This window comes from Pedobacter sp. Leaf170, assembly GCF_920984665.1.
Lineage (GTDB): Bacteria > Bacteroidota > Bacteroidia > Sphingobacteriales > Sphingobacteriaceae > Pedobacter.
In genome coordinates this window covers 288,358-403,700 of sequence record NZ_CAKLBP010000004.1, presented here as the reverse complement: position 1 = coordinate 403,700, position 115,343 = coordinate 288,358, and the positions used below count along the sequence as shown (strand labels likewise).

103 protein-coding genes (1 of these 103 running past the window's edge) are annotated in these 115,343 nt (G+C 36.0%); 48 read left to right on the top strand and 55 right to left on the bottom strand.

The annotated features are described in order from the left end of the window. Positions 1 to 137: 137 nt before the first annotated feature. Positions 138 to 2,975 carry a carbamoyl-phosphate synthase large subunit gene (carB, locus tag LUA90_RS12560; RefSeq protein ID WP_231460622.1) on the top strand — a complete coding sequence of 946 codons (2,838 nt, stop codon included), beginning with the start codon at positions 138 to 140 and terminating at the stop codon, positions 2,973 to 2,975. Between the two features lie 311 nt (positions 2,976 to 3,286). On the opposite strand, the gene LUA90_RS12555 is transcribed toward carB, so the two are convergent. Both LUA90_RS12555 and LUA90_RS12550 read right to left on the bottom strand, forming a co-directional pair. After that, on the bottom strand, positions 3,287 to 5,728 hold the full coding sequence (locus LUA90_RS12555) for an outer membrane beta-barrel protein (protein ID WP_231491176.1): 2,442 nt from the start codon (positions 5,726 to 5,728) through the stop codon (positions 3,287 to 3,289). Positions 5,729 to 6,197: 469 nt separating this feature from the next. After that, positions 6,198 to 7,871: a Zn-dependent hydrolase gene (locus LUA90_RS12550; protein ID WP_231491175.1), complete on the bottom strand. Its 1,674-nt coding sequence runs from the start codon at positions 7,869 to 7,871 to the stop codon at positions 6,198 to 6,200. 114 nt (positions 7,872 to 7,985) lie between these two features. Here LUA90_RS12550 and LUA90_RS12545 point away from each other — a divergent pair, with 114 nt between their 5' ends. Further along, a complete protein-coding gene (locus LUA90_RS12545) occupies positions 7,986 to 8,822 on the top strand; it encodes an N-acetylmuramoyl-L-alanine amidase (RefSeq protein WP_231460619.1) in 837 nt (278 codons plus the stop codon). A 271-nt stretch (positions 8,823 to 9,093) separates the two neighbouring features. Here LUA90_RS12545 and LUA90_RS12540 read toward each other — a convergent pair whose 3' ends face one another. After that, positions 9,094 to 10,749: a glutamine--tRNA ligase/YqeY domain fusion protein gene (locus tag LUA90_RS12540; protein ID WP_231491174.1), complete on the bottom strand. Its 1,656-nt coding sequence runs from the start codon at positions 10,747 to 10,749 to the stop codon at positions 9,094 to 9,096. A gap of 116 nt (positions 10,750 to 10,865) precedes the next feature. On the opposite strand from LUA90_RS12540, the gene LUA90_RS12535 reads away from it, so the two are divergent. The 7 genes from LUA90_RS12535 to LUA90_RS12505 all read left to right on the top strand — a co-directional run bounded on the left by LUA90_RS12535 (position 10,866) and on the right by LUA90_RS12505 (position 15,898). Next, positions 10,866 to 11,285: a cobalamin B12-binding domain-containing protein gene (locus tag LUA90_RS12535; RefSeq protein ID WP_231491173.1), complete on the top strand. Its 420-nt coding sequence runs from the start codon at positions 10,866 to 10,868 to the stop codon at positions 11,283 to 11,285. Between the two features lie 3 nt (positions 11,286 to 11,288). Then, positions 11,289 to 12,065, top strand: coding sequence for an enoyl-CoA hydratase/isomerase family protein (locus tag LUA90_RS12530; RefSeq protein ID WP_231491172.1), 777 nt, complete (start codon positions 11,289 to 11,291; stop codon positions 12,063 to 12,065). A gap of 99 nt (positions 12,066 to 12,164) precedes the next feature. After that, positions 12,165 to 13,589, top strand: a complete 1,425-nt coding sequence (locus LUA90_RS12525; protein ID WP_231460615.1) for a sigma-54 dependent transcriptional regulator — start codon at positions 12,165 to 12,167, stop codon at positions 13,587 to 13,589. Positions 13,590 to 13,655: 66 nt separating this feature from the next. Then, positions 13,656 to 14,705 (top strand): AI-2E family transporter, encoded by a 1,050-nt coding sequence (locus tag LUA90_RS12520; RefSeq protein ID WP_231491171.1) that lies wholly within the window; start codon positions 13,656 to 13,658, stop codon positions 14,703 to 14,705. A gap of 68 nt (positions 14,706 to 14,773) precedes the next feature. Next, the gene (locus LUA90_RS12515) at positions 14,774 to 15,040 is read left to right on the top strand and encodes a YtxH domain-containing protein (RefSeq protein WP_231460613.1); all 267 of its coding nucleotides are present in this window, start codon (positions 14,774 to 14,776) and stop codon (positions 15,038 to 15,040) included. Positions 15,041 to 15,093: 53 nt separating this feature from the next. Continuing rightward, positions 15,094 to 15,474, top strand: a complete 381-nt coding sequence (locus LUA90_RS12510; protein WP_231491170.1) for a phage holin family protein — start codon at positions 15,094 to 15,096, stop codon at positions 15,472 to 15,474. Next, complete coding sequence (locus LUA90_RS12505; RefSeq protein ID WP_231460611.1) at positions 15,461 to 15,898, top strand: hypothetical protein; 438 nt, start codon at positions 15,461 to 15,463, stop codon at positions 15,896 to 15,898. The genes LUA90_RS12510 and LUA90_RS12505 overlap by 14 nt, the downstream gene beginning before the upstream one ends. 181 nt (positions 15,899 to 16,079) lie before the next feature. Here the strand turns inward: LUA90_RS12505 and aspS are convergent, their stop codons facing one another. Both aspS and LUA90_RS12495 read right to left on the bottom strand, forming a co-directional pair. Then, entirely contained in the window at positions 16,080 to 17,825 is a 1,746-nt protein-coding gene (aspS, locus tag LUA90_RS12500) for an aspartate--tRNA ligase (protein ID WP_231491169.1), read from the bottom strand. Positions 17,826 to 17,946: 121 nt separating this feature from the next. Next, on the bottom strand, positions 17,947 to 18,351 hold the full coding sequence (locus LUA90_RS12495; protein ID WP_231460609.1) for a hypothetical protein: 405 nt from the start codon (positions 18,349 to 18,351) through the stop codon (positions 17,947 to 17,949). A gap of 411 nt (positions 18,352 to 18,762) precedes the next feature. On the opposite strand from LUA90_RS12495, the gene LUA90_RS12490 reads away from it, so the two are divergent. From LUA90_RS12490 to LUA90_RS12465, 6 genes are all read left to right on the top strand, one after another. Beyond that, positions 18,763 to 19,320, top strand: coding sequence for an RNA polymerase sigma factor (locus LUA90_RS12490; RefSeq protein WP_231491168.1), 558 nt, complete (start codon positions 18,763 to 18,765; stop codon positions 19,318 to 19,320). Next, positions 19,313 to 19,849 (top strand): hypothetical protein, encoded by a 537-nt coding sequence (locus LUA90_RS12485; protein ID WP_231491167.1) that lies wholly within the window; start codon positions 19,313 to 19,315, stop codon positions 19,847 to 19,849. Before LUA90_RS12490 ends, LUA90_RS12485 begins: the two co-directional genes overlap by 8 nt. A gap of 84 nt (positions 19,850 to 19,933) precedes the next feature. Then, positions 19,934 to 21,235: a hypothetical protein gene (locus tag LUA90_RS12480; protein WP_231491165.1), complete on the top strand. Its 1,302-nt coding sequence runs from the start codon at positions 19,934 to 19,936 to the stop codon at positions 21,233 to 21,235. Positions 21,236 to 21,323: 88 nt separating this feature from the next. Next, positions 21,324 to 22,634, top strand: coding sequence for a DUF2268 domain-containing putative Zn-dependent protease (locus LUA90_RS12475; RefSeq protein WP_231491163.1), 1,311 nt, complete (start codon positions 21,324 to 21,326; stop codon positions 22,632 to 22,634). Between the two features lie 85 nt (positions 22,635 to 22,719). Then, entirely contained in the window at positions 22,720 to 23,502 is a 783-nt protein-coding gene (locus tag LUA90_RS12470; protein WP_231460605.1) for a TerC family protein, read from the top strand. 88 nt (positions 23,503 to 23,590) lie between these two features. After that, on the top strand, positions 23,591 to 24,220 hold the full coding sequence (locus LUA90_RS12465) for a Pr6Pr family membrane protein (RefSeq protein ID WP_231491161.1): 630 nt from the start codon (positions 23,591 to 23,593) through the stop codon (positions 24,218 to 24,220). On the opposite strand, the gene LUA90_RS12460 is transcribed toward LUA90_RS12465, so the two are convergent. Beyond that, positions 24,217 to 25,107: a bestrophin family protein gene (locus tag LUA90_RS12460; protein ID WP_231491160.1), complete on the bottom strand. Its 891-nt coding sequence runs from the start codon at positions 25,105 to 25,107 to the stop codon at positions 24,217 to 24,219. The genes LUA90_RS12465 and LUA90_RS12460 overlap by 4 nt on opposite strands. A 133-nt stretch (positions 25,108 to 25,240) precedes the next feature. Here LUA90_RS12460 and LUA90_RS12455 point away from each other — a divergent pair, with 133 nt between their 5' ends. Next, positions 25,241 to 26,764, top strand: coding sequence for an MFS transporter (locus tag LUA90_RS12455; protein WP_231491158.1), 1,524 nt, complete (start codon positions 25,241 to 25,243; stop codon positions 26,762 to 26,764). A 12-nt stretch (positions 26,765 to 26,776) separates the two neighbouring features. Continuing rightward, complete coding sequence (locus LUA90_RS12450) at positions 26,777 to 27,025, top strand: DUF6814 family protein (protein WP_231460601.1); 249 nt, start codon at positions 26,777 to 26,779, stop codon at positions 27,023 to 27,025. Positions 27,026 to 27,102: 77 nt separating this feature from the next. Here the strand turns inward: LUA90_RS12450 and LUA90_RS12445 are convergent, their stop codons facing one another. After that, positions 27,103 to 28,287, bottom strand: a complete 1,185-nt coding sequence (locus tag LUA90_RS12445) for a class I SAM-dependent rRNA methyltransferase (RefSeq protein WP_231491156.1) — start codon at positions 28,285 to 28,287, stop codon at positions 27,103 to 27,105. A 64-nt stretch (positions 28,288 to 28,351) separates the two neighbouring features. Further along, complete coding sequence (locus tag LUA90_RS12440; protein ID WP_231460599.1) at positions 28,352 to 29,386, bottom strand: LacI family DNA-binding transcriptional regulator; 1,035 nt, start codon at positions 29,384 to 29,386, stop codon at positions 28,352 to 28,354. Positions 29,387 to 29,646: 260 nt separating this feature from the next. Here LUA90_RS12440 and LUA90_RS12435 point away from each other — a divergent pair, with 260 nt between their 5' ends. The 4 genes from LUA90_RS12435 (at position 29,647) to LUA90_RS12420 (ending at position 36,503) form a co-directional block, all read left to right on the top strand. Beyond that, positions 29,647 to 32,853: a TonB-dependent receptor gene (locus tag LUA90_RS12435; protein ID WP_231491155.1), complete on the top strand. Its 3,207-nt coding sequence runs from the start codon at positions 29,647 to 29,649 to the stop codon at positions 32,851 to 32,853. 10 nt (positions 32,854 to 32,863) lie between these two features. Then, positions 32,864 to 34,657: a RagB/SusD family nutrient uptake outer membrane protein gene (locus LUA90_RS12430; RefSeq protein ID WP_231491154.1), complete on the top strand. Its 1,794-nt coding sequence runs from the start codon at positions 32,864 to 32,866 to the stop codon at positions 34,655 to 34,657. Between the two features lie 99 nt (positions 34,658 to 34,756). Beyond that, positions 34,757 to 35,770, top strand: a complete 1,014-nt coding sequence (locus LUA90_RS12425) for a pectinesterase family protein (protein WP_231491152.1) — start codon at positions 34,757 to 34,759, stop codon at positions 35,768 to 35,770. Beyond that, positions 35,745 to 36,503 carry a rhamnogalacturonan acetylesterase gene (locus tag LUA90_RS12420; protein WP_231491151.1) on the top strand — a complete coding sequence of 253 codons (759 nt, stop codon included), beginning with the start codon at positions 35,745 to 35,747 and terminating at the stop codon, positions 36,501 to 36,503. The genes LUA90_RS12425 and LUA90_RS12420 overlap by 26 nt, the downstream gene beginning before the upstream one ends. Positions 36,504 to 36,583: 80 nt before the next feature. Here the strand turns inward: LUA90_RS12420 and LUA90_RS12415 are convergent, their stop codons facing one another. From LUA90_RS12415 to LUA90_RS12365, 11 genes are all read right to left on the bottom strand, one after another. Further along, positions 36,584 to 38,209 carry an NADP-dependent glyceraldehyde-3-phosphate dehydrogenase gene (locus tag LUA90_RS12415; protein WP_231460594.1) on the bottom strand — a complete coding sequence of 542 codons (1,626 nt, stop codon included), beginning with the start codon at positions 38,207 to 38,209 and terminating at the stop codon, positions 36,584 to 36,586. A 117-nt stretch (positions 38,210 to 38,326) separates the two neighbouring features. Continuing rightward, entirely contained in the window at positions 38,327 to 39,772 is a 1,446-nt protein-coding gene (locus LUA90_RS12410; protein WP_231491149.1) for an MFS transporter, read from the bottom strand. Positions 39,773 to 39,792: 20 nt separating this feature from the next. Next, complete coding sequence (locus LUA90_RS12405; RefSeq protein ID WP_231460592.1) at positions 39,793 to 40,455, bottom strand: bifunctional 4-hydroxy-2-oxoglutarate aldolase/2-dehydro-3-deoxy-phosphogluconate aldolase; 663 nt, start codon at positions 40,453 to 40,455, stop codon at positions 39,793 to 39,795. Continuing rightward, positions 40,436 to 41,503: a sugar kinase gene (locus tag LUA90_RS12400; RefSeq protein WP_231491148.1), complete on the bottom strand. Its 1,068-nt coding sequence runs from the start codon at positions 41,501 to 41,503 to the stop codon at positions 40,436 to 40,438. Before LUA90_RS12400 ends, LUA90_RS12405 begins: the two co-directional genes overlap by 20 nt. 113 nt (positions 41,504 to 41,616) lie before the next feature. Continuing rightward, positions 41,617 to 43,017, bottom strand: coding sequence for a glucuronate isomerase (uxaC, locus tag LUA90_RS12395; protein WP_231491146.1), 1,401 nt, complete (start codon positions 43,015 to 43,017; stop codon positions 41,617 to 41,619). A 96-nt stretch (positions 43,018 to 43,113) separates the two neighbouring features. Then, positions 43,114 to 44,760 (bottom strand): UxaA family hydrolase, encoded by a 1,647-nt coding sequence (locus LUA90_RS12390; protein ID WP_231491145.1) that lies wholly within the window; start codon positions 44,758 to 44,760, stop codon positions 43,114 to 43,116. A 2-nt stretch (positions 44,761 to 44,762) separates the two neighbouring features. Beyond that, the gene (locus LUA90_RS12385; protein ID WP_231491143.1) at positions 44,763 to 46,274 is read right to left on the bottom strand and encodes a tagaturonate reductase; all 1,512 of its coding nucleotides are present in this window, start codon (positions 46,272 to 46,274) and stop codon (positions 44,763 to 44,765) included. 34 nt (positions 46,275 to 46,308) lie between these two features. Continuing rightward, a complete protein-coding gene (pelA, locus tag LUA90_RS12380) occupies positions 46,309 to 47,340 on the bottom strand; it encodes a pectate lyase (RefSeq protein WP_231491141.1) in 1,032 nt (343 codons plus the stop codon). Then, complete coding sequence (locus tag LUA90_RS12375) at positions 47,340 to 49,268, bottom strand: glycoside hydrolase family 88 protein (protein WP_231491140.1); 1,929 nt, start codon at positions 49,266 to 49,268, stop codon at positions 47,340 to 47,342. Before LUA90_RS12375 ends, pelA begins: the two co-directional genes overlap by 1 nt. Positions 49,269 to 49,274: 6 nt before the next feature. Beyond that, positions 49,275 to 50,945 carry a glycoside hydrolase family 28 protein gene (locus LUA90_RS12370; protein WP_231491138.1) on the bottom strand — a complete coding sequence of 557 codons (1,671 nt, stop codon included), beginning with the start codon at positions 50,943 to 50,945 and terminating at the stop codon, positions 49,275 to 49,277. Between the two features lie 156 nt (positions 50,946 to 51,101). Next, on the bottom strand, positions 51,102 to 52,058 hold the full coding sequence (locus tag LUA90_RS12365) for a pectinesterase family protein (RefSeq protein WP_231491136.1): 957 nt from the start codon (positions 52,056 to 52,058) through the stop codon (positions 51,102 to 51,104). A 242-nt stretch (positions 52,059 to 52,300) separates the two neighbouring features. Here LUA90_RS12365 and LUA90_RS12360 point away from each other — a divergent pair, with 242 nt between their 5' ends. Then, positions 52,301 to 53,929, top strand: a complete 1,629-nt coding sequence (locus LUA90_RS12360) for a glycoside hydrolase 43 family protein (RefSeq protein WP_231491134.1) — start codon at positions 52,301 to 52,303, stop codon at positions 53,927 to 53,929. Next, positions 53,926 to 54,717, top strand: coding sequence for a rhamnogalacturonan acetylesterase (locus LUA90_RS12355; protein WP_231460582.1), 792 nt, complete (start codon positions 53,926 to 53,928; stop codon positions 54,715 to 54,717). The genes LUA90_RS12360 and LUA90_RS12355 overlap by 4 nt, the downstream gene beginning before the upstream one ends. Positions 54,718 to 54,762: 45 nt before the next feature. On the opposite strand, the gene LUA90_RS12350 is transcribed toward LUA90_RS12355, so the two are convergent. After that, a complete protein-coding gene (locus LUA90_RS12350; protein ID WP_231460581.1) occupies positions 54,763 to 55,197 on the bottom strand; it encodes a carboxymuconolactone decarboxylase family protein in 435 nt (144 codons plus the stop codon). Positions 55,198 to 55,348: 151 nt separating this feature from the next. Between LUA90_RS12350 and LUA90_RS12345 the strand changes: the two genes are divergently transcribed. Beyond that, entirely contained in the window at positions 55,349 to 56,281 is a 933-nt protein-coding gene (locus LUA90_RS12345; protein WP_231460649.1) for a hydrogen peroxide-inducible genes activator, read from the top strand. Positions 56,282 to 56,284: 3 nt separating this feature from the next. Here the strand turns inward: LUA90_RS12345 and LUA90_RS12340 are convergent, their stop codons facing one another. From LUA90_RS12340 to LUA90_RS12290, 11 genes are all read right to left on the bottom strand, one after another. Then, positions 56,285 to 56,725 (bottom strand): hypothetical protein, encoded by a 441-nt coding sequence (locus tag LUA90_RS12340; protein ID WP_231460580.1) that lies wholly within the window; start codon positions 56,723 to 56,725, stop codon positions 56,285 to 56,287. Between the two features lie 91 nt (positions 56,726 to 56,816). Next, the gene (locus LUA90_RS12335) at positions 56,817 to 57,425 is read right to left on the bottom strand and encodes a superoxide dismutase (RefSeq protein WP_231460579.1); all 609 of its coding nucleotides are present in this window, start codon (positions 57,423 to 57,425) and stop codon (positions 56,817 to 56,819) included. Between the two features lie 141 nt (positions 57,426 to 57,566). Next, positions 57,567 to 58,034 carry a nucleoside deaminase gene (locus LUA90_RS12330; protein WP_231460578.1) on the bottom strand — a complete coding sequence of 156 codons (468 nt, stop codon included), beginning with the start codon at positions 58,032 to 58,034 and terminating at the stop codon, positions 57,567 to 57,569. A 7-nt stretch (positions 58,035 to 58,041) separates the two neighbouring features. Then, complete coding sequence (locus tag LUA90_RS12325; RefSeq protein ID WP_231460577.1) at positions 58,042 to 58,377, bottom strand: tRNA-binding protein; 336 nt, start codon at positions 58,375 to 58,377, stop codon at positions 58,042 to 58,044. Between the two features lie 85 nt (positions 58,378 to 58,462). After that, on the bottom strand, positions 58,463 to 58,840 hold the full coding sequence (locus tag LUA90_RS12320; protein ID WP_231460576.1) for a hypothetical protein: 378 nt from the start codon (positions 58,838 to 58,840) through the stop codon (positions 58,463 to 58,465). A 2-nt stretch (positions 58,841 to 58,842) separates the two neighbouring features. After that, positions 58,843 to 60,075, bottom strand: a complete 1,233-nt coding sequence (locus LUA90_RS12315) for an ABC transporter permease (RefSeq protein WP_231491133.1) — start codon at positions 60,073 to 60,075, stop codon at positions 58,843 to 58,845. A 59-nt stretch (positions 60,076 to 60,134) separates the two neighbouring features. Further along, positions 60,135 to 60,773, bottom strand: coding sequence for an MBL fold metallo-hydrolase (locus tag LUA90_RS12310; protein WP_231460648.1), 639 nt, complete (start codon positions 60,771 to 60,773; stop codon positions 60,135 to 60,137). An 11-nt stretch (positions 60,774 to 60,784) separates the two neighbouring features. Then, positions 60,785 to 61,369 (bottom strand): gliding motility lipoprotein GldD, encoded by a 585-nt coding sequence (locus LUA90_RS12305; RefSeq protein WP_231460574.1) that lies wholly within the window; start codon positions 61,367 to 61,369, stop codon positions 60,785 to 60,787. 21 nt (positions 61,370 to 61,390) lie between these two features. After that, the gene (locus LUA90_RS12300; RefSeq protein WP_231491131.1) at positions 61,391 to 62,140 is read right to left on the bottom strand and encodes a shikimate dehydrogenase; all 750 of its coding nucleotides are present in this window, start codon (positions 62,138 to 62,140) and stop codon (positions 61,391 to 61,393) included. Positions 62,141 to 62,254: 114 nt separating this feature from the next. Further along, a complete protein-coding gene (locus LUA90_RS12295; RefSeq protein WP_231460572.1) occupies positions 62,255 to 63,022 on the bottom strand; it encodes a phosphosulfolactate synthase in 768 nt (255 codons plus the stop codon). A gap of 60 nt (positions 63,023 to 63,082) precedes the next feature. After that, positions 63,083 to 64,486, bottom strand: coding sequence for a tetratricopeptide repeat protein (locus LUA90_RS12290; protein ID WP_231491130.1), 1,404 nt, complete (start codon positions 64,484 to 64,486; stop codon positions 63,083 to 63,085). Between the two features lie 249 nt (positions 64,487 to 64,735). On the opposite strand from LUA90_RS12290, the gene LUA90_RS12285 reads away from it, so the two are divergent. Beyond that, positions 64,736 to 65,194 carry a nuclear transport factor 2 family protein gene (locus LUA90_RS12285; RefSeq protein ID WP_231491128.1) on the top strand — a complete coding sequence of 153 codons (459 nt, stop codon included), beginning with the start codon at positions 64,736 to 64,738 and terminating at the stop codon, positions 65,192 to 65,194. 26 nt (positions 65,195 to 65,220) lie between these two features. After that, positions 65,221 to 66,762, top strand: a complete 1,542-nt coding sequence (locus LUA90_RS12280; RefSeq protein WP_231460569.1) for an aldehyde dehydrogenase family protein — start codon at positions 65,221 to 65,223, stop codon at positions 66,760 to 66,762. A gap of 82 nt (positions 66,763 to 66,844) precedes the next feature. Here the strand turns inward: LUA90_RS12280 and LUA90_RS12275 are convergent, their stop codons facing one another. Continuing rightward, a complete protein-coding gene (locus tag LUA90_RS12275; RefSeq protein ID WP_231460568.1) occupies positions 66,845 to 67,483 on the bottom strand; it encodes a GIN domain-containing protein in 639 nt (212 codons plus the stop codon). A 364-nt stretch (positions 67,484 to 67,847) separates the two neighbouring features. Between LUA90_RS12275 and LUA90_RS12270 the strand changes: the two genes are divergently transcribed. Genes LUA90_RS12270 through LUA90_RS12260 form a run of 3 tightly spaced genes read left to right on the top strand, consistent with a single transcriptional unit; the run spans position 67,848 to position 71,972 of the window. Next, positions 67,848 to 70,580: an outer membrane beta-barrel family protein gene (locus tag LUA90_RS12270; protein WP_231491127.1), complete on the top strand. Its 2,733-nt coding sequence runs from the start codon at positions 67,848 to 67,850 to the stop codon at positions 70,578 to 70,580. A gap of 5 nt (positions 70,581 to 70,585) precedes the next feature. Continuing rightward, positions 70,586 to 71,368 carry a GLPGLI family protein gene (locus LUA90_RS12265; RefSeq protein ID WP_231460566.1) on the top strand — a complete coding sequence of 261 codons (783 nt, stop codon included), beginning with the start codon at positions 70,586 to 70,588 and terminating at the stop codon, positions 71,366 to 71,368. A 34-nt stretch (positions 71,369 to 71,402) separates the two neighbouring features. Continuing rightward, positions 71,403 to 71,972 (top strand): Crp/Fnr family transcriptional regulator, encoded by a 570-nt coding sequence (locus LUA90_RS12260; RefSeq protein ID WP_231491126.1) that lies wholly within the window; start codon positions 71,403 to 71,405, stop codon positions 71,970 to 71,972. Here LUA90_RS12260 and LUA90_RS12255 read toward each other — a convergent pair whose 3' ends face one another. Next, complete coding sequence (locus tag LUA90_RS12255) at positions 71,973 to 72,899, bottom strand: GDP-L-fucose synthase (protein WP_255717684.1); 927 nt, start codon at positions 72,897 to 72,899, stop codon at positions 71,973 to 71,975. Positions 72,900 to 73,016: 117 nt separating this feature from the next. Between LUA90_RS12255 and trmB the strand changes: the two genes are divergently transcribed. The 6 genes from trmB (at position 73,017) to LUA90_RS12225 (ending at position 75,743) form a co-directional block, all read left to right on the top strand. Then, on the top strand, positions 73,017 to 73,667 hold the full coding sequence (gene trmB, locus LUA90_RS12250) for a tRNA (guanosine(46)-N7)-methyltransferase TrmB (RefSeq protein ID WP_231491124.1): 651 nt from the start codon (positions 73,017 to 73,019) through the stop codon (positions 73,665 to 73,667). Beyond that, on the top strand, positions 73,667 to 74,002 hold the full coding sequence (locus LUA90_RS12245; protein WP_231491123.1) for an MGMT family protein: 336 nt from the start codon (positions 73,667 to 73,669) through the stop codon (positions 74,000 to 74,002). Before trmB ends, LUA90_RS12245 begins: the two co-directional genes overlap by 1 nt. Positions 74,003 to 74,059: 57 nt before the next feature. After that, positions 74,060 to 74,401, top strand: coding sequence for a carboxymuconolactone decarboxylase family protein (locus LUA90_RS12240; protein WP_231460562.1), 342 nt, complete (start codon positions 74,060 to 74,062; stop codon positions 74,399 to 74,401). Positions 74,402 to 74,621: 220 nt separating this feature from the next. Continuing rightward, complete coding sequence (locus LUA90_RS12235; RefSeq protein ID WP_231491121.1) at positions 74,622 to 75,206, top strand: DNA-3-methyladenine glycosylase I; 585 nt, start codon at positions 74,622 to 74,624, stop codon at positions 75,204 to 75,206. After that, positions 75,203 to 75,460 (top strand): GNAT family N-acetyltransferase, encoded by a 258-nt coding sequence (locus LUA90_RS12230; RefSeq protein WP_231491120.1) that lies wholly within the window; start codon positions 75,203 to 75,205, stop codon positions 75,458 to 75,460. The genes LUA90_RS12235 and LUA90_RS12230 overlap by 4 nt, the downstream gene beginning before the upstream one ends. Further along, positions 75,426 to 75,743: a GNAT family N-acetyltransferase gene (locus tag LUA90_RS12225; protein ID WP_231491119.1), complete on the top strand. Its 318-nt coding sequence runs from the start codon at positions 75,426 to 75,428 to the stop codon at positions 75,741 to 75,743. Before LUA90_RS12230 ends, LUA90_RS12225 begins: the two co-directional genes overlap by 35 nt. A gap of 27 nt (positions 75,744 to 75,770) precedes the next feature. Here the strand turns inward: LUA90_RS12225 and LUA90_RS12220 are convergent, their stop codons facing one another. Continuing rightward, positions 75,771 to 76,451, bottom strand: a complete 681-nt coding sequence (locus LUA90_RS12220; RefSeq protein ID WP_231491116.1) for a hypothetical protein — start codon at positions 76,449 to 76,451, stop codon at positions 75,771 to 75,773. A 147-nt stretch (positions 76,452 to 76,598) separates the two neighbouring features. On the opposite strand from LUA90_RS12220, the gene polA reads away from it, so the two are divergent. The 3 genes from polA (at position 76,599) to LUA90_RS12205 (ending at position 80,350) form a co-directional block, all read left to right on the top strand. Continuing rightward, the gene (gene polA / locus LUA90_RS12215) at positions 76,599 to 79,409 is read left to right on the top strand and encodes a DNA polymerase I (protein WP_231491114.1); all 2,811 of its coding nucleotides are present in this window, start codon (positions 76,599 to 76,601) and stop codon (positions 79,407 to 79,409) included. A 9-nt stretch (positions 79,410 to 79,418) separates the two neighbouring features. Next, positions 79,419 to 79,793 carry a hypothetical protein gene (locus tag LUA90_RS12210; protein WP_231491113.1) on the top strand — a complete coding sequence of 125 codons (375 nt, stop codon included), beginning with the start codon at positions 79,419 to 79,421 and terminating at the stop codon, positions 79,791 to 79,793. Between the two features lie 221 nt (positions 79,794 to 80,014). Continuing rightward, positions 80,015 to 80,350 carry a hypothetical protein gene (locus LUA90_RS12205; RefSeq protein WP_231491111.1) on the top strand — a complete coding sequence of 112 codons (336 nt, stop codon included), beginning with the start codon at positions 80,015 to 80,017 and terminating at the stop codon, positions 80,348 to 80,350. A 55-nt stretch (positions 80,351 to 80,405) separates the two neighbouring features. On the opposite strand, the gene LUA90_RS12200 is transcribed toward LUA90_RS12205, so the two are convergent. From LUA90_RS12200 to LUA90_RS12185, 4 genes are all read right to left on the bottom strand, one after another. After that, positions 80,406 to 81,083 carry a metal-dependent hydrolase gene (locus tag LUA90_RS12200; protein WP_231491110.1) on the bottom strand — a complete coding sequence of 226 codons (678 nt, stop codon included), beginning with the start codon at positions 81,081 to 81,083 and terminating at the stop codon, positions 80,406 to 80,408. 33 nt (positions 81,084 to 81,116) lie between these two features. Beyond that, positions 81,117 to 81,422, bottom strand: coding sequence for a YbaB/EbfC family nucleoid-associated protein (locus LUA90_RS12195; RefSeq protein ID WP_231460554.1), 306 nt, complete (start codon positions 81,420 to 81,422; stop codon positions 81,117 to 81,119). A 514-nt stretch (positions 81,423 to 81,936) separates the two neighbouring features. Continuing rightward, a complete protein-coding gene (locus LUA90_RS12190; protein WP_231491108.1) occupies positions 81,937 to 83,166 on the bottom strand; it encodes a serine hydrolase in 1,230 nt (409 codons plus the stop codon). A gap of 68 nt (positions 83,167 to 83,234) precedes the next feature. Next, entirely contained in the window at positions 83,235 to 83,786 is a 552-nt protein-coding gene (locus tag LUA90_RS12185; protein WP_231491106.1) for a cupin domain-containing protein, read from the bottom strand. 243 nt (positions 83,787 to 84,029) lie between these two features. On the opposite strand from LUA90_RS12185, the gene LUA90_RS12180 reads away from it, so the two are divergent. After that, positions 84,030 to 84,335 carry a GxxExxY protein gene (locus LUA90_RS12180; protein WP_231491105.1) on the top strand — a complete coding sequence of 102 codons (306 nt, stop codon included), beginning with the start codon at positions 84,030 to 84,032 and terminating at the stop codon, positions 84,333 to 84,335. 156 nt (positions 84,336 to 84,491) lie between these two features. Here the strand turns inward: LUA90_RS12180 and LUA90_RS12175 are convergent, their stop codons facing one another. Beyond that, positions 84,492 to 86,156, bottom strand: a complete 1,665-nt coding sequence (locus LUA90_RS12175) for a pyruvate dehydrogenase complex dihydrolipoamide acetyltransferase (protein WP_231491103.1) — start codon at positions 86,154 to 86,156, stop codon at positions 84,492 to 84,494. 30 nt (positions 86,157 to 86,186) lie between these two features. Next, the gene (pdhA, locus tag LUA90_RS12170; protein WP_231491101.1) at positions 86,187 to 87,182 is read right to left on the bottom strand and encodes a pyruvate dehydrogenase (acetyl-transferring) E1 component subunit alpha; all 996 of its coding nucleotides are present in this window, start codon (positions 87,180 to 87,182) and stop codon (positions 86,187 to 86,189) included. Between the two features lie 754 nt (positions 87,183 to 87,936). On the opposite strand from pdhA, the gene LUA90_RS12165 reads away from it, so the two are divergent. From LUA90_RS12165 to LUA90_RS12155, 3 genes are all read left to right on the top strand, one after another. Continuing rightward, entirely contained in the window at positions 87,937 to 88,494 is a 558-nt protein-coding gene (locus tag LUA90_RS12165) for a C40 family peptidase (protein ID WP_231460548.1), read from the top strand. A gap of 178 nt (positions 88,495 to 88,672) precedes the next feature. Beyond that, positions 88,673 to 89,767 carry a CapA family protein gene (locus LUA90_RS12160; protein WP_231491099.1) on the top strand — a complete coding sequence of 365 codons (1,095 nt, stop codon included), beginning with the start codon at positions 88,673 to 88,675 and terminating at the stop codon, positions 89,765 to 89,767. Between the two features lie 38 nt (positions 89,768 to 89,805). Beyond that, complete coding sequence (locus LUA90_RS12155; RefSeq protein ID WP_231491097.1) at positions 89,806 to 89,991, top strand: hypothetical protein; 186 nt, start codon at positions 89,806 to 89,808, stop codon at positions 89,989 to 89,991. Position 89,992: 1 nt separating this feature from the next. Here the strand turns inward: LUA90_RS12155 and LUA90_RS12150 are convergent, their stop codons facing one another. The 3 genes from LUA90_RS12150 to LUA90_RS12140 all read right to left on the bottom strand — a co-directional run bounded on the left by LUA90_RS12150 (position 89,993) and on the right by LUA90_RS12140 (position 92,688). Further along, positions 89,993 to 90,211, bottom strand: coding sequence for a helix-turn-helix domain-containing protein (locus tag LUA90_RS12150; RefSeq protein WP_231460545.1), 219 nt, complete (start codon positions 90,209 to 90,211; stop codon positions 89,993 to 89,995). A 96-nt stretch (positions 90,212 to 90,307) separates the two neighbouring features. Continuing rightward, positions 90,308 to 90,493: a hypothetical protein gene (locus LUA90_RS12145; protein ID WP_231460544.1), complete on the bottom strand. Its 186-nt coding sequence runs from the start codon at positions 90,491 to 90,493 to the stop codon at positions 90,308 to 90,310. 152 nt (positions 90,494 to 90,645) lie between these two features. Further along, the gene (locus LUA90_RS12140; RefSeq protein ID WP_231491096.1) at positions 90,646 to 92,688 is read right to left on the bottom strand and encodes a M13 family metallopeptidase; all 2,043 of its coding nucleotides are present in this window, start codon (positions 92,686 to 92,688) and stop codon (positions 90,646 to 90,648) included. Positions 92,689 to 92,777: 89 nt separating this feature from the next. On the opposite strand from LUA90_RS12140, the gene LUA90_RS12135 reads away from it, so the two are divergent. Then, positions 92,778 to 93,710 carry an SPFH domain-containing protein gene (locus tag LUA90_RS12135; protein ID WP_231460542.1) on the top strand — a complete coding sequence of 311 codons (933 nt, stop codon included), beginning with the start codon at positions 92,778 to 92,780 and terminating at the stop codon, positions 93,708 to 93,710. A 257-nt stretch (positions 93,711 to 93,967) separates the two neighbouring features. On the opposite strand, the gene LUA90_RS12130 is transcribed toward LUA90_RS12135, so the two are convergent. The 4 genes from LUA90_RS12130 to LUA90_RS12115 form a co-directional block, all read right to left on the bottom strand. Beyond that, on the bottom strand, positions 93,968 to 96,169 hold the full coding sequence (locus LUA90_RS12130) for a carboxy terminal-processing peptidase (RefSeq protein ID WP_231491094.1): 2,202 nt from the start codon (positions 96,167 to 96,169) through the stop codon (positions 93,968 to 93,970). Between the two features lie 255 nt (positions 96,170 to 96,424). Next, entirely contained in the window at positions 96,425 to 97,108 is a 684-nt protein-coding gene (locus LUA90_RS12125; protein WP_231491092.1) for a hypothetical protein, read from the bottom strand. Between the two features lie 29 nt (positions 97,109 to 97,137). Then, complete coding sequence (locus LUA90_RS12120; protein ID WP_231491090.1) at positions 97,138 to 97,980, bottom strand: isoaspartyl peptidase/L-asparaginase; 843 nt, start codon at positions 97,978 to 97,980, stop codon at positions 97,138 to 97,140. A gap of 99 nt (positions 97,981 to 98,079) precedes the next feature. Continuing rightward, positions 98,080 to 98,979, bottom strand: coding sequence for a cyanophycinase (locus tag LUA90_RS12115; protein ID WP_231460538.1), 900 nt, complete (start codon positions 98,977 to 98,979; stop codon positions 98,080 to 98,082). Positions 98,980 to 99,240: 261 nt separating this feature from the next. On the opposite strand from LUA90_RS12115, the gene cphA reads away from it, so the two are divergent. Next, complete coding sequence (cphA, locus tag LUA90_RS12110) at positions 99,241 to 101,856, top strand: cyanophycin synthetase (RefSeq protein WP_231460537.1); 2,616 nt, start codon at positions 99,241 to 99,243, stop codon at positions 101,854 to 101,856. Between the two features lie 69 nt (positions 101,857 to 101,925). On the opposite strand, the gene infB is transcribed toward cphA, so the two are convergent. From infB to LUA90_RS12090, 4 genes are all read right to left on the bottom strand, one after another. After that, the gene (gene infB, locus LUA90_RS12105; protein WP_231491088.1) at positions 101,926 to 104,982 is read right to left on the bottom strand and encodes a translation initiation factor IF-2; all 3,057 of its coding nucleotides are present in this window, start codon (positions 104,980 to 104,982) and stop codon (positions 101,926 to 101,928) included. A gap of 60 nt (positions 104,983 to 105,042) precedes the next feature. Beyond that, positions 105,043 to 106,287, bottom strand: a complete 1,245-nt coding sequence (nusA, locus tag LUA90_RS12100) for a transcription termination factor NusA (protein WP_231460535.1) — start codon at positions 106,285 to 106,287, stop codon at positions 105,043 to 105,045. 2 nt (positions 106,288 to 106,289) lie between these two features. Further along, entirely contained in the window at positions 106,290 to 106,754 is a 465-nt protein-coding gene (gene rimP, locus LUA90_RS12095; protein WP_231491086.1) for a ribosome assembly cofactor RimP, read from the bottom strand. A gap of 121 nt (positions 106,755 to 106,875) precedes the next feature. Continuing rightward, positions 106,876 to 107,304: a hypothetical protein gene (locus LUA90_RS12090; RefSeq protein ID WP_231491085.1), complete on the bottom strand. Its 429-nt coding sequence runs from the start codon at positions 107,302 to 107,304 to the stop codon at positions 106,876 to 106,878. 18 nt (positions 107,305 to 107,322) lie between these two features. Between LUA90_RS12090 and LUA90_RS12085 the strand changes: the two genes are divergently transcribed. After that, entirely contained in the window at positions 107,323 to 107,667 is a 345-nt protein-coding gene (locus tag LUA90_RS12085) for a phage holin family protein (protein ID WP_231460532.1), read from the top strand. 136 nt (positions 107,668 to 107,803) lie between these two features. On the opposite strand, the gene LUA90_RS12080 is transcribed toward LUA90_RS12085, so the two are convergent. From LUA90_RS12080 to panC, 4 genes are all read right to left on the bottom strand, one after another. Then, entirely contained in the window at positions 107,804 to 108,943 is a 1,140-nt protein-coding gene (locus tag LUA90_RS12080) for an acyl-CoA dehydrogenase (RefSeq protein ID WP_231491084.1), read from the bottom strand. A gap of 111 nt (positions 108,944 to 109,054) precedes the next feature. Beyond that, the gene (locus LUA90_RS12075) at positions 109,055 to 110,047 is read right to left on the bottom strand and encodes a lysylphosphatidylglycerol synthase transmembrane domain-containing protein (RefSeq protein WP_231491083.1); all 993 of its coding nucleotides are present in this window, start codon (positions 110,045 to 110,047) and stop codon (positions 109,055 to 109,057) included. Between the two features lie 5 nt (positions 110,048 to 110,052). After that, the gene (gene panD, locus LUA90_RS12070) at positions 110,053 to 110,403 is read right to left on the bottom strand and encodes an aspartate 1-decarboxylase (protein ID WP_047800032.1); all 351 of its coding nucleotides are present in this window, start codon (positions 110,401 to 110,403) and stop codon (positions 110,053 to 110,055) included. A 137-nt stretch (positions 110,404 to 110,540) separates the two neighbouring features. Further along, positions 110,541 to 111,386: a pantoate--beta-alanine ligase gene (panC, locus tag LUA90_RS12065; protein WP_231491082.1), complete on the bottom strand. Its 846-nt coding sequence runs from the start codon at positions 111,384 to 111,386 to the stop codon at positions 110,541 to 110,543. Positions 111,387 to 111,535: 149 nt separating this feature from the next. On the opposite strand from panC, the gene LUA90_RS12060 reads away from it, so the two are divergent. The 3 genes from LUA90_RS12060 to glmS form a co-directional block, all read left to right on the top strand. Beyond that, a complete protein-coding gene (locus LUA90_RS12060; protein ID WP_231491081.1) occupies positions 111,536 to 112,360 on the top strand; it encodes a glycogen/starch synthase in 825 nt (274 codons plus the stop codon). A 22-nt stretch (positions 112,361 to 112,382) separates the two neighbouring features. Continuing rightward, positions 112,383 to 113,792, top strand: a complete 1,410-nt coding sequence (locus LUA90_RS12055) for a DUF4270 domain-containing protein (protein WP_231491080.1) — start codon at positions 112,383 to 112,385, stop codon at positions 113,790 to 113,792. Between the two features lie 134 nt (positions 113,793 to 113,926). Continuing rightward, positions 113,927 to 115,343 carry the 5' portion of a glutamine--fructose-6-phosphate transaminase (isomerizing) gene (glmS, locus tag LUA90_RS12050; RefSeq protein WP_231460525.1) on the top strand. It continues 422 nt past the right edge of the window, so the window shows 1,417 of its 1,839 coding nt (coding positions 1-1,417); its start codon is at positions 113,927 to 113,929; its stop codon lies off the right edge, out of view.

Below are 115,343 nucleotides of genomic sequence, written 5' to 3'. Positions count from 1 at the left end.
AAATAATATCTAAAGGTGTATCTTTGCATCCCGACAGAACAGTTGGGATTTTCCTCCTCAAAAGCAAAAAACCTCCTTGCTTCTTCACCTGAAAAGGTTAACAACTTTAGAATTTTAATCATTGTTTAAGCTTTATCATGCCTAAAGACACTTCCATACAATCAGTATTAATTATCGGATCAGGCCCAATTATTATTGGTCAAGCCTGCGAATTTGATTATTCGGGTTCTCAATCGGCCCTTTCTTTAAAAGAAGAGGGAATTACGGTTTCAATCATCAACTCTAATCCGGCTACCATTATGACGGATAAGGTAATTGGCGACCATGTATATCTTCGTCCGTTAACTGTTGATTCGATTGAGGTTATTTTACAGGAGCACATCGACTCGCCGGATTTACCAAGAATTGATGCAGTATTGCCTACAATGGGCGGACAAACTGCGTTAAATCTTTGTGTTGAAGCATCAGAACGCGGTGTTTGGGAAAAATACGGCGTTAAAGTTATCGGTGTTGATGTAGCAGCTATCGAAAAAACTGAAAATCGTGAAGCTTTCCGCCAGTTAATGGTTGATATAGGCGTAGGTGTAGCACCATCTAAAATTGCGAACTCGTTTTTAGAAGGTAAAGAAGCCGCACAACAAATTGGTTTTCCGTTAGTAATACGCCCATCCTATACTTTGGGTGGTTCCGGAGGTGGTTTTGTACACAAAAAAGAAGAGTTTGATGCTGCCTTAAAACGTGGTTTAGAAGCTTCTCCAACGCATGAAGTATTAGTAGAGCAAGCAGTTTTAGGTTGGAAAGAATATGAGCTGGAGTTATTAAGAGATAGCAATGATAATGTAATTATCATTTGTTCAATCGAAAACTTCGACCCAATGGGTATCCACACCGGAGATTCGATTACGGTTGCACCGGCTATGACATTATCTGACCGTTGTTACCAGGAAATGCGTAACCAGGCTATAAAAATGATGCGTGCCATCGGAACTTTTGCTGGTGGTTGTAACGTTCAGTTCTCGGTTAATCCAGCTAATGATGATATCATTGCTATCGAAATTAATCCTCGTGTTTCTCGTTCATCAGCGTTAGCAAGTAAAGCCACTGGTTATCCAATCGCTAAAATTGCAGCGAAGTTGGCTATCGGTTACAACTTAGATGAAATCGAAAATCAAATAACAAAAACAACTTCAGCATATTTTGAACCTACTTTAGATTATGTTATCGTTAAAGTGCCACGTTGGAATTTTGATAAATTTAAAGGCGCTAACAAGGAATTAGGTTTGCAAATGAAATCTGTAGGTGAGGTTATGGCAATTGGCCGTACGTTCATCGAAGCTTTACAAAAAGCTTGTCAGAGTTTAGAAATTGGCCGTGCAGGTTTAGGCGCAGATGGAAGGCAAGTACGTAACATTGAAGATATTATGGACGGTTTGGAGCATGCTTCATGGAACCGTTTATTCTTAATAAAAGATGCCATGACGATGGGTGTGCCTTTGGAATCAATCCGTAAGGTTACTAAAATTGATAAATGGTTCTTAAATCAAATTCAGGAGCTTGTGGCTTTGGAAGTTGAGTTGAAAAGATACTCTTTAAATAATATTCCTCAGGATTTCTTCTTCACGCTGAAACAAAAAGGTTTTTCTGATATACAAATTGCCTGGTTATTAGGTAATGTAACAGAAGATGAAGTTTACGACCGTAGAAAAGAGCTTGGTATAAAAAGAGTTTATAAAATGGTAGATACCTGCGCTGCGGAATTCCCGGCTCAAACACCATATTATTACTCATCATTTGATGAAGAAAACGAATCGAAACCTTCTGATAAAAGAAAAGTAATCGTTTTAGGCTCTGGTCCGAATCGTATTGGCCAAGGTATAGAGTTTGATTATTCTTGTGTACACGGTTTACTTGCCGCTAAAGAAACCGGTTTTGAAGCCATTATGGTTAACTGTAACCCTGAAACGGTTTCTACCGATTTTAACATGGCTGATAAACTTTATTTCGAGCCGGTTTTTTGGGAACATGTTCGTGAGATTATCGATTTAGAAAAACCTGAAGGTGTTATTGTTCAGTTAGGCGGTCAAACAGCTTTGAAAATGGCTGAGAAACTTAAAGAAAAAGGCATTAAAATTATCGGTACTTCTTTCGAGAACATGGATATAGCCGAAGACCGCGGTCGTTTCTCTGATTTGTTAAAAGAGTTAGATATTCCATATCCACGTTACGGTGTTGCAGAAAATGCAGAAGAAGCAATTGTAGTTGCAAACGAAGTTGGTTATCCGGTTTTAGTGCGCCCGAGTTATGTATTAGGCGGACAAGGCATGAGCATTGTAATTAATGATGAAGACCTTGAAAAAGCAGTAGTAAAATTATTAGGCGATTTGCCTGGCAACCGCGTGTTAATTGACCATTTTTTAGATAGAGCAGAAGAAGCAGAATCTGATTCGATTTCTGATGGTGATGATGTTCACATTGTTGGCATGATGGAGCATATTGAGCCCGCAGGTATTCACTCAGGAGATTCGTTTGCAGTATTGCCAACTTTTAGTTTATCTGAAAAAGTAACTAAGGCGATGGAAGAATACTCTGTTAAAATTGCCAAAGCTTTAGATGTTAGAGGGTTATTAAACATTCAGTTTGCAATTAAAGATGAGAAGGTTTATGTAATTGAAGCCAATCCAAGAGCTTCGCGTACGGTTCCATTTATTGCGAAAGCTTACGATGTTCCTTACATTAATATTGCGGCTAAAATTATGTTGGGTGTTGCAAAATTGAAAGATTTCACCATCGAACGTAAATTAAAAGGTTACGCAATTAAAGAACCGGTTTTTTCTTATGAGAAATTCCCTGAAGTGACGAAAGAATTAGGTCCGGAAATGAAATCTACTGGTGAAGCTATACGTTTCATTAAAGATTTGGAAGACCCTTACTTCCGCAAGCTTTACAAAGATAAATCGATGTATTTGAGTAAATAACAACAAAGGGCGATGGAAACATCGCCCTTTTTTTGTTTTCTGATTGTTCGCTATTGCCAATTTGCAACTTTTAATAGCAGCAATAAATTTTGTTTATAAACGGGATTGAAGCGATATCCTTTTAAATTTGCACCAACTTCATTAACAATGTCATGCTGAGGCACGAAGCATCTGCAACCGATAAAACACTACATGCCGCAGGCAGGGATACTTCATTAACTCAGCACTGCAGAAATAATTTAAAAGATTAAGCAAAAAGCCCGGCTAACGATGTTCATAGCCGAGCTTTTGCTTTTCAAAGGATTTAAAATTTAGTTTTTCATTCTACCTTGCTCTGCTTCTAAGCCGGTGCTTCTGTTTCTGGCAGGTTTAATTTCATTTTTGCCAAAACGATAAGTAAAGCTTAAGCTAACATATTGCCTGTCGTTATTGCCATAAAGTGAATATGATAAGCCTGGGAAAGCACTTTTAATTCTATTAATCTGCGTATTAAAAATATCTGTTGCAGCCAATTTTAAACTCGCTTTTTTATTAAATAACGACTTGCTAAAGCCAGCATCAAAACCATATCTCGTGCCGATTTCCATTACGCCAAAGGTAACCGGACTATCATATCTAAACATTAACTCTGCAGATAAGCCTGGTTGAATATTAAAGGTATGCTGAGATTTAAATTGAAATGATGTGCTTTTATTATCGAGTTTTTGACCGGCTAAATCTGGCGCTTTAAAGCCGATGTGAAAAATGTTTAAGCTGTTATTACTATTCCACCATTTTACAAATTTAACGGGCGCATTTAAGACTAAAGAATAAGCATTTTGTGTGGCAATATTTTCATTGGTTTGATACAAAGCCTGCTTCTCGTTATCAGGAAGCAATACTTCGGTAATCACATCAGTAGTGCGGCTATAATTTAAAGTAACTGAGTATTTTTTCTTTAATAGATAGGTAAATTCGAAATTGTTAGTGTACTGTGGATTTAGAAATGGATTACCCTGGTTGTAAGTATATTGATCGAGAAAGTACACAAAAGGATTTAAAGCATCGTAGCTTGGTCTATCAATTCGGCGACTGTACGACAGATTGATGTCGTTATTTTTATCTAGCACTTGATTTATAAACACGCTAGGAAAAAAGTTTAAGTAACGTCTATCTATAACTTTATTTGTGGTTATTGAATTGCCCTTTGAATTGGTTTGTTCGGCTCTTAAACCCAACTGCACACTTGTTGTTTTAAATTGCTTGTTAAAGTTTACATAAGCGGCGTTAACATTCTCATCGTAAATAAATTGATTGCTTAATAACTGATTGTTTTGCCAGTTGTTGTTTACAAATCGCTCTGCAATTAAATTGTTATCTGTTGTAACCCAACTGCTTTTTAAGCCTGCTTCTAACTTCATTTGCTTTTTTAAAGGCAAGGCATAATCAACTTTAAATGCTTTTATATTTATTAATGATGGCGTAATATTTCTGGTAATAACTGTAGGTCTGATTAAGCCTCCATTGTTAAAAAAGTAATCACTAACGTAATCTGCATCATCATTTCCTTTATACCTGCCATAATCTAAATCTATCGTAATTTCTTGTCCGGCGGTATCTAAAACAGATTTATAGTTTAAATTGTACGAAATGTTGCTGTATTTATTACGAATTATATTATTGGCCAAAACAGATGAATCTCTTTGGGTAAATGATGCGCCGATATTGGTTTTATTTACAGAACCTTCATTACTTATGCCAGTATAACCGGTAATTAATACTCCAAGCGTATTGTTTTTATTTAAGAAAAAATCTGCTCCGGCTTTATAATTATGGCCATCATTTTTTCTTTCGAAAGTGCTCAATTGAGAAAAATATCTGTCGCCTACTGATGCATTAGCGATTCTATCTATTGTTAAATCGGTAACCCGGGTATTATTATAGTAGCTGTAATTGCCAAATAAATTAACAGATTTTGTGCGGTGATTTATATTTCCACCGGCACTCTCTCTAAACCTTTTTCCTCTACCAAAAGCCGCATTTACGCTTCCGTTTGTACCGCCACCTTTATTTTTCTTTGTTTTAATATTAATAATTCCCGAATTTCCTGCTGCATCATACTTAGCTGATGGATTAGTTATAAGTTCAATTGTTTCTATCTCCGAACTTTGCATACTTTTAAGCAAAGTGGCAACATCCGCATTACTCATGTATGTTTGCTTACCATCAATCTGAATCATTACACCTTGTTTGCCTTGCATCGAAATGTTATCATTCTGATCTACATTTACTCCTGGTGCTTTTTGTAGTAATTCTAAAGCAGTGGAGCCAACAGCGGTTGAACTGTTAGAAACATTCATAACCGTTCTATCCATTTTTCGCTCAATTAAAGGAACAGTTGCTGCAACGGTAACTTCCTTTAAATTCTGACTTGTTGATACCAATTGAGCCGTCCCAAAATCTATTTTCTGGTCATCGCCCATGGTAAGTGTTTTGCTTTTTATGGCAGCATAACCCATGCTACTTGCTTTGTAAAAGTAGTTTCCTTTCGTGTTTACCGAGAAACTGAAGATACCTGTTGGGTCTGTAAAAGCGGTTTTAACCACGCTAGAATCTGCTGCGGCGTAGAGTACAACAGTTACATAATCTGCTGGTTTTTTATTTTCATCTATAATAGTGCCTGTTATATTTGCTTTAGGAGTTACTTGGGCAAAACTTTTTCCGTAAGAAAAAATGGCTGTTAATATTAGTGCAATTTTGTATAGGTTCTTCATTTGTATAAATTTTAATCGGCTAAAAAACGGCAAAACAATTTCCATAGCGCCATTTTCATGGGCTTTAATCGCATGCTTTAATTTTAAGTTTAGTTCAGAAACGGAAAGGTTTCTTTTGCTCAGTTATAAGTAAGACGACCGTTTTTTTAAAAGGTTACAAGAATTTTAAAAAAGGTTGTATTGTAATTTTCTCGAAAGTGAAAATCAGTGCTTTATGGCTTTTTCAGCCCTGCCTGTCCGGCAGGCGCTGCAATCTTTTAAAAACAACTTCTGTCATGCTGAGGCACAAAGCATCTCCTTCGTCGGTTGTAGATGCTTCGTACCTCAGCATAAAAGCGTTTCATTATTGGAGCTTATTTAAAGGTAATTTCCGCTACTGTAAGGCTTATTTAACAAAATTTCCTGTACAAAAAAACCGCAGATGTACAGTAAACCTGTAAATACTGCGGTTTAAATTTCAGGTAAAAAATTATTTCATTCCAAGAACGTCAACACCTTGCTCAAAAACAACATCAACCGGAATGTTCTTTTTCATTAATCTGTCTAAGTCACTTTGTAATTCAGTAGAAATATTTGCTTTTTCTTTTTGTGCTTTTGCAACAGCAGTTTTATCGCCATTGCCTTGTAGTGTAATAATGAATGCACTCAAATCGTTCATCGCGGTAGCAAATTTTTCATAATTTACCCGGTAAGCCCCCGAAGCCGAACGTTCAAAGGCACCTTTTTCTTTAAAGTAATTAAAGCACTGCATATTGGCTTTTCCATGTGCGCTTGCCGCACCAAAGCGAACAGAGCGTAAAATGCCGGCCATAAAAGTGGTATAATAATCTTTAATATCGCCTTGCAGTTCTCCTTTTTTTAGTAAACCCGTTACCATGTATAAGCCTAAAATATCCGCTTTACCTTCTTCTAACCAACTAAATTGCTCTTGCAAAGCTTCACGCACAAAACCTTTACCGCTAATGGTTTTTTTAATGCCTAAACCATGCGCAACTTCATGAAACATTACATTTGCGAAAAAGGCATCAAACTTTATGTATTTCTGCTGTTCAGCCTCAATAAGTTCTTTCGAAATGGGCACTAAAATCTTATCAAATTTTGCTCTCATCGCATTTTTTAATTGCGAACGGCGGGTTCCTTTTTCCTGCTGAATTTTTTCATCGTTGGGCAAATTAACGGCGATGGTTTTTGAGCCTGAATTGCAATCGCCGGCATAATAAACTACGTCATAAGCATTCAATTCTGAATCAGTACCAGGTTTTTCGGCTTTGTATTTTGCGGCAACAGGTAAATTTTTCTGCAACTCCGGTAACATGGCAACATATTTAGCTAAGCGCTTGCTCCACGCTGCATCTTTAACCAAAACATAAGCTTCGTAGCTGGTACGGGCGTTAAAAAGTTTGTCTTCATAATTTTCAATCGGACCAATAATAATGTCCAAACCATTGGTTTTCATGTCTAGCCAGGCGTAATCGCTCGCTGTAAAATTATCGCTCACTAATGCATCGGCCCTTAAGTTTAAATATTTTTTTAATCCAGCATCTTCAGTAATTAATGCCGCTTGTTTAAGTAAAGATGAAGCTCTTTGCAATTCCGCAGCAAATAAAACATGATAAGGAATAGTAGTTAAATTACCTGTACTGTCTTTTCTTACCACCGAGTAAGCTCCAAACTTATCTTTCAGATTAGATTTTTCAATCCCCTCTTTAGTCATTCCAGCCGGGTAAAATGATGCGCCATCGGGTTTAGCGCCAACACCATTAACAAAAGGTTTATCGTTGTTTAATCTATCCCAAGGTCCATAGTTTATAGCAAAAAATTCACGTGTTTTTTCATCTTTAATGGTCGCAAGTAAACTATCTTTTTGCGGGTAAGTTTGTTTCCAGAAAAGTTCATCCATAATTTCTGCAGCCTGTATAAGCAAAGGCAAAATTTTACGGTCGCTTACGCTTAAACTATTAAGGTCTGTAGAAAGCTTTACACGTTCGTAAATCGGTAAGCGCTGTGCAACATAATCTGTTAAGCTATCTTTTTGAACGGCAACTGGTTTATTGGTTTCTGTGGTATTATTTCCGTTGCAGGCTGCAAAAACACTAGCCACCAACGATATTAAAAGTATATTCGATTTGTATAAATTCTTCATTTTAAAATGGATAAGGCCGCTAAATTAGTAAAATTTAAAAGCTTTGAATAATTTTGATGATTTGGAGGATGTTTACTATAACTTTGTCATTTTACTACATTAACAAAAGCAAATATGTTTTCGTTTAAAATCTCGAAACTTTCTTCTTCAATAGTCATTATTTCTGCAATGCTTGTAACATCATGTAGCACAAGTAAATATGCCGTAACCGAAAAGGTTTATAAGCAAAAAGCAAAGGATTTTTCAGAAATTATAAAGGCAACGCCTCCAGCCGGACAGTTGTACGATTCATTAAACACCAACAATCAGCAATGGGTTGGTTCTGTGAATTTCGGTATAAGAAAGCCTAATTTTGTAGTTATTCATCATACTGCACAAGATAGTTTAAATCAAACCATTAAAACATTTCACTCTACAAAAGCGGGTACAAGCGCACATTATGTAATTAGTCGTGATGGTAAGGTTGTGCACATGGTTAACGATTACCTGCGTGCAAACCATGCGGGTGTGAGCAAATGGGGCAAAGATACCGACTTAAATTCCTCTTCAATAGGTATAGAATTAGATAATAACGGTATTGGCGATGTTTGGCAAGATGCTCAGATTAATAGCCTGATAAAGCTTTTGGCAACGTTAAAGAAAACCTACAATATTCCAACAGCAAATTTTATCGGGCATGCAGATATTGCACCTGGTCGTAAAAACGACCCGAAAAACTTCCCTTGGAAAAAATTAGCAGATAAGGGTTTTGGTTTTTGGTACGATTCGATTTTGAAAAATCCACCAGCTGATTTCGACACAGAAAAAGCACTGAGATATATTGGTTACAACACCACAAACTTACCGGCCGCCATCGAAGCTTTTAAAATACATTTCATACAAACTGATATAAGTAAAAAACTTACACCGGTTGATATTTTGGTGCTTTATAATCTTTATTTGAAGTATTAATTTTTTTAGCCCTCCCTTCCGGGGAGGGTTGGGTCGGGCTTTTAATTCGGCTACTTAAACAACCTCTCTCCTCTCTTTAGAGAACTATGTAGGGCTTTTAATTTGTTTAACGCTATTTCTTAAGCCCTTCCTTCCGGGGAGGGTTGGGTGGGCTTTTAATTCGGCTATTTAAACAATCTCTCTCCTCTCTTTGGAGAGAACTATGTAGGGCTTTAAATTTGTTTAACGCTATTGCTTAAGCCCTCCCTTCCGGGGAGGGTTGGGTGGGGCTTTAATTCGGCTTTTTAAAAGTATCTTTCAGCGTAACAGTTCTATTAAAAACCAATTTATCGGCTGTAGAATCTTTATCTAAGCAGAAATATCCTTTACGAATAAATTGATAACGTCCATCCAAATCTGCATCAGCTAAAGCAGGTTCGATATATGCGTTTGGTAAAACCGTTAAACTTTCCGGATTCAAATAATCTTTAAAATCGCCTTCTTCAGCATCTGGTGTTTCAGAAGTAAATAATCTATCGTATAGACGAATTTCTGCAGTTTTTGCGTGTTGCGCACTTACCCAATGGATTGTTCCTTTAACGTTAATGCCACTTGTATCGCTTCCGCTTTTCGATTCTGGAATATACGTACAATGAATTTCGGTTACATTTTCATTTTCATCTTTAACAAAATCTTCGCACTTAACAATGTAGGCAAATTTTAAACGAACCATTGCGCCAGGCGCCAAACGGAACCATTTCTTCGCAGGTATTTCCATAAAATCTTCACGCTCAATCCAAAGTTCTTTGCTAAAAGGAATAACACGTGTACCACCTCCATCTTCTGCCTCAGGATTATTTTCTCCGATTAAATCTTCAGTTCCTTTTTCGTAGTTAGTGATGATTAGTTTAATCGGATCTAAAACTGCCATTACACGATTAGCCGTTTTATTTAAATCTTCGCGAATACAGAATTCTAATAAACTTAGTTCGATTAAATTTTCGCGTTTTGCAATACCAATACGTTCGCAAAACTCACGAATACTTTTTGGTGTAAAACCTCTTCTGCGCAAGCCAGAAATTGTAGGCATGCGTGGGTCGTCCCAGCCGCTAACTAAGTTTTCGTTTACTAATTGTAGTAATTTACGTTTACTCATTACTGTTGAAGTAAGGTTTAAACGAGCAAATTCGTATTGTTTTGATGGAAAAATCTCTAATTTCTCGATAAACCAATCGTACAATTCGCGGTGCGAAACATATTCTAAAGTACAGATAGAGTGTGTAATGTGTTCAATACTATCACTTTGGCCGTGAGCAAAATCATACATTGGGTAAATGCACCATTTGTTACCGGTACGGTGGTGTTCGGCATGTTTAATGCGATAAATAATTGGATCACGCATTAACATATTCGGACTCGCCATATCGATTTTAGCCCTCAGAATATAAGCGCCATCGGCAAATTCGCCGTTTTTCATTTTGGTGAAAAGGTCCAAATTTTCTTCAACGCTACGGCTGCGATATGGGCTATCTTGTCCGGGTTCTGTTGGTGTGCCTTTTAATGCTGCAATTTCTTCAGCAGAACTTTCATCAACATAAGCTAAACCTTTTTCGATAAGTTTTACAGCTAAAGAATATAACTCATCAAAATAATCTGATGCATATAATTCATTTTTCCAGTTAAAACCTAACCATTTAATATCTTCTTGCTGGCTGTTAACGTATTCGGTTTTTTCGGTAACCGGATTGGTATCGTCAAAACGTAGATTAGTATAACCGCCGTATTTTTGTGTTAGTCCGAAGTTTAAGCATATCGCTTTTGCGTGGCCAATGTGTAAATAACCATTTGGTTCAGGCGGGAAACGCGTAACCAGGATTTCATACTTACCACTATTTAAGTCGTTCTCAACAATTTCTTCAATAAAGTTCAATGACTTTTCTTCACTCATAAAAACCTGTAAATTAGGAATGCAAAGGTAAAAAGATTAGAGCAATTCTGGTTGTTTTAGTTAATGATTAATTTGAACATCAAAATCAATACATTTACATCAACTTAATATTCATTATGAGCAAAGTATTAAACAGGCCAATACGTGTTTTGGTGGCAAAAGTTGGGCTTGATGGGCACGACCGTGGCGCAAAAGTAATTGCAACTTCTTTAAGAGATGCCGGTATGGAAGTGATTTATACCGGGCTTCGCCAAACACCGGAAATGGTGGTTAACACTGCATTACAGGAAGATGTAGATGCTATTGGCGTCTCGATTTTATCTGGTGCACACATGACGGTTTTCCCGAAAATTATTCATTTTATGAAAGAGAAACAGCTTGATGATGTACTTTTAACAGGCGGCGGAATTATCCCCGAAGCAGATAGGAAAAAGTTGGCAGATTTGGGTGTTGGGGAATTATTTCCTCCAGGAACAACAATGGCAAGCATTGTAGAGTATATTCAAAATTGGGTTACAGAAAACAGAAATTTTTAAGCGATGGCATATCAAAATTTAATATCAGAAGTAAAAGAAAATATTTTATATATAACGATTAACCGGGAAAAGGCGCTTAATGCATTAAATAAAGATACATTAACGGAACTTGCCGATGTAATTGAGTATGCTGAAAAAACCAACGATGTTAGAGGTGTAATTATTACCGGTGCTGGCGAAAAAGCCTTTGTTGCGGGTGCAGATATAAAAGAATTCTCTGATTACAACGGAAAACAAGGTGAGGAATTGGCAAGAAAAGGACAAGAAAATATTTTTAATGCGATTGAAAATTGTTCTAAACCATTTATTGCCGCCATTAATGGTTTTGCCTTAGGCGGCGGTTTAGAGTTGGCAATGGCTTGCCACATTAGGTTGGCAGCAGATAATGCCAGGTTAGGTTTGCCTGAAGTTACTTTAGGTTTAATACCTGGTTATGGCGGCACGCAAAGGCTTACTCAATTGGTTGGTAAAGGTAAGGCTATAGAAATGATTATTACTGCAAATATGATATCGGCAGAAGAAGCCGGGAAGATTGGTCTGGTAAATTATGTTGTGCCAAAGGCCGATTTAATTAGCAAAGCTGAAGAAATTTTAGGCTTTGTAAAGCAAAGAGCACCCCTTGCAGTAGCTGGTGCAATTAAAGCGGTAAATGCTTCAATAAATCAATCTGGCTATAATGTTGAAATTGAAGCCTTTGGAAAATGCTTTGATACGGATGATTTTAAAGAAGGTGTAAAAGCTTTTATTGAAAAAAGACCAGGAAAATTTACTGGTAAGTAGTCTTCGTATTATTAATTCTATGAGAATCTGGTATTTAGTGTAGAAAAAATTTCCCGTTTTGAAATATTTTCCCTAATTATGTACTACGATTCTCACCTTATGAAAAAAAAGATATTGATAATTGACGATGAGGTAAATATTGGCCTTTTATTGTCTAAATTTTTAACCCGAAACGGGTTTGAGGTAGCTAATGCCATTACAGGTAATTCCGCAATGGATATCCTAACTACGCAAACTTTCGATTTGGTATTATGCGATTATAGATTGGATGATACTGACGGGCGGGAAATTCTTATCAAAATAAAGGAAAATTACCCTACAACTGGTGTTATTATTATTACAGGTTACAGCGATATTAAACTAGCTGTTGAGCTAATTAAGTTAGGCGCTTACGATTATATAACAAAACCACTTTACCCTGATGAAATTTTAAATACGATTAATAAAGCGCTTGAAACCCAACGTGCTTTAAATGAAAATGTAGTAGTAAAAAATACAAAAGGCAGCAATAATAAAAATACCGAACAAGAGTACATCAACCACAGCGATTATATTGATGGCATGAGTGATGTTTCTAAAACCTTGTTAAAACAAATACATTTAATTGCCCCAACATCTTATAGCATAATTTTAACCGGTAAAAGTGGTACGGGTAAAGAATACGTTGCAAAAACCATCCATTTAAATAGTTTAAGAAAAGATAAGCCATTTATTGCAATGGATTGCGGTTCATTAACAAAAGAACTTGCCGGAAGCGAATTTTTTGGTCATGAAAAAGGCGCATTTACCGGCGCATTGTACACTAAAATTGGGCATTTTGAACAGGCTAATGGTGGTACCTTGTTTCTTGATGAAATCGGAAATTTATCGTACGAAATTCAAGCTACACTGTTAAGAACTGTACAAGAGCGTAAGGTTAAGCGCATTGGGAGCACTAAAGAAATAGATTTAGATGTAAGGATTATCGTTGCAACAAACGAAAATTTAGTCGAAAATATTTCAAAAGGAACTTTTAGAGAAGATTTATACCACCGCTTTAATGAGTTTTCCATTCATATTCCATCTTTAAAAAAGCGTGGTAAAGATATTTTAGTTTTTGCCGAGAATTTTTTAACGGTAGCGAATGAGGAATTAGGAAAAAATATAAAGGGTTTTTCTCCTGCAGTTAAAGAGTGCTTTTTAAATTACAATTGGCCAGGAAACGTTCGGGAGTTGAAAAACGTTATCAGACGTGTTGCGCTATTAACAGAGGGCAACGAAATTCAGGTAGATGTTTTGCCATTAGAATTATCTAACTATGTTAGAGATTACGATAGGGATGAAGTTTTAACACAGGTAAAACTTAAGCAAAGCGATAAACCAAAAGATTTAAAAAATGCAGCTCAGGAAGCCGAATATGATACGATATTAAGGGTTTTGAAAGAAGTAAATTTTAATAAAACCAAAGCTGCAAAAATCTTGAATATTGATAGAAAAACATTGTATAATAAAATCAAAGCTATTAAGATTGATGACCAAAATTAAATCTTAAATCAGCAAAAACAATTATTCTGTTTTTCATCTTTAGAAAGTACTAAGCAACACAACCTTATGTCGGTATTTTCTTATAAGCAACGCAATAACATTAACCTTGTTATAATAATAGCATTGGGGCTTTTAATTGCGTACTCTTTGCAAGGAATTTTTAGTGCCATATTAAGCACCCTAGTACTTTACACCATCATGCGCCCGGGTTATATATACCTCGCAGAAACCCAAGGTTGGAATAAAAGAATTGTAGCCATTCTTATTATTGCAGTTAGTATTGTGCTTATAATTTTGCCGTTTTATGCTTTAAGCAGCATGGTCATCAGTAAAATATCTGAGCTTAAAAGCAACGAAATATTTTTTAGAAACTTACTGGTTAAAATCCAACATCTTATTCCATTTAAGGTAAATGAAACTCTTATTCAGGATGGGATGAATAGGCTGGGTACCTGGGCAACCCAACTTTTTCCTTCATTAATATCGAGTGCAATAAATATTGTACTAAGCCTGCTGGTGATGTACTTTTTACTGTACTTTATGCTAATCGAGCGGAAACAATTTGAAACTTCTTTAATAAAATACGCACCACTACGAGAGCAAAATGCATTACGTTTTGGCGATGAAATGCGAAACACTACTTATGCAAATGTAATTGGGCAAGGTTTAATTTGTATTGTGCAAGGCTCTTTGGTTAGCTTATCTTTTTATGTTTTAGGCTATAAGGATCCGGTATTTTGGGGTGTTATTACTACATTTATATCGTTTGTTCCGGTATTGGGGCCTCCTGTTGTATTTGTTCCGGCAGCAATATTTCAAATTGCAAATGGAAATAACTTTGCAGGCTGGGCAATGTTAATATTTGGCTTTGTAGTTATCATTAATATCGATAACGTTCTCAGGTTTATAATCGCGAAAAAAGTTGGCAACATACATCCGATAATTACAGTAATTGGCGTAATTATTGGTATCCCTTTATTCGGAATACTCGGACTAGTATTTGGTCCGCTTTTGCTGTCTTATTTTATTTTGCTCATTAAAATTTATGAAACCAGTACGCTGGCTTCAGAAAGATTAGAAAGAATTAAAACAAATAATGAGCAAATTGAGTTATGATTTATAGCTTAACTTAAAATAATATAGCGCCGTTATATTGTAATGTTAAACCCTTAAAATAGATAATTATGAATGATAACTCAAAAGTTGTAGTTGCCCTTTTAGCAGGATTAGCTGCAGGTGCCGCATTAGGTCTTTTATTTGCACCAGAAAAAGGTGAAGAAACTCGTGATAAATTAAGCCAATCTCTAAAAGATTTAGGTGATTCTATCCGCGATAAAGCTGCAGACGAAATTAATAATCTTTCTAGTTTAAAAGAGAAAGTAGTTAGCTCAATTAAAACTAAATTGAGAAGTGTTGAAGAAGAATATAGCGACGACGTAGAGCACGCATAATAAATTTTTAGCCGGATGCGCCCGCATCCGGTTTCATTTACTCAATCTAAACTATGCAAGAAAATAAAGAAAAAAGCATCGAAGATATTGTTGACGATGCGAAGGGCTATTTAGAGGCTAGGATTGAATATACTAGGCTTTATTTAGTAGAAAAAGTATCTAAAATTTTTGCAGATTTAGTTACAAATACTGCCGTAATTGTTTGCTTTATTTTGGCTTTCCTGTTCGGCTCGGTTACGCTGGCGTTATTTTTATCTGATGTTCTTGGTAGTTTTACACGTGGTTTTGGTTGTGTATCATTAATTTATATACTCCTTGCCGTTGGGGTTTATGTAACTAAAGATAAGTACATAGAAAAGGCAATTATTAATATTGCGATAAGAAAGTATTTTGATAAGCTAGCGGATAAGGAGGAAGAAGATGAGCGCATATAAAAACATTCGCACTCTCGAAGATTTGCAATCTAGAAAGCTTGAGCTTAAGGTAGATTTCACGCTAAAAGGAAATTTGCTAAAGGCAGACGCCAAAAAATATGCAAAGCAGTTTACTTTAGGCGCATTGATTAAAAAATATGCTACGCCTAGTAATCTTTTTAAAGTTGATGATAAGCTAAATCTTAGTGGTACTGCAATGTCGTTAATTTTACCAATGTTTATGAATAAAACCTTATTTAGAGGCGCCGGGTTTTTAACTAAAGCAGCTGTTGGATTGGTTTCAGGAAAAGTTGGTAAATCACTTGATGCTGAACATATTTCTGCAATCTTTAATTCTGTTAAAGGTTGGTTTGGAAAAAAGAAAGAAAAAAAAGACAAAAAATTTATTGATTATGGCATCCCGCCGGATAGTGAAACTTACTAGTTCATTGGTATCAGTTGTTCATTAGTAACATTGGTTCATCAATATTAGTTGGTCATTAGTTTATACCGAAATGATAAAACTAAAAAACCCACTTAACATTATGCTAAGTGGGTTTTTTTATTGTCAAAATCCTTGTATGATTAGCCCAATGATCTAATCAACCAATGAACTATTGAACCATCTATAGATCCGTCTTAATCTTTAGTTCCTTTAATTGTTTTTCATCAATTGTACTTGGGCTATCAATCATTACATCTCTTCCCGAATTATTTTTAGGAAATGCAATTACATCACGAATGGTATCTAAACCAGCAAAGATTGAGGTTAAACGGTCGAAACCGAAAGCGATACCACCATGCGGCGGAGCACCAAATTCAAAAGCATCCATTAAGAAACCAAATTGTTTTTGAGCCTCTTCTGCACTAAAACCTAAATGTTTAAACATTAAAGCTTGTAACGCTCTATCGTGAATACGGATAGAACCACCGCCAATTTCCGTTCCGTTGATAACCATATCGTAAGCATTTGCACGAACATTTTTAGGGTCAGTATCAAGCAAAGCGATATCTTCTGGTTTTGGAGAGGTGAAAGGATGGTGCATGGCATGATAACGTTCAGTTTCTTCGTCCCATTCTAACAGCGGGAAGTCTAACACCCAAAGTGCCGAAAATTTGTTTTTATCACGTAAGCCTAAACGATTACCCATTTCTAAACGAAGTTCGTTTAATTGCTTACGAACTTTATCTGTTGAGCCAGCAAGAACCAAAATTAAATCGCCTTTTTCTGTGGCAAAAGCCTCGCTCCATTGTTTCAAATCGTCTTCGTTAAAAAATTTATCTACTGATGATTTAATGGTATCGTCATCATTATGGCGGGCGTAAATTAAACCAGTTGCACCTATTTGCGGGCGTTTGATAAAATCTGTTAACTCATCTAATTGTTTACGGGTATAGCTTGCAGCACCTTTTGCATTAATACCAACAACCAATTCTGCGTTATCAAAAACCGGGAAACCTTTTCCTTTTACAATATCGTTCAGCTCTACAAATTGCATGTCGAAACGTGTATCTGGTTTATCAGAACCATACAAACGCATTGCATCAGCATATTGCATACGCGGAACTTCAGGTAAATCGTAATTGCGAACTTCTTTAAATAAAGTGCGGATTAAACCTTCGAAAGTATTTAAAATATCTTCCTGCTCGATGAAAGACATCTCGCAATCGATTTGTGTAAATTCTGGTTGGCGGTCTGCTCTTAAATCTTCATCTCTGAAACATTTAACAATCTGGAAATACCTGTCGAAACCAGAAACCATAAGCAATTGCTTAAAAGTTTGTGGCGATTGAGGCAAAGCATAAAACTCGCCTTCGTTCATACGGCTAGGTACAACGAAATCTCTCGCACCTTCTGGTGTAGATTTAATTAAAACCGGAGTTTCTACCTCGATAAAATCTAAAGCATCTAAATAACGGCGAACCGATTGTGCCATTTTATGACGTAAAACCAGGTTATTTCTAACCGGGTTACGACGTAAATCGAGGTAACGATACTTCATACGCAACTCATCACCACCATCCGTTTCATCATCAATTAAAAACGGAGGTAATTTAGCTGCATTAAGTATTTCCAAGTCCGAAATTTTAATTTCAATATCACCGGTTAACATTTTAGGGTTTTTGTTGCTACGTTCTACAACGGTTCCGGTTGCTTTAATTACAAACTCTCTGCCAAGCGTACGGGCGGCTTCGCATAACGTACGGTTATCATCCATATTAAAAACTAACTGTGTTATGCCATAACGATCGCGAATGTCTATAAAAGTCATACCGCCTAAATCTCTTGATTTTTGTACCCAACCACATAGAGTTACACTTTCGCCTAGGTTATTTAGGTTTAGCGCACCACAAGTTACTGTTCTTAACATATATTGTAATCTAAATTGAGCGGCAAAAATACCGATTTTGTTTTAAAGTTTTGAGTAAAATTATGTTGCTGTTTTGCTTGCCACGGAAGCGCAGAAAACACGGAATTGGAAAGCTTTCCTTTTAATATTTTTCCTCCAAAGTAATTTCAATTGATATGACTTTCCATTCAGGGCCAAATTGTTTCCATTGGTAGATTTCTTCGGTTTGAGTGGTTTTCTTTTTGGTGAATATTAGCAGATTGCTTTGATGTACAACTGATTTTCTGGCAATTTTTTCGATAAAAATTTCATTATCGAATGATGATTTAATTCGATAATGTGAAGTGCTCAGCGATTTTAGGCTATCAAAATATCTTTTAACTTCTTCAAATAGCCCGGCTTTATCTAATATGGTTCCATCAGCGTTTTTATAATCAATGCTTTCATCAAGAAAATATGCGTATGCGCCAACGTCTTTCTGCTCTAATGCTAAATCAATTTTTCTGTGTATCGCATCTATTTCCGAAATAATTAAATCTGTTTCCATGGCATGAAGTTAATCCTTTGTTTCAGTGTTTTCAAAATTTAAGATGAATTGAATAGGGCATTTTGCAATTCCCCTCCTTTGGAGGGGTGCCCGCAGGGCGGGGTGGTTATTTTATTGTAGAAACGAAGTTAAATAAACCCGATTGTAGTAAAAATACTTTTTTAATGGATGCTCGAAAAAGATTACCACGCTGTGCCTCCTCGCAATGACCCAAGTGTAAGGGATTGACAGGAGTTTAAAAAAGATTGCAACGAAAGGCGGGGCTACAATAACCTAAAAGCTACTGCAATTGCTTTTCTAAAATTCAAACAATTACATATTTATGAGCGTAAAGAAGTTTCTTTAATTATTTTCTACCTTGATGCAACGTTTTAAAATCTCTTATGTCTTATAATCAGAATCATCAAAATTTTGGAGACGGTATACATCGATAAAAACCTAGAATTAGTAAAAGAATGCATGCAGGGCAGCCGGGCAGCGCAGTTTGAATTATATAAACTGTATGCCAAGGCGATGTATAACGTGGCCTTGCGAATTTTAAATTACGAAGAGGAAGCAGAAGATGTTTTGCAGGAATCGTTTTTAGATGCTTTTACACGAATTGTTGATTTTAGACAGGAAACCACATTCGGTTTATGGCTTAAACAGATTGTAATCAACAAATCCATTAACTATCTGCGTAAGCGAAAAATGGAATTTGTAAGTACTGATGAAATTAGTGAAGTGCCTGATGAATTAAGTTTTGATGAACACGAAACTTTATTACAAGCGGATGAAGTTAGACAAGCCATAACACAATTGCCAGATGGTTACAGAGTGGTTTTGAGTTTGTATTTGTTAGAAGGTTACGACCACGAAGAGATATCGCATATTTTAAAAATTAGTGAAAATACGAGTCGCACACAATACATGAGGGCGAAAAAGAAATTGAAAAGTATTTTAGAAATGAAAGGGATGAGAGATGAATAATAGATTAGAAACATTTGTTAAGGATAACCGAAAGGCTTTCGATGTAATGGAACCATCGGCTGCGCTTTGGGCAAAAATTGAAAAGCAATTAGATGAGCAAAAACCTGCAAAACAGGTAAAGCCAAAAAGGTTGTATTTATGGATGAGTACGGCTGCGGCTATTGTAGTTGTTTTTGGGTTAGTTTGGTTGTATAAAGGCAGAACACAAAATAATGATGTAGAAATTGCTGATGTAAATGCAGCTGCTGCTAAGAAAGAAATTCAGTTTACGAGTTTAATTACTGAAAAAAGGGATAGCCTGGCAATTTTTGCTTCTACAAATCCCGATTTGTACAAAAAATTTACAGCTGATTTAAAAAAGCTTGATGAAGATTACGAACGTTTAAAAGCGGAACTGCCAAATACACCAAATCAGGTTTTTGTGGTTAAAGCGATGGTTAAAAATCGCGAGCTTCAGTTAAACCTATTAAAGCAACAATTATCAATAATAAACCAGGTAGACGATTATAAGAAGGTTAACCAAATTTAGTTAATAAAAATACATGCGCTCATAACACTAAAACTTAGGCCAGCCGGCAGGTTTAAGCAACAGTGTTTTAAAAAAAACAACAACATGAAAAAAGCAATACTATTAGCCTTTGTGGCTTCAATCGCCGTAAATTCTTACGCTCAGCAAGCCAACATATCAATTACAACAGCCAATAATAATTATGCGGTTGTAAACACCAAAATAACATCTAATACATCTTCCGTTGTTAATGTTTATACAAACGATGCTCAGGAAACGGGAGGTGATAATGAACGCTCCAAATCTTTTAGTAAAAGTTTCAGCGTTGATAATGGTGATAAAGTTAATCTTAACAATCAGTATGGAGCCATGGTAATTAAAACCTGGGACAAAAGAGAAGTAAAGGTTGATGTTGACATAAGAGCCTATAGCACATCAGAAAGTGATGCGCAGAAACTTATTGATGAGGTGAGCATTGATGCCTCAAAGAGTGGTGATCTTGTTTCTTTTAAAACTAATGTAGGCGATAGAAGTGGCCGATATGGTAGAAACGTAAAAAACGGAGTTACAACCTGGAGAAGAGAAGTTAAGGTAAATTATACGGTTTACATGCCATCGGTAAATGCTTTAACGGTTTCACAACAATATGGTAATGTTGATATGGGCGATTTTTCAGGTCCAACATCTATTAAGGTTCAATACGGAAACTTAACTGCCGGGAATTTATCCAACAATAACAACTATATTAATGTACAGTATGGTAAAGCCACTATCGAAGATTTAAATACGGCAATTGTAAAGCACCAATACGGTAGCGGACTAAGTATAGGCGCAGTAAATACAATCGATTTGGATGCCCAGTATGTTGGAGTTAATATTAACTCTATACGTAAATCTGCAGATTTAAAAATACAGTACGGCTCTGGTTTAACTGTGGGTAATATTGCAGGTAATTTAATGCTTAACGCCGAATATGCAAAGGTTAACATCAATAACGTAAAAGGCAATACGGTAATTAAGCAAGCTTATGGTAGTTTAACAATGGCAAGCGTGGGCAAGCTATCTTTAAAAAGTGAATATACAAGTGTTGCGCTCGGTACTTTAAATGGAGATGCTAATATTGCGATGAGTTACAATAAATTAAACATTTCCGAAATTACACCGGCTTGTAAAAACTTAATTTTTGATGGCGAATATGTTGGTGTAGGTGTTGGTTTTGATGATAGATACGCAGCAAACTTTAATGTTACTACAACTTATGCAGGTTTTAAACATGGCTCGAATGTTTCGGCAAGTAAAACCAGCGGCGAATACGACCAAACTAAAAAGTATACAGGAAAAGTTGGAAGCGGCGGGAATGCCAATATTTCGATAAAATCAGAATACGGCGCTGTCGTTTTTAAATAAGATAAAAAATCAAAGCTTTGAGTCTTGTTTCTTAATTGATGCAAGACTTTTTGCTATAATCAAAAATCATTAAGATACACATCTAAACATGAGGAGTTTATTCAAATTATTAGCTTTTAATTTATTGGCGATATCTGCTTTTGCACAAGCGCCTAAGCAAGCTATTATAACTGCAGATATTGATAATTTTTGGTTGGCATTTGATAAAGTAAATAATGTAACTGATAGTTTAAAACAGCTTGAAATTCTACAAGCTGAATACGTAGATAAAGGTACGCCTGGCCTGAAAGCTTTTATGGAAGCAAAAAGTTATACTACAGCTGCCTGGCTGGATTGTATTCGTAAATATCCTAAGTATTGGGCATCTATACGTGCTAAAACTTATCAAGTTAAAAGTTTAACAACCCAATTTAACCCATACCTTAAAAAATTTAAGCAACTATACCCCGAATTAAAATCTGCAAGCATTTATTTCTGTATAGGTGCTATGCGTTCTGGCGGTACTACACAAGGTGATAAAGTATTAATTGGCGCAGAGCTTGCAACGGGAGATTCTGAAGTAGATATTTCTGAGTTGCCACAAAATACCAAAAAATGGCTAGCTACATATTTTGGGTCTAATCCTTTTAAAGATATTGTTCTTTTAAACATGCATGAATATGTTCACACACAAGAAAAAAGTAATGGTAATACTTTACTTGCCCAATGCATTTTTGAAGGCACAGCAGATTTTGTTGCCGAATTAATTACCGGAAAAGTTCCGGCTATGCCTTACATGACCTATGGGAAAGCTAATCATGAAGTGTTAAAAGCAAAGTTTAAGGAAGAAATGTTTTTGTCAGAATTTAGTGGCTGGTTGTATAATGGAACATCAAACCGATATGGGGTAGGAGACTTAGGTTATTACATCGGCTATTCTATTTGCAAAGATTATTATGAGAAAGCTAAAGACAAGAAAGCCGCCATTAAAGAGTTGATTGAGCTAGATTATGGTAATGATGTGGCTGTAGAAAGATTTTTAAGAAATACCAACTATTTTATCGAAGGATTTAATAAGGAAGAAATAGTGAAAGCTTTCGAGCAAAATAAGCCTATAGTTACGCAAATAGGACCTTTTAGGAATGGCGATATAAATGTTGAATCAAATATTACCGAATTGACCATATTTTTTTCTAAGCCAATGGATAAAAACAGAATGTCGATTAGTTTTGGTGCAGGTGGAGAAAAAACCTTCCCACTTAAAAAACCTTTAGGATTTGCAGATGGTAACAAAAGCTTAAAGTTTTTGATAGAACTTAAACCAAATCAAAATTATGAAATGTTAATTACTGGCAGAGGTTTTAAATCAATAGATGGCTACCCACTAGTCGAATATCCTGTTAATTTTAAGACAAAATAGCGCTAATCCAAGGTAAATTTTAATCACCTATTGCCTAAAAGCATAAGTCTTTTTAATATCTTCGTGCTATCAGATTAATAAAAATATGGACTTTTTAAGCACGCCCGAAGCGTGGATTTCATTACTAACCTTAACAGTTCTCGAAATCGTTTTAGGGATAGATAACATCGTATTCATTTCTATCTTATCGGGCAAATTGCCAGCAAATCAACAGAAAAAAGCAAGGCAGCTTGGTTTAGGTTTAGCAATGATTACCAGAGTATTATTGCTACTTTCTTTAAGCTGGATAATGACTTTAACTTCTCCATTATTTAATATTGGAAGTTGGATAGGCATTACATCCGGAGAATGGTTTGAGAAATTAGCGATTTCAGGGCGGGATTTAATTTTGATTATTGGCGGTTTGTTTCTGATTTACAAAAGCACACATGAAATTCATAACAAATTAGAAGGTGAAGAAGATGATGAAGGCAATATAAAAAAGCATTCTTTTTGGGCTACCATTGTTCAAATCTTAATATTGGATATTGTTTTCTCCCTCGACTCCGTAATTACAGCTGTTGGAATGGCAGATCATATCGAGATTATGATTGCCGCCGTAGTAATTGCCGTAATTATCATGATGTTTTCGGCTGGAGCAATTAGTGAATTTGTTAACAATCACCCAACGGTAAAAATGCTTGCATTATCATTCTTATTGCTAATTGGCGTTTCCTTATTAGCTGAGGGTTTAGACCAACACATCCCGAAAGGATATGTATATTTTGCAATGGCATTTTCTGTTTTAGTAGAGATGTTAAATTTAAAAATGAAGAAAAATACAAAGAATAAAAAACCAGTTAAGCTTCGTAATATTCCTAAAGAATAAGGCTGGTTTTAAGCTAAAAAAAATGCTTACCTTGTTTAGGGTAGGCATTTTTTTTGCCTTAATATTTTTAAATCACCCGCTCAATTTTATGAAATCTCACTCAGGAAAGATTTATGCCTTAATCGCCGCAATAGTTATTTGGTTTGCACTCTGTTTGCAATTTAACTTAAGTTTAAGACTTAAAAATGGCAATGTCATTTCTACGTTAGCTCTTTTCCTATCTTATTTTACAGTACTTACAAATATATTATGTGGTATATGTTTAACATCAATAGTATTATTTCATGGTAAAAGTTTAGGCAAATTTTTTTCAAAATCTTCAACCATAACCGCAATTACCATTTACATATTAGTTGTTGGGCTAATTTATAATGTTGCACTTCGTGGATTAGTGCAATTAAAAGGTTGGCGTATAGTAGCTGATGAACTTTTGCATGTAATAAACCCATTATTGTTTTTAGGCTTATGGGTGTTTTTTGTGGAAAAATCGGCGCTGAAATATCAACAAACTTTTAACTGGTTAATTTACCCATTATGCTATGTGGTAATGACTATTATCCGCGGTTCCGTAATTAACGAATATCCGTATCCCTTTATCAATGTAGTAGAGTTGGGTTACCCGAAGGCATTATTAAATACTTTTATTATAATGATTGTTTTCTGGCTACTCTCCATGTTATTTGTGTTTATCGCAAAGCGATTAAATCACAAAAATTAAAGAATATATTCCTCGTTAATTGGTTTTATTGGTTCAGGGATTTCTTTTTCTTCCAGCATTTGCAGTAAATTAATTTCGATGGTTCTGGTAATAGAATTTAAAGGAACACCAGCCGAATTATTTTCGAATGGATTAACCAGGCTCATACCATTAATTTGGGTTGATACAAAAACGAATCCAATCATCCAGCCTAAAAATATAGAATATACACCTGCCGATTGACTGATAACAAGTGTAAAGGTCATAACAAATAACCAGATAAAAACCTTTGTTAAATAGTTATAAGTAGTTGGGAAAATCGTATTTTTAATACGTTCGCTCATGCCCATCGAGTCAGAAAAACGTACAAGCATTTCGTTAATTTCTATAAATCTGAAACCATCAATTGCATTAGCTTTTGATAATTTTTGTAAATCTCTGGATTGAATATTTAGAAGCGCATTGTGCGTATTCTTGTGTTTTGCCATCTCGGCGATGTCGGCTTCATCCAAATATTTAATATAAATTTCATCTACTGTATCCCTCAGGTTAGCCTTCAATGCATAAAGAAATGCAATGTGCCTGTAAATCATTCTTTTTACAATAACCTGATCGTCTTCAGCATAATTAATTAAATTTCTGGTAAAAGAGCGAGAATCGTTAACCAATGCGCCCCAAACTTTTCTGGCTTCCCACCATCTATCGTAAGCTTGATTATTGTTAAAACCAATAAAAAAGGCAATGGCTGTTCCTAAAACAGTTGGTATTATCGATGGGATTTCAAAATGATGCGCAATCAGGTACTCCCTAACCAAGTAAGCCACGCTGCAAGATGCAATCATGATTAAATCAACTTGCCAGGTATTTCTTAATATTCTGGTTAACCTAATGTTTTGTACTAAAAGCATAAATTTATTTTTTCGTATCAAAATACAAAAGTAAAGCTGAAATGTTTTAATTGTAACAATTTAAATCAAGCTAAAGCACATTATATTGTTTTGAACTGCAAATCATTATCTTAGAAAACCAAATATCATATTTATGAGTGAAGAACTTCCGAAGAATAACATTTTTAAAGTTATTGGTGCCTCATCTTTGGGTACATTAATTGAGTGGTACGATTTCTATATTTTCGGTAGTCTGGCTGTAATTATCGGGCATCAACTTTTTCCTGAAGATGCCGGGGCTTCTGCGCTAATTAATACGCTTGCAATTTTTGCTGCGGGTTTTATTGTTCGTCCTTTTGGCGCTTTGGTATTTGGCAGATTAGGCGATTTAATTGGCAGGAAATATACTTTTCTGCTCACGCTCATTTTAATGGGCGGTTCTACCTTTCTAATCGGATTAATTCCTTCATACAAAACCATTGGTTATGCTGCCCCGATTTTGGTTTTAATTTTAAGACTTATTCAAGGCTTGGCTTTAGGTGGTGAATATGGTGGAGCAGCAACTTACGTAGCAGAGCATGCGCCAAAAAATAGGCGGGGCTTTTTTACCAGCTGGATTCAAACAACCGCTACATTGGGTTTATTTTTATCGCTTGGCGTAATCGTAATTACCAAAAATATTTTAGGCGCTGATGTTTTTGGCGATTGGGGTTGGCGCATTCCTTTTTTACTTTCTATTTTGTTAGTGGTTGTTTCAATCTACATCAGGCTGAAAATGCATGAATCGCCAATGTTTTCTAAACTTAAATCAGAAGGCAAGGTTTCTAAAAATCCACTAAAAGAAAGCTTTAACAATAAGGCGAATTTTAAAATGGTTTTGCTGGCATTATTTGGGGCTACCATGGGGCAGGGCGTTATCTGGTACACCGGACAATTTTACGCTCAATCATTTTTAGAAAACACCTGTAAATTAGATTTTAACGATTCGAGATATATTTTGCTTTGGGGAATAGCCTTTGCAACACCTTTCTTTGTGATATTTGGAGCATGGAGCGATAAAGTTGGTCGGAAATGGATTATGCTGAGCGGAATGTTACTCGGTATTATTTTTTACCGACCGATTTACCAAACGTTTTTAAATGATACGAGTGTTGAGAATTATGCTAACAGTCCTGTGCTTTCTAGTACTTCGAGCGATAGCAAAATTACGCCTCTTTCAGCTTCTGGAGATAGTTTAAGTGTGGTGGAAACCAGAGTAAAACTTGCAAATGGTATGCAGTTTACAAGAGTTCAAACCGATACCATCTCTGTTACCAAAGGAATTTTGCCAGCAAAAGAATTGGTTAAAGATAAAGTATTACCAACGCCTGTTTTCTGGAAATTTGTAGGATTGATTTTCTTTCAAATATTGCTGGTTACCATGGTTTACGGCCCAATAGCAGCCTTTTTGGTCGAACTTTTCCCAACTAAAATACGCTACACTTCCATGTCGCTTCCATACCACATTGGTAATGGGGTGTTTGGTGGTTTGGTTCCATTTATTGCAACATTAATTGCCAGTTTTGCAGGCTCAAATCCACTTTCTGGTCTGTGGTATCCTATCGGGATTGCAACCTTAAGTTTAATAATCGGTACAATTTATTTATCGAACAAAGCAGACGAAAACATTAACGATTAGAAAATATTTTTTATGAATAGGTTAAAGAAATTTTTAGGTTTAATTTGGATGGTTTTAGGTCCGGTTGCGATGACTTTTTTATTTATTCAGGCAATTGATAAAGTAGGCTTAGCGCATAGCGATATCGAAAGAACAAACACCATGTTGCAGTGGGGAATTATACTTTTTATATTTTTCCCAATTAGCCTGGGGCTTATGATTTTTGGTTTTTATGCCTGGAAAGGTGAATATGAAAAACTTGAAAGTTCACAAAAGATTTAAAGATTTAACTTGCCACGTAAACACGGATTAACACGGAATTTTTTTCCTTGTGTTCTGTGTTTCCGTGGCATTTTTTCTTACAAAACCCTGAGCAATAACCCTTTTAAATATTCTCCTTCAGAGAAAGAAATACGAACCGGATGATCTTCAGGCTGGCAAAATTGTTTAATGATTTGAACTTCTTTGCCGGCATCAAGCGCTGCCCAGGCAATAATTTGTTTAAAGGTTTCTATATCAATCGCTCCTGAGCAAGAAAAAGTAGCCAGTAAACCACCTTTTTCTAAAAGCAACATGCCTAAACGATTTAAATCTTTATAAGCCCTTGCCGCTCTATCCATCGCCGAACGAGAAGGCGCATATTTTGGTGGGTCTAAAACAATAACATCAAAAAGTTCTCCGCTATCTTTAAAGACTCTCAATTGTTTATTAACGTCAGATTGTATAGTTGTAACCTTCTCCGCATCAAAATTATTTAAGGTAATATTTTGTTTTAAGGTTTCGATGGCTAAAGCAGAACTATCAACACTGGTAACGCTTTTGGCGTTTTTCGCAAGGCTATTTAAAGTAAAACCACCACTGTAACTAAAGCAATCTAATACTTTCTTGCCATTTGTATAGCTTGCCAAAATGCTTCTGTTATCTCGCTGGTCGCAGTAAAAGCCCGATTTTTGTCCTTCTGCAATATTGATATGGTAAGCAATTCCATTCTCTTTTACTTCTAAAAATTCAGGTGGATTTTCTCCCCAAAGCAAACCATTTTCAATGGCTAAACCTTCATGTCCGCGGGCTATGGCATCACTTTTATCAAAAATTCCTTTCGGATTAAGTTCTGCTTTTAAAATTTCAACGATATCATTTTTAACGCTTTCAATGCCTGAGCTTAATATCTGCAAGGAAAGAAAATCTGCGTATTTATCTACGATGAGGCCGGGCAAAAAATCAGCTTCGCTAAATACTAAGCGGCATGTATTTGTTTCATCATTTAAAATAAACTGGCGTGAAGCGATAGCTTGTTTTAAACGGTTTTCATACCATTTTGTATCTATTGTTTGGTTTTCATCCCATTCCAAAAGGCGAACAGCCACACGAGAATTGCTGTTGTAGTAGCCATAGCCTAAAAACTCATCATCAAAAGCAATAACTTTTACAACTTCTCCATTTTCTGGTTTACCCTTTACTTTTTCCAAAGCACCCGAAAATATCCATGGATGCCTTTGAATTGCTGCCTTCTCTTTTCCCCTTTTTAAAATGATTTCTACCATGGCGCAAAGGTAAGTAAAAGAGATTTAGGCTTTAAATAATTAATTGTGCTTTTGTAAATGAAGTCTATAGAAATGGATTTCCAACGTTTTTCTGCATCCTTACAAGCTCTGTATCCAATACTTTAGTTTCAAATTCGGTAATTGGTCTTTTTGCTTCAATCATTGAGATAAGCAATTCTGTGGCAACTTGCCCCATTTCAAAGGCTGGTTGTTTAACCGAAGTTAAAGAAGGACTAAATAAATCGACCAGGCTTGAGTTTGTAAAGCCCGCTATCGCGATTTTATGTGCAACTTCAGGGCTGCTTTTCTTTAAAGCCATAATACAACCAGTGGTTAACCTATCGCTCGAAATAAAAATACCATCAGGTTTAAAGGGCAAAAGTTCTTTTACTGCATCTTCTAACTCGGCACTATGCATGCCTCCATGCTGGCAATATTTTACCAGTTCTGGATTAAAATTGATATGATATTTGGCGAGAGCAGCTTTGTAACCAGCCAAACGTTCTTTTGTAATGGATAGGGTTTCAGAATTGGTTAAGTGTGCTATTGTTCTTTTGCCAGATAAAATCAAATGTTCCGTTGCATCAAAAGAGCCTTTAAAATTGTTTGCAATCACTTTGTGTGTTTCAAAATTATCGGGTACTCTATCAAAAAACACAATGGGCAATCCTTTTTGATATAAATCTTTAAGGTAACTGATATCTTGGGTTTCTGATGATAAGGCAATAAGCAAACCATCAATCGAACGAGATGCCAGATGCTCTACGTTAAGTTTTTCCTGTTTGGAGGATTCGTGGCTTTGTGCTATTATAACATGATAATCCCTTGCGTAAGCGATGGATTCCATTCCATTTATCACCTGAGAAAAAAAGTTATTGGCAATTTCACTTACAATAATGCCTATTGAATAACTCCTTCTTTCTTTTAAGCTTCTGGCAATTGGGTTGGCACGGTAATTTACTTTCTCGGCGTATGCTAAAACTACTTTTTTGGTTTCTTCGCTAATTTCGTAGCGATCTCTCAAAGCTCTTGAAACTGTAGAAGTAGATAATCCTAAAGCTTTGGCAATATCTTTTATAGTTGAAGTTTCAAATCTCATCTCTTATACTTGCTCACAAGTTACAAAAAATATCTCTTTTAGGCATTTCAAGTCTATTTTTTATAAACGTTAAAACTACGTTTTTGGGAACGATTGCACACTTTTTTGGCTAAAACTGGTTTCAAGCCATTTTTAGTTTGTAAAATTGTTACACCATACAACCAAATATTAACTAAGAATATTTCTACAACTAAAAATAATATTCTATAAGCAAGCAGTTGCACATTCTAAAAAAACCAAATATCAAACAATTAACAGTTATGAGCAGAATTTTACTCTTTTTTAGTGTATTCGCTTTTTATTTCAGCACTGCGCTTGGGCAAACCAAAACGGTTTCGGGCACAGTAACCGAAGCAGGAGGTGAAACCATCCCAGGCGTAAGCGTTTTAATTAAAGGAACCAAAACCGGTACACAAACCGATAACAACGGGCGGTTTTCTATAGCCGTAAATACCGGAGCTACGTTGGTTTTTAATTATATAGGTTATAAAAGCAAAGAAGTTACGGTTGGTAGCCAAACGAATTTAAAAATCAGTCTGGAATCAAACGCTACAGAATTAGATGAAGTTGTGGCCATCGGCTATGCAACGGTTAATCGCCGAGATTTAACCGGTTCAGTTTCATCAGTAGGGGCAAAACAATTAAAAGATATTCCTAATAATTCTCTGGCAGAATCAATTGCTGGTCGTTTGGCAGGTGTGCAGATTACAGTTTCAGAAGGAACGCCAAATGCAAGCGCACAAATAAGGGTGCGTGGTGGCGGTTCGATTACGCAAGATAATACACCGCTATATGTGGTTGATGGTATTCAGGTAGAAAATGCTTTATCTGTTTTATCACCTCAAGATATTGAAAGTATAGATGTTTTAAAAGATGCATCTGCGACAGCAATTTATGGTTCCCGTGGTGCCAATGGTGTGGTTTTAATCACAACAAAAGGCGGCAGAGAGATGAAGACTACCATTACTTATAACGGTTTGGTGGGTATCAGACAATTAGCAAATAAGCTTGAAGTAATGAATCCTTATGATTTTGTTAAGTATCAGTACGAGGCAAGTCGCGGAAACGCAACCAGTGAAAGTTTATACGCAGGTTATTATGGAACTTTTGGCGATTTAGAGAGTTTTAAAAGTTCGCCATTTGTAGATTGGCAAGAAGAATTATTTGGCAGAAATGCATTAATGCAAACGCACAATGTTGGTGTAACAGGTGGTGATGCAAAATCTACGTTTAATTTAAGTGTAACTTCAAATACTGAAGACGGTGTAATGCTTGCTTCAAATTTCGATAGAAAGCTTATCAATTTTAAATTCGACCATAAGTTTAATAACAAGCTTAAAGTTGGTTTTAATGTAAGATACAATAACACCGTTGTTAATGGTGCAGGCACAAGTAGCGAGGGTTCTTCATCGCTTAACAGATTACGCCAGGCGGTTAAATACAGGCCATTATTGGTTAAAGGTCAGGATGTTTATGCTTATGATCCTGATTATGCCAGTGAAACAAATGGAAATAGCCTTTCTTTGGTAAATCCATTATTATTGAATGATGCAGAATACAAAAAGGTATTTACGAACGTAACCAACTTTAACGGTTATTTTAATTACACAATTTATAAGGGTATATCTTTTAAAAGTACATTGGGTGTTGATTTTAGCAACAGCCGTACTAATATATTTAACGATATCATCACAAACGAATCAAGACTGGTTGGCTCATCTCAGCCAATTGCTTCTATCGGAACCTCTAACAGACAAACGATTAACAACTCAAACGTAATTTCTTATACAAACTCAGGTTCTAAAAGCGAATTTAGTAAACGCCATAGCATCGATGCCTTAATCGGTCAGGAGCTTTATCAAGATAAAGTGCAAGCTTACTTTACAGAAAACAGGTTATTTCCTATCGGGATAACCGCCGAGCGAGCCTTATCAAACATGGCTTTAGGAACAACGCCGGCTGGTGCAGCTACATCAAGCGATTTAACTGCAAGATTGTTTTCCGTTTTTAGCAGGTTAAATTATTCATTCGATAAAAAATACCTTTTAACCTTAAGTATGAGGGCAGATGGTTCTTCGAAATTTGCTGAAGGCAATAAGTGGGGTTATTTCCCGTCAGGTTCAATTGCCTGGAGAATTTCGGATGAGAAATTTATGGAAAGCTTTAAAACTTCCATCCGTATGAATGATTTGAAGTTGAGAGTAAGTTATGGAGAGGCAGGGAATAACCGCATTGCCGATTTCTTATATACAACTCAATTCAGGCCTACAGCTTTTTACGATATAAACAATACTTTGGTAACGGCACTGGTTGCACCAGAACTTTCAAACCCTAATCTGAAATGGGAAACTACAATCTCTAGAAATATTGGTTTAGATGCAGGTTTTTTAAACAACAGGTTACAATTTTCACTTGATGTTTACAGCAATAAAACCAGAGGTCTTTTAGTAAATAATCCATTTCCATCAACAAGCGGTTATGCTTTTCAACTTCAAAACATCGGCTCTACAAGTAATAAGGGTATAGAGTTTCAAATCAACGGAACACCAATACAAACTAAAAACTTCTCTTGGGCAACTAATTTTAACATTTCCTTCAACAAAAACAGAGTGGAGAGTTTGGGTGAATACCAAAAAGCTTTCTTAATAAATTCTGGTTGGGCTGGAACAAATGTTCCGGCAGATTACCAGGTTGCAGTAGGGCAGGCCGTTGGTAAAATGTATGGCTTAGTGAATGATGGTTTTTATAAAATTGAAGATTTTAACTACGCAAATGGTGTTTATACATTAAAAACAGGTGTACCAAATAACTCGAGTGTAACCTCACTAACGCCAAAACCGGGTGTAATCAAATTTAAAGATTTAAATGGTGATGGAATTGTTGATATTACGAATGATAGAACAATTATTGGAGATGCAAATCCAAAATTTACAGGTGGTTTTAATCAATCCTTTACTTACAAAAACTGGGATTTAAACGTATTTGTAAATTTCCAGGTTGGTAACGATATTTTAAATGCAAACAAGCTAGAGTTTACAAGTGGTTATACGCCAAACAGTAATCTATTGGCTGTTATGAATGGCCGCTGGAGAAATGTAAACGACCAGGGTGTGGTGGTAACCGACCCTACGGAATTGGCTGCACTTAATGCAAATGCTACGCTTTGGAGCCCACTAACCAGTAACAGTTCTTTCTTCGTAAATTCTTACGCAGTTGAAGATGGTTCTTTTTTGAGAATTAACAACATAACCTTGGGCTATACTATGCCAAGCGAGCTTTTAAAACGAATCAAAATAAACAGAATGCGTTTTTATGCAACCGTTAATAACCTTGCTGTATTTACAAATTATTCTGGTTACGATCCGGAAGTAAATACTCGCCGTGCCAATGGAACAACCCCTGGTGTAGATTATTCTGCATATCCTCGCAGCAGAGCATTTATTTTTGGTATAAACTTTACGCTTTAAACTGAGCAAAATGAAAACTAATTTAAAATTAATTATAGGTGGAATTTTTATCACCACAACACTTTTCACCGTTTCTTCTTGTAAAAAATTTTTAGAAGTAGAACCAATTTCATCTTTCGGTAACGATTACGTTTTCAGTAACGTAACAAATGCACAAAAGGCTGTTTTGGGTGCTTATTCAGCGCTTGGTGGCGACCAAGGCTACGGCATACGATTAAGTATGTATTATCCATACGATAATGATGAAATGATGGGTCAGGGTGGAACACCTTATCCGGATAATGAACGTAGAGATATTGCCCACTTTAACGTTCAACCTGCTAATACACAGTTGGCAGGCCCCTTCAATCAATTATATACGGGTATAGAACGTGCAAACATTTGTATAGATAATATTCCAAAAATGGATGCTTATACAAATGGTAGTGCAGCAGATCAAAAAGAACTCAAAAGACTTTATGGCGAAGCATTGGCTTTGAGGGCACAGTTTTATTTCGAAATTATTAGAAATTGGGGTGATGTTCCGGCTCAGTTTACCTCATCAATAAATGTTTCTGACCCATACAATGGTAGAACAGATAGAGATACCATTTACAACCGCATTATTAAAGACCTAGCTGTTGCTGCTCCTTTAGTTCCCTGGCGTACAGAATCTTCTGTAACAAGCGATAGATTAAGTCAGGGTGCAATTAGAGCGCTACGTGCCCGTTATGCTTTATTTAGAGGTGGATATTCTTTAAGAAGTGACAGAACTATGAAGCGTAATGCCGATTACAAAACATTTTATCAGATTGCTAAAGATGAATGTGCAATAATTATGGCCAGGGCCGACCATAAATTAAATGCAAGTTTTCAATCTGTTTTTAAAGATGCCTTAAATGCACACCGTTTTGAAGCAAATGGAGAAATACTTTGGGAAGTTGGTATGACCGGAGGAAGCTCGGGTGTGGGCGATAGTAAACTTGGTTATTACAACGGCCCTCGCCAATTTACAGTTGCCACGCCTGGTACAACAGCATTTGGAAATGCAGCCTTAACCATTTTACCAACTTATTTTTATGCTTTTGATGCAAACGATAGACGCAGAGATGTTACCTGTGCGCCATACGATAATAACCTGGAATTAACTTTACGTCCACGTTCTTTGGTTACCATGCTTGATGGAAAGTTTAGAAGAGACTGGCAAACGCCATCTGTTTTAACAAGCGCATCTCAGTATTTTGGTGTTAACTGGCCAATTATTCGTTTTTCTGATGTGCTTTTAATGTTTGCTGAAGCAGATAATGAATTAAGCGCCGGGCCAACTGCTGCTGCAAAAGCTGCTTTTGAGCAAGTGAGAGTGCGTGGATTTGGTGGTACAGCATCACTAATTGGAACTACGCCTTCAGATTATACTGGTTTCTTCAATGCGATTGTTAAAGAGCGTCAGTTTGAATTTGGCGGTGAAGGTATTCGTAAATATGATTTAATCAGATGGAATATGCTTGCATCAAAAATTGCTGAAACAAAAACAAACTTAGCGCTTATGGCAGCCAGGTCTGCTCCTTACGCAAATTTACCTGCAACCATGTATTACACACCAAACCAGGCAACTGTGGTATGGCTTAATTCATTTTACTCGCCATCTCCAACGGCACCTACTGGTTCGGCAAATGTGGCATGGGTTAATCCAACAACAATTAATAGCACATTACTTGCCTATTACGCAATTGCGTTTACACCAAATAAAAGCGAATTATTACCACTGCCGCAATCTGTAATTGATGCTAATCCGAAGTTGGGCGGACAGTTATACGGTTATTAAAAAATTTAAACCAAACAATTAATTTAAAAAGGGCTATTTTTATTAGCCCTTTTTTTATGACGAATTAATCTAATCGCTTTGCTAATCAATTCTAATAAAATGAAATTTATTTACTCAAAGGTTATCATCTTATTTCTTTTACTCGTTGCTGGAAGAGATTTATCCGCACAGAATAAAACTTATCTTTCAAAAATTACTGTTGATAAAAGCGGAACTGGCAATTATAAAACCATACAGGAAGCCATAAATTCAATACGTGATTTAGGGGCGCAAGAAGTTGAAATTTTTGTAAAAAACGGAACTTACAACGAAAAGATTATTATTCCATCATGGAAAACAAAAATTTTATTAATTGGAGAAAGCAAATCAAACACAATTATTACCAATAACGATTATTCAGGTAAACTGGTTCCATCTGGTAGGGATGAGTTTGGTAATGCTAAGTTTTCTACATTCACTTCTTTTACTGTGCAGGTAAAAGCGAATGATGTTACTTTTAAAAATTTAACAATTGCCAATACCGCAGGTAGAGTTGGCCAGGCGGTTGCTTTACATGTTGAAGGAGATAGATTTTCAGCGCTAAATTGTAGTTTTTTAGGGAATCAGGATACACTTTATTTGGCCACAGATAATAGTAGGCAATATTATGCTAGCTGTTATATAGAAGGCACAACCGATTTTATTTTTGGCTCGGCAACTGTTGTATTTGAAGACTGTACGATTAAGAATTTAACAAATTCCTTTATCACCGCTGCATCAACATTAAAAGCACAAACATTTGGCTTTGTATTTTTGCATTGTAAGTTAATTGCAGAAGCAGATGTAAACAAGGCTTATTTGGGCAGGCCATGGCGGCCTTATGCTAAAACAGTTTTTCTGTTCTGTGATTTAGGAAAACATATTTCGGCAGATGGCTGGAATCCATGGAAAGGTGATGCCATGTTTCCTGATAAGGAAAAAACAGTTTTTTATGGAGAGTTCAAAAATGTTGGCGAAGGCTCGGTAACGTCGCAACGCGTAATTTGGGCTAAGCAATTGAGTAAAAATGAGGCAAAGAAATATACTGTTTCAAATATTTTGTATGGTTATGATGGCTGGAATCCTAAAAAATAAATCAACAATAATTTTTAGCATTGTAGTGGTTTGCTCGATACTATTGATGTCTTTCGCAATTAAAAAACAAATCACAATTTACATAATTGGCGATTCGACAGCTGCAAACAAACAAGCAAAGGCTTATCCGGAAACAGGTTGGGGAATGGAGATTCAATCGTTTTTTAAAAAATCTGTGGTTATTGATAACAGAGCGCTAAATGGCCGAAGCACAAAATCTTTTTTAAATGAAAAACAATGGCAGCCAATAACTGAAAAACTACAACCTGGCGATTATGTGTTTATAGAATTTGGCCATAATGATGAAAAGATTGACAAGCCAGGTACAGGCACATCAATTAGTGAATTTAAAGCCAACCTTTGCAAATATGTTTTAGAAACAAGGAATAAAAACGCTATACCGATTTTGTTAACACCGATATCGAGAAGAAGTTTTAAAGATGGTAAGTTGATGGATACGCATGGCGATTATCCAAAAGCGACCAGAGCAGTTGCAGATTCTTTAAAAGTTCCACTTATTGATATGTTGGTTAAAACTGAAAGTTTATTGAAGAGATTAGGTGACAAACCATCAATTAAACTTTTTAACTATGTCGATTCCGGGCATGTGAATTATCCGGCAGGCAAGAAAGATGATACGCATTTAAGTCCTGAAGGTGCCCGGCAAATTGCAGGTTTAGTAGTGGAAGGGATTAAAGAACTGAAATTAAATTTGGTGAAGAAGTTGCGGTAAAAAATCGTCATTGCGAGGCACGAAGCAATCTTTACTAATAGATTGCTTCGTGCCTCGCAATGACGATTCGACTATTTACTTTAAAAAATATACTTCGTACTTAAGAAGTTAGAATCATCTCCGCTTACAATTTCGTTTAACAGTTTCTTATTATTATCTGTTAATTTGGTTGCAACTAACGAACGAATTGAAAACGAGCGTAAAGCATCAACAACTGAAAGCGTTCCTTCGGCACTGTCTTTTCTTCCGGTAAATGGAAAAACATCCGGACCACGTTGGCACTGGCAATTTACGTTAACCCTGCTTACCTGATTTACCAATGGATCGATAAGTGAAGAGATTACAGCCGCGTTATTACTAAAAATACTAACTTGTTGACCATGTGGTGAGCCAATTAAATACTCGATTGGTTCTTCCAAATCATCAAATGGAACAACCGGAATTACCGGGCCAAATTGTTCTTCACGATACAATTTCATGTTGCTGTTAACCGGATATACAATTGCCGGATACACAAAAGTCTCCAAGGTTTGTCCGCCGTTTTTGTTAACCACTTTTGCGCCATGAGATACTGCATCATCAATGCAATCTTTTAAATATTCTGGCTTGTTCAACTCAGGAAGCGGTGTTAATGCAACTCCTTTTTCCCAAGGCATTCCAAATTTTAATTTTTCTACTTCTGCTGATAAACGCTTTAAAAATTCTTGTGCAAGGCTGCGGTGTACGTACACAATTTTAATCGCCGTACAACGCTGTCCGTTAAATGATAATGAACCTAAAACAGTTTCAGAAACGGCTAAATCCAAATCTGCATCTTTAGTGATAATTGCAGCATTTTTTGCGTCAAGTCCTAAAATTGCTCTTAAGCGATTCACTTTTGGATGCAGTTTTTTCAACTCATTCGCAACCTTACTCGAACCAATTAAGGTTAATACATTTACCTTACCAGATTTCATTAATCCAGGCACAATCGTATTTCCTCTTCCATAAATGGTATTTACAACACCTTTTGGAAAACTCGAACGAAAAGCCTCTAATAATGGATAATGCAATAATGTACCATGCTTAGGTGGTTTAAAAAGTAGCGTATTGCCCATTATCAAAGCCGGAATTAAGGTAGTGAAAGTTTCATTCAATGGATAATTAAACGGCCCCATACACAATACAACGCCCAATGGCGAACGACGAACCTGAGCAATAATACCTTGTTCTTGTTCAAAACGAGAGGATTGACGGTCGATATCTTTTAAGGCATCAATAGTTGCATAAATATACTCAACGGTACGGTCAAATTCCTTGATAGAATCTGCATAAGATTTACCGATTTCCCACATAATTAACTTCGCAACAATTTGCTTTTGCTCAATCATTTTATGTGTAAAGTTTTCTACACAACTAATTCTATCCGCAACGCTCATGGTTGGCCATTGTCCGCGGCCATTATCATAAGCAGCAACTGCGGCATCAAGTGCTTCTGTTGATTCTTTTTCAGTGCAAACCGGAAAGCTGCCAATCCGTTTACGTTTTAAGCCTTCGGGCGTTTTTACACACACCGGCGAAAAAACATCATTGAATGGACCATTCCAGGTTTTCATTTCTCCATTAGAGAGAAACTCTTTCTGCTCTATTTCTTCGTGAAGCCTAAATTCTTCCGGAATCTGGCTTTCATCAACGAAAATGCTTTCGAGGTTTAAGTTTGTGCTCAAGTTGGTTTATTGTTAGGTTTATAATTCGGTAAATCTATAGTTTAAGTATAGATTTGTTGTTTAGTGCTTTTATATGTTTTTCTATGTGCCTTTTTTAAAGGCGCATGGAAAATGAATTTATTTTACTTCGACAATTTTATAAGTTGGTACCAAGGTTTTCATTACTATCCAGCCAATAAGGTAGGCAATGGCGCAAAAAGAAAATACAATGAAATAGCCAGCTTCTTTGCCTTGAAAACCCATAAAAGTCATTTGAGTATCGCCCGCAAAAGTAAACAGTACTCCAGAGCCTTTGTTTATAAAAAACGAGCCTAAACCTCCGGCCATACCACCAATTCCGGTTACTGTTGCAATGGCTTGTTTAGGGAACATATCACCTACGGTTGAAAAAATATTTGCAGACCAAGCCTGATGTGCCGCACCGGCAATACCAATTATTATAACCGGTAACCAAAAAGTATAGCCACCTAATGGCTGCGCAAGCAAAGCAAGTAAAGGGAAAAATGCAAAAATTAGCATGGCTTTCATTCTTCCATCATAAGGATTCATATTTTTCTTGCTTACAAAATACGATGGTAACCAACCACCAACAATAGATAACAAGGTAATAACATACAAAATGAATAACGGAAATGCACTTTCGGTACCATTCATTTTATAAATATCTTTTAAGTAAGCTGGCGACCAGAACAGATAAAACCACCAAACTCCATCTGTCATAAATTTACCAAAAGCAAAAGCCCAGGTTTGTTTAAATTTAAGGCAATCGGTAAATGATAATTTTTTTACTGGTGATGCCGCTGTAACCGTTTCAGAAAGTTGTTCGGTTACCACGATATCTTGCTGTATGTAGGCTAACTCCTCTTTACTTACACGTGGATGCGTTTCAGGTTTGCCGTAAAGTAGAATCCAAAAAAACATCCAGATAAAACCTAATGCACCGATAATTAGGAAAGACATTTCCCAACCATAAGCTTCTGCTATGTATGGAATGGTAACTGGTGCCGCTAATGCACCAACAGTTGCCCCAGCATTAAATATACTTGTAGAAAAAGCCCTGTCTTTTTTAGGGAAATATTCGGCTGTGGCTTTTATTGCCGCAGGGAAATTACCTGCTTCGCCCAATGCAAGTACAAAACGTGCGAAAATAAATAATGATAAACTTGTAGATAAAATTAAACTTGTATTGCCAACGGTTGAAAGGGATTCTTTAGCGCCTGAGAAACTTAAAGCCCAATCGCCGGTAATTAAACCAGAAGTTGCAATACCGCAGAAAGCATGAATACAAGCACCTACAGACCAAATGCCGATTGCCCACAAGAACCCCTTTTTGGTGTCCATCCAATCTACAAAACGGCCTGCTATTAACATCGAAATTGCATAAAAGAGAGAGAAAAGTGCGGTAATTGTGCCGTAATCGCTATCTGTCCAGTGAAATTCAGGAACGAAATAATCTTTCCAGGTAAGCGAAAGAACTTGTCTATCTAAATAATTAATGGTTGTTGCTACAAACAATAGCGCACAAATCGTCCATCTGTAATTTCCTTTAACTGATTGGTTCATTTTGGTTAGGTTTGTGTTATTTATTTGCTTTCTTTAATCAAATCAAGCGCTAATTTTGTGTTTTCGAATAAATCATCGTAAAGACCTTTACTCATCACCTCTTTACTAATTAATTTGCTGCCCATTCCAACAGCGCAAACACCAGATTTAAACCATGTTTTAAGGTTTTCTAAATTAATTTCTACACCACCTGTTGGCATAAAAAGTTGTCCGGCAAATAAATCTTTTATCGATGAAATAAATTCCGGACCTAGAATGTTAGCCGGGAAAATTTTAATTAACATGGCTTTATGTTCCTGTGCAATGCTGATTTCGGTTGGCGTCATACAGCCTGGAATCCAAAGCATACCAATTTTATTTGCAATTTCTGCAACTGCAGGATTAACAATTGGCGCAACAATAAAATCTGTTCCGGCTTCGATAAATGCATTTGCATCTGCCGGCGTTTTTATGGTTCCGATACCCAAATATAAATCTGGCATTTCCGCATCGCGAATTTCTTTTAGCTTTTTAAAATTTGGCAAAGCCGATTTACCACGATTTGTATATTCAAAAACACGAACACCAGCTTTGTAAAGTGTGCGCAAAATTTCTACGCTTCCAGCTTCACTATCCTGATAAAAAAGTGGTAACATGCCTTGCTCTAAAATGGCATCTAAAATTTTATGCTTGTTGCTTATCATTTCGTATAATTCTTTTTTCTATGTCGATTACGGTGCTGGTTGTTGCATCGCTCGGAATGTATAATTTATCGTAGGCAGCAGCCGTTGCAAAATCTAATGTTTCTTGTACACTGCGGTTGTTGTAAAAACCATAAATCAAGCCGCCCATAAAACAATCTCCGCTACCAACTTTATCTAAAATTTCTTCAGAAACGTATTCTGCCGAAACTGTTAATTCATTTTCAGTATAAATTGCGGTATAATATCTAATTCCTTTTCCATTATCAAAACGGAAAGTATTTGCAACCGCTTTACATGCCGGAAAATCTTTTATTATCTCTTTAGAAGTTTCAATTGCCTGTTGTAGTAGCGTTTCTTTTGCATAACCTTCGGATGGTTTTAAATCATCATGCAGGTTAGTGCCCAACATTTTGTTTGCAGCCCAAACGTTACCCATAATCAAGGTGCAATATTTGGCAAGTTCTGGTAAAATTTCAATAGGTTCTTTACCATATTTCCAAAGTTTAGAACGGTAGTTCAAATCAAGAGAAATGGTAATGTTTTTTGATTGAGCAGCTTTTAAGGCTTCAAGGCAAACATCGGCAATATTTTGATCTATTGCCGGACAAATTGCACTGAAATGAAACCAGGTTACACCATCAAAAACTTCATCCCAATTTATCTGTCCGGGCATTAAAGTTGCATAAGCAGAATTTGCCCTATCATAAATTACGCCTGCATTTTTCAAGTCTTTTCCCTTTGGTAGATAATATAAACCCAACCTATCTCCATGGTAAACCATGGGTTTGGTATCAATATTTTTATGGTTTAAATAATCAATAATCTCATCAGTAACCGAATTTTTAGGCACAGCCGATAAATAAGCAGATGGAACATTCCATAAAGCTAGGGCAGTAGCAACATTTAGCTCTGCACCGCCAATGTAAAAAGGGAGCTTATTTTCTTTAAGCCATTGTCCATCCATATCAGGGCAGATGCGTAAAAGCAATTCGCCAAAGCTTAAAACTTTTTCTCCTTTTCTTAATGAAGATGATATCGGGTTGCTCATTTTTTTGATTAATCGGCGTGTTTACGCTATTTTGATAGCTGAAATATAAATTTTAGGAAAACGATTGAAACGATTTGATTCTAAGGATTTTCCTGATAAAAGCTTCGTTTTGGTTAAAATTTAAAATAATTTTTCGCGTTAAAATACGAAATATCCTTAACTATCTTGCCAATCCACTCAATGTCGTTCGGTAACTCTCCGTTCTCTACATCTGTTCCAAAAAGGTTACATACAATTCTTCTAAAATACTCGTGGCGTGGAAAAGAAAGGAAACTCCTAGAATCTGTTAACATGCCCACCAAGCGGCTTAAAAGGCCCATGTTTGATAGCGCATTAAGTTGTTTAATCATACCATCTTTCTGATCTAAAAACCACCATGCAGAACCAAACTGAACTTTTCCTGCTACAGAACCATCATTGAAATTTCCAATCATGGTAGCAATCAGTTCATTATCTGCAGGGTTTAAATTATAGATAATGGTTTTAGCCAATTTATCCTGTGTATCTAATCTATTTAAAAACTTAGAAAGCATTCTCGCCTGACTAAAATCACCAATAGAATCCCAGCCTGTATCTGGCCCGAGTTTGCTTAACATTCGGGCATTATTATTTCTTAAAGCGCCTAAATGATATTGTTGAACCCAACCTTTTTCATGGTCCCATTCTGCAAAGTAAACCAGCATAGCTGATTTGAATTTTAGATTTTCCTCATAAGAAATGTTTTGCTTATTTCTGATTTTGTCAAATATTGAAGAAATTTCTGCTTCCGTGTAATCTTCTGCATATATCTGCTCTAAACCATGGTCGGAAACTGAACAGCCATTCTCGCTAAAATAATCATGGCGGCTTTTTAAAGCATCGATATAATTTTGGAAAGTGCTAATACTGTTGTCTACAACTTTTTCCAGCTTATCAATATATTCATTCAAGCCTGAAACATCATCGCTATTCATTGCCTTATCTGGGCGAAATGCAGGTAACATTTTAAGTTTAGCGCCTTCATTAGCGAGTTGTTGATGAAAGTTTAAGCTATCCAAAGGATCATCCGTTGTACAAACGGCTTCAACATTCATTTTAGCAAGTAAACCACGCACTGAATATTCTGGAGTTTGTAGCTTCGCCGAGCATTCATCGAAAATTTTTCTAGCTGTTTTACCGGTTAATAATTCACTTATCCCGAAGTAGCGCTGAAGCTCTAAGTGAGTCCAATGGTATAATGGATTTCTTAGCGTGTAAGGAACGGTTTCGGCCCATTTCTCAAATTTCTCAAAATCAGAAGCACTTCCGGTGATAAATCTTTCATCAACTCCATTTGCACGCATAGCCCTCCATTTGTAGTGGTCTCCGGCAAGCCAAACCTGACTTATGTTTTCGAACTGAACATCATTGGCTATTTGTTCAGGAATCAAATGGTTATGATAATCTATAATAGGCAAAGCCTTAGAATACTCATGAAATAACGTTTCTGCGGTTTTGGTTTCTAAAAGAAAATTATCATCTAAAAAAGGTTTCATGCTAAAATATGTTTCAGATATTGCAATGCACATGCTTATTGCTAAAATCTATTATTTTTAAATTAATTATTTATTTTGTCTATTCAGATATCTGAATTATAAGCTAACGCCTCTTTTCCAAGGGATAAAATCATCTTGATTTAGTAAAACAGCTTTAGGAATTACCTCACCACTGGCTGCTTTAATGCAATATTCTAAAATATCTTCGCCCATTTGTTCAATGGTTTTTTCACCTTCTATAACTGGTCCGCAGTTAATGTCAATAATATCACTCATTCTTTTAGTAAGTGCATTATTAGTAGAAACTTTAATTGTTGGGCAAACCGGATTACCAGTTGGTGTACCTAAACCTGTTGTAAATAAAATCAACGTTGCACCAGATGCCGCTTTACCGGTTGTGGCTTCAACATCGTTTCCAGGTGTGCAAACCAGGTTTAAGCCAGGTTTTGTTGCCGGTTCGGTATAATCTAAAACATCTTCAACTGGCGATGTACCGCCTTTTTTTGCCGCTCCGGTACTTTTTATCGCGTCTGTAATAAGCCCATCTTTAATATTTCCTGGCGATGGATTCATAAAAAATCCTGAGCCAACATTTTCAGCTGCCTGGTTATAATTGGTCATTAACTGGATAAACTTACGAGCCGCAGTTTCATCTTTTGTTCTATCAATAAGTTGCTGCTCTGCACCGCATAATTCAGGGAATTCAGCCAATAAAACTGTACCGCCAAGTGCAACCAGTAAATCAGAGGTGTAACCTACTGCAGGATTTGCGCTGATGCCGCTAAAGCCATCGCTTCCACCACATTTTACGCCTAACACCAATTTATTTAAAGGTGCCGGCTGACGCTCGAATTTATTGATTTCGGTTAGGCCAATAAAGGTTTTACGAATGGCCTCTTTAACCAGCTGTTCTTCGCTTTGCGATTGTTGCTGCTCAAAAATGAATAGTGGTTTATCGAAATTAGGGCTACGTAATTTTAAATCGTTAACAAAATCCTGAACCTGCAAATTTTGGCATCCTAAGCTTAAAACGGTTACTCCGGCAACATTTGGATGATCGGCATAAGCTGCTAAAAGTTTGCTTAAAACTGCCGCATCTTGGCGAGTACCGCCGCATCCGCCCTGATGATTTAGAAATTTAATTCCATCAACGTTTTTAAAAATTCGGTTTGAAACATGATTGGCCTGTGCAATAGAATTACTATCTGTTTCACTCAAATTCTCGCCATTTTTATAGGCTTCTACAAGGTGTTGAGTATAGGTTTTATATTTATCGGTAACTGCGTAACCTAATTCGTTATGTAATGCTTCTCTTATCACATCCAGGTTACGGTTTTCGCAAAATACGGTTGGAATAAACAGCCAGTAATTTGCTGTGCCAACTCTGCCATCGTTACGTATATAGCCATTAAAGGTTCTGCCTTCGAATTTAGAAACATCAGGTGCTTGCCACTCATAATGATATGGTCTAAATTCATAAGGGTCGGAAGCATGTTTAGTGTTCTCGGTATCCATCAAGCCGCCTTTTAAAATAAAATGCTGTGCCTTCCCAACCAATACGCCATACATTATGATGTGATCGCCTTCATTCATATCCTGCATAAAAAATTTATGCTTTGCCTGAATATCATCCTGTAAAACATATTCGTGGCCATCATGTATAATGGTTTCTCCTTTTGCAAGATTTTGCAAAGCCACTAATACATTATCATTCGGATGAATTTTTAAAATTCTTGTTACCATTTTTAAAGTGTTCTTTCTGAATGCAAATTACTCAAAGTTTCTTTTGCACCCTTATTTTGTAATAAATTAACGTAGTTTTTAATGGCTGCGTTAAAGCCCGGATAGTTATTTAAGTTTTTATCCCACAAACGTCTATCGCCTAAAATGTTGTCGATTGCAGTTTCAGGATTTTTCCAGTATTCATATAATATTTGTGCAAACTCGTCATCAATAGCAAAATTCTTATCGTTTACATTCGCTGTAAATGTTTCGCCATCTTTTTTAGTGTTCATGAAAATGATGTACGCTGCCAAACCAACCGCCATAAATGGTGGCACTTCGTTTTTCTGACTATAATATTTTCTGATTAATGGCATATTCCGCATCTGCATCTTCGATGTAAAATTCAGCGTAATGGCTTGCCATTTATGTTCTAAAAATGGGTTGCTAAACCTATCGATTACACTTTTAGCAAAGTCAACGGCATCATTATAAGTAATATCGTCGTTCTCCAAAGATTGTGCAATTTCATTTTGCATTAGGGTAGATACATAGCTGGCGAAAACTTCATCAGCCATTGCTTCTTTAACTGTATTAAAGCCCGAAAGGATGGCTAATCCACAGCTGAAAGTATGCGTACCGTTTAATAAGCGAAGCTTAAGTTCTTTAAATTTATTGATTGACGGAACAATGAAAATTCCTTTATCCGCCTTTGCGAAAGATAAAATTTCTTTAACCTTTTCATTTGATGATTCTATTGCCCATAAACGGAAAGGCTCCGCCATAATCATCAGTTCATCGCTATAACCTAATTGTTTCTCGATAGATGCCTGAGCTTCGGCAGGCAGTTTTCCGGGTACAATTCTATCTACCAGAGTTTTACAGAAATGGTTAGCAGTTTTTAACCATTGCTGAAAATCCCAGCTAAGTTTGTTATGAATAGCTAAATTCAATAAAATGTCTTTAAGCTTATCTGCATTATCGCTAATTAATTCTGTTGGCACGATAACCATTCCGCTTTCAACAGATCCGTTAAAGGTTTGAAATCTCTCGTGTAAAAAGGCCAGTAATTTACCCGGAAAAGATTGTGGAGGTGTATCTGTAATTTTATCTTCACTGGCTACAATGCCAACTTCAGTTGTATTTGAAATTACAATTTGTAACTCCGCATTTTGTGCAGCCTTTAAAATTTCTGCCCAATCCTGCGAAGCAGATAAAACTCTGCTTATTGAAGAATTGATGGTATTTTCCTCTACATTTTTTCCATCTTCGATTCCTTTAACACAAAGCGTGTATAGATTATCTTGTTTAGAAAAAGCATCAGCACCGCCTTTGGCAGTCGATTTTACAACCAAAACGCGACCGTTAAATATACCATTGCGATTTGCCTTATCGATAAAATAATCTGGTAAGCCACGAAGTAAAACACCTGTGCCAAACTGAATAACTCTTTCGGGCAATTCTAAAAGTTCTGCCGCAGGGATATTAACGTTTTCTGCGTTTATGTTTTTTAAATTTTCTTTGTTTAAAATCATTGTTTTCTTTTTTGCCGTCTATGACGAGTTTATCTTATTTTATTCCGTTGGTTGTTAACCATTTTGGATATTCTTTTTCTAATAATTTTTGAGCGAAGTTGCCATACCATGCGTAACCATTTCTGCGTTCTGGCAATAAATCTTCGAACTTTAATTTTATGCTGTTATCTCTGTCTCCAAAAATTGGGATATTCTTTTCTAAATCATAAAATCTTGCCCAAACTACACTTTTATCATCTTCTAGCAGCGCCGCGTTTTTGCCTGTCGAGTTTTCTGTTCTATCAAATCTATAGCCCGAAATTTTATATTTTTCAAACCATTTTACAGCTGAAGAAATAGATGCTTTTATTTCAGGTGATGGATTTGGCAAACGCATCAAGAACCGAACAATACCTACAGATTCAGCTGTGCTCAGAGATGCTGGTTCAAAATTTCTTGCTTTTGCAGGCAACATTGAATCTTTATCGTATTGTGCAGCCCAAATGGTTAATTGGCCGTTTTGCTTTACCTGTGTTTTTAAAATACAATCGATTCCATTTCTTACAGCTGCTTCGGCTTTTGGAATGTAAGATTGATTCACCACATCAAAACCATTAGCTTTTTTAATAATATCTTGAAGGATATTCAAAATATTAATCATTGCATCATCGTTATAAGTAATCTGCGAACGATAAAGCGATTTGTCAGGATAATATTGAGGCCAGCCACCATTTTTGTTTTGTGCAGATAAGGCATAATCTAAACCCTTTTCGGCTGCTTTTAAGTAAGCTTCATTTTTGGTAGTGTTGTATGCTTTAACCAGATAAGTAATTTCTCTGCTGGTTGCCTTATTATCAAAAGTTGCATGTAAAACAGTGGTTGCTTTAATTTTTGATAATAAATCATCATTTAAAGTAGCACCATAATTTACCACGCTTTTATCTTCTAGTTGTTTAGGCCAGCCGCCGTTTGCCAATTGATAAACCAACATTTTATCGGCTGTGCTATCTGTTGGCTTTTGCGCATAACAAGATACCAGCATAAAACTGCATAGGAGGGATGATAATATTCTATATCTATTTATCATTATTTAGCCGCCGCTTGTTTGATTAACCAATTTACTAAATCGTTTGTTGCTTTGAAATTTTCAAGGTCTTTCGGTAATTTTCTACCATCAATGTATTCATTGTAAAACCAAGGGTCGCCAACCGCGAATACAGTTCCTTTTCCATATTTTGCTGTCGCGATTATCACATCGCCATTATCGGTTAAAGCCGATACCGCGGGTTTATTAATCTTTATAGTAGAAATTTCTTTGATGTAAACTTTTTTAGCGGTTTTAAAAATTGTATTTCCTTCCGGGATTTTTATAGCACCTTGCTCAAAGTTTAAACCCTGAACTTTATTTCTGCTATCCTCGTTAAAATGGATGCCAAACGTTTCTGGCAAAACATTAAATTTTGTTATTTCACAATTTCCAGCATCGTTTAAAAGCAGTACCAAAACACCGCCGGCTTTTACCCATTCGCTTACTTGTTTGGCGTGTTCTGCATTCATAAAGTTTGGCGTTGCGGTTTCTTTTTGTGTATCCGGATCTACGATTATGTAAATATCCGTGCCTTTTAAATTTGCAGTTGTTGGTGCCGTCTTTAACGTTGAAGTCGCTACACCTGCATCATTAAAAACCTTACCAAATAGAGAAAAACCGTTATTGTCATCTTCATCCCAAAGGTAATGGAATGGAATTTTGTCGCCCGTTGGGCCGGTCATGTATTCGTTGTTAAAAAAATTATCAACCGTAACCTTTAAGCCTTTTCCTGGTTTTGGCAAGGCAGCTATTTCCATTTCTGCCGAAGCGCAAATGAAAGCGCCAACACCTTTCGGGTCGTTTGTGATAACTTTTTCGCTGATGTAGTACTCAAAACTACCGTCACGGTATCTAGGTTTTCCACCCAATCCCGAAACGGAAACGGTTTTAGTTAAATTTACTCTATCGGTTCCTGCCGGTTCAATAAATTCCTTTTTTAAACCTGCATAACCTTTATTCGCCGCTGCGGCAAAAGATTTTTGCAACCAGCCTTTTCTAACACCTTTTGCTAAGCCATAAACAAACATGCTCGATGCTGATGATTCCAGATAATTTCCTTCACGTTTAGGCATATCCAAAATATCAAACCAAACGCCAGATTTTGCATCCTGGTACTTTACGGTTGCTGTGGCAGTGCGATTTAAAATCGCTAGCAATTCATTGTATTTTGGATGATTTTTTGGGAAGTAATCTAAAACATCAACAAGCGCCATTATGTACCAGCCCATTGCTCGTCCCCAAAAATTTGGCGATTTTCCAGTTGTTTTATCTGCCCATTTTTCTTCGCGACTTTCATCCCATCCGTGGTAAAGTAAACCGGTTGTTGAATCTCTGGCATTTTTTTCCATCCAGATAAATTGATTGGCAATGTCATCAAATGCAGCATCTTTTTTCATTAAGGCCGCATACTCTGCATAAAATGGCTCGGCCATGTATAATCCATCCAGCCACATTTGGTTTGGATAGATTTTTTTATGCCAAAAACCACCTTCTTTGGTACGAGGTTGTTGCTGTAATTGGTCGTATAACTTCGTTGCTGCTAATAGGTATTTCTGCTGTCCGGTAACTTTGTAAAGCAATAATAATGCTCTGCCATTCTTTACATTATCAATATTAAAATCCTCGGCTTTATAAGTAGTGATGTTGCCATCTTTATCTAAATAAGCATCCATAGAATATTGGATGTACTTAAAATAATCGCCATTTCCGGTGATTCTCCATACCAATGCGGCACCTTCCAAAACAACGCCCATATCATAACTCCATTTTGGTCCTTTAGCCGTTTTCAAGACCGTTGTATCCTGAAAAAGTTTCTCCATGGCCGTTAATGTGAGCTGTTCTGATAATTGCTTTTGCCCGAAGCTACCGATGGATAAAATACTCAATCCAAGTACAGCAACGGATTTATAAATGACAGATAATTTCATGCTTAATTATTTGGAAATTTCTAAAACTGATTTATTTACTTCTTCGCCAAAGGCTGATGTTTTTTTTGCTTTTGATACATCGGTTGCTAATACTTTAACGCCTTTGGTTTTTTCTCCGTTGATATTAAATAAAAGCTCCGCATCTTTTTTGTATTGCAAGCCGTTTATATTTACATTACTTGCGTTTTGGATAGTTACAACCGGATTTGTATCCTCCGTTATAACGTTTACATTTTTTAAGAAAATGCCCGAAGCTTCGATAATTTCGATACCTTTTTTAGCTTGTATCGTTACATTTTCTAAGTGAACATCTTTAATATTCATCTCCGGCAATCCTCTAAAAAATATGGCTTTCGAAGCACCATTAGCTACAACATTTTTTATGTAGAAGTTTTTGAATTGTGGCGTAGCTTCTGTTACCGGAACGGTTACCGTTTTTATGGCTTCGCGTTTTTCACCAGCAAGTTGAATCGGGTCTTGCGCAGCATAATACATATCAAAAAGAATCGCTTCACCCGGAATATCAATCATGTTAATTCTATCAATATAAATGTTTTCTACAACGCCGCCGCGGCCACGTGTAGTTTTAAAGCGTAAACCAATATCTGTACCGATAAAAGAACAATCGTAAACCCAGATATTTTTAGCACCACCGCTCATTTCACTGCCAATTACAAAACCGCCGTGGGCGTGATAAACCACATTATTTCTAATAATTACATTTTCAGTTGCTACACCTCGTTTTCTCCCTGCTTCATCTCTACCAGATTTAATACAGATTCCATCATCGCCAACATCAAAAGTGCTGCCCTCTATTAAAACATTTTTGCAAGATTCGATATCAACACCATCACCATTTTGTGCAAACCAGGGGTTTTTAACCTGCAGGTTTCTTAACGTTAAATCTTCACAAAGTAATGGGTGCAGGTTCCAGGCAGGTGAATTTTGAAAAGTAACACCTTCTAAAAGAACTTTTTTGCAATTTGTAAGCACCAATAAATTAGGGCGAAGAAAATCTTTGATATCTTCGTAATCTGCTGCAGTTTTGCCCGGAATAATTACGCCTGCATTTTTGGTTTTAGAACCTTTTACAGTTTTTTCTGATGGATACCACATTTTTCCATCTTCACTAACAGAACCACCAGAAGCAACCAAGTTTTTCCATTGAGAATCGGTTAATTTATCCTTTTTTACCATTCTCCAGGCACCGCCATTACCATCAATAATGCCACTACCAGTAATTGCTATATTTTCGAGATTTAAACCTGAAATCGGGCTTTGGTTTCTCCACGCAGGTTGACCTTCCCAATTACCTTGTACCAGCTTGTATTGGTTAAAATCAGCCGTGAACTGCAATATTGCATCACGTTTTATGTGCAAGTTAACATTGCTTTTTAGCTCAACTGGTCCGGTAAGCCATAATCCCGAAGGAATTAAAACCACGCCGCCACCTTTTTGGTTCATTGCTGAAATGGCTTTGTTTATTTGTGCTGTATTTAAAGTTATGCCATCGCCTTTGGCACCGAAACTTGCGATGCTTAGGGTATCTTTTTTAAATTTAACCTGTTGGATGGTTGGTAACTTTTGATTTTGAGCTCCTGCAACGCCTGCAGAAAACAAAATGGCTGTAAATAATAGCCTTTTAAATTGGTTTAAGTAACCAGAATTATGTTTCATTAGCTGCTCGGTTTAAATATACTTGGTTGTTAATAAACAAGTGTACGGTCTTTACAGCTAAAATCGAAGAGAAATCTATGCAATCGTTGCCAAAGATTGTGGCAGAGAGGCTTGAGTATTTTTAGTTAACTTATTTGTAATAAGTAAATTAATGCTTTATTTGGGCTCCGGTATCCATCCTCGGAAAACGTTTTCCAAAGTGTAGAGTTGGTATTCTTGCCGTGTTAACTGATGAGCCCAGTTTACTCTTAAAGTTATTTTTGAACCTGCACCGGTATTATTGTATTCGGCGTAATAAGCTGTTTTTTCGTTACTTTCTTTACCCCAATTGTTCCAGCCTTCTGGTTTGATAACTGCTGATAAATCACAATTCAGAAAAGCAACTTTCGCATACGGACGCCATGGTCTTCCTAAATAAAAACTATTATCGGGCGCATCTCCCGTAACCTTACATTTATTAAAAACATAACCGAATTTTGTAGTATCGGCAGTTGATGCGGCAGAAATATAGCCCGCCTTTTTGCAAAATAAAGTACAGTTTTCGAACCAGGCGGTGGCTGATCCAAATATATAATCAACAGTACCTTCTATGTAACAATTTTTATAATACTGGCGATTATTCCCTCCATAAGTGTAGAGCGTGTCTTGAAAGCCTAAAAATCTGCAATTTATAAAGCTTGATTTATCACCACCAACCCAAACGGCAACAGCTTGTCCAACCGGGCCAGAAGAATTCTGGAAGGTTAAATTTTCGGCAGTAAAACCTTCTCCATAAATATAAAAACTAGCGGAGCCTGATGTTCCTTTTTCTTCGCCGAAAGCATTCTTTTTTTGTGCAAAATCATCATAAGTTAGAATGGTTTTGTGCAAATCCTCACCAATAAATTTTATATTTTTTTTTGAACCTGAGAGCACTAGTTTTTCTTTATAAATACCCTTTTTAATAAAAATAACGGTCACCTTATTTCTAAAGTCGGGCACAGCGTTAATGGCTTCCTGTACGGCTTTAAAATTTCCACTACCATCTTTAGACACGATAAAATCTGCTTTAACATTAGTTGCATAAACTAATGGGCTAATAAACAAAAGAAATATAAATAAGGCTAATTTCATATAATTTGGTTAGGTATAAATTAAAATCGGCTGCATTTTTTAGTTTCCTAATAAGCAGCCGAATTCTAAAACTAAAATATGATAAGCAATTGTAGTCATTAAACTTAAAGCTAAAAAACATTTGTCAGAATTTAAAAGTGCAAACGATATCGGGAACGATTGCACAACTCAAGTTGTTTTCGGGCTAAAATTCAACTAAAATTGCTTAACCAAATATAATTTCTACCATTTCAAACGAGCCTATGAAATACTTTGTATATACCTTCTTTCTGGTTAATATTAGCTTATCTCTTCATGCCCAAAATACGCTAAACATTTCAAAAGTATGGATATCTGATTTGGGAAATGGTCGGTATAAAAATCCGGTTATAAATGCCGATTATTCAGACCCGGATGCCATTAGGGTTGGCGATGATTTTTACATGGTTGCTTCAAGTTTCGATGCTGTTCCCGGTTTGCCAATCTTGCATTCGAAAGATTTGGTTAATTGGAAAATTGTGGCTCATGCCTTGCTCAAACAACCTCCGCTTGAGCATTTTGAAAAAACACAGCATGGTAATGGCGTTTGGGCACCCTCAATAAGGTTCAAAAATGGCGAATTTTATATTTACTATCCCGACCCGGATTTTGGAATTTATTTAACAAAAGCAAAAAGTGTTACCGGAACCTGGTCTGAGCCAAAATTAGTTATTGCAGGAAAGGGTTTGATAGATCCATGTCCGCTGTGGGATGAGGATGGTAAAATTTATCTTGCCTATGCCTATGCAGGTAGCCGTGCAGGTATTAAAAGTGTTTTAGCTGTTATGCCTTTAAATGCCGATGGCTCGCAGGCTAGCGGTAACGGCCAAATTGTTTACGATGGACACGAACTAGACCCAACTATTGAAGGACCCAAAGCTTATAAACGCAATGGTTATTATTATCTTTTTGCACCTGCAGGAGGTGTTTCAACCGGATGGCAGCTTGTTTTAAGGAGCAGAAATATTTATGGCCCTTACGAACGAAGGGTTGTGATGCATCAAGGTAAATCTACCATTAATGGACCACATCAGGGCGCTTGGGTTAATACAACATCAGGCGAAGACTGGTTTCTTCACTTTCAGGATAAAGATCCTTATGGAAGAGTTGTACATTTGCAGCCATTGAAATGGGTAAATGATTGGCCCGTAATTGGTTTGGATGAAGATGGTGATGGAATTGGTGATCCAGTTGTAAGCTATAAAAAACCAAATGTTAATCAGGTTTATCCAATTCAAACACCAGCAGAAAGTGATGAGTTTTCATCGCAAAAATTGGGTTTACAATGGCAGTGGCAGGCAAACCCGAAACCAACCTGGTTATTTACTGATGCTGCAAAAGGTGTACTTAAACTTTACACTGCCAAAATTCCTGATAACTCAAAAAATTTATGGGATGTGCCTAATGTTTTGATGCAGAAATTTCCGGCCGAGGAATTTCAGGTAACGACTAAACTCACGTTTAAACCAAATCCGAAACTCGAAAATGAAAGAACTGGTTTGGTTATTATGGGCAGAAGTTATGCAAGCCTTTTTGTAGAAAGTAAAAATGATGAATTGTTTTTAAGCATGGGCATTTGCCATAATGCAGATAAAGGAAAAGATGAGCAGGCAACCGAAATACTTAAATTAAAATCATCTACCGTTTACCTAAAAGTAAAAGTTTACGCTGGTGCAAAATGTAAGTTTAGTTATAGTGAAGATGGTAAAAACTACATCGAAATTGATAAAGAATTTCAGGCAGTTGCAGGCCAATGGATTGGTGCCAAAGTAGGAATTTTTGCTACCCGGAATACGCAAACAAATGATTCAGGGTTTGCTGAATATGATTGGTTTAGAGTTGATAAAATATGAGCAGGCGACTAATAATTTTGATGATGTTATTGTTTGGTTTGATTTTTCAGGCCTTTACACTAATTAAAAAACCAACTGTAATTTATTTGATTGGTGATTCTACAGTAGCCGACTATTCCTTGGAAGAAAATTATATGGCTAAAAAATATCCTATAACTGGATGGGGGCAGGTTTTTCAGCAATTCTTTAGTAAAGAAACACTTAAAAAATTAAACCATTTAATTGATAATGATACTGTTTTGGTTGTAGATAAGGCTAAAGGCGGGAGAAGTACAAAAACTTTTTTAGCAGAAGGCAGATGGACAGAAATTACAAAAAAACTTAAAAAAGGCGATTTAGTTTTAATTCAGTTCGGGCATAATGATGCCGCTAAAGATAAACCAGAAAGATATATTGATACTGCTGGATATAAAAAATTGCTAAGGTTGTATGTTAAGGAAACACGCGGAAAAAAAGCAATCCCGATATTGATTACTCCGGTTACCAGAAATTATCCATGGAAGGGTAAGGTGCTTGGAAGCGCACATGGTGATTACCCGGAAGCTGTTAAAGATGTAGCTAATAAAATGCATGTTCCGATTATTGATTTAACAAAATTATCAGCAGAATTCTTCACTGAAATGGGTCAGGATTTTGTGTCAAAAAACTATTTCATGAATTTAGATTCAGGTAAGTATGAAGCTTACCCAAAGGGACTAAAAGATAATACGCATTTCCAGACAAAAGGTGCAAAAGAAGTGGCCAGGTTGGTTTTTGATGAGCTGATAAAGATTAATAAAATGAAATAAACTTCACCTTTGGGCGCCATTTAGGCGGAGTTTATTTCAAAAGGTTTAGCCAACCATAGTTCTTGATGTTATCGCAATTCTATTCCAGGCATTTATAGTTACAATGGCCATAATAATTTGTGATAAATAATTCTGGTCAAATAACTTTGCTGCTTTATTGTACGTATTGTCTGATACGTGGTTTGTAATCAGCGTAACTTCCTCAGTTAAAGCTAAAATTGCTTGTTCTTCTTCGGTAAATAAATTGGTTTCTTTCCAGGCGTTTAATAAATATATACGTTGTTCTGTTTCTCCTAATTTTCTCGCATCCACACTATGCATATTTAAACAAAAGGCGCAACCATTAATTTGTGATGCTCGCATTTTTATTAATTCTTTATGAATTGGTGTTAGTTTGCTGCCAGCTAAATACTTTTCTAGTGCATACATAGCTTGATAAGCAGCTGGTTCTGTTTTTTGAATATCGATTCTACTTTCCATTATTTTTGTTTTCTGTTGATGTAAAGTTCTGAAACCCGACTGTTAAAAAACTTAATGTAGTTTAAGAAATAAATTAATCCATTTAATGGTAATCGTTTATTATTAATAGTTAAAACTTATATATTTGAGATTATTAATCGTTTTTAACTATATGACTTTAGTTCAGCTGGAATATATTGTAGCCGTAGATACGTACAGAAGTTTTGTAACTGCCGCAGAAAAGTGTTTTGTTACACAACCAACTTTGAGTATGCAAGTGCAAAAATTGGAAGAATTGCTAAGCGTTAAAATCTTCGATAGAAGCAAACAACCGGTAAGTCCGACCGAAATTGGCGCTCAAATTATTGCGCAGGCACGAATCATTTTACAAGAAAGCGGTAAGGTTAAAGAATTAATTAATAGTCAGCAACAAGATGTTTTAGGTGAACTTAGAATAGGCGTTATTCCAACTATAGCGCCTTATCTTTTGCCCGAGGTAATTTCTACCATGCTCGAAAAATATCCTGAATTAAAACTTATGATTTGGGAATACACCACCGAAGATATTATTCATCATTTAAAAACCGGCGTTTTAGATTGCGGCATTTTAGCTACGCCACTAACGGATGCTAATATTGTTGAAATGCCTTTATATTATGAAACATTTGTAAGTTACATTAGCAAAAACAGCAAATTATACAAGAAAAAAGCGGTTGATTCGGAAGATTTAAACGATGAAAACATTTGGCTTTTAAACGAAGGCCACTGCATGCGCAATCAGGTATTAAATATTTGTCGTTCTACTAAAAATAATCGATTACAAGGTTTAGAATACAATACCGGAAGTGTTGAAACTTTAATACGAATGGTTGATTTAAACGGAGGTGCCACTTTATTGCCAGAATTAGCAATAGCAGAATTGAGCGCCAAGCAAAGTGGAAAAATCAGGCATTTTAAAAGCCCTGAACCAGTGCGGGAAATTAGTTTAGTTACACATAAAAATTTCATTAAGAAAAGGATGTTAAATGCCTTAAAAGATGAAATTTTAGAAATTATCCCGAAAACAATGAAGCAAAAAAAGAAAAAGGATATAATTGGAATATAAGCCTTAGTTCATTTTTTCTGGTTTTGCTAATAAAAGACCATTGATGTCGCCTTCAACCTCTTCTTCGCCTTTTTTCTTCTTTTTATTAGATTTTCCGCTCAAACGCTCTTCGATAATTTTATCGTACTGTTTTGGCTGGTCGCCTTTTAAAACGTTACGAATGCTTTTAGTGGTTTCATTTTGCATTTTAAAATACTTGTCGGCATCTTCTTCTCTAGATGTTCCGGCCTGCTGACGTTTTATCAGCTCTGCTTGTTCTTTAGCCTGGTTAAACGTTAGGCTATAGATAATGCTTTTTTGCGTATCATTCAATTTTAGCTTTTTATCTAAATCCTCTACATTTTTCTTCGCGATTTCTGTAGGCGTAGGCATTTTATTTTGCTGTGCCTTTGCTAAATTACTGATGCCTATTGCGATTAAAAATAAAAATATAACCTTTTTCATATCTGCTAAAATTTATACGAAGTTATTAATTAATAAGAAAGCCTGCAAATTTGTGTTTTGCAGGCTCCCATATCATGCTAAAATGTGATGATTAAAGTGCTTTTTTGTAAAGTTCAGCAACTGCATCCCAGTTTACTGCATTCCAAATTGCCGCTAAATAATCCGGGCGTTTGTTTTGATATTTTAAGTAATATGCATGCTCCCAAACATCGATACCAAAAATTGGAGTACCTTTTACTTCGGCAACATCCATTAATGGATTATCTTGGTTTGGAGTAGATGAAACCTGAAGTTTTTTATCTGCACCAACTGATAACCAAGCCCAACCAGAACCGAAACGTGTAGCTCCAGCTTCTTGCATTTTAGTTTTTAAGTCAGCAAATGAACCAAAAGCATCATTAATGGCTTTAGCTAAATCGCCAGTTGGCTCGCCACCTTTATTAGGGCCTAAAACAGTCCAGAATAAAGAGTGATTGTAATGACCACCGCCATTATTTCTAACTGCAGCAGGATATTTTGAAATATTTTTTATAATATCTTCGATGCTTGAATTTGCTTCAGGCTTACCTTCTAATGCTTTATTTAGGTTGGTAACATAAGCCTGGTGATGTTTATCATGGTGTATTTCCATGGTCGTTTTGTCAATATGCGGTTCTAGTGCATCGGTTGCGTAAGGTAACGCAGGTAATTCAAAAGCCATAATATTATATGTTTAAGTTTAAAAATGTTTCTTGAAGCAAATATAACATTCGAACATTAAGTTTTGTTCATGTAATTATCATCAATTGCATTTGTGTTAGGTTAAATAATTGTAATGTTGATAAAGGCACATAGCAAAATATTACCTTTTCTTTTTAAAAAAATCAACCATTAACCTGCTGCATTCTTCTGCTAAAACACCACCTTTTAGTTTAGTTTTTGGGTGTAAAAGATTTGTATCTTTAGATAGAAAACCTCTTTTCTCTTCTCTTGCACCATATACAATTCGGCTAATTTGAGTCCAATAGCTAGCACCTGCACACATAACGCAAGGCTCAATCGTTACGTATAGCGTGCAATCGTTTAAATATTTACCGCCAATAGTTTGCGATGCTGATGTAAAAGCCTGCATCTCTGCATGAGCGGTAACATCATTAAACCGCTCGGTTAAATTGTAACCTCTGCCAATAATTCTATTTTTACTAACGATAATTGCTCCGATTGGAATTTCATTTTCTGCCAGGGCTTTTTCAGCTTCGGCCAAAGCAAGCTTCATGTAATGAATATCTTCCGCTTCAGGATTGTTATCTTCGAAATTATAAAAACTCATATTATATTTAAATCAACTTGCTGCCGTTTGGTACAATTAGTTGCGTTGTACTGAGTACAATATCTCCATCTTCGTTAGCAAAGCCGGTTACTAAAAACTCAGACATAAATTTACCAATTTGTTTTTTAGGGAAGTTTATCACGCCAATTATTTGCTTGCCAGGTAACTCCTCCTTGGTATATATCTTGGTAATTTGGGCACTACTCATTTTAATTCCAAATGGTCCAAAATCTACTTTTAGTTTGTAAGCAGGTTTTCTGGCTTCCGGGAAATCGAAAACTTCAAGTATAGTTCCCGCCCTTAATTCTACTTTTTCAAAATCGTTCCAGCTAATATCTTCCATGGTATGTTTCGTAAAATGATAATTTGTTAAACAATTAGAAATAAAAAAGGCCTTTACAAAAGGCCTCAGATAAAACTTTTAATATTTATTGGGCACAAGGGCCGTCTGGAATTTCTTTGCTAATTTTTATCACTTTGGTAACCACCAGTGTCGAATCAAAATCAGCTGAAACTGTGGCAGTATCTGATTTTGCAAAATAGCCTTCTAATTCTACATAAACCGGCTCGTAAGGTTTTTCGAAATTAAGGTTGCTATAAGATAGTTCGAGATTTTTTACGCTATCTAAAACCCAATACTCACGATTATCCTCACACAGTGTGAAAGATTTCATCTCCGGGCCAAAGCTATATAAACCCTTAACAGTTCTCTTGTCGCTTTCCTCTGGCTTTTCTGCTCGGTTACAAGCGGTAATGGCCACACCTAAAAGCATAACATATACAATTGCTTGTTTAAATAACTTCATTTTTATATTGATTGATTTATTTGGTCTATCTTTTTAACACTTAAATTTGATGACAAAGCAGATGCCAAAAATGAGAAAATCCCTACAGTTACAAAAACTAAAATGAAATCTTTCCACTTAAGGCCTATGGGATAGGAACTTAAAAGTGTATCACTACCTTCTCCCATTTTTATCAAACCGAAATTATGTTGTATAAGGTAAAATATAACCCCAATTATTAGCCCCAATACACACCCCGACATTGTAATCATCATCCCTTCAAAAAGAAAAATTTGTTTTATAAGCTTTTTGCTTGCGCCAAGGCTGCGTAATATCGCTATATCTTTAACCTTATCAATTACCAGCATGGTTAATGAGCCTATAATATTAAATATAGCAATTATTAGTATGAATGTTAGAATTATATAAACAGCCCATTTCTCGGTATTTAGGATGTGATAAACGGAACGATTTTGCTCTGCCTGATTACGGACCTCAAAATCGGTTCCTATATGCTCTGCTACATCGGTTTTGAATTTCTCTATATCAACACCTGGTTTAAGGTTTATTTCAATTGACGAAACATTTTCTGATTCGCCCAATAATTCGCGGGCAAAATCTAACGGAACAATAATCCCATTATCAAATTCTTGCTGAACCTCAAAAACGCCACTTACACGAATACTTTCGGTTACAAAATCTTCAGCTGGATTTATGCTATTGACCTTAATATCTTTCTTTGGCGAAAAAATTTCAAGCTCTGTAAAGGGATCAACTGTGTTTACAGCCAAGTATGTTTGCAAGGTAGAGCCAATTACGGAAGTGTAGCCACTTCTGTTGCTGAGCACAAAGCGACCCTCTTTTATGGTGCTATCCAGTTTTTTATTTTTCAGAAAATCTGGTCCAACGCCTTTAACCATTCCTACAGCTTGTTTATTATTATACTTTAAGAGCGCATTTTCTTGCAAAACTTCTGTAAAAGAATAAACATCTTTATTTTCCTTTAACTTATTGAAATATGCTGTGTTTGGATTAAAGGTTTTTCCCTTAGCAGGTGTAATTGCAATTTCAGGCGTAAGCGTATTAAACATGTTTAAAATGGTTACTTCTAAGCCATTAAAAACAGATAGGATGATGATTAATGCTGCGCTACCAACCATAACGCCCACCATGGATATGCCGGAAATCAAATTGATTGCATTTGTCGATTTTTTGGCAAACAAATATCTTTTGGCGATATATAAAGGCGTATTCACAGATTAAATATAATGTTTTAGCTTAATTATGTAGAAATTGTTTGCTTGTAGATAGACACTTAGAAAAACGGATTGTTTTGTTTTTCAAAACCAATTGTAGTAGATGGGCCGTGACCAGGAAAAACTTTGCATTCGTTTGGTAACGTAAACAGTTTAGTTTCAATACTATTGATTAATTGCTGGTGGTTTCCGCCCGGTAAATCTGTTCTGCCAATGCTTTGATAAAATAAAACATCACCACCAATTAAAATGTTATCAACTTTGCTGTAGAAACACAAATGTGCCGGCGAATGACCTGGCGCAAAAATTAGTGCTAAGGTGCTATTGCCAAAGCTTACAGTTCCGGTTTCACCCAAAAATGTTTCAGGCTCAGGCGATAATTCATACTGAGTAAAACCCATTTGAGGCGCATAGCCGGGTACAGCCTGCAAAACTTGTAATTCACCTTTGTTAAACTGAGGTTTTAAACCCCAGGTATCAAAAACGAATTTATTACCAACAATATGGTCTAAGTGGCAATGGGTATTTAACAGTAATACGGGCTTTAAGTTATTTTCTTTAACGAATGAAACTAACTCGTTCTGCTCAAAGCCTTCATACATTCCCGGGTCGATAATTACACATTCATTGGTTTCATCAAAAAGCACGTATGTATTTTCACCGTAGGCATTAAACGTAAATATTTTTATTTTAATCATGTTTTTATAATCTAATTTTTCCATTTAAAGGTTGTAATCATCTTATCAATGTCTTTCTTGATAAATTTTACAACAGGTTCAATAGAATCGTACTGCGGGCGCTCATTAAAGTAAAGCGCAGCCCTAAAATAGTGCTTAGCGCTATCTGTTAAAAAAAACTGAACTGATGAAGCTGTATTGCCTTCTATGGCATAATATATTCCGTAAACTTTCCTATCGGGATAATTAATAAGTTTCTGGTCGATTGCACTTGCTTTTATGGTATGTTTAAATGCAAGTTTCCGGGCATCTTCCACCATTTCATCATAAATGGCTTTATTGGCAATATCATAATATGTTAAATGCAGATAGCCATTAAACTGCGAAAAATGTAGATTGTACCAATATTTTTGCCCTTTCTTGTCATCATTTTCCATTTTAGCATAAACCGGATATTCAAAACTGAAAGGAGCTTTACTATCAAAAGATTGATATTTTTTTTCAGGATATACGATGCGAAAATAGCCTTTAGGTTTTGGGCTATAATCATTGTTCTGACAGGCAGCAATAAACAAAAGTAAAATAATGGGTAAAAAAAATAAGTTTTTAGCTTTCATATCCTGTTTGCCAAACGTTTTTTAATCCAAATTGTTCCATATACGCCAAGCTTGTTCTGCTTGTTGATGCAGCATTTCTAAACCATTTTTTGTAGAAGCGCCTTGTAATGCTGCCTTTTCTAAAAATTTAGTTTCCAATGGGTTATAAACCAAATCATAAGCTAAGTGTTCTTTGCTTAATAATGTGTATTCAATTTCCGGGCAACCTTCTAAATTCGGAGACATACCCAAAGGCGTTGTGTTAATTAAAAGCTTATGAGATTGCAGCATATCATCCGTAATTTCTGAATATAAAATTGCGCCTGAAGCAGGTTTTCTAACAACAGTTTTGTAATCAATATTTAATTTGTGGAGTACATATTTAACAGCTTTTGCTGCGCCGCCATCACCAAAAATCAAAGCCTTTGTATTTTGCGGTTTAAGTAAAGGTTTTAAAGATTCTTCGAAACCAAAAGCATCCGTGTTGTATCCTTTAAGGTGTTTTTTGCCATTGATGTTTTTTACAGAAATACAATTTACAGCACCAATTTTATCTGCTGCTTCATCAATCTCATCAAGAAAAGGCAAAACCGAAACTTTATGAGGAATGGTTACGTTTAATCCGCAAAGGCTTTCGTCATCATTCAATAAATTTACGATTGAAGAAACATTTTCCATTGGAAAAAGCTCATATTGGTGATTTGAAATATGCTCTTTCGAAAACTTTTCAGTAAAATATTTTTTTGAAAAGGAATGCGAAAGCGGATAACCGATTAGACCGTAAGTTTTCATTTTTATTTCGTTTGCCCAATAATAGAGGTAAAGAATTGCGTGCCGATAATATAATAATGGCTTTAGCCTGTTTAAGCTAAAGCCATTTTGCCATTCAAATAAATGGTTTAAATTTTATTTATTTAAGTTAAGAAAGTGATCAAATGTATCACCTCTTAATCCTAATCTGATGGTTTCTAATGGAATTACTTCAGCAGGTGCAATATTACCAAGGTTAACATTGGTTCCAATAAGTTTGATAAACCATACTTGCTGCTCTTTTTGTGGTGCTTCCCAGATAATTGTTTCTTCAGGTATTTGTGTTAAAATTTCATCTACCAAACCTTCTCTTACTTCACCGCTACCGCGATAAATACCAACATTTCCACCTTCGCGAGCTTCGGCAATAACTTTCCAAGAGCCAGCTTCAAGTTCGGCCTGCATTAATTTAATCCATTTATATGGCGCAAATATTTTAGCAGCATCTTTACTTCCAACTTCAGAAATTACAGTAACCTGTTTTGCAAGTTCACTAATGTAATTGCATTTTAAATCGTGCTCAATTTCGATGGAGCCATCAGAAACTTCGGCATATTCCATTCCGTATTGATCTAAAACACGTTGGTAATCTGAAAACTGATTGCGGATGATAAATGCCTCAAATAAAGTTCCTCCAAAATAGGTTGGAATACCGGCACTTTTATATAATGCTAATTTTTCTTTAAGCTTTGGGGTAACATGAGAGGTAGCCCAGCCTAATTTTACGATATCTGTATGTACGCCCGCAACATCAAGAAAATCTTCTACCTGACGTAGGCTTAATCCCTTATCCATAACCATTGTAATGCCTTTTTGGCGTGGCTTTTCCGGACGCTCGGGAACGTTTAATAATGGGTAATTCATATGTGTACAAAAGTGGAAAAAAAATTGAGAATTATATGTCAAAATTTTCTCACACTGATTTTACCTGATGTAACGGTTAATAACATTTATAATTGCACTATTATCCTGCAATTGTGGTAGGTATTCAAACAAAATATAATGCTTATCCGGGTCGGTAGTTAGAGCAGTTTCTAAATAACCTAACGAATCGGCATAGTGGCCAAGCGCAAATAAGTAAGCAACCATTCTGTAATATAATTCTGCCGCTTCCGGGTTGTTCTTAATGGCCTCTGCCATGGTTTCAGAAGCTTCTAAAAGTTTACCTTGTTCGTACAAAACGGTACTAAAATCTAGCCAGGCTTCAATATCCAAAGGATTGTATTCTAAAACCTTTTCGTACGCTTCTATAGATTCATCAATTTGATTTAGCTTGTAGTAGGCATCGGCCATTGCAAACCAGAAATCAGAATTTTCGCCTTCTAAATCAATTGCTTTTTTATAAAAATGTAACGATTCGAAATAACGTTCTTCATGGTTTAATGTAACGCCAATACCAAACCAGGCATCAGCCATTTTTGGGTCCATCTTTACCGATTTCTTGTAATAAGAACGGGCTTCGTCCATTTTTTCGAGCTTCTCGAAACATTCGCCAATTGCACAATAGGTATCGGCATTAGGCTGTTCATATTCAAAAGTTTGTTTGTAAACCTCTATAGCTTCATCATATTTATCGAGCTGAACTAAAGCATTTCCTTTATTAAAATAAGCAGAGCTGAAATCTTCTTTGATTAAAATTGCATAATCATACGCATCAATTGCTTTTTCAAAAAGATTTAATTTATGAAAACTGTTGCCTAAATTATACCAGGCCGCATAAGAGTATGGGTCGGTATCAATATACTGCTGATAAAATTTGATACTTTCTTCCTGTTTATCTAAAACATCATAACAAAATGCCAGTTCATACAAACCATCCTGGTTTTCCATGTTTTGCTCTAAGCTTAGCTTAATGTAAACAATGGCATTTTCATAGTCAGACATGCTTTGGTAAACATAAGCCATCTGCAAAAGTATTTCATCCGTACTTTCTGCCAAGCCTAAAGCTTTTTCATAATTTTCTAAAGCTTCGGTATAACGCTCAGTATTTTGATAAATGTTTCCGCGAAGCAGATAAATGTCAGGTTCTGATGATTCTAAAAGTTCAGCTTTTTGTAAAGACAGAAAAGCGCTCTCATAATTATTTGTTAAAATATAAAGGTGCGCCTGTTTAATTAAAAAAACTGTTGCATAAGGATGCTGACTAACAGCGTAATCTACAACTTGTAAAGCCTTAACCGGATCGTTTTTTTCAATGTAAAAATCTACAATGTATTCAAAAGCGCCTGCATCGAAAAAATATTGATCTTTATTACGGATCATCTCTTCGTAACGTTCAACTGAACGTTGTGCATCTTCGTTGGATTCAAAAAAGAATTCTTCTTCCATATATTAAACTATTAAAGAACCGTGCCAATAAGCAGATAAACACAACCTAAGTTTACAATATTTACAAAGCAACTATAAAAATAATTATCAACATTGTTAATGCTGTTGCATGTAAATGGTTGAAAATAAATGATATTGGCGGTTTTGGCCTGTGTGTATTATCAACAACTTTTTTCTGTAGCGCAGTTCCTTTTCCCTTCTTTCACAAAAATAGTATAAATTTATTTAATTAAGCGTAACCAATAAGTCATGAAAAAAGTAACCTTTTTAACGTTATTCATCATTTTTTCTGCTAATGTATTGTGGGCACAAAGTGATGATGAACAAGCCATTAAGCAAACTATAAATAATCTTTTTCTAGGGATGAAAAATGGCGATAGCTCTTTAGCGGCATCAGCTTTTGCTAAAGAAAGTATATTGCAAACAATTGTAAGTAAAGAAGGCAAAAACACCATTAAAACAGAATCCGTTTTGGGATTTTTAAAAATGATAGCTATACCACGAACGCAAATTTATGATGAGCGGATTGTATTCTCTAAAATTTTAATTGATGGTGCTTTAGCTGCTGTTTGGACCGAATATAAATTTTACATTGATGAAAGATTTAGCCATTGCGGGGTAAATTCCTTTCAACTGGTAAAGGGCGAAAAAGGCTGGCAGATTGCTTATTTAATAGATACCCGTAGAAAAGATAATTGTAAACCTTAGATTTATAAAATAATAATATCAAAAACATGAGCGCAAATATTCAATCGATTTTAACACAACTCGGCATAGAAAATATTAACCCGGCATATAGTACCGGCAATGATTGGGGTGGTGCAAATAACACAGAAAATATAGATAGTTTTTCGCCTGTTGATGGACAAAAAATAGCATCGATAAAGGTTTCTTCAAATAATGATTACGAACAAGTAATTGCAAAAGCGCAAGAAGCATTTGTGTATTGGAGAACTGTCCCTGCACCTAAACGAGGAGAAATTGTGCGTCAGTTTGGCGATGCTTTGCGTAAAAATAAAGAGGCTTTAGGAACATTGGTTTCTTACGAAATGGGTAAAAGTTTGCAAGAAGGCTATGGCGAAGTGCAGGAAATGATTGATATCTGCGATTTTGCTGTCGGTTTATCGCGTCAGCTTTATGGATTAACCATGCACAGCGAGCGTCCAAACCATCGCATGTACGAGCAGTGGCATCCGCTTGGAATTGTTGGAATTATTTCTGCCTTTAATTTTCCTGTTGCGGTTTGGAGCTGGAATGCTGCGTTGGCATGGGTTTGTGGTAATGTTTGCATCTGGAAACCTTCAGAAAAAACACCACTTACCGGCATTGCCTGCCAAAAAATTATTGCAGCAGTTTTTAAAGCTAATGATATCCCTGAAGGGGTATCGAGTTTAATTATTGGCGATAGAATAATTGGCGAGTTAATGACTAATGACGGACGTGTACCTTTAATTTCTGCAACTGGTTCTACCAGGATGGGTAAAGCTGTAGCTGTGGCGGTGGGTGCTCGTTTAGGTAAAAGTTTATTAGAACTTGGAGGTAATAACGCCATCATCATATCAGAGCATGCTGATTTAGATATGAGTTTAATTGGGGCAGTTTTCGGTGCGGTTGGTACTGCTGGTCAACGTTGTACCTCAACAAGAAGATTAATTATTCACCAAAGCGTTTACGATACATTTGTTGCCAAACTGGTTAAAGCTTATGCCCAGTTAAGAATTGGCAATCCTTTAGATCAAAATAACCATGTTGGTCCGCTGATTGATAAAGATGCGGTAAATGCCTATCTCGATTCTATTGAAAAATGTAAAGCCGAAGGTGGTAATTTTGTTGTTGATGGAGGCGTTTTAGAGGGTGAAAAGTATGCCAGTGGTTGTTATGTTAAGCCATGCATCGCCGAAGTTAAAAATGATTATAAAATTGTTCAGCATGAAACTTTTGCACCGATTTTGTATTTGATTAAGTATACAAATCTTGATGAAGCGATTGCATTGCAAAATGGTGTTCCTCAAGGTTTATCATCAGCCATAATGACGCTTAATTTAAGAGAGGCCGAGCAATTTCTATCTTATCAAGGCTCTGACTGTGGAATTGCAAATGTAAATATTGGTACTTCCGGAGCAGAAATTGGCGGCGCTTTTGGGGGCGAAAAGGAAACTGGCGGAGGAAGAGAAAGTGGTTCTGATGCATGGAGAGCCTATATGCGTAGACAAACCAACACCATAAATTACGCTAATACTTTGCCTTTAGCACAAGGAATAAAATTTGATTTATAGTTTAAAATACAAAAACATCGGCCGGAATTGCTCCTGCCGATGTTATCATTAACTAAAACTAAACTATATGTATGATGGATTATTAGAAAAGTTTTTCTAATAAGTCTATTTTTAAATCTTCATAGCGATTTAAGTTGCTTGCATAAATTGCTTTTGGCGCAATGCTGATGTTGGTATTTTGAGCAGCAAATTCATTCATTTTTAATTTCGCCTCATTGCCTAAAGTTGCAGTATGCATTTCTGTAGTGCCTTCTAAATTCAAACTTGTACCATCATTTGCTATTGTAAACAAGTTTACGGTGTTGGCATTAATGTTTGCCGAAGCTTTGTCTTTAAGGATAACCTCTAAATCTAATAAATTGAATTTTCCTGAGGTGGTAACGCTTGATGTATTTGAAGCTACAATTGATTGAATGTTGTTAACATGTGCAATAACAGTTAAAGGTTCTTTGGCAAATGAACTGATTCTAAGTTCAGAACCTTGTTGTTGCACCAATGCATTGCTGGTATAATATTTATCAAAAACCTCTATGCTTTCTTGGCTATCCTGAACCAGGATTAATTTTACATTTCCGCTTACCGAGATTTTGCTGATGTTTTTTACCTGATTAATTGTAGTGTAACTAGACTTCAATTCTGTTGCGTTTGCTACAACTGTGGCGCTACTTAAAGTTACCATAACTAAAGCTGCTGCGAATAAGTTTTTAATAGAATTTTTCATGACCTGAATATTTTATGTTTTGTAAATCTTTTTTTAATCCCCTAATTTCTAGGTGGTTTTAAATATAAGACGGCAACACTCAGGAAACGTTTCAGGCTAGTGAACAGTAATATACCACTGTCGGTAATTTATAGACGAACGGGCATTATATCTATACCAAAAATGGTAAACTTATAGCTGTTTCAGCTAAAACGTTTCAGCTAATGTAATTTCCACATAACATTATTGTTAAATTTTGTTAAGGCATAATGAAACTAAAAAATTAGTTTTATATTGGTCCTGAAAACCAACTCTATTTATGAAAAGAACGCTACTCACAGTATGTTTTCTCTTTTTGATTTTTTGTACAGCAAAAGCTCAAAATTTGCATACTATTAAGGGCCGTGTTATTGATACGGCCGCAACCTCTATCCTCGGAGGAACCTCAGTTTCGATTTTAAATGCCAAAGATTCTACTTTGGTAAAATTTACCCGGGCAGCAGAAAATGGCTCATTTGAGCTCCCCAACATCCGTAATGGAAAATTCATCCTTTTGGTTTCCTATCCGAAATACGCTGATTTTGTTGATCACTTTGTGCTGGATTCTACTAAAAAAGATGTTGATTATGGTAAAATTAACCTAACGGGAAAAGCGCAGCTTCTTGCCGATGTAATTATTAAAGGAAATCGCACTGCGATAAAAATTAAAGGAGATACTACAGAATTTGACCCGCAGGCATATAATATTGAGCCCAATGCAAAGGTTGAAGATTTAATTAAACAGTTTCCGGGAATAGAGGTTGATAAAGACGGCAAAATAACCGCACAAGGCCAAAAAAACGTGAAGGTTTTAGTAGATGGAGAAGAGTTTTTTGGAGACGACCCCACACTGGTGACAAAAAACATTAGAGCTGATATGGTTGATAAAGTTCAGCTTTATGATAAAAAAAGCGACCAGGCAACTTTTACAGGTGTTGATGATGGCGAAAAAACCAAAACGTTAAACATTAAGCTTAAAGAGAATGCTAAAAACGGCTATTTTGGAAAAGTAATTGCAGGTGTTGGTACAGATGATTTTTATCAAGGCCAATTAATGTTTAACAAATTTGCAGGTAAGAAGAAATTTTCTGCTTATGGTATACTAGGTAACAATGGTAAGGTTGGTTTAGGCTGGGAAGATAGTCAGAAGCTTGGAACGCAAAGTGCTGGTACAATGAGTGATGATGGTGGTATTTATTTTACCAGCAGTGGTGATGAATTTGAGGGTTGGGGCGGACAATATAATGGAGAAGGTATTCCGGTAGCCAGAACCGGTGGTTTGCATTTCGATAACAAATGGAATAGCGATAAAGAAACTTTAAATACAAATTACAAAATCGGTTCTTTAAGGGTTTTTGGTGATAGAAATACAATCAGCCAGAATAATTTAGCTTCGGGTATCATTAATAATATTTCAAATCAGAATTATGATAATGATGTTTTCAGACAGAAGCTTGATGCGATGTATGAAATTAAGTTGGATACTACTTTAACACTAAAAATTAATGTTGATGGAACACTTAAAAAAAGCGACACCTTTCAAGATTATGCTACCGTTAGTACTAGAGGTAATAATAGTTTGCTAAATACAAGTTCTAGAACATTAGCTAATAATGCTGAAGATAAGATATTTAACATCAATGCCTTTTTAACAAAAAAACTAAAAAAGAAAGGACGTACGTTATCTCTAAATTTAAGTCAATCTGTTACCGATAATAATACAGAAGGATATTTAAACTCTGCTAATAGTTTTTATAATGTAAATGGCGCTTTGGATAGTATTGCAAACATAAACCAGTATAAATTGAATGGCATTAAAAACAATGTTTTTAAATCCAATTTGGCCTATACAGAGCCCATTACGAAATCTTTAACAGTGATTCTTAATTATGGTTTAAATTTAAGTAATGGCCGTTCAGATAGAAAATCATTTAATCAATCTTTACCTGGCAGATATGATATATTAGATACTCAATTTAGTAATGATTACCAATTGGATCAGATCATCAATTCTGGGGGTGCAGTCTTTAACTACAAGAAGGGAAAAAGTGTTTTAAATGTTGGCTCTAAATTTAGCGATGTTAATTTTAAACAGGAAGATTTATACAATAAAATCAGATACGACAGGAAATTTATAAACTACATGCCACAGGCGATGTATCAATATAATTTCTCTCAGCAAAAATCTTTCCGTATAAACTATAATGGAAATACACAACAGCCAAGTTTAGACCAAATTCAGCCTATAAGAGTAAATACCGATCCCTTAAATATTACTTTAGGAAACCCGGATTTACGACCATCTTTTAGAAGTAATTTAAATGCAAGTTATAATTCCTATAAAGTTATAAGCAGTCAGTCTATTTATATTAGTGGTTATTTTAGCTTTACAAACAACCCGATTGCAAGTAATGTGGTAACCGATGCAGCAGGTAAAAGTACTTTTCAAGCTGTAAATTTAGCAGATAAAGTACCAACAAATTTTAGTTTATATTCTAGCTTTGGTCGGAAAATTTTTGGTACAAATGTGGGTTTAGGTCTTAATATGAACGGTAGCACATCTTATAACTTTATTAATAGTGTATTAAACCAGACTAAAACAATGCGTTATTCTCCTCAAATCAATATTAATAGATATAAAGATGGGAAATACAGCATTTACGGCTATTTCGGGCCAGATTACACAACTTCGGTAGCCTCGGTTCAGCAAGCTTTTAATAGTAATGGATGGGGCGCTTCGGGTTACTTATCAGGTTCGGTTCAATTACCAGGTAAATTGGAGATAACAACAGACGGGCAATACACGTATCGTGCAAAAACTCAGGCTTTTAACGAATCATTTACACAACTTATCTGGAATACTACAATAACGAAAAAGTTCTTCAAAGCACAAAATTTAAGAACATCAATTCAAGGGTTTGATTTACTAAATCAGAATCAAGGGTTTAACCGTTATGCATCAAACGGAAACATTACACAGAGCAGTTATAGAACCATCAGAAGATATTTTATGTTTACTGTAAGCTGGGATTTTACTAAAATGGGCGGTGGCGCAGCTACTCCAGCACCTCAAAATTAATAGCCATGAAAACGATATTAAAACTTACAATAATTTTAGCGGTAATATTTATCAGCAATACTTGTATTGCACAAAATGTACATTTTATTAAGAATGGTGTTATCGAATACGAGAAACGCTCAAATATGTACGCATTGGTAAAAAAGAAAATAAATAGTGATAATGAATCTTACATGGCTCAAGCTTTTGAGAATTATAAGAAGAATTTTCCGCAGTTTAAATCGGCTAAAAGCACACTAAAATTTAACAGCGATAAAAGTTTCTATAAATTTATTGAAGATGCGGCACCAACAACCAATAATTGGCTGCACAATAATCCAATAGCCGATTTAAAAAATATTATCGCCACTGATTATACTACGGCAACCAATACCATTCAAAAAAGTGTTTATGAGGCAACCTATTTGGTAAAAGATAGCGTACGTAAAATAAATTGGAAAATTACTGATGAAACCCGTGAAATTGCTGGATATGAATGCAGAAGAGCAAATGCAATTATTATGGATTCGGTATATGTTGTAGCTTATTACTCCAACCAAATTGCTGTTTCTGGTGGCCCTGAAACCTTTAGTGGTTTGCCTGGTATGATATTAGGTTTAGCTTTACCGCACGATAATATTACCTGGTTTGCAACCAAGGTTACTGAAGTAGCCGTACCAGAAAAAGATTTGTTGCCGCCAGCCAAAGGAAAGCCTACAGATAATGCGGGGCTAAAGAAAATCCTGCTATCGGTTTTTAAAGACGAAGGCGCCTATGCACAGCCCTATCTAAAAGCCTTTACACTATAATTTGTGGTAAATTGGCGGGGTTAAATCAACTGAAATGTATAGCCCACTTTTAAATCATATCAACAAATTTATCGATTTGAGTAATGTAGAAAAGGAAACCCTGACTTCATTACTCAAACCGATAACAATTAAAAAGAAAGCTTTTTTGCTTGAGGAAGGACAAGTTTGCAAAGCGAATTATTTTGTTGTTAAGGGTTGTTTGCGTTTATACTTCATCGATATAAAAGGAGCAGAGCAAACTACTCAATTCGCTATCGAAAATTGGTGGATTACCGATTTGACAAGTTTTTTGTTTCAGAAATCTTCAGAATTTTATATTCAAGCGGCAGAAAATACTGAGGTAATTGCTATAGAACACCGTGACTACGATTTGCTGTTTAGCAAATTGCCAAAAATGGAAAGATATTTCAGACTTATTTTACAGAAAAATCACCAGGCATCGCAAATGCGGATTAAGTTTTTATACAGCCAAACTGCCGAAGAAAGATACCACCACTTTAATAAGTTATTTCCAGAATTTGTACAACGAATACCGCAATATATGCTGGCTTCTTATTTAGGTTTCACACCAGAATTTCTCAGTAAAATCAGGGCTAAGAATTAATTAATACCTGCTTAAAAAATCCTGATAAGCAAGAGCTATTCCTTCACGAAGTTCGATGGTGTGTTTCCAGCCTAAATTATGAAGTTTAGTAACGTCCATTAATTTACGCGGTGTTCCATCGGGTTTACTGGCATCAAAAACCAGTTCTCCTTTATATTGCAAAACATCTTTAATAAGCAATGCTAAGTCTTTAATGGTTAAATCATGTCCAACACCAATATTTATTAAGTTTGCTTCGTTATAGTTTTCCATTAAGAAATAACAGGCATTTGCCAAATCATCGGCAAATAAAAACTCACGCATCGGCGAGCCAGAGCCCCATACAATCACTTCTTTTTCATCATTAATTTTAGCCTCGTGAACTTTACGTATCAATGCAGGTAAAACATGCGAGTTTTGAGGATGATAGTTATCGTTATAGCCGTATAAATTGGTTGGCATTACAGAGATAAAATTACAACCGTATTGGTCGCGATAGGCATCACACATTTTAATTCCGGCAATTTTTGCAATGGCATAAGGCTCATTGGTTTCTTCTAAAGTTCCGGTTAAAAGATATTCTTCTTTTAATGGCTGCGGAGCCAATTTAGGGTAAATGCAACTCGAGCCCAAAAACATAAGTTTTTTTACTCCGTTTAAATATGCATTATGGATTACGTTGTTTTGAATAGATAAATTCTCAAAAAGAAAATCGGCCCTGTATGTATTATTGGCTACAATGCCACCAACTTTTGCTGCGGCTAAAAATACATAGTCAGGTTTTTCTTCAGCGAAAAAATCAGTAACTGCCTGCTGGTTTCTTAAATCTAATTCTTCAGAAGTTTTGGTGAGCAGGTTTGTGTAACCTTCTTTTTCTAACTTGCGAAAGATTGCTGAACCCACCATTCCTCGGTGCCCTGCGATGTAAATTTTAGCTGATTTTTCCAATGTTGAATGTTAAAAATGCCTCCAAAAATACAACACATTAAGCGAATACGTATTAAGATTATTGGTAAAAAAAAATCCGTTAAATGATTTAATTGTATTTTTGACGAAAAAAAACTCTTGGGTAAAGATAAACTTAGGCGTTTTGCAGAGATTGAAACTTTTGCAAACGTATTGCAATTAGATGAAGGAAAGCCGCTCAAAGGCAATTGGGCTAACACACATTTCAAAAATAATAATCCTATTGTGCTCGAATTGGCCTGTGGAAAAGGTGAATATTCGGTAAACCTTGCTAAATTATTTCCTGATAAAAATTTTATTGGGATTGATTATAAAGGCAATCGCATTTGGCGTGGTGCTAAAACTGCTATTGAAGAAGGTATAAACAATGTTTCCTTTTTAAGAATTCAGATAGAAAACTTGCTTGATTATTTTGAGGCTGGAGAAATTGACGAAATATGGATTACTTTTCCTGATCCTCAACCACAGGATAGTCGCGAAAAGAAACGGTTAACCTTTCCAGCGTTTTTAGATAAATACAAGGCTATTTTAAAAGCTGGTGGAAGGGTAAATTTAAAAACTGATAATGATCAGCTTTATCTTTATACAAACGAGAAAGTATCAGAATTAAATATTCCGGTTCATAAAAATACCGACCATTTGTATACATCAGAATTTGCTGATGAAATACTTTCGATTAAAACATATTACGAGAAAAAATACCTTTTGCACGATAAAAACATTAATTACATTCAATTTTCGTTTGCGTAATGGACACCAACTTTTATGAGCAAGTTTACGAGGTTGTGAGGCTCATCCCAAAGGGAAGAGTTACCTCATACGGTGCAATTGCAAAGAGCTTAGGAGCAGCAAAATCATCTCGTATGGTTGGGCATGCAATGAGCTATGCAGGTACTGCGCATCCTTATGTACCAGCGCACAGAGTTGTAAATAGTAGCGGCTTGTTAACAGGTAAGTTTCATTTTAGTCCGCCAGAATTGATGGAGGAATTGCTTGCAAAAGAAGGCATCAAAGTAAAAAACGATAAGGTTGTAGATTTTAAGAAAGTCTTTTGGAATCCTTTAGATGAACTTTCTGTTGACTAATTGCACCGGCAGGTTGCTTACAATTTTTATAAAAAATCATTCATTTAAATAATAATCATGGGGAAATTAGTAGAAGAATTTAATGGCTATCGCGAAAAAATGAACGATAGAATTATGGAGACTGCAAACACCAACATTAAACGGTTTTTTGCTTTAGATACCACAAGTTATGCCGATGGCGCTTTAGATGTTAAAACTAAGGAGATGTTGGGTTTGGTTGCATCGATGGTTTTGCGTTGCGATGATTGTATCAAATATCATTTGGGAAAATGCCATGATGCAGGTGTAAACAGTGATGAGATGAACGAAATTTTTATGATAGCAAATTTAGTTGGCGGCAGCATCGTCATTCCGCATTACAGAAGAGCTGTTGAGTATTGGGATGAGCTTTCTAGTTAGTCAAAAGTATTATACCAAAATGCTATATCAGAAAAACAATATGGTATGTGTAATCTCAGAGAACTAATTGTTTATAAAAAATGATTTTCCTTATTAGTAGAGATCCGTAATTTAACAAAGACTTTTCCGAAAAGCAGAACAGTTTAGTTTGTTTGCTCAAATTCGGAGCTCATCAAGGTAGGTTTGTAGTAGTATTGGGGAAGCTTAAAATTTTCGTAAAATGACTGAAGACTTGGGACTAAAGACTGAGGAGTGCATCCGTTGCACATGGGCTGGCTCAGATCCGCTTTATGTAAAGTATCATGATGAAGAATGGGGAAAGCCAGTTTATAATGATAAAACCCTTTTTGAGTTTTTAATTTTAGAAGGTGCGCAAGCAGGTTTGAGTTGGATAACGATACTCAAAAGGAGAGAAAACTACAGAAAAGCTTTTGCTGATTTTGATGTTGAAAAAGTTGCTGCATTCGATGGTAAAGATATTGAACGCTTAATGTCTGATGCGGGAATAATCAGAAACAGACTTAAAGTGAGTGGTGCAATTACCAATGCTAAACTTTTTATAAAAATTCAGCAAGAATTCGGGAGTTTCACAAATTATATCTGGGGATTTTTACCTGATGGAAAGCCAATTTTAAATCATATTGAAAAGATGTCTGACGTTCCTGCCAGAACAGAATTGTCGGATAAAATAAGTAAAGACATGAAAAAACGTGGCTTCAAGTTTTTTGGGACAACGATTTGTTATGCGCACATGCAAGCTACGGGAATGGTAAATGATCACTTAATAAATTGCTGTGCAAGATGATTGATGTTTTTCCTGAATTGTGTACCGATAGATTGCGATTAAGGCAATTTGAAGATTTTGATTTAGAAAATGTTTACAAAGGCTTATCGAATCCTGATGTAATCAAATACTATGGAGTACATTACCAAAGCATACAAGAAACTCAGGAACAATTAAAATGGTTTAAAACAATTCAAATTGAACACACAGGAATATGGTGGGCAATTTGTAATAAGCAAAATGGCGATTTTATGGGCGCTGTTGGATTTAAATAATTTTAATAAATCGCACAAGAAAGTAGAAATAGGATTCTGGTTAATACCTAAATATTGGAAAAAAGGAATTGTAAATGAATCAGCAACTGCAATTTGTAACTACGCATTTTATAGTTTACATGTTAACAGAATAGAAGCTTTTGTAGAGTCTGAGAATGAGAACAGTAAAAATGCATTGCTAAAATTAGCTTTTGAATACGAAGGAACCATGAAAAACTGTGAAATTAAAAATGGCAAGACAGTTAGCTTATCAATTTTTGCAAAGTTGAAACCTTTATCTTAAAATCCTTAAATTTTAAAAATCCTGATCCTATTTTTTTCCTTCGTTATATTCTCTAACCAACTCAGCAACATCCTTACTATTTAAGCTTGAGTTTGCTTCAATCTTTTCTTTTAGAGCAGGCTTGTCGCCAAGCTTTTGTAATAAAATGCTACGCACTTCTGCTTTTCTTGTGTCTTCTGTTATCGCTTTTATTGGAATTTCCTGAAGCGGGCCTGTTCCTGGTTTTTCGATAAAATAGCGAACCGCCAGTGCGCCAATTGGGGGTTCTGGGCCAGTGTTTCTTCCACCACCAATGCTAATTCCGCCACCCATTCCCGTTCCTCCTAAGCCACCGGTTCCGGTACCAATACCAATCGAAGGTCTAAACCTTACATTTTTTTCCTTTTTAACAGGCATCAATGTGCCTCCGCCGAAAGAATATAAATTTATTGCACCCGTTTCAATAACTTTTACAAATCGGTATTCAAAGTTTTTCTTATTGGCAAAGCCTTTACTAATGTAGCTGCTACCATTCCAAAAAAAATTCTTAACATCTTTTGCAAGCAAAATTACATCAGCTTCGTCATTAGCGCTAATGTAAACAGAAAAATAATCGGTGCCTTTAATTGTACCACGAATTACATCATCATTATTTTTTACGATAAAATCCTGGGCAGAAGCGGTAAGTGCAAAAACAGAAACTAAAATCGAAAGAAAGAATATTTTCATAATAAAAAAATTGCTTGCTCAAAAATAACGGAACTAAATTTATAATCTTATCCTTTACATTTAAATTTTATTGTTATCGTTAACTTTGGTTACTTTTATCTGGCAGCAAAATATTGCCAATCGGTAAATTATTAAACCGTTTTTCACATGAACAATAAAAAACTCTTTCTTTTAGATGGTATGGCGCTAATGTACAGAGCGCATTTTGCACTAAGTAAAAATCCTCGTTTTACATCAACAGGAATAAATACATCTGCAGTGATGGGTTTTACCAATACTTTGCTCGATGTTTTAAAGAAAGAAAAGCCAACACATATTGCCGTTGTTTTTGATACTGAAGCACCAACTGAAAGACATACAACTTTCGAAGCTTATAAAGCACAGCGCCAGGCAATGCCCGAAGATTTGGCAGCGGCGATGCCTTACGTTATAAAACTCATTACAGGCTTTAATATTCCGGTTATAACATCTGATGGTTATGAAGCAGATGATATTATTGGAACATTAGCTAAAAAAGCAGAATTAAAAGGTTATCAGGTTTACTGTATGACACCCGATAAGGATTTTGCGCAACTGGTTTCTGAAAATATTTTCATTTACAAGCCTGCCAGAATGGGTAACGATATGGAAATATTGGGTGTTAAAGAGATTTTAGCCAAATGGGAAATTGAAAATGTATTACAGGTTATTGACATTTTAGGCTTGTGGGGTGATGCAGTTGATAACATTCCGGGTATTCCGGGTATTGGCGAGAAAACGGCAAAAGCGTTGATTAAGCAATATGGTTCGATGGAAAATATTATTGCAAATGCGCATGAACTAAAAGGAAAGCAGCGTGAAAACGTAGAAAATTTTGCAGAGCAAGGTTTATTATCTAAAAAACTTGCTACCATTTTATTAGATGTACCGGTAGAACTTGATGAAGAAAGCTTAGAGCTTTGCGACCCAAGCAAAGATTTATTAGAGCCTTTATTTACTGAGCTCGAATTCAGAACTTTAGGCAGAAGGGTTTTTGGGGATGGCTTCTCGGTTACTACTGCAAAATTTCAAGAAGGTGCACAAACTGATTTATTTGGAAATCAGCAAGGTGAGACTATTGTTTATACCAATACCTTGGAAGAAGAGCCGGCAGAGCAATTACCTGCTAAAAATATAGACAATACAGAACATCACTATCAATTAATTGATACTCCTGAAAAACGATCAGATTTAATAAAGCAATTACTTCAGGAGAAAAGAATTTCATTTGATACAGAAACCACAGGTACTGATGCAAATATGGCCGAACTGGTTGGTTTGTCTTTTTCAGTAAAACCGGGAGAGGGCTTTTATATTCCGCTTTCTGCTAACCGAGATGAAGTTTTAGCAATTCTTAATGAATTTAAGGTTGTGCTCGAAAATGAAAACATCGAAAAAATCGGACAGAATACAAAATATGATATTTTGGTGCTGAAATGGTATGATATAGATGTTAAAGGAAAGCTTTTTGATACGATGCTTGCGCATTATTTGATAGATCCGGATACTCGCCATGGCATGGATGTTTTATCTGAAAATTACCTGGGTTATTCGCCAATTTCAATAACAAAACTGATTGGGGCAAAAGGTAAAAACCAAGGCAATATGCGTGATGTTCCGGTAGAGCAAGTTGTTGATTATGCAGCAGAAGATGCAGATATCACACTTCAATTGGCACATGTTTTTGAGCCAAAGCTTAAAGAATTAAATGCCGCAAAACTTGCCGAGGAAGTAGAAAATCCTTTAGTTTATGTTCTTGCAGATATTGAAAAGGAAGGGGTGCGTATAGATATTGAAACCTTAAAAGCATATTCTAAAGAGCTGGAAACAGATATTGTTAAGTTTGAACAAAATGTTTACGACAAAGCCGGTGTTAAATTTAATCTGGCTTCTCCAAAACAATTAGGTGAAGTTTTATTCGATAAATTACAGCTCGATCCAAAGGCCAAGAAAACCAAAACCGGTCAGTACCAAACCGGGGAAGATGTTTTATTAGCTTTGGCTAGCAAAAGCGATATCGTTCAGGATATTCTGGATTTTCGCCAGTTGCAAAAATTAAAATCTACTTATGTTGATGCTTTGCCGTTGATGGTCAATCCAAAAACAGGTCGCGTACACACATCATATAATCAAGCGGTAGCTGCAACGGGTAGATTAAGTTCCAATAACCCAAACCTTCAAAATATTCCAATCAGAACCGAACGCGGTAGGGAAGTGAGAAAAGCATTTATCGCAAGGGATGAAAATCACATTTTGTTATCTGCCGATTATTCGCAAATAGAGCTTAGAATTATTGCAGAAATCAGTAAAGAAGAAAATATGCTCGATGCTTTTTCAAAAGGTATTGATATCCACACCGCAACAGCTGCAAAAGTTTATGGAATAAGCATTGAAGAAGTGGATAGCACTCAGCGTAGAAATGCAAAAGCGGTAAATTTTGGTATTATTTATGGCCAGTCGGCTTTTGGTTTATCTCAAAACCTGGGCATTCCACGTAAAGAAGCAGCAGAAATTATTGAGCAGTATTTTAATCAATATCCTGGTATTAAACGATACATGAGTGATACCATGAATTTTGCCAGGGAAAATGGTTTTGTAGAAACCATAATGGGCAGAAGAAGGTATTTACGTGATATTAATTCTGCCAACCAAACGGTTAGAGGTTTTGCTGAGCGAAATGCTATTAATGCGCCAATACAAGGTTCGGCTGCAGATATGATTAAAATTGCCATGATTAACATTCATAAAGAAATGAAGGCACAAAAACTTCAATCAACCATGACAATGCAGGTACATGATGAGTTGGTTTTTGATGTTGTAAAATCTGAAAAAGATATAATGAAAGCCATTATTCAAGATAAAATGGCAAATGCGATTAAATTAACCGTACCAATAGTCGTAGAAATTGGTGAGGGAGAAAATTGGCTTGCCGCTCATTAATTTATTAATATGAAATTTGTAATCATCCTGGTTTTAACATTAATATCTATTAAATCTTTAGCGCAAAAAAGCGATACTTTGTATAGTTATATCAATATTGGTGGTAAGGAAATCAAAAAGGCAAAAACTACAAATGTTTATAAAATTTACAAGCTTAATGATTCTACCTGGATTAGGACAACGCTGAACCAAAACCTGGAACTCTTGAAAAGAGAAACCTTTATCGATGAGAAATTAACGGTTTTAAATGGTGGTTATATTGAATACGAGCATGCAAAGCCGAAAGTAAAAGGCTATTACTCAAAGGGGAATAAAAGCGGCACGTGGATAATTTATGATGCAAGCGGTAATGTTTTACAAAGCACTACTTTCGGCGAAAACTGAGTATGTATGTTGTTTAAATTACAGCGGGTTAAAAAAATAACAGGATACAGATTTAATAAATTAATAATTTAGAAGCAGACAATATTTATCCCTATCTTCATTAAAACTTCATCCCGATTCATCAATTTTATACCAATCAATTAACGAATTAAAAAAAAGAAACATACGAACTTTGAATTTAAAAAAGAGGCTCGTGTTAATTAAAAACAAATCTAAAGGATATGAAAAAGTTATTAAGTTTAATCGCAATCGCAGCATTTGGTTTAACAACAGCATTTGCTCAAACACCAGCTACTAAGGCGCCTGCAAAAGCAATTGTTAAAAAAGAAGTAAAAACTACAGTTACACCTGTAAAAGTTGGTGCAAAACAAGAAGCTAAAAAGGTAGAAGTTAAAACAACTACAACGGCTACTAAATTAAAAGCTGATGGAACGCCAGATATGCGTTATAAAGAAAATAAAGGTAAGGCGGTAACCAAAGTTGTTGGTCCTACCAAAAAAGATGGTACAGCAGATATGCGTTACAAAGCAAATAAACCTGCTGCAAAAAAGAACTAGGTTTGGTTTTTAATTTTGAGAAGGCTCCGATTGAAAAATTGGAGCCTTCTTTTTTTTATAAAGTTATGGTTTCGCTTATTTTCGGAAGTAAAAGACTTTTGTTTTCCCTTTCAAATTTGGCAACAGCATCTTCTGTATCAATGCTAATTGGTGGGAAAGTATTGTAATGTACACCAATAATTTTATCGCAATCAATGTATTTTGATGCAATTACGGCATCATCCACTCCCATGGTGTAATGACCACCGATAGGCAGAATGGCATAGTCTAAATTGTGTAATTCGGCTAATAGTTTCATTTCTACCGTTAATGACGTATCGCCAGCAAAGTAAATTTGCTTTCCTTCTAAAGTTAATACAAATCCCGCCGGATTTCCGCCATAACTACCATCAGGATTTGAACTGCTGTGAACAGCCCAAACAGTGCGTAATTTGCCGAATGGTAATTGCTGTGTGCCGAAATTAATATCAATAACGTTTTCCACGCCTTGCTTTTTAATCCAGTCTGCAACTTCTACCATTGCAATAACGGGTGCACCTGTTTGTTTTGCTAGTTCAACCAAATCAGCAACGTGGTCGCCGTGGCCATGACTAACCAAAATATAATCGGCCTCGATTTTTGAGGTGTCTACATCCTTAGCTAGAGGATTATGTTTTATAAATGGGTCGAATAAAAATTTTTTGCCATCTGCTTCTAGTAAAAAGCAAGATTGACCATAGTATGTAAAGTTCATAGTTCAGATTAATATTTAGAATTGTTTATATTTTTACTGACCAAACATGCCACCCAAACCACCAAGCATGTCTTTTGCCGATGCCTGCATTTCAGTATTGCTTACCTCTTCGGCATTGGCTAAAGCTTTATTAATTGCAGTTTGCAGAAGCTCTTCCAATTCTTCTCTATCTGCATTTTTAAAAAACTCTTCATCAATTGCAATGCCTGTAATGGCTTTATTTGCTGTTGCAGTAATCTTAATTGCACCGTTTTCTACTTCGCCATATACCGAAATAGTATCTAAGCGTTTTTTTACTTCTTCGGCCTTTTGTTGTGCTGCAAATAATTTATCGAACATAATTTTATCGTTTTAATTAAAAAACAAAAATCGGCAAATTGTTTTAAGAATTTAATTATTCGATGTTATTTTACTTTATTATTTGCAAGTAGGTTGCATGAACTTTTTTGAATTTATCTGGTTTTTTTGAAGCGCAAGGTTCCGTTTTTCATGGCAAATCCTGTCCCGCCAATGCTGCAATCTTTTGGTAACTTCTGCCATGCTGAGGCACGAAGCATCTGTTTCATTTGTTGCAGATGCTTCGTGCCTCAGCATGACAATGTATCGAAGGTTCTGCATACCAAAAGTATTTCCGCGTTTGTCGGGGCTATTAAAGTAAATTAATTGCATTTCGGTGGGTTTGCAATCCGCCAACCTTTGTTTATAAACCCGATAGCGCCAAATAGCGCCCGATTTTATAAAAGTATTTGCTTCGTTCTTGCACAGGCTTCATCGGGCCTATTGGCAATTGCGGGGCTATCGGCCGCCAAATACGGCAACCGATCATTTTCAAATAAATATTTCGATTGATTTATTAATCCTCGTCGCTGCCTGGTAAGCTGCCATTGCCATGATAAGCGCCTTTGCGAATAACAGGCATGTTAAAGTGCTTATACAAATCGTCGAGGTGCATTAAACTGCCGTTTGTTAAATTGCCTAAAAAGACAATTACGATGTTTTTATCCAAATCTCTAACATAAATGTGGCGAAAACCATGCCACCAACCTGTATGATAAACCACTTTATCCATCTTTTCGCCATCGAACATGCGCCAGCCATAACCATAATTAAAGTGGCCATTAACTGGTTTATTTCGGCCAACGTAAGCTGAATCGAGGCTTTTTTTGCTCAGCAATCTTTCGTTTTTCAGGTATTTATCAAACAGAACCAAATCATGCACGGTGCTGTAAATACCTTTATCGCCAACCGGCCCATCTAAGAAATTTTGCGCTACCGAATAACGCCAGGTTCTATCGTGACCAACCACATCTACCGGAATTTTTTCATATTCAGAAGTGCTGTACACGTGGGTGTGTTTTAATCCGGCAGGTTTGAAAACGTGCTCCATCATGTATTGCGAATAGCGTTGGCCAGTAACTTTTTCGATAATAGCCCCCAAAACCATAAAATTAGAGTTGTTGTAATGGAAACGATTATTGGGTTTTGTGTATGGAGTTGGTTTACGCTCGGCAATAACATTCATCACATCCTGATTGGTTATTCCTTTTTTCATCGGACGTTTTTCTTTTCTCCAAATGTCGTCGATGAAATAAACATAATTCATCATGCCGCTGCGGTGGCTTAAAAGTAGCTTTATTGTAATGCCATCGTAAGGGAAATTTGGAAAGAATTTTTTAACATCATCATTAAGTGAAAGCTTTCCGGCTTCTACCAATTGCATAATGGCAACGCCGGTAAAAGTTTTGGTAATGGATGCCAATTCAAATTCTGAATTGATTTTTAAGCTATCGCGATGAAGATAATCTGCCCATCCAATTGCTTTTTCATAAAGAATTTTACCATCTTTGGCCACAAGCATATTTCCGTTAAAACCATATTTTTTGTGCAAATTGGTTACAAAATCTGCAATCCATTTATCGCCTTTTTGCGGGTCGTAAGTTAATAATAAGCTGTCGGCTTTGTCATCTTCTTTAATTCTGACTTTCTTTTCAGCAGCCTTTTTTTCTTCTGTTTTTTTGCTGTTGCAGGCGGTTAATATGGTAATCGAAATTGCTAATGCAGAAATTATATGCTTAAAATTCATTTATTCAGGTAGTGTAGTATTTAAAACCCGAAAATTAAAGAATTTTGTACGGTTAAAGGCAAAGAGTTTTACACATTTTGGCAATTCTGATTATACCAGCACTCAAATAAGTGTCCTTTGCTACCATAAACCGGGTCGTTGTCGGGTTTCTCTACTTTTGCAATATCTTCATCTGCTTGTGGTCTTTCACTTGCTTCACCATAATTCATGTTATATTCTGCGCCTTTCGGGTAAGCGCCAACTGCCTGAAAGTCATCACTTGAGTTTAACTTTTTATGTGCAACACCGGCAGGAATTAATACTACATCGCCTTTATCAAGTTCTATACAAACACCATGTTCGCCACCAAATTGTACATCGGCTTTGCCGCAGAAAACACCCATAACTTCATGCGTATTGCTGTGGTAATGATGATAGTCAAAAATACCATCAACCCAGGCATTTGTATAGCCGTTTTTAGCAAAAACTGTTTTAATTACATCTATTTTATCATCAGGATGTATCAAAAATGCACCCTTATAAATCATAAGTGGATATAGGGGGTTATTAGGGAAATTTCCGTTTTCTTCAATTTTATGCGAAACTAAATAGGCTTCCTGAATTAATTTTTCTTTATCCATGATTAGGGTGTTTTCATTAATTAACAATGGAATAGGGAAAGGGTTTAAGATTGTTTGTCCCGCAGATTAAAGAAGATTTTCGCAGAGGTATTATTTTTTCTTACATCTATTCTTTATGGTTAGATATTTATTAGATTTAAAGTAATCATCCATACTTTAAATAAAGACAATTATGGATGAAAATGATATATCTATCTAATCAGAGGAGCAATCTTCACAACTTACAATGCCCTAAGCCCAGGATTGTTAGAATCTGCTTATGAAGCAGTATTAGTTCACGTGTTGACTGAAAATGGCTTAGACGTAAAAAGGCAAGTTGTCTTGCCTATAATTTTTGGTGGTATCGAATTAAATGCAGGGTATAGATTAGACCTATTAATAAATGATTTGGTTATCATTGAAATAAAATCCGTTGAAATTATCGCACCTGTTCATCATAATCAATTATTAACTTATCTTAAACTTTCAGGAGTGAAGCAAGGGATTTTAGTCAATTTTAATACTGCAAACATTATCGATTCGATTTATAGAGAGGCAAATGGCTTATAAATTTCTGGTTATATTTCAAATCATTAAAATCTGTGTAAATCATAAAAATCTGCGGGACAAATATTAAAAACCAAAAAAGCTTCCCGATAAATCAGGAAGCCTTAAAAATATTACGAGATCCTTCGACTAGCTCAGGATGACAATTGCTTTTTAATGTTACGCTAACAATCTAATTGGCTCTTCTAATAATCCTTTTAAAGTTTGTAAGAACTGTGCTCCGGTTGCGCCATCAACCACACGGTGATCGCAACCTAAAGTCAATTTCATTACGTTTCCAGGAACCACTGCCCCATTTTTAACCACAGGAACCGCTTGTATAGCACCTACAGATAAAATTGCACCATCAGGAGAGTTGATAATTGAGGTAAACTCATCAATGCCAAACATACCTAAGTTAGAAACGGTAAAGGTTGAACCTTCCCAATCTGCAGGTTGTAATTTCTTAGCTTTTGCTTTGCCACCGAAATCTTTAACCTCTGCAGAAATGTGAGATAATGATTTACCATCAGCAAAACGCACAACAGGTACCAATAAGCCATCTTCAACTGCCATAGCAACACCAATGTTAGTATGCTCGTTGAAACGGATTTTATCGCCACCCCACGATGAATTAACTGCCGGATGTTTTTTCAACGCAACAGCAACTGCTTTAATAACCAAATCGTTAAAAGATACTTTAACAGGAGCAACTGCATTGATAGCTGTACGAGCGGCCATTGCGTTATCCATATCAATACTTACCGTTAAATAGAAATGTGGAGCAGTAAATAAACTTTCTGCCAAACGTTTTGCAATTACTTTACGCATTTGCGAAACAGGTTGTTCGGTATATTTAACTTCGCCAACATAAGTTGGAATTACCGGAGCGGCAGCAGGCTTCGGACTTTCTGACTTCGGACTTTCAGATTGTTGCGTAGCAGCTGGCTTAAAGTTTTCGATATCTTTTTTAATGATACGTCCACCTTCTGCACTACCTGCAACTTGCGATAAATCGATTCCTTTATCTTTAGCAATTTTCTTAGCTAAAGGAGATGCTTTTACACGGCTATCAGAAGAACTTTCTGGAACAGGAGCAGATGTATTTGCATCGGCAGTAGCAGTTTGTTTTTCTTCTTTCGGAGCTTCTTCTTTGCTTTCAGCTTTTGCTCCTGGCGCAGAACCGCCAGCTAAAATTCCGCTAACATCAGTTCCTTCCGGGCCAACAATAGCAATAATTCCATTTACTTTAGCAGCCGAACCTTTTTCTACCCCAATGTGTAATAAAGTACCGGTTGCATAGCCCATAACTTCCATAGTAGCCTTATCGGTTTCTACATCAGCTAAAACATCATCATCCTTCACTTTATCGCCAACTTTTTTATGCCATTCAGCAATTACGCCTTCAGTCATTGTATCGCTTAATAAAGGCATGCGGATAACCGTAACACCTTTAGCTGCTAATTCTTCTTCGCTTAAACCACCGCCTTGGGCAGGAGCCGCTTCTTCTTTTTTATCTTCAGCTTTGGGCGCTGCATCTTCAGATTTCGGGCTTGCCGATTCCTGACTTCCTGATTCAGCCTCTAATGCCGCTTTGTAATCTTCGCCTTCTTTACCAATAACGGCCATAACAGCATCAACCGGAACAGCAGTACCTTCTTCTACACCAATGTATAAAAGAACACCATCCCAATAAGATTCCATATCCATTGTTGCTTTGTCAGTTTCTACTTCTGCCAAAACATCGCCGCTTTTCACTTTATCGCCTACTTTTTTGTGCCACTTAGCCAAAACCCCTTCGGTCATGGTGTCGCTCATTTTGGGCATTTTAATTACATCAGCCATTATATCTAATTAATTGAAATCTTTATAAAATTAGTCCATTACGTAAGGGTAGTTCTCAGTCATGTATACATCTTTGTACAACTCAGATGCATCTGGCCAAGGAGATTCTTCTGCAAATTTCACAGCCTGGTCTACCGTAGCTTTAACTTTAGCTTCTACTTCTTCAATCCATTTTTCATCAGCATACTTTTCTTTAAGAATAGTTTCTCTTGCATGCTCAACCGGATCTTTTGCTTTATAATCTTCTAATTCTTCTTTAGAGCGGTATTTAGCAGGGTCAGACATAGAGTGACCGCGGTAACGGTAAGTTCTCATTTCTAAGAAAGTTGGTCCTTCACCTTTACGGGCACGTTGAATGGCCTCATCCATTGCATTGTGTACAGCAACAGGGTCCATACCATCAACAGGAGCGCAAGGCATATCAAAACCTAAACCTATTTTGTAAATATCTGTCATGTTTGTTGTGCGTTGTACCGACGTACCCATTGCATAACCGTTGTTTTCGCAAACAAAAACCACAGGCAATTTCCACAACATAGCCATGTTAAAAGTTTCGTTTAATGCACCCTGGCGCACCGCACCATCGCCCATATAACAAATATTTACGTTGTCTGTTCCTTTATATTTTTCTGCAAAAGCAACACCAGCACCTAGTGGAATTTGACCTCCAACAATTGCATGGCCACCATAAAAGTTATGCTCTTTGCTAAACATGTGCATAGAACCACCTTTACCTTTAGAGCAACCAGTAGCTTTACCATACATTTCAGCCATAATACTATCGGCACTTACGCCTAAAGCTAATGCATGAGCATGATCACGGTAAGTAGTAATCATCGAATCGCCTTTTTGCATTGCAGAAATTGCTCCTGCAACTACAGCTTCTTGTCCAATGTATAAATGACAAAAGCCACGAATTTTTTGTTGTCCGTATAACTGGCCAGTTTTTTCTTCGAATTTGCGCATAAGCAACATCGACTCGAACCACTTCAACCAGGTATCTTTATTTATTTCTACTGCACTCATTTTAAGGTTATTTGTTTTTTGCGACAGCAAATCTAATTTTTTTATTGTAATTTTTGTCACTTTCTATTGTAAAAACATCATAATAATAGGGTTAAAATATCACTTAATAGTTGTTTTACAATTAAATAAATCAAATCTCTGGCATTTACACTAAGTAGCCGATTTTATAGAAGTTTAACTTTGCAATTTTTCAAGATATTGATTTTAAATACAAGTAAAATTTAATTCTGCAAAAGGCAAATTATTCATAATATAAAGATTTTTAGAAAGGCAATTGAAGTAGTAAATCGGTTACATCAGTCCCGCCATTCGCATTATCTTTTTTATCGAAATTTTCTGCTGATTTTTAGGAATTGCATCAAAAAAGTATAATTGCTGCTGTCGGGCTTATTTAATTTGAGCCTGTTCTAATAAATACCATTTTACAGCCTGTATAATTTGGTTATCGTTAAAACCATTGTTTTAGAAATTAACTTTAAGCCTTTAATGATTACAAAATATCATAACTAAATATGTGTGCGAAAACAAGTTTTGAGTTTTTCTTCGAAATAAATACTTGTGATAAATCACAAAACCTATAGCTATATTCCTATCAAAGCATCTTCCAAAAAAGAAAAAATGTTAATAACTTTAGGTTTTTAACAACAAACATTTGGATAACATTTGTTTAATTAATAATTTTGAAACTCAGACAATAAGCCCTAGCTGGTGTACGTTAATGTGTAAGTGAAGTACCCAAACATAACTGTATAACATGATTAAAAAATTTTTGTTTTCATCTCTAATCGCTATTTGCACGCTCTCCGCCGCATTTGCGCAAACAAAAACAAAAGAAACAGGCAAAGAATTAAATGACCCAGATAACCTGGCTTCTCAGTATTTTTCTCAGGTTATGGGTGTAGCTGTAGATGCAACATCTAATTTAAAATTATACAAATTCGTTTACGAATGGATTGGAACGCCTTACAGTTTCGGTGGAAATACCAAAAGAGGCATCGATTGTTCAGCTTTTACCAAAGCTATTTACGATAAAGTTTTCAACACAACCATCAGAAGAAATTCAAGAGATATTTTTAGCATGGTTGATCCATTATCTAAAGAAGATTTAAGAGAAGGCGATTTAGTTTTCTTCAAAATAAAAAGCAGAAGCATTTCTCACATCGGTATTTATTTAGGAGATAACAGATTTGCTCACGCATCAAGTTCTCGTGGGGTAGTTATCAGCAATTTAAATGAGCCTTATTACAGCCGTTATTTTTATAAAGGTGGCCGTATTTTAGAGTCGTTTAAGAAAGATTTTACAGTAGAATAAATAAATTTAAGATTGTAGAATAACGACTTAAAATAAATATATACAATCCTCCAAAAGCAATTTTGGAGGATTTTTTTATACATACCCCCGTTCAACTATAGTCGTCATTCTGAATTTATTTCAGAATCTTACAGCGATAGCTATTTATTGGAAGCACATAACTTTAATTGACTACTTAATGAAATTAACCGCTAGCATAATTCTATCATTCCTCATTTTAATAGCAATTATCAGTTGTACGAGCAATAATGCTCAAACCCTACCTATCGACAAAGCAGATACTGTTGCCAGAAAAATAAAAGATACAATTACCATAACTGCAGTTGGCGATATTATGCTTGGTTCGGCATTTCCATCCAAAGTTAATCTTCCACCCGATGATGCTGTAGGTAGCTTTAAGGCGGTTGACAGTCTTTTAAAAGGCGACATCGTTTTTGGAAATTTAGAAGGATGCTTTCTAAATTCTGGAAATTCTACAAAATGTAATGGCATTAATCCAAACAATTGTTACGCTTTCAGAATGCCCGAGCGTTATGCAGGCATCTACAAAAAGGCAGGTTTTAATGTTTTAAGTATTGCCAATAACCATGTAGGTGATTTTGATGCAAAAGGCCGTAAAAATACCGCAAGAATTTTAGATTCACTCCAAATTCATTATGCCGGCCAGCTAAATAAACCTTTTGATGTTTTTGAAAAAGATAGTGTTAAATATGCCTTTTGTGCCTTTGCTCCAAACGAAAATACCGTATCAATAAATAAAATTGATAGTGCTAAAGCGCTGGTTGCAAGGCTTAAAGCAATTGCTGATATTGTAATCGTTTCTTTTCATGGTGGAGGAGAAGGTGCAAGGTTTGAACACGTAACACGAAAAAACGAAATTTTTTACAATGAAAATCGTGGAAATGTTTACGCATTTGCGCATGCTGTAATTGATGCCGGTGCTGATGTGGTTTTGGGGCATGGGCCGCATGTAAGCCGAGCTGTAGAAGTGTATAAAAATAAATTTATAGCATACAGTTTAGGTAACTTTTGTACTTATGGCATGTTTAGCCTTAAAGGTTCAAATGGTTTTGCACCTCTTTTGCAGCTTAAAATTAATAGTAGAGGCGATTTCTTATTTGCAAATATGATTTCGGTTAAGCAAGATAAAATTAACGGTTTAACGCTTGATGAAAATTATACTGCATTTAAGAAAATTAAAGAGCTAACGGATATTGATTTTAATGGCCATCAATTAAAATTTGAAAACAATAAAATAAGCTTAAAAGATTAAAGTTTGCTTAACCTCCCTATAATTAAGACCATTTGTTAATGAAAAATTTAATTTACATACATTATATAATTTGCATAAGCGCAGTAATTTTAGTTTTTGCTGCTGCATTTTACATCAACCAAAATCCTAAAAATTTATTGTCTGCTGGTATAATTATTCTTGCAGGTTCGGTAGTAGCCTATAGCCAATATCTGATTATCAAAAGCAAAAGAAAAAATAAGTAGATTATTTTTGTATTAGTATTTCTTCAGCAGATAAGTTTAAGATTAAAGCAATATGGAAGAGTCTTTCCAGAGGTATATCTTTTGCTTGCTTTTCGTTTTTAGAGTAGGTGGCGGTAGCAATGTTAAGCAGGCCAGCCATTTTTTCTTGAGTAATTTTTAATTCAACTCGTCTCGTACGAATTGTATCACCTATAAGTTGATATCGCATATCTTGTCCCATAATTTAGAGTTTTAAATAAATTTTGGGATGATTTTGAGAATGCAAAAATACGAATATGATCGCATTCTCAAAACAAATTATAGGAGTTAATGAAGTTTAACTTTCATCTTTAGTATTCTTAACCAGGCCAATACCTGATACAAAGAAAATCAAACCAATTATACCGTAAACCATCAGTCCGCGTGTATCTTGGCTGTGTTGTACAAAACCATAACCTGCATAAATTAATCCAATAACACCTAATATGGTTAATATTGTTCCAAAAGTGCGTTTTACATTCATATGTTAAAATTTATCAGAGTATAATACAATAATGGTTTCGTTTTGTTTTAAACTTCGTTAAATATGTTAAAAATAAAAGCCACAGATCTCACAGATGATTAATCCGTAAAATCTGTGGCTAACGTAAAAATCTATTTACTTGTTATTAAAGATTACCAAACGCCTAATCTATTCTCAGGCGCAATGTACATTTTTGCTGTTGCCGGTACATTAAATGCTTTATAAAATGCTTCCATATTATAAACTGGGCCATTTACTCTGAACATTTCCGGGCTATGTGGATCAGTTTTTAAACGCACACGCATTGTTTCATCACGATTCTTGATTCTCCAAACCTGAGCAAAACTTAAAAAGAAACGTTGATCTGGAGTAAAGCCATCAATTTTATCAGTTTCTTTTCCTTGTTTAGTTAATTTAAACGCATCATAAGCAATATTTAAGCCGCCTAAATCTGCCAGGTTTTCGCCCATTGTCAAGGCACCATTAACATGTTGATTATCTAACAAAGCAAAATTACTGTAGAATGCACCAACTTTGTCTGCCTTGGTTTTAAACTTAGCAGCATCTTCTTTTGTCCACCATTCTTTTAAATTTCCGGTGGCATCGTATTGTCTGCCCTGGTCATCAAATCCATGAGTCATTTCATGACCAATTACAGCGCCAATCGCTCCATAATTAATGGCATCATCAGCATTAAATGCAAAAAATGGAAATTGTAAAATTCCGGCAGGGAAAACAATCTCATTGTAGGCAGGATTATAATATGCGTTTACAGTTGGCGGCGTCATAAACCATTCGCTTTTATCAACTGGTTTACCAAGCTTATTAATCATTTCTTTATACTGATTTTTTTCAGCCGATTGAAGGTTAGCAAAAAATGTATTTTTAGCTATCTCCACATCATCGTATTTTTTCCATTTATCAGTATAACCGATTTTCTTTACAAAGGCATTTAATTTTTCCAGTGCTTTTTTCTTGGTTTCAGCACTCATCCAATCTAGTTTTTTTATTCTATCCTCATACACTTTTTGCAAATTATTAACCAGCTCAAGCATTCTCTTTTTAGCTTCTGGTTTAAAATATTGCTCCGCATATAACTGACCCAATAAATCGCCTAAATTATTATCAGTATTATTTACCATCGATTTCCAACGCTCTTTTTGCGATTGGCGGCCAGCTAATGTTTTATCGAAAAATTCAAACCTGGCATCTCTAAACTTTTGAGGCAGGGCATAGGCTTTACTGTTTAAAGCATCAAACTTTAATTTTTCTTTCCAAACGGCTATTGGTTGTGTTTTTATTAAGGCCGCCAATGTTTTATAATATTTGGGTTGGCGTACAATTATTGTATCTACACTTGTACCCAATTTGCTTAAAACACTTTTAAAATCAATGTCCGGCACTTGTTTTTGAAAATCTGCAACAGCAAATTTATTATAGTTCTTTACCGGATCTCTCAACTCAACGGGCGTAGAGTGCGATTGTGCAATCGTTGTTTCAAGCTTAAGAATATCGTCAGCATATTTTTTACTGTTTGCAGAATCACCAGCAAGCGCAAAAATTTTAGAAATGTATGCCAAGTATTGTGTTCTTATCTTTTTTGCCTTATCATCCTGGTCTAAATAATAACTTCTCTCTGGTAAATTAAGGCCGGTTTGCGAAAATACCAACGCATTTTTATTACTAATTTTATCATCAGGTTCAACGCCGAAGCCAAGTAAATCTCCCTCTGCATTTTTGTAGCCATCGGCAACAAAGTTGATTAAATCTTTGCCATCTTTAATCGCATCGATACGAGATAAAAGTGGCTTTATTGGCTCAATGCCTAGTTTTTCGATGGTAATTGAGTCCATTCCGCTAGCGTAAAAATCGCCAACTTTTTGTTCTGCAGTACCTTTGGTTGCATTTCCTTTTGCAGCCTGCTCTAATATGGTTTTTAGGTTTTTAAGGTTATCATTATACAAAGTATAAAAAGATCCCCAACCAGTTTCGGTTTTTGGAATTTCGGTTTCTTTAAGCCATTTTCCATTCGCATAAAGGAAAAAGTTATCACCAGGTTTTACGGTTGTATCCATACCGGCTGTATCAAAAAATACAGTTCTTTGGTCAGCCTCATTTGCCTGGTGGCTTTTGTCATTTTGGCAAGCAGCTAACATTAACAACACAGCTGCAGGCAGAATTAATTGTTTTTTCATACGTTTCTAAAAAGTTAGTTAAGTAAAGCTACAAAATGCAGCAGGTAGTTTATATTAAATTTTTTCTAACTTCATAAAAAAATCTAGTTATGCAATATACAATCTACATTCTCATTTTTATTGGTGTTATCATTCTATTAAGCTCTTTTGTTACGGTAAAGCAAGGTACTATAGCAGTGGTAACTGTTTTTGGTAAATACCAACGTTTGCTTCGTCCGGGTTTAAATTTTAAAATTCCATTAATCGAGCAAATTTATTCACGTATTTCCATCCAGAATCGTTCCGTAGAACTGTCATTTCAGGCGGTTACTCAAGATCAGGCTAATGTGTATTTTAAAGCCATGTTGCTTTATTCGGTTATAAATCAGGATGAAGAAACCATAAAAAATGTAGCTTTTAAATTTGTTGATGCGACCAACCTAATGCAGGCGTTAATCAGAACAATTGAAGGTTCTATTCGGGCTTATGTTGCCACCCAAAAGCAGGCAAATGTATTGGCACAAAGAAATGAAATTGTGCTACATGTTAAAGAGCAAATCGACCAGGTTTTAGATGGTTGGGGTTATCACTTGCAAGATTTACAGTTAAACGATATTACTTTCGATGAAGAAATTATGCGCTCGATGAGTCGTGTTGTGGCTTCAAATAACTTAAAAGCAGCCGCAGAAAACGAAGGACAAGCGTTATTAATTACGAAAACAAAAGGCGCTGAAGCCGATGGTAATGCCATAAAAATCGCTGCAACTGCCGAGCGTGAGGCTGCTCAACTTCGTGGTCAGGGTATCGCATTATTTAGAGAAGAGGTTGCAAAAGGTATGACAAATGCGGCCCACGAAATGCAACAAGCTAATTTAGATACTTCGGTAATTTTATTCACTATGTGGACTGAAGCCATTAAACAATTTGCAGAGTACAGCGAAGGCAATGTTATTTTCCTTGATGGCAGTACTGAGGGAATGAACAATACCATGAAGCAAATGATGGCAATGCAACAAACTCAGGCAAATAACGCAAAAAAATAATATTATTTGAAAAGCAAAGGCAGTTAGTATTCGGTTTAACCAGTCAGGCTGTTCGCTAAATCTTTTTTGCTTTACCAAAACCTTACAAAGTTTTTGGCTGTATTGTTTCATAAAGTTTCATAACTCTGGCCTTCAGAAGCAAAAAAGTATACCGCTACCATCCTGTTTATTTACAAAGGTTGCTGCATCAAAAAGCAAATTGCATAAAAAAACCCGATAGCTTATTTCACTATCGGGTTTTTCTTAAATAAATATTATTAAAACTTCGGCGAAGAACCTAAGCCTAAATTCATAACGTAACTACCCGACTGTTGCATAAAATCACCCATAACATGCAACGATTCATCCTCAATGAAGTCAAAAGCATCTTGTTTGGTAACTTTTTCACCTTTCTTTAATGCAGGTAAACCTCTTGCTGTTCTCAACTCGTTTGCACGAGCCAAAGATTTAGTCTCCTGTGCGTCACGCTCCGATTTAAGTTTTGCCTCGTTTAACGTAACCGAAGTTTCTGCATCACGTTTTTTCATTTCGGCAATGTCTTCCTTCAGATATTTAAAATCTAATGAATTAGAAACACGTTGTTCGCTATTTTTAATCAGATTAGGCTTAACTGCCGTTAAATTTGCAACAGATTTAAAGTTTGATTTTGGAATTACATCCCATGGCAATGCAGACGGCTCGGTATCTTCACCAATTTTATCCATTGGATAAAGCGATGGGAAAGTTACATCAGGTACAACACCTTTATGTTGTGTGCTGCTTCCGGCTACACGGTAAAATTTAGCCATTGTTAAATTAATCTGACCAAGGTTAATATCTGCTGCTGTTGCTGCTGCAGCGCCAGAAGGTGCTGTGCCAGTTGTTTTGTTTTTAGTGATAATGCCGGCAATTCTTTGCAACATACTTGGGTTAACCAATTTGTTTAAATCGATTGATGATTGCACAGTTCCTTTGCCATAGGTTTGGCTTCCCATAATAATACCACGGCCATAATCCTGAATCGCTCCGGAAAAAATTTCAGATGCAGATGCACTTAATCTATCTACCATCACTCCAAGCGGTCCATCCCAGGCAACACCCGGCGCTTCATCTTCATTAATCTCAATTTTGCCGCGTAAATCTTTAACCTGTACAACCGGCCCTTTATCAATAAATAAACCCGTTAATGAAATAGCCTCAATTAAAGAGCCACCGCCGTTACCGCGTAAATCCATTACAATTGCATCAACCTTATCAAAAGTTTTTAGCGAATCAATTAATTTCCTCACATCACGGGTTGTGCTTTTATAGTTTTTATCACCTGCATTAGCAGCTTTAAAATCGGCATAAAATGCAGGTAATGAAATTATACCCATTTTATATTCTTTGCCATTTTGTGTAATGGTTTTAACTTTTTTCTTCGCCGATGTTTCTTCCAGAACAATTTTATCTCGAATTAATGAAATGATAACTGGTTTCGAAGACATCTCTTTTCCAGATGGAATCACTTTTAAGCGAACTTTTGTGCCCTTAGCGCCTTTAATTTTTGCAACAGTAGCATCTAATCTCCAGCCTACAACATCTACAAATTCTCCATCGCCTTGCGCAACAGCAATAATTTTATCACCCGGACTTAATTGTTTGTCCTTAAAAGCTGGTCCGCCGGCAATAATTTCCGAAATTTTGACCACTTCGTTTTCTAATTGTAAACGAGCGCCAATACCTTCAAATGAACGCGACATGTCTTCGTTAAAAGCAATAGCATTAACAGGGTTGAAATAATTGGTATGCGGGTCAATAGATTCAGTAAATGAGTCCATCAATATCTGGAAAACATCCTGATTATTGGTTTTAGACGTTTGAGATTGAAGATTTTGATAACGCTTGGTTAAAGTTTCAATACTTTTTGGTCCGGTTGTGCCTGCTAAATTCAAGTTAATTAACTCATACTTAACACGTTTTTTCCAGGTATCATTAAGTGATGCAATGGATGTTGCCCATGGCATTTTCTCTCTATCGTAAACGTATGAATCTGTTTGATTAAAATCGTATTTGTTTTTGATTTGAGCCAATGAATATGTGAAATACTCATTTAAACGTTTAGCATAAACATTGTAGATGTAAAAAGGACCACTTAAATCGCCATTTTTGAAATCGTCATCAAGTTTGTATCTGTATTTTTCAAACTCCTTAATATCAGAAGCTATAAAATAGTTTTTACCTTGATCTAAAGATTTTATATACCTATCTAAAATAATAGAAGATATTGAATCGTTAATTTCGAGTTTTTTATAGTTGTAACTCTCAATTAAATTAACCACCTCTCTAATTACAAGCTGTTGTTGCTCATCTGGCTTAACATTTACTACACCTTCAACCATAGGTTGGGGTTTCGGAGCCGCTTGACAAGAGAGAACTGCCGCCGTAAATAGTACAAAAAATATTCTCTTCAACATCTCTTTAAATAATTTAAAATCCATTTCAAATTTTATATAGCCAATATGATACCATTTTATCAAATAAACAAAAAAGCGGAAGTATTATTTCCGTCTCTTTTTAAAATGTACCAAATCTAACCAAAAGCTTTTTATTTTTCAATCCACTAAAACAACGATAATGTACGCCTTTTGTTTTGAAATGAAGAATTAGCTTGGTTTAATGAATGAAATTTACATCAAGATTATCACTATGTTAAATAGTGTTAAAATTGTTTTGATGAGGATGGAAGATATTGGTTATTTCTTTGCAGATGTTTTAGAAGCGATGACTTCTCGGGCATCTTTAATCTGAGATTTATATGATGTGTTTTTAAGCGAACGCGAAAGAAGTTCAGCCTGATTTAAGTCTCTGCTTGCTAAAGTATAGTCTTTCTTTTTAATTTTTACCTGAGCCAAGCCAAGAACTGATTCTATGTAAGCACTATTGTTGCTTAATTGCTTAGCTAAAATACCTTGCTGGGTGTAAAACCACATAGATTGAGTATATTTATTACTAGCCAGATAAACCTTACCAAGTAAATTATAGGTATTCATTTGCCCGCTACGGCTACCCATTTTCGAATAATTTTTTAAAACAACATTTAACAGAATCTGCTCTGCATCGCCAAAACGACCTAATAAATAGTGCATGTTGCTCATTTTGGTAAGCGCTTGTACGTAAAGATTAAGATTTTTTACGGCATTAAATTCAAATGCAGCTTTGCCAAACAGCGTTAGGGCTTCGTTGAAATCGCCTTTGCGTTCCAAATCCTCTGCATCTTCAAAAAAGTTATTACCTTCTGCCAAATCATATTTAGATACAGCGATATTGATAGCACTTCCGCCTATACCTGGTTCTTGATTATCAGATTTATCAATGTTTTGAGCATTAAGTTGTAGGGATGCAAAGAGGCTTATAAAAGCCACAACTATTTTAGTCATGCAACAAAAATAATACTTTAAATTAGATTTTAGCTAAATACCTGTAAATTAACATCGAAAGATGCCCAAACCATGTATGGGTGAGAATCGCAGTGGTAAATTTCTCCCCCGGCGGTTATTCCAACAACGCCTGCAAAGCCATCAAAGGCTTTTAATTCTTTGAAAGATTTATCAGCGGCATCTTTTAGTGAAAAACCATCTGTTACCCGTGTTACAATTTTTGCGGCCAATGCACCGCTAACAATATCTTCGCCAACACCGGTACAAGATATACCAGCAAATTGGTTTGCATAGTTTCCGGCAACGGTTGCAGAATCACTTACGCGGCAAGGAATTTCAAAACCTTTACCACCGGTTGATGTAGCAGCTGCAATATTTCCATCTTTATCCAAAGCCACACAACCTACTGTACCTTTATTGTTTTGCTGATTTAATTTGGCTTGGTATTCTTGCTGTCTTTGTGCTGTAATCGGGTTAAAAAAATCGAAGCCGTTTTTTCTTGCAAAATTTTGCGCACCTGCACCACTCAAAACGCGATCATCGTAATCCATTAATTTTAAAGATAACTCAACAGGATGCCTAACATCTTCAACATTGATAACACCGCTAAACTTTTCAGTTTTTCCATCCATTAGTGCAGCACTCAATCTAACCTTACCATCACTTTGTATTTGTGAGCCAATGCCAGCATTAAACAATTCATTATCTTCCAGAAGTGCAACAGTGTAAACTACAGTTTCTAGAGCGGTATGATTTTTTAAATACTGGTGTCCAAGTGTTACAATTTCTGCAAGGGCATCTTGCTTTGCTTTTTTGGTTTCTAAGTTTGTAGATGACTCGCTAAAAAAGCCACCATGAATAATTAGTTTCATTTTGTTAGTTTCTAGCTATTAGTATTAAGATGTCAGTATCAGATATTAAGACTAATAGTTATTAAGGTTTTTTATCCTTTTTGCTTTAAGCTTGCTGAACTATGCTACAGGAATAACTTTTGGATGGTGAATCACAAGGCTGTGATCGGTTAAATCATATACATCACCATCACACATAACATGCACCACCATATTTTTTATCGAAACTGGTTGCCCCATCTCTACATCAGTTAAGTTTGTATCGGCCATGTTTCTGCCATCAACCAAAATTACCATTCCAGAGCCGATGGCTTCCATGGTATGTCCATCAGAAATAAATAAACCGGTATCTTCGCCTAAACCAATGCCTAAAATACCAGGGTTACTAGCTGCTGCATACAATAAACGGCCAATTCTACCGCGTTGTACAAAATGTGTATCAACAATAACATCATCAATAAAACCTAAACCACCTGTTATTTTTACTTCACCTTTAAGTAAGGCATCTTTGCTGCTGCCTTGATAAATCATGTTTTTAGAACTTGCAGCAGCACCAGCAGATGTGCCGGCAATAACTACGGCTTCATTCTTATATTTCTCCAATAAAATTTGATGGATTTTTGTTCCCCCGAATATTGACGATAGCCTTAATTGGTCGCCACCAGTAAATATGATAACATCAGCGGCTTTAATTCTTTCGCAATTTTCTTCAGCATTTGCATCTTCGCGGTTAGCAATATTTAATACGCCCAAATTATGAACATCAAGTTGAGCATAAGCCTTTATATATTCTTCACCAACTTTTTCTGGCATTAAGGATGCCGTTGTAATGATTTCAAATCGAGATTCTGCATCCTTAACAGATTCTGTGGTAATTCTCTTTAAAATTCCACGCTCAAAAAAATTCATGTTTTCTGGCAGTCCAAATTGCGTTTCTGCAAAGCTACCAGTATTTATTGCCCCACCTATGATGATAAGTTTACCTTTCGGAACCATTCTTTGTGTATTAGTATTTATCAAAAAACTCAAATATATCAGCTTATGATAAAAAACACGACTTTTTTTGTCAATAATATTCACTTTATTAACAAACGTGCAAAAAACTTTATTTTAAATCGGCTTTCTTCGGGTTGAAATTAAAACAATTACACTTTAAATTGATTTAGGTATTTGATTATCACTAATTGAAAATAAATGTATAATTTACAGTCACTAAATTCTGCTCAATTAATAAATGAAAAGGGCATCTCCAAGCCTTATTAAACGAATACAAAACTTTACATGAAGATATTAAATATACAAGTATTAAGAGGACCAAACATATGGTCTATCAGTCGTAAAAAGCTAATCCAAATGCGTTTAGATTTGGAGGATTTAGAGCAAAGGCCAACCAATACCATAGATGGATTTAGTGATAGAATAGAAAAACTTTTGCCAAGCATGTTTACCCATCGCTGCTCTAAAGGAGTAGAGGGAGGCTTTTTTACCCGTGTGAAAGAAGGAACGTGGATGGGGCATGTTATAGAACATATTGCATTGGAAATTCAATCGATAGCTGGTATGGAAACTGGCTTTGGAAGAACCCGCCAAACAAAAACCGAAGGTATATATAATGTCGTATTCACATATCTGGAAGAAAAGGTAGGCGTTTATGCTGCCGAGGCAGCCGTTAATATTGCCCAAGCTTTAATTGATGATGTGGAATATGACTTGGAACATGATATTCGAAGAATGAAAGAAATCCGTGAATTGGAGGCTTTAGGTCCAAGTACGGGCTCTATCGTTCAAGAAGCGGTGAGCAGAAGCATCCCCTGGATAAGATTAAATAAAAGTTCTTTAGTACAGTTGGGTTATGGTAAAAATCAAGTTCGTTTTCGTGCTACCATGACAGAAAAAACAAGTAGCATTGCGGTAGATATTGCCAGTAATAAGGAAGAAACCAAACGCTTGCTTACTGAGGCGGCTATCCCTGTTGCAAAAGGCGTTACCATTTCAAATCCTGATGATTTAGAAGCATCTGTGGAGAAAGTGGGTTTCCCATTAGTTTTTAAACCTCTGGATGGTAACCATGGTAAAGGCGCCACCATAAATGTTAAAACTTTAGAAGCTGCAAGGGCTGCTTTTGAATATGCAAAAACATATTCAAGAAGAGTTATCATAGAAAAGTTTATTACCGGATATGATTTTAGAGTACTCGTAATTGATAATAAAGTTGTAGCGGCAGCTCAACGCGATCCAGCTCATGTGCGGGGCAATGGCATCCATACTATTCAGGAACTAATAGATAAGGAGAATGAAGATCCTCGTCGTGGTTACGGGCATGAAAATGTATTAACAGAAATTAGCGTTGATAGAGATACACTGGATTTATTAGCTAAAAAAGAGTACACATTGGAAACGATTCCTGAAAAGGGCGAAGTTGTTTACCTAAAATCAACGGCTAATTTAAGTACCGGAGGCACCTCTATAGATGTTACTGATATTGTTCATCCTCAAAATATCTTTATTTGCGAAAGAATATCAAGAGTTATTGGACTGGATATTTGCGGTATTGATATCATGGCACAGAACTTAACCCAACCGCTTACCGAGAACGGGGGTGTCGTTTTAGAGGTAAACGCCGCACCAGGTTTCAGAATGCATTTGGCGCCTAGCGAAGGCTTACCAAGAAACGTTGCGGCTTCGGTTGTAGACATGTTATATCCGCAAGGGCGATTGTCTCAAATACCGATTATTGCTGTAACCGGAACTAATGGAAAAACCACAACCACGAGGTTAATTGCACATATTGTAAGGAGCAATGGTAAACGTGTTGGCTTTACTACTTCTGATGGCGTATATGTACATAATACTATGCTGATGAAAGGTGACACAACCGGACCAGTCAGCGCAGAATTTATTTTAAAAGATCCAACGGTAGAATTTGCAGTGCTCGAAACTGCACGCGGTGGTATTTTAAGAGCTGGTTTAGGCTTTAATGCATGCGATATTGGCGTTGTTACTAACATACAAGAAGATCATTTAGGCCTTTCTGATATTCATACGCTTGATGATTTAACAAGGGTTAAAGCCGTTGTTATTGGCGCAGTAAGAAGAAAAGGCTGGGCTGTTTTAAACGCTGATAATGGTTATTGTGTACGTATTGCAAAGGATGCCCGTTGTAATGTCGCTTACTTTAGTATGGATGAAAATAATCCGGTTATTAAAGAACATTGCCGTAAAGGTGGCGTAGCTGCAATTTACGAAAATGGTTTTATCACCATTAAAACCGGAGATTGGAAGCTGCGTGTGGATAAAGCAACACATATTCCATTAACTTTCGGTGGCTCCGTTAATTTCATGATTCAAAATGTTCTTGCAGCAACACTTGCTACTTATTTGTGGGGTTACAAACCAGAAGATATTCGTTTGTCTTTAGAAACTTTTATTCCTTCAGCAGCTCATACGCCGGGCAGAATGAATGTTTTCAACTTTAAAGATTTTAAGGTTTTAGTTGATTTTGCACATAATCCTGATGGTTTTAATGGTGTAAAAGCTTATTTGCAATCTGTTGAGGCAACCAAACATGTTGGAATTATTTCAGGTACTGGAGATAGGAGAGATGAAGACATTATAGAAACTGCAAGAATTTCTGCCCAGATGTTTGATAAAATTTATGTGTGCCAGGAGAAATATTTACGTGGCCGCGATCAGCAGGAATTGGTTGATTTGTTATTACAAGGAATCAAAGAAGTTGATCCTAATAAAGAAGTTGTAGTAAACAATAAAAGCACTGCATGCCTTCAGGATGCGATTGATACGGCTGAAAAAGGTTCCTATATTACCATTTTAAGTAATACAATTGATAATACCATTCAACGTGTTACGGAGCATTTAGATAGAGAGCTGGAAGGTTAACTTGCCAAAAAGCCATGAACAAAGAAGCCCCGAAAATTTCGGGGCTTCTTTGTTTATAAGAAATTCTAATTATAACTTTCTTGCAACTTCTACTTGTTCGTAAGCCTCTACAATATCTCCAACTTCGATATTGTTAAAGTTTTGAATGTTTAAACCACACTCATATCCTTTATTAACTTCCTTAACATCGTCTTTAAAGCGTTTTAATGAAGCAAGTTCACCAGTGTAAATTACAACTCCATCTCTAACGATGCGGATTTTGCTGTTACGTGTAATCTTACCATCCAATACCATACAACCTGCAATAGTACCAACTTTAGTAATTTTAAATGTTTCACGAATCTCTACGTTAGCCACAATTTTCTCTTCAAATTCTGGGTCTAACATGCCTTCCATTGCAGATTTAATCTCGTTGATTGCATCATAGATGATAGAATATAGACGGATGTCGATTTGTTCAGCTTCTGCCAGTTTACGTGCACCAGTTGATGGGCGAACCTGGAAACCAATAATAATCGCATCAGAAGCAGAAGCTAACAATACATCAGATTCTGAAATCTGACCAACACCTTTACTAATAATGTTAATTTGAATCTGTTCAGTCGATAATTTCAATAATGAATCGGCTAAGGCCTCAATCGAACCATCCACATCACCCTTAACGATGATGTTAAGCTCTTTAAAGTTTCCAATCGCTAAACGACGGCCAATCTCATCAAGTGTAATATGTTTCTGCGTACGTAAACCTTGCTCACGCTGTAATTGCATGCGTTTGTTTGCAATATCACGTGCTTCAGTTTCACTTTCAAGTGCATTAAATCTATCGCCAGCAGTAGGCGCTCCTTGCATGCCTAATACCTGTACGGGTTGAGATGGACCAGCCGACTCAACTTTTTGTCCACGCTCATTAGTTAATGCTTTTACACGTCCGCTATAGCTACCAGCTAAAATCGGGTCACCCACTCTTAAAGTACCCGCTTGTACCAACACAGTAGTTACAATACCGCGGCCTTTATCTAATGCTGATTCAATAACCGAACCTGTTGCTCTCTTGTTAGGATTAGCTTTAAGTTCTAATAATTCAGCTTCTAATAATACTTTATCTAAAAGCAAATCAACATTTAAACCACTTTTACTTGAGATTTCTTGTGATTGATATTTACCACCCCAATCTTCAACTAAAATATTCATTACTGATAATTGCTCACGAACTTTATCTGCATTAGCACCCGGTTTATCTACTTTAGTAAAAGCGAAAACCAATGGAACACCAGCCGCTTGTGCGTGGTTAATTGCTTCTTTAGTTTGAGGCATCACAGCGTCATCCGCCGCAACTACAATAATTGCAATATCTGCAACTTTCGCACCACGAGCACGCATCGCCGTAAAAGCTTCGTGACCAGGTGTATCTAAGAAGGTTACTTTTTTGCCTGAAGGAGTAGTTACCATGTAGGCACCAATGTGCTGGGTAATACCACCTGCCTCACCAGCTACAACATTTGCTTTACGGATATAATCCAGCAATGAGGTTTTACCGTGATCGACGTGCCCCATGATTGTAACAACCGGCGCTCTTTCAATCAAGTCTGCCTCGTTATCAACTTCTTCAATTACATTTTCTTCGTCTTCATCTGGTTTAACAAATTGTATTTCGTAACCAAACTCATCCGCAACGATGGTTAAAGTTTCAGCATCTAAACGCTGGTTAATTGATACGAACATGCCGAGGCTCATACAAGTACCGATAATTTTTGTCACCGGAACATCCATCATGCTCGCCAATTCATTTGCCGTAACAAATTCTGTTACTTTTAATATTTTTGATTGAGATTCAAGCTCATTTGCTGCTTCTTCTGCTGAAAACGCAACATCATCACGTTTTTGACGACGTAACTTAGCACGTTGAGCAAATTTACCAGACTTACCCGCACCGCTTAAACGAGCAAGAGTAGCCTTGATTTGATCTTGAATTTCTTTCTCAGTAGGTTCTTCTTTAGGTCCGCTTGGTGTAGCATTTCTATTTTGAAAACCTGGTCTGTTGTTATTTCTGTTTCCTTGATATGGAGTTCCACCTTGTCCGGCAGGTCTGTTACCCTGATATGGTGTTCCGGCCGGTCTGTTACCTTGGTAAGGTTGACGCGGTTGTCCTGGTGCACCACCCTGACCAGCTGGGTTTTGCCCTTGCTGCCCTGGATTACCACCATGTTGACCTGGTTGACCCGGAGCTCCCGGAGTTTTTTTACGCTTACGTTTACGTTTGGCGGCTTCGCTATCACTAGATGATGCAACAGGACCGTTTCTTCTATCGGGCGTAGTAGGTAAAACAATTTTACCAATAATATTTGGACCGGTTAATTTTACGCTACGAGCTTTCATTACTTCAGGCTCGTTGCTGACAGGCTTAATTTCAGCAGGTTTTTCTTCTGCTTTAGGCTGATCAACAGGTTTAACTGGCTCTGGCGCTGTAACCGTAGCGGCTGGCGCTACAGGTGCAGGCGGTGCAACTGGTGTTTCTTCTTTTTTAACTTCAATTGGTTTTTCTTCAACCTTTGGAGTTTCTACAACAGGCTTTGCAGCAGTTTCAACTTTTGGCGCTTCAACCGGAGCCTCTTCTTTTTTAGCGGGGCGAGTTTTTGAGTTTAAATCATTTAAATTGATTTTCCCTACAATTTTTACACCTGGCAAACTTCCGTCTTCTGCTTTTTCTTCCTGCTTCGTTTCCGCAACAGTTTCTTTAGCTGCAGGTTGTTCCACCTTAGGTGCTTCAACCTTCTCTGGCTCAGCTTTAGGCTTTTCTACCGGCGGTGCAAATGATTGAGTATTTTTTATCAAAATCTCTTCATTTTTCTCGAAATCGGTATTCTTTTTAGGTGCTTCAGCTGGCTTTTCAGTCTCAGGCTCGTCACGACGTATTTTACCAATCACTATTTGTTTGGCTTCTTCTCTTACGATCTTATCTCCCTGATACTCTTTTAATAAGGCATCATACATATCGCCCGAAAGTTTAAACATAGGGCTTTTCTCGGCTGAGAACCCTTTTTTGTTTAAAAACTCTACGGCCGTACCCATGCCTATATTAAGTTCTTTAATAGCTTTAATTAAAATGATTGGTTTGTCGTCTGACATTTAGCTCCTGTTATTTTTTATTTTAATACAAAAGTAGTGTTTATTTGGCAATTACACCACTTATTCAAATTCTGACTGTAAAATCTGAACCACTTCCTTAATGGTTTCTTCTTCTAAGTCGGTGCGTTTTACCAAATCTTCCACTGTAAGTGCTAATACACTTTTAGCGGTATCGCAACCGATAGCCTTTAATTCATCGATGATCCAGCTATCAATCTCATCTGAGAATTCTTCTAAATCAACGTCTTCATCACTTTCTTCACCTGCTTCGCGATAAACATCAATTTCATAACCGCTTAATTTGCCGGCTAATTTAATGTTGTGTCCGCCACGGCCAATTGCCAATGAAACCTGGTCTGGTTTTAAGTAAACAGATGCATGTTTAGTTTCATCATCTAATTTAATAGAGGTAATTTTTGCCGGGCTTAAAGCACGGGTAATATATAATGAAATGTTATTTGTGAAATTGATTACGTCAATATTTTCGTTTTTCAATTCGCGAACGATACCGTGAATACGTGAACCTTTCATGCCCACGCATGCTCCAACCGGGTCAATACGGTCGTCATACGATTCTACAGCCACTTTAGCACGTTCTCCCGGTTCGCGAACAATTTTCTTGATGGTAATTAAGCCGTCAAAAATTTCCGGAACTTCTTGCTCAAATAAACGTTGCAAAAATTCTGGTGCTGTTCTTGAAATAATAATTTTCGGGTTAGCGTTAATCATTTCTACTTTAGAAATTACTGCTCTTACAGAATCTCCTTTTTTGAAATAATCTGCAGGAATTTGCTCAGTTTTCGGCATCAAAAGTTCGTTGCCTTCATCATCCAAAACTAAAGTTTCTTTTTTCCAAACCTGGTAAACCTCACCTGTAATAATTTCGCCAACGCGATCTTTATATTTCTTGAAAATTTCGTCTTTCTCTAATTCTAAAACTTTAGAAACTAATGTTTGGCGAGCGGCTAAAATTGCTCTGCGACCAAAACTCTCTAAGGTAATTTGTTCAATGTAATCATCACCAACCTCTAAAGTACTATCAAGTTTAGAAACTTCTGCAAGTTCAATTTCTAAATCATCATCTTCAGAAAATCCATCCTCCATCACCTTTCTCGTTCTCCAGATTTCTAAATCCCCATTATCTGGATTCACAATCACGTCACAGTTTTCGTCTGTTCCGTATTTTTTACGTAACATGCTACGAAAAACTTCTTCCAACACACTAATCACCGTTGGGCGATCTATATTTTTGAAATCTTTAAACTCCTGAAAAGAGTCAATTAAATTAATTGTTGTAGTACTCATTTTTACTTAAATGAAATTAACACACTTGTTTCTATTATATCATTAAACGGAACAGTTGTTTCTACTGAAACCGCTTTTTTGCCTTTTTGTTTAACCGATTCTTCAATCAGTAATTCATTCTCTGTAACCGATAAAAGCTTACCCTCTTTCTTTTGTCCGTCTTTAAGTTTAATTCCAACCGAACGGCCAATGTTTTTATTATACTGGCGGATGAGTTTTAATGGCTCGCCTACACCTGGAGATGAAACTTCTAAATTGTAAGCTTGCTCTATTGTATTTTCTTCTTCGAGATGAAAACCAACATGCCTGCTAATGGCTACACAATCCTGTATGCTTATGCCCTGGTCGCCATCAACATGGATAATTAATTTATTGTTTGGCAACATTTTCACTTCAACCAAAAATAGTTCCGGCCTGTCTGCAATTTTTTCCTCTACGAGTGCTGTAACTCTCTTTTCTACCTGCATATTTTAACCTGATTTCACAGAAAAAGGGGACATGGTCCCCTTCTCTTTTCTTCGATTACGATGCAAATGTACAACTATTTTGGAAATAATCAAACTCTTATACAGTATTTTACATCTTAAATCATCTTTTCAGCAATTGAGTTTGGGGCTTAAGATTATGTTTTATTGTGCCTTTAAATAGTTTGTTTCTATCTGCAAAAGATGTACCGAGATAGCTTTCAACTAAATATGATTTTCCTTTTAGAAAAGGCTTATCAGGTGCAAAAATTAAGGAGTCGCCTGCAAGTGTTAATTTACCTGAAATAGTTTCTTCATCTTGTAAACTATCTAATTCGTCTGGTATGCAAACCACCGAAACTAGATTTGATGAGTCTAAATTTTGTTTCAAATCGTTTTTAACCTGATAGATGCTTTTTTTATCTATTTTGTTGAGGATAATTAAATTACTATCTGGCGAAAACTTAATAACAATATTGTTGTTTGTATTCGTGCAAGAAGTTAAATTTATAACCAACAACGCAAAAAACAAATATTTAATTGATTTTAACATTTTACTAAATTAAACTTTATGAGACTAATTATTGAAATCCTTTTAATGGGATTAGCGGTTTTTATTGGCGCAAAACTTGTTCCGGGTGTAACTGTTGATGGTTACGGAAGCGCAATTATAGCGGCAGTTTTAATTGCACTTGCAAATGCAACCATCGGTTTTATTTTAAGGCTTTTAACCTTCCCGGTTAATTTTCTTACCCTTGGGTTAATGTCTTTCATTATAACGGTACTAATGATTTTATTAGTAGATAGCATGATGACTTCTTTTAATACAACTGGTTTTTTTGCTGCAGCATTTTTAGCAATTGTGGTAGCGTTGATTAAAGCAGTATTCGGTGCAATTGCAGGAGAGAAAGAATAGGTGAGGATGCAAAATGTAAGATGGAAAATGTAAGAGGTAGGAGGGGAAATGTAAGATGGCAAATGAAATTCCATTATCCATCTTATATCCCTCATTTTCCATTAATCTACATTTTCTTCTTCCATTCCCCTTAAGGCTATCTAATCACTTCTCTTGAAATTACCATTTTCTGAATTTCAGAAGTTCCTTCGTAAATCTGAGTAATTTTTGCGTCACGCATTAATCGTTCTACGTGATATTCTTTCACAAAGCCATAGCCGCCGTGCACCTGAACGGCTTCTACCGTTACATCCATAGCAACTTTCGAAGCATACAATTTTGCCATTGAACCTGCTTGAGTGTATGGTAAACCCTGGTCTTTAAGCCACGCAGCTTTGTAAACCAATAATCGGGCAGCCTCAATTTGTGTAGCCATATCTGCAAGTTTAAAGGCAATAGCCTGATGCTCTGAAATCGGCTTGCCAAAAGATTTACGTTCTTTTGCATATTGAGTTGCCAATTCGAATGCACCCTGTGCAATGCCTAAAGCTTGCGCTGCAATTCCGATTCTGCCACCTTCTAAAGTTTTCATGGCAAATTTAAACCCGAAACCATCTTCGCCAATTCTATTTTCTTTAGGCACCTTAACATCATTAAACATTAAAGAATGTGTATCTGAGCCACGTATACCCAGCTTATTTTCTTTAGGGCCAATTGTAAATCCTTCGGCACCTTTTTCTACAATAAATGCGTTAATACCTTTATGCCTAAGTTCGGGATGGGTTTGGGCAATAACTAAATAGGTAGATGCGGTGCCACCATTGGTAATCCAGTTTTTAGTTCCATTTAGCAAATAGTAATCGCCTTTATCTTCTGCAGTTGTTCGCTGAGAAGTCGCATCAGATCCGGCTTCAGGTTCAGAAAGGCAAAATGCTCCGATTTTCTCTCCGGATGCTAAAGGTTTAAGGTATTTTTCTTTCTGTTCTTCGCTACCGTAGGCTTCAAGGCCGTAACAAACCAGTGAATTATTAACAGAAACTACAACAGATGCAGAAGCATCGATTTTTGATAGCTCTTCCATTACTAAAACGTAGGAAATTGCGTCCAAACCGCTTCCATTATATTTTGGATCAACCATCATCCCTAAAAAACCCAATTCACCAAGTTTTTTAACTTGTTCTGTCGGGAATTTTTGGTGTTCATCTCGTTCTATAACTCCAGGCTTTAATTCTTGCTGCGCAAAATCGCGGGCAGCCTGTTGTATCATTAATTGTTCTTCATTTAATTCGAAATGCATAACATTTATCTATAAAAGGTTAGTAATTCAAATGTAGGGTTTATAGTTCAAAAATACTATGGTTGCATAGTATTATTTATGAGGAGAAGCTGTGAAACAGATAAAATATAATTATCTTTCTTCAGGTGTATTCCTCTTGACCATAAAAACCGCTAATAAACTTAAGGTTCCTAATAAGAGTGTTAAGAGCAATTGTGATGAATGAATAATGGTTGCATAAGCTAAGCCATCTTTAAACGGCAAATTATAAAGCACTAAAGATTGTGCAACCATCCAATGGAATACACCAATACCACCCTGAACGGGAGCAACCATTGCGAAACCGGAAAATACCATCGCCGTAAAAGCAGCATTAACAGGTAGTGTTGAAGTTTCTTCGAGTGCAAAAAAGCAAGCATACATCGAAACAAAGTAACACAGCCAGATGGCTATTGTATAAAAAAGAAATAATGCTTTTTGCTGAAGTTTTCCGTATGAACTAAATCCTTGACGTAAGCCGACAATAATTTTTAAAAATTTTGTGTTGAATTTTTGTCTTAAAAAATATATCAGAACAATTACAACAAGAATAAATGCTAAAGCAGTTACGATAATCCAAAAGTAATTTAATGAGGAAATTCTGTTTGCTATGGACTGATAAATATTTTCGTGAAGAAAATTGGAAATTAGATTATACTGAAATATTAACACAATTAATGCGCTTAGAAATAAAGCTAAAATATCAAAAAGTCTTTCTGTAATTACGGTTCCGATGGATGAAAACATTGGAACACTATGGGTTTTGCTAATAATTGAACATCTCCCGATTTCTCCGAACCTTGGTATCGCAAGGTTTGCAAGATAGCCTATCATTAGGCTGTGATAAGCATTTTTTAAAGTTACTTTGTAATCGATGGATTGAAACAGCATTTGCCATCTAAGTGCCCTTAAAAAATTAGCTATCCACACGGTAAACGCTGAAATGAAAATCCAAAAAATATTAGCAGTTTTAATTTCCTGCCATATTTTGGCTAAATCCTGACCTTTAAAAGCTAAATATAGAACTCCTACACCTATTAAAAACAGGATGATATATTTTAATGCTGTCTTTAGGTCGAGTATCAAATCATTTATTTTAGCAGATGGTTGTTATCATCAGGAAAAACCAAAATAGGATTGTACTTTTTTGCTTCATCAATTGGTAAAGAACCGTAAGACATAATAATAAGTACATCTCCAAGTTGTGCTAACCGGGCCGTTGCACCATTTAAACAAATTGTACCTGTGCCGCGTTCGCCTTTTATAACATAAGTTTCGAAACGAGCACCATTATTATTATTAACAATCTGAACTTTCTCGTTAGCGATAATATTCGCTGCATCCATTAAATCTTCATCAATCGTTATACTGCCAACATAATTTAATTCGGCTTGTGTAACCCTAACACGGTGTATTTTCGATTTTAATATTGTGATAACCATTTTGCAAAGTTAGTAATAATGAATTAGAGAATTAATGAAATGATAGAATTACAGAATGATTTGAATTTAGGATTTAATAAACTAATGATATTATGTATTTGCGAATATCATATCATTCAATCAATAAAATTCAATCATTAATTAATAATCATATTATCAATCAATCTTGTTGAACCAACTTTTGCAGCAACTAAAGCTACCTGATTTTTTTCATTTTTTGAAGTTGCAGGCTCTAATGTATCTCCATTAGCTATTACAAAATAATCTAATTCTACATCTTTAATTCCATTATAAAAGTTTTTTGCTTTTTCCTGAAGTTCGGTTAAGGAATAGTTATTATAGTTATCTAAAACAAATTGGAGAGATTTGTTGAGCACGAGTGCATGAGTTCTATCAGATGCCGACAAGTGAATGTTTCGGCTGCTCATGGCCAGGCCATCATCTTCACGGATAATTGGGCAGGTAAAAATCTTAATAGGTAAATTGAAATGAGCCAGCATATTTTTTATCATTAACACCTGCTGAAAATCCTTTTGCCCAAACATAGCAATATTGGGCTCTACGGCATCAAAAAGCTTTTTAACGATTTGGGTAACACCTTGATAATGACCTTTTCTAAATTCACCTTCTAATAAAAATTCGGCTTTGCCTAAATCTATGTGCCAGTGTTCGGTTTTATCAGATGGATACATCTCTGTAACATCTGGCATGAACACGCCATTGCATCCTGCATTTTCTAACATGGCTAAATCATGTTCGATAGGTCTTGGGTATTTTTCTAAATCCTTCGGATCTGTAAATTGAGTTGGATTAACAAAAATGCTGCAAATAATGATATCGGCATTTTCTTGCGCAAGCTTGATTAACGAAATATGGCCGTTATGCAATGCGCCCATAGTAGGCACAAGTGCAATTATTTTTCCTGATGCTTTTAAAGGTTTGAGGTAAGCTTTAAGTGCGTCTTTTGTTTTGAATATTTCCAATTCCGACAATCTAAATTAAAGGCATAAAGGTGTAAATTAATCTAAAACTAAGCAAACAAATACTTGTTATATTGATAAATAGTATTATTATTCTTATCTTTGCAGCTCATTATCTTTTAATTAACATAATATTTTTCTAAAATATGGAGATGGCAAAAACGAAGCTGCTGATTGTTACACACGAGATGTCGCCTTTCCTCGAGCTTACTAAAATTTCTGAAATTACTCGTCAATTACCGCAGGCTATGCAAGAAAAAGGATTCGAAATCCGTATTCTTATGCCGAAGTTTGGTAATATAAATGAGAGAAGAAATCGTTTACACGAAGTAATTCGCTTATCTGGAATGAACATCATTATTGATGACAATGATAACCCTTTAATTATTAAGGTAGCTTCAATCCCTGCGGCACGTATGCAGGTTTACTTCTTGGATAATGAAGAATATTTTCAGCGTAAGCAGGTATTCAGAGATGCAAGCGGAAAATTTTTCGACGATAACGATGAGCGCACTATTTTCTTTTGCAAAGGTGCATTAGAAACTGTTAAAAAATTAGGATGGGCTCCAGATATCGTTCACTGTCATGGTTGGATGAGTTCTCTAGTTCCTGCGTACATCAAAACTACTTACAAAAACGACCCTACGTTTAAAAACTCTAGAGTTGTTTATTCGGTTTATGAAGATGGTTTTACAGAGAAATTAAATGAGAATTTTTCTAAAAAGGCTGTAATGGCAAACATGACTGAAGAAGATACTAAAGCTTATAAAGGTGCTGATGTTAATAGTTTGCACATGGGCGCTATAACACATTCTGATGCAGTAGTTTTAGCAGATGAAAACCTTGATGCGGCTATGTTAAAATTTGTTAAAGATTCAAATAAGCCAACTTTAGCTTATAACTTAACCGAAAATTTTGATAACTTCTATACTTTCTACGAGGAGATTTCAAATGAAGAATTGGTTTCTGTAGCTTAAATAGGCATTATTATTTTTAAATATGAAATTTATAAAACAAGACTTATTAACCCTGTTGATAGGTCTTTTTCTTTTTGCGTCTTGTAAAAATCCTGATGGAGTTGGTTTAGATGTAGATCCAAATTCTGCAATTCAAGGCACTCTTGTTAACGATCAATTGGTTACTTCTCAAACCGTAAGAGAACCAGATTTAACAACATCTATGTTATCTGCTCATCCTCTTGGTTATATGGTTGATCCGATTTTTGGTAAAACCGAATCGAACGTTGGGATGACTGTTTCACTTCCGGGAACTGAAACAAGCTTAGATTTTACCTCTGCAACACTAGATTCTGCAGTATTGGTACTTAACCTAGCTCCGCAGTTTTATGGCGATACTGCTACATCTAAATATAGTATTGATGTTTATCAGTTAACTAATAAGATTACCAAGTACAAATCTTCTGATGCACTTCCGCATAATTCTACTTTATTAGGTAATTTTAATAATAAGATTTTTCCTAATACTAAAGTTAAGGTTACTGAAGTTGTAGCTAGTAAAAATGATACGATAAGGACAATGACACCTCAAATCAGAATTCCTTTAAACAAAGTGTTTATCCAAAATACTATTTTGGCTTTGCCTGCAACCAGTACATCTACAGCTGAAAAATTTATAGAATATTTTAAGGGTTTATATGCTGAGGTTAATAAAACATCATCAACAGGAACAGGTGGTGTTGCATTTTTAGATTTTGCAGGCTCAAATTCTTATTTGCAATTAGTTTACAGGAAACCAAATACTACAAATGGTATAGATACTTTATCAAAAAACTTTGCAATTGCATCAGCAAATACTGTTACAGCCAATATTAAACATGATTACAGCGGTACTGCAGTACAAACGCAATTGGATAATCCAACGGTTCAATATGGTGTAACTTATTTACAAGGTTTAGCTGGTGTTAGAACAAAGATTTCTTTTCCGAACCTAAAAAACTTTACAACAGTTTATGGTAAAGCAGTTATTAATAAGGCAGAATTAGTTTTAGATTTAAGCGCAGGAACATTTGCTACACCTTTTGCGCCATCTCAAAGATTATCTTTATACCGTTGGGATATTGCACAGCAAGAAGTAAACGTACCTGATCGAGATCAGTCTGCATCTAACTACAGCGGAGACCCTAGAGCGAAAACTGATGCAGCTTTTGGTGGATATTACGACTCATTAAAAAACAGATACGTTTTTAATGTTACGGCATATATTCAGGATTTAATTGACGGAACAAAAAATGATTATGGTACTTTCATTGCACCTGAATCTTTAACAGCAACATCTGTAAATCTGGGTTTATCAAGAACGACTACTACTGCATCAAGAGCAGTTGTTGGAAGTTTTGGTAATCCTACAAATCGCTTAAAGCTCAATATTTACTATACAAAAATGAATTAAGCAAAATAATTTTTCTTTAAAAACCTTATCTACTCAGTAGGTAAGGTTTTTTTTTGGATTAAATTTCTAAAATATTGATGATTGATTAAAACAAACGTTTGTTTGTTATATTTGCCACATATATTTATAAAAACATGTGTGGAATAGTAGGTTACATTGGCTATAGAGATGCTTGGCCAATCGTTTTAAAAGGTCTGAAAAGATTAGAGTATCGTGGTTACGATAGCGCAGGAATTGCAATAATGAATGATAACGGTGAACATATCTACAAAAAGGTAGGTAAAGTTGCTGCTCTCGAAGAATTTGCAGAAAACAAAGATAAATCTGGAAACATTGCAATGGGCCACACCAGATGGGCTACGCATGGCGTTCCATCTGACCGTAATTCACATCCCCACACTTCAAATAACGGTCAGTTGTCTATCATCCACAATGGTATAATCGAAAATTATGCAACTATTAAAGAGGAACTTATAGGTCGTGGTCACGAATTTAATAGTGATACAGATACTGAAGTTTTAATTCACCTGATTGAAGAGATTCAAAAAATTGAGCAAATTGATTTATTTGAGGCTGTTAGATTGGCTTTACACGAGGTTAGCGGTGCTTACGCCATCGTTATCATGGATAAGGAAAACCCAGAGCGTTTAATTGCTGCCAGAAAAGGCAGTCCAATGGTTATTGGTGTAGGCAAAGGCGAATATTTTATCGCATCTGATGCTACGCCAATTATCGAATACACTAAAAATGTAATCTACCTTAATGATAATGAAATTGCTTTAGTTACCAAAGGTGATTTACTTGTTAAACATATCGATAACGTTGTTCAAACCCCTTTAATTCAAGAATTAGAATTAAAACTGGAAATGTTAGAAAAAGGTGGCTTTGACCACTTTATGCTGAAAGAAATTTATGAGCAACCACGTTCTGTTAAGGATTGTATGCGTGGCCGTATTTATCCTGAGGAAGGTAAAGTACAACTCGGCGGTATAAAAGAGTTTGTAGAGAAGTTAAAGAACGTTGACAGGATTATTATTGTTGCCTGTGGTACATCATGGCATGCTGGGTTGGTAGGAGAGTATTTAATTGAAGAATATGCTCGTATACCGGTTGAAGTTGAGTATGCTTCTGAATTTAGATATAGGAACCCAATCATATCTGAAAAGGATGTTGTAATTGCAATTTCTCAATCTGGCGAAACTGCCGATACAATGGCCGCAATCGAAATGGCGAAAGAAAAAGGTGCAACCATTTTTGGAATTTGTAATGTGGCCGGAGCATCTATTCCACGCTTGTCTCACGCTGGTGTTTACACTCATGCTGGGCCTGAAATTGGCGTAGCTTCTACAAAAGCATTTACCGCTCAGGTTACAGCACTTACATTGATGGCTTTTTATATAGCACAGCAGAAAGGTACCATCACACAATCTAAAATGATTAATTTATTAACTGAGTTAGAAAGTGTACCTGATAAAATTCAGGTTGCTTTAGAGTCAAATGAATTAATTAAAGAAGTTGCAGAGAAAATAAAGGATTCTAGAAACTGCCTGT

Bases quoted from the DNA above. Each gene is read 5' to 3' on its own strand.
- carB (WP_231460622.1), top strand. From the start codon at position 138: ATGCCTAAAGACACTTCCATACAATCAGTATTAATTATCGGATCAGGC.
- LUA90_RS12555 (WP_231491176.1), bottom strand. From the start codon at position 5,728: ATGAAGAACCTATACAAAATTGCACTAATATTAACAGCCATTTTTTCT.
- LUA90_RS12550 (WP_231491175.1), bottom strand. From the start codon at position 7,871: ATGAAGAATTTATACAAATCGAATATACTTTTAATATCGTTGGTGGCT.
- LUA90_RS12545 (WP_231460619.1), top strand. From the start codon at position 7,986: ATGTTTTCGTTTAAAATCTCGAAACTTTCTTCTTCAATAGTCATTATT.
- LUA90_RS12540 (WP_231491174.1), bottom strand. From the start codon at position 10,749: ATGAGTGAAGAAAAGTCATTGAACTTTATTGAAGAAATTGTTGAGAAC.
- LUA90_RS12535 (WP_231491173.1), top strand. From the start codon at position 10,866: ATGAGCAAAGTATTAAACAGGCCAATACGTGTTTTGGTGGCAAAAGTT.
- LUA90_RS12530 (WP_231491172.1), top strand. From the start codon at position 11,289: ATGGCATATCAAAATTTAATATCAGAAGTAAAAGAAAATATTTTATAT.
- LUA90_RS12525 (WP_231460615.1), top strand. From the start codon at position 12,165: ATGAAAAAAAAGATATTGATAATTGACGATGAGGTAAATATTGGCCTT.
- LUA90_RS12520 (WP_231491171.1), top strand. From the start codon at position 13,656: ATGTCGGTATTTTCTTATAAGCAACGCAATAACATTAACCTTGTTATA.
- LUA90_RS12515 (WP_231460613.1), top strand. From the start codon at position 14,774: ATGAATGATAACTCAAAAGTTGTAGTTGCCCTTTTAGCAGGATTAGCT.
- LUA90_RS12510 (WP_231491170.1), top strand. From the start codon at position 15,094: ATGCAAGAAAATAAAGAAAAAAGCATCGAAGATATTGTTGACGATGCG.
- LUA90_RS12505 (WP_231460611.1), top strand. From the start codon at position 15,461: ATGAGCGCATATAAAAACATTCGCACTCTCGAAGATTTGCAATCTAGA.
- aspS (WP_231491169.1), bottom strand. From the start codon at position 17,825: ATGTTAAGAACAGTAACTTGTGGTGCGCTAAACCTAAATAACCTAGGC.
- LUA90_RS12495 (WP_231460609.1), bottom strand. From the start codon at position 18,351: ATGGAAACAGATTTAATTATTTCGGAAATAGATGCGATACACAGAAAA.
- LUA90_RS12485 (WP_231491167.1), top strand. From the start codon at position 19,313: ATGAATAATAGATTAGAAACATTTGTTAAGGATAACCGAAAGGCTTTC.
- LUA90_RS12480 (WP_231491165.1), top strand. From the start codon at position 19,934: ATGAAAAAAGCAATACTATTAGCCTTTGTGGCTTCAATCGCCGTAAAT.
- LUA90_RS12475 (WP_231491163.1), top strand. From the start codon at position 21,324: ATGAGGAGTTTATTCAAATTATTAGCTTTTAATTTATTGGCGATATCT.
- LUA90_RS12470 (WP_231460605.1), top strand. From the start codon at position 22,720: ATGGACTTTTTAAGCACGCCCGAAGCGTGGATTTCATTACTAACCTTA.
- LUA90_RS12465 (WP_231491161.1), top strand. From the start codon at position 23,591: ATGAAATCTCACTCAGGAAAGATTTATGCCTTAATCGCCGCAATAGTT.
- LUA90_RS12460 (WP_231491160.1), bottom strand. From the start codon at position 25,107: ATGCTTTTAGTACAAAACATTAGGTTAACCAGAATATTAAGAAATACC.
- LUA90_RS12455 (WP_231491158.1), top strand. From the start codon at position 25,241: ATGAGTGAAGAACTTCCGAAGAATAACATTTTTAAAGTTATTGGTGCC.
- LUA90_RS12450 (WP_231460601.1), top strand. From the start codon at position 26,777: ATGAATAGGTTAAAGAAATTTTTAGGTTTAATTTGGATGGTTTTAGGT.
- LUA90_RS12445 (WP_231491156.1), bottom strand. From the start codon at position 28,287: ATGGTAGAAATCATTTTAAAAAGGGGAAAAGAGAAGGCAGCAATTCAA.
- LUA90_RS12440 (WP_231460599.1), bottom strand. From the start codon at position 29,386: ATGAGATTTGAAACTTCAACTATAAAAGATATTGCCAAAGCTTTAGGA.
- LUA90_RS12435 (WP_231491155.1), top strand. From the start codon at position 29,647: ATGAGCAGAATTTTACTCTTTTTTAGTGTATTCGCTTTTTATTTCAGC.
- LUA90_RS12430 (WP_231491154.1), top strand. From the start codon at position 32,864: ATGAAAACTAATTTAAAATTAATTATAGGTGGAATTTTTATCACCACA.
- LUA90_RS12425 (WP_231491152.1), top strand. From the start codon at position 34,757: ATGAAATTTATTTACTCAAAGGTTATCATCTTATTTCTTTTACTCGTT.
- LUA90_RS12420 (WP_231491151.1), top strand. From the start codon at position 35,745: ATGATGGCTGGAATCCTAAAAAATAAATCAACAATAATTTTTAGCATT.
- LUA90_RS12410 (WP_231491149.1), bottom strand. From the start codon at position 39,772: ATGAACCAATCAGTTAAAGGAAATTACAGATGGACGATTTGTGCGCTA.
- LUA90_RS12405 (WP_231460592.1), bottom strand. From the start codon at position 40,455: ATGATAAGCAACAAGCATAAAATTTTAGATGCCATTTTAGAGCAAGGC.
- LUA90_RS12400 (WP_231491148.1), bottom strand. From the start codon at position 41,503: ATGAGCAACCCGATATCATCTTCATTAAGAAAAGGAGAAAAAGTTTTA.
- uxaC (WP_231491146.1), bottom strand. From the start codon at position 43,017: ATGAAACCTTTTTTAGATGATAATTTTCTTTTAGAAACCAAAACCGCA.
- LUA90_RS12390 (WP_231491145.1), bottom strand. From the start codon at position 44,760: ATGGTAACAAGAATTTTAAAAATTCATCCGAATGATAATGTATTAGTG.
- LUA90_RS12385 (WP_231491143.1), bottom strand. From the start codon at position 46,274: ATGATTTTAAACAAAGAAAATTTAAAAAACATAAACGCAGAAAACGTT.
- pelA (WP_231491141.1), bottom strand. From the start codon at position 47,340: ATGATAAATAGATATAGAATATTATCATCCCTCCTATGCAGTTTTATG.
- LUA90_RS12375 (WP_231491140.1), bottom strand. From the start codon at position 49,268: ATGAAATTATCTGTCATTTATAAATCCGTTGCTGTACTTGGATTGAGT.
- LUA90_RS12370 (WP_231491138.1), bottom strand. From the start codon at position 50,945: ATGAAACATAATTCTGGTTACTTAAACCAATTTAAAAGGCTATTATTT.
- LUA90_RS12365 (WP_231491136.1), bottom strand. From the start codon at position 52,058: ATGAAATTAGCCTTATTTATATTTCTTTTGTTTATTAGCCCATTAGTT.
- LUA90_RS12360 (WP_231491134.1), top strand. From the start codon at position 52,301: ATGAAATACTTTGTATATACCTTCTTTCTGGTTAATATTAGCTTATCT.
- LUA90_RS12355 (WP_231460582.1), top strand. From the start codon at position 53,926: ATGAGCAGGCGACTAATAATTTTGATGATGTTATTGTTTGGTTTGATT.
- LUA90_RS12350 (WP_231460581.1), bottom strand. From the start codon at position 55,197: ATGGAAAGTAGAATCGATATTCAAAAAACAGAACCAGCTGCTTATCAA.
- LUA90_RS12345 (WP_231460649.1), top strand. From the start codon at position 55,349: ATGACTTTAGTTCAGCTGGAATATATTGTAGCCGTAGATACGTACAGA.
- LUA90_RS12340 (WP_231460580.1), bottom strand. From the start codon at position 56,725: ATGAAAAAGGTTATATTTTTATTTTTAATCGCAATAGGCATCAGTAAT.
- LUA90_RS12335 (WP_231460579.1), bottom strand. From the start codon at position 57,425: ATGGCTTTTGAATTACCTGCGTTACCTTACGCAACCGATGCACTAGAA.
- LUA90_RS12330 (WP_231460578.1), bottom strand. From the start codon at position 58,034: ATGAGTTTTTATAATTTCGAAGATAACAATCCTGAAGCGGAAGATATT.
- LUA90_RS12325 (WP_231460577.1), bottom strand. From the start codon at position 58,377: ATGGAAGATATTAGCTGGAACGATTTTGAAAAAGTAGAATTAAGGGCG.
- LUA90_RS12320 (WP_231460576.1), bottom strand. From the start codon at position 58,840: ATGAAGTTATTTAAACAAGCAATTGTATATGTTATGCTTTTAGGTGTG.
- LUA90_RS12310 (WP_231460648.1), bottom strand. From the start codon at position 60,773: ATGATTAAAATAAAAATATTTACGTTTAATGCCTACGGTGAAAATACA.
- LUA90_RS12305 (WP_231460574.1), bottom strand. From the start codon at position 61,369: ATGAAAGCTAAAAACTTATTTTTTTTACCCATTATTTTACTTTTGTTT.
- LUA90_RS12300 (WP_231491131.1), bottom strand. From the start codon at position 62,140: ATGAAAACTTACGGTCTAATCGGTTATCCGCTTTCGCATTCCTTTTCA.
- LUA90_RS12295 (WP_231460572.1), bottom strand. From the start codon at position 63,022: ATGAATTACCCATTATTAAACGTTCCCGAGCGTCCGGAAAAGCCACGC.
- LUA90_RS12290 (WP_231491130.1), bottom strand. From the start codon at position 64,486: ATGGAAGAAGAATTCTTTTTTGAATCCAACGAAGATGCACAACGTTCA.
- LUA90_RS12285 (WP_231491128.1), top strand. From the start codon at position 64,736: ATGAAAAAAGTAACCTTTTTAACGTTATTCATCATTTTTTCTGCTAAT.
- LUA90_RS12280 (WP_231460569.1), top strand. From the start codon at position 65,221: ATGAGCGCAAATATTCAATCGATTTTAACACAACTCGGCATAGAAAAT.
- LUA90_RS12275 (WP_231460568.1), bottom strand. From the start codon at position 67,483: ATGAAAAATTCTATTAAAAACTTATTCGCAGCAGCTTTAGTTATGGTA.
- LUA90_RS12265 (WP_231460566.1), top strand. From the start codon at position 70,586: ATGAAAACGATATTAAAACTTACAATAATTTTAGCGGTAATATTTATC.
- LUA90_RS12260 (WP_231491126.1), top strand. From the start codon at position 71,403: ATGTATAGCCCACTTTTAAATCATATCAACAAATTTATCGATTTGAGT.
- LUA90_RS12245 (WP_231491123.1), top strand. From the start codon at position 73,667: ATGGACACCAACTTTTATGAGCAAGTTTACGAGGTTGTGAGGCTCATC.
- LUA90_RS12240 (WP_231460562.1), top strand. From the start codon at position 74,060: ATGGGGAAATTAGTAGAAGAATTTAATGGCTATCGCGAAAAAATGAAC.
- LUA90_RS12235 (WP_231491121.1), top strand. From the start codon at position 74,622: ATGACTGAAGACTTGGGACTAAAGACTGAGGAGTGCATCCGTTGCACA.
- LUA90_RS12230 (WP_231491120.1), top strand. From the start codon at position 75,203: ATGATTGATGTTTTTCCTGAATTGTGTACCGATAGATTGCGATTAAGG.
- LUA90_RS12225 (WP_231491119.1), top strand. From the start codon at position 75,426: ATGGCGATTTTATGGGCGCTGTTGGATTTAAATAATTTTAATAAATCG.
- LUA90_RS12220 (WP_231491116.1), bottom strand. From the start codon at position 76,451: ATGAAAATATTCTTTCTTTCGATTTTAGTTTCTGTTTTTGCACTTACC.
- polA (WP_231491114.1), top strand. From the start codon at position 76,599: ATGAACAATAAAAAACTCTTTCTTTTAGATGGTATGGCGCTAATGTAC.
- LUA90_RS12210 (WP_231491113.1), top strand. From the start codon at position 79,419: ATGAAATTTGTAATCATCCTGGTTTTAACATTAATATCTATTAAATCT.
- LUA90_RS12205 (WP_231491111.1), top strand. From the start codon at position 80,015: ATGAAAAAGTTATTAAGTTTAATCGCAATCGCAGCATTTGGTTTAACA.
- LUA90_RS12200 (WP_231491110.1), bottom strand. From the start codon at position 81,083: ATGAACTTTACATACTATGGTCAATCTTGCTTTTTACTAGAAGCAGAT.
- LUA90_RS12195 (WP_231460554.1), bottom strand. From the start codon at position 81,422: ATGTTCGATAAATTATTTGCAGCACAACAAAAGGCCGAAGAAGTAAAA.
- LUA90_RS12190 (WP_231491108.1), bottom strand. From the start codon at position 83,166: ATGAATTTTAAGCATATAATTTCTGCATTAGCAATTTCGATTACCATA.
- LUA90_RS12185 (WP_231491106.1), bottom strand. From the start codon at position 83,786: ATGGATAAAGAAAAATTAATTCAGGAAGCCTATTTAGTTTCGCATAAA.
- LUA90_RS12175 (WP_231491103.1), bottom strand. From the start codon at position 86,156: ATGGCTGATGTAATTAAAATGCCCAAAATGAGCGACACCATGACCGAA.
- pdhA (WP_231491101.1), bottom strand. From the start codon at position 87,182: ATGAGTGCAGTAGAAATAAATAAAGATACCTGGTTGAAGTGGTTCGAG.
- LUA90_RS12165 (WP_231460548.1), top strand. From the start codon at position 87,937: ATGATTAAAAAATTTTTGTTTTCATCTCTAATCGCTATTTGCACGCTC.
- LUA90_RS12160 (WP_231491099.1), top strand. From the start codon at position 88,673: ATGAAATTAACCGCTAGCATAATTCTATCATTCCTCATTTTAATAGCA.
- LUA90_RS12155 (WP_231491097.1), top strand. From the start codon at position 89,806: ATGAAAAATTTAATTTACATACATTATATAATTTGCATAAGCGCAGTA.
- LUA90_RS12150 (WP_231460545.1), bottom strand. From the start codon at position 90,211: ATGGGACAAGATATGCGATATCAACTTATAGGTGATACAATTCGTACG.
- LUA90_RS12145 (WP_231460544.1), bottom strand. From the start codon at position 90,493: ATGAATGTAAAACGCACTTTTGGAACAATATTAACCATATTAGGTGTT.
- LUA90_RS12140 (WP_231491096.1), bottom strand. From the start codon at position 92,688: ATGAAAAAACAATTAATTCTGCCTGCAGCTGTGTTGTTAATGTTAGCT.
- LUA90_RS12135 (WP_231460542.1), top strand. From the start codon at position 92,778: ATGCAATATACAATCTACATTCTCATTTTTATTGGTGTTATCATTCTA.
- LUA90_RS12130 (WP_231491094.1), bottom strand. From the start codon at position 96,169: ATGGATTTTAAATTATTTAAAGAGATGTTGAAGAGAATATTTTTTGTA.
- LUA90_RS12125 (WP_231491092.1), bottom strand. From the start codon at position 97,108: ATGACTAAAATAGTTGTGGCTTTTATAAGCCTCTTTGCATCCCTACAA.
- LUA90_RS12120 (WP_231491090.1), bottom strand. From the start codon at position 97,980: ATGAAACTAATTATTCATGGTGGCTTTTTTAGCGAGTCATCTACAAAC.
- cphA (WP_231460537.1), top strand. From the start codon at position 99,241: ATGAAGATATTAAATATACAAGTATTAAGAGGACCAAACATATGGTCT.
- infB (WP_231491088.1), bottom strand. From the start codon at position 104,982: ATGTCAGACGACAAACCAATCATTTTAATTAAAGCTATTAAAGAACTT.
- nusA (WP_231460535.1), bottom strand. From the start codon at position 106,287: ATGAGTACTACAACAATTAATTTAATTGACTCTTTTCAGGAGTTTAAA.
- rimP (WP_231491086.1), bottom strand. From the start codon at position 106,754: ATGCAGGTAGAAAAGAGAGTTACAGCACTCGTAGAGGAAAAAATTGCA.
- LUA90_RS12090 (WP_231491085.1), bottom strand. From the start codon at position 107,304: ATGTTAAAATCAATTAAATATTTGTTTTTTGCGTTGTTGGTTATAAAT.
- LUA90_RS12085 (WP_231460532.1), top strand. From the start codon at position 107,323: ATGAGACTAATTATTGAAATCCTTTTAATGGGATTAGCGGTTTTTATT.
- LUA90_RS12080 (WP_231491084.1), bottom strand. From the start codon at position 108,943: ATGCATTTCGAATTAAATGAAGAACAATTAATGATACAACAGGCTGCC.
- panD (WP_047800032.1), bottom strand. From the start codon at position 110,403: ATGGTTATCACAATATTAAAATCGAAAATACACCGTGTTAGGGTTACA.
- LUA90_RS12060 (WP_231491081.1), top strand. From the start codon at position 111,536: ATGGCAAAAACGAAGCTGCTGATTGTTACACACGAGATGTCGCCTTTC.
- LUA90_RS12055 (WP_231491080.1), top strand. From the start codon at position 112,383: ATGAAATTTATAAAACAAGACTTATTAACCCTGTTGATAGGTCTTTTT.